Genomic DNA, 109871 nt, shown 5'->3' on the forward strand with positions numbered 1-109871 from the left:
ATGTGTATAAGAGACAGGAACGCCGCGGCTCACTTGAGTGCGAAGAAGCTCAGCAATATCAGTGCGAAGCGAAGGTCGGGCGGTCGCCCAGTCGCGCGTAGGTCGCCTCGGCTTGCGGCCGGAAGATCGAAGCCAGCGCGCGCTCGACCATCACGGTGCGGCGGGCGATGCTCTGGCGCTGCGTGGCCAGTCGCTGGGCGACGGCATCGATGCGGCGACGGAAAGCATGGTCGAACACTTCGGCCGACAGCGCCGCTTCGAGCACGCGGGCAAAAGACAGGGCGACCTCGCGCAAGGCGGCGCAAGCGCGCTGCAGTGCGTCGGGTTCGCCGGCCATCAGGCCGGCATCGACCACGTCGAGCTGCTGCTCGACTTCGACCAGGAGGGATTCGGCGGAATTGCGGGTATCGGGCATGGTCAGTTCCTCACTCGGCTCAACATTTCCTGGGCATTCGAAAGCATCTTGTCTGCGATCGCGCCGGAATCGACCTTGAAGGTGCCATCGGCGATGGACGCCTTGACGGACGCCACCTTGGCTTCATCGATTCCAGTACCGGCCGAGGCGACGTTCAACGTGCGGGCCGCGCCCGACACCGTGACGGTCGCACCCGAACCGCTGGCAGCGCCTGCTGCTTCGGTTCCGCCGGTGCCGCTCGAGGCTCCGCCGCGCTCGGCCTTGGTGGCTGCGAGCGATGCGGCCGCAAGGGCGGGATCGTTCAACGCTTGGATCTTCATGATTCAACTCCAGTGCCCCCTTGTGGAAGCATCGTTCCTGTAATTTCGGCACCCCTTCAAGGAACTTGAGAACTTTTTTCAGGCTGAACTACATCGAAAGCCGTACCGTGCGCAAATCCTGCACGATTCCGGTGGTGATTCGGCCGTTTTCCATTCGCAGGCGCACCAACTGGCCGACAACGCCGGGCGTCATGGCCTGCGCATCCGAAGTCACCTCGAAACCCGGCCCCATGGCCACCACCCGCACCTGCGCGCCGGCGGCGAACACCTGGGCCGGCTTGACCATCGATTGACGCACCGGCTGCCCGGCCACCAACGAATGCGCTGCGGTCTGCCCAATCCACAAGGCCGGATCGGCCACCACAGGCGACGGCTCGGCGGCCCAGTCGGCTTCGGCCTCGACGGCGTTGGCGGCTGTCAGCAATGTGCCGGCGACCACGTTGTCGCGCAACACCCAGGCCGGGCCGAAGGCCTTGATGGTCACGGGCAGGAACACGTTCCAGCGACCGCCCCCATCGGTACAACGCAGGCCGAGCCGGGTGCGGCCCCACAGGCGCATGCCGACCGGGATGTAGGGCTCGACGTGGGTGCACGGTGCCAGCCGCAGCCGGCTGTCGAGTGCGCCCACGCTCACTTCCATGCGAAGCGGCGAGGCCGATGCCGCTTGCGATTTGGCGACCGCGTCGTCCAGCCACTGCTGCGTGGCGGCGACGAATTCCGGCGCGACCTCGGCGCCTTGCGACGGCGCCTGCTGGGCCTGGGCGGCAGCGCAGAACACCGCTACATACATAGAGGCGCACAGCGACGCGATGCTGGCGATGCGGCCCTTACCAGGACGGCGGCTGCGAAATCGAGGGGATGGCATGAGGCGCCTTTCCGGAATGTCCAAAGAGGAAGCTGCAGCAACAGTGCGGCGACTGAAATATAGGCAGACCCGCACCACACAAAGCACCGAACAGGCCGCGAATCCCCCCTTTACTCCGTGCTTCCCGGAGTGGCCGCGTTTTCATAATTTCCACACGGCCCGAAATGGCCACCCACTCCTATCCGAGGCTTTCCCGATGCTGGACAACTTGACGAACTCACTGGACTTCCATGCGAAGGCCCTGGTGCTGCGCGCCGATCGCCAGCGCGTGATCGCCAGCAACATCGCCAATGCCGACACGCCCGGCTATGCGGCACGTGACTTCGATTTTGCCGATGCACTGAAGAGTGCGACGGGTGGTGCAAGCAGCGGTTCGCCCCTGCGCATGGCGACCAGCGCCGACACGATCGACAGTGGCCGCAGCAACGCACGCCACATCCCGCTCACCGGCGGCAGCGGCGCCGGCATCGGTGACAGCGACAACGCGGCGGGCTACGTGGTGCAGACCCAGCCGACCGCCGACGGCAACAGCGTCGACCTCGACCGCGAGCGCGCCGCCTTTGCCGACAACGCAGTGCGCTACGAAGCCACGCTGCGCTTCATCAACGGCCAGAGCAAGACTTTGATGTCTGCCATCCAGGGGCAATAAACCATGTCGATGTTCTCGATCCTCGGCATTGCCGGCAGCGCGGTCAGCGCGCAGTCGCAGCGCCTCAACGTGGTGGCCAGCAACCTGGCCAACGTCGACGCCGTGGCCGGCCCCGATGGCCAGGCCTACAAGGCGCGCCAGGTCGTGTTCCAGACCGTGCCGTACGGCAGCGCCGCCGATGCCGGCGTGCGCGTCGACTCGATCTCCGAGAACCAGACGCCCGGCCGCAAGGTGCACGAACCCGCCAGCCCGGCTGCCGATGCCGAAGGCTATGTGACGCACTCCAACGTGAACCCGGTGGAAGAGATGGTCAACATGATTTCGGCCTCGCGCTCCTACCAGAACAACATCGAAATCATGAACACCGCGAAGAGCCTGATGCTGAAGACGCTTCAGCTCGGCCAGTAAGAAAAGGACTCCGTCAATGACCGCCACCAGCGCCACTTCCGCCATTGCCAGCTCGACGTCGAGCTACAACATCAGCTCGAGTGCCGACAAGGCCGCGAGCACCGGCACGAGCACCAGCTCCGCGGACATCCAGGACCGTTTCCTGAAGCTGCTGGTCGCCCAGCTCAGCAACCAGGATCCGATGAACCCGATGGACAACGCGCAGATGACCACGCAGATGGCGCAGATCAACACCGTCACCGGCATCGAGTCGCTCAACACCACGATGAAGGCGATGGCAGCGCAAATGTCGTCGCAGCAGATGCTGCAGTCCGGCGACATGGTCGGGCGCAGCGTGCTGACCGAAGGCAACCAGATCGCCATCGACGGCACCACGGCCGTCGGCGCGGTCGAGCTCGCCACCGGTGCGACCGACGTCAAGGTGCAAGTGATGACCGCCGGCGGCCAGATCGTCGACACCGTCTCGCTCGGCAAGCTCGACGCCGGCCAGCACGGCTTCAGCCTCGACGCGTCGAACTACCCGGCCGGTGCGGCGCTGCAGTTCAAGGTGGTTGCCACCAACGGCAGCGACGCGGTGCAGTCCACGGCACTGATGCGCGACAAGGTCGTGGCCGTCGGCAGCGACGCCGCCGGGCTCACCCTCACGCTGCTGTCTGCCGGCGTCACGCCATACGCCAAGGTCCATACGGTTCTCTGATTCGCCCTCTTCCTTCCAGGAGCACTCCATGAGTTTTGAACAAGCACTTTCCGGCCTCAACGCAGCCAGTCGCAGCCTCGACGTGATCGGCAACAACATCGCCAACGCCGGCACCACCGGCATGAAGTCCTCGCGCGCCGAGTTCGCCGAGATCTATGCCAGCTCGGCCGGCGCACTGGGCGGCACCAACCTCGGGCTCGGCGTCGAAGTGGGCGCGGTGGCGCAACAGTTCTCGCAAGGCACGCTGTCGATCACCGGCAACGACCTGGACGTCGCCATCAACGGCAAAGGTTTTTTCCAGGTGAAGTCGACCGACGGATCGACCGCCTACACGCGTGCCGGCAACTTCAAGCTCGACAAGACCGGCGCCATCGTCACCAACAGCGGCGCCACGGTGATGGGTTACCCGACCGACGCCAATGGCGTACGCCAGAGCTTCGACGCGCAACCACTCAAGCTGCCCACCGGCGCGCCGATTCCGGCCAAGCAAACGACCAAGATGGCCGCCGAGATCACGCTCAACGCAGCCGCGCCCATCGCCGCCACCGCAACGCCCCCAACACCGATCAAGACCTACGGCACTTCGCTCACCGCGTTCGACGCGCAGGGCCTGGAAGTGCCTGTCGGCATGTATTTCACCAAGATGGCCAACAACAGCTGGCAGGTGCACACCAGCGTGAACGGAAGCGATCCGAGCACCTCGACACCCTTCACCGTCAACTTCAACGCCGACGGCAGCCTGAATACCGCCACCTCACCCGTGCCCAGCCTGACGCTGGCCTCGCCCAACGACCCGGCGCAGACCTTCCCCATCACGCTCGACCTGAGCAAGATGACGCAGGTGAACTCGGCCTTTGCGGTGGCCGATCTTTCGCAGGACGGCTACACCTCGGGTGCGCTCACCGGCATCAAGATCGAAGACAGCGGCATCCTTACCGCCACCTACTCGAACGGCCAGACGCAGTCGGCCGGCCAGGTCGCACTGGTCAACTTCCGCAATGCGCAGGGCCTGTCGCCGACCGGCTCGGGCTACTGGGTGGAGACCTCTGCGTCGGGCCAGCCGGTGCACGGCGCGCCGGGCGAAGGCACTTTCGGCCAGTTGCGCTCGGGCGCGCTCGAAGAATCGAACGTCGACCTGACGGCCGAGCTGGTCAACATGATGACCACGCAACGCGCCTACCAGGCCAACGCGCAGACCATCAAGACGCAAGACCAGGTCATGTCGACCCTGGTGAACCTGCGCTGATCGATAAGTCCGCCAAGACCTTCAAGCACACGCACGGCACGCCATGGACCACCTGATCTATACCGCGATGAGCGGCGCCAACGCGGCCGCCCAACGCCAGGCCGTGCTCGCGAACAACCTCGCGAACGCCTCGACGCAGGGCTTTCGGGCCGAGCTGTCGACCTTTCGTGCGGTGCCGGTGCGCGGCGACGGCGCGACCACCCGTGTGTTCGCACTCGAAGCCACTTCGGGCCACGACAGTTCGCCCGGCGCCGTGCAGCGCACCGGGCGCAGCCTCGACGTGCAAGCGCAAGGCAACGCATGGTTCGCAGTGCAGGGGCTCGACGGCACCGAAGCCTACAGCCGCTCCGGCGCGCTGCAGGTGTCGTCGACCGGCACGCTGGTCAACAGCTCGGGCCTCGTCATCTTGTCGGACGGCGGCTCGCCGATCGACGTGCCGCCGGGTGGCGATATCAGCATCGGTAACGACGGCACCGTGACCTCGAAAACCGGTAGCCAGCCGGTGTCGACATTGGGCCGCCTGAAGCTCGCCACGCCGACGCAGGAAGACCCGTTGAAGCGCAGCGAAGACGGTTTGTTTCGCACCGCATCGCAAGAGCCGGTGCCGAGCGACAACACGGCGCGCCTGGAAACTGGCGCGCTCGAAGGTTCGAACGTGAACGCGATCGAAACCATGGTCGGCATGATCGCAGCCGCCCGCCAGTTCGACGCCCAGATGCGCTTGCTGACCACCGCCGAAGCGTCCGACAAATCGGCCGCCCAGTTGCTCGCCGTGGGCTGATGCCCACGCCTCGATAAGCCAAGACAAGTCAAGACCATTCAAAGAACACCATGATCAACTCGCTCTGGATCTCGAAGACCGGCATGGAAGCGCAGCAGACGCAACTCGACGTCATCTCGCACAACCTTGCCAACGTCTCGACCACCGGCTTCAAGCGTGCCAGCGCCGTGTTCGAAGACCTGATGTACCAGAACCTGCGGCAAGTCGGCGCCAACAGCACCGAGCAATCGCAGCTGCCGACCGGCCTGCAGCTCGGCCTGGGTGTGCGCACAGTCGCCACCAGTCGCTCGTTCACGCAGGGCAGCATGCAGCAGACCAACAACCAGCTCGACCTGGCCATCAAGGGCAACGGCTTCTTCCAGGTGACGCAGCCCGACGGCACCATCGGCTACACACGCGACGGTTCCTTCCAGGTCGACGCGCAAGGTCGCCTCGTGACGGCGGCGGGTCTGCCGGTGGCCAACGGCATCACAGTCCCTGCGGGTGCCACCAACGTCAGCATCGCGACCGACGGCGCCGTGTCGGCCACGCTCACCGGCCAGGCCGCGCCGCAGACCATCGGCACGCTGGCCATCGCCAACTTCGTGAATCCGGCCGGCCTCGAACCGCGTGGCGAAAACCTCTACGCCGAGACCGCCGCGTCGGGCCAGCCGCAAGGCGGCACCGCCGGCACCAACGGCCTGGGCACCGTGATGCAGGGATTCCTGGAAACCTCGAACGTGAACGTGGTGCAGGAACTGGTCTCGATGATCCAGACGCAGCGCGCTTATGAGATGAACTCGAAGGCGATCCAGACCAGCGACCAGATGCTGCAGAAGCTCGCGCAGCTCTGACCACCTCGAGCCAGTTCATGAAACGTCTCGCCTCTCTTGCCTTGGTGCTCTCGCTGTTGTCGGTGTCGGTATTCGTCACCGGCTGCACCACGCTCGCCAACACGCCGCAGGTCGACATGCCGAGCACGGCACCGCCCGCAGTGCCGGCGCCTGTCGCCGCACCGCGAAATGCCACCGGCAGCCTATTCCATACCAGCAACTATCGCCCGCTGTTCGAGGACCGCCGCGCACGCCTTGTCGGCGACACGGTGACCATCGCCATCGTCGAGAACGTGACCGCGAGCCAGAAGTCCACCTCGTCGATCGACAAGAAAGACGACATCAACGCCAGCATCAGCGCGATGCCTTTCTTCAAGAGCAACTCGTTCAGCCGCGCCAGCGCGACGGCCGACTCGACCTACAACTTCGCAGGCAAGGGCGGCACTGAAAGCGCCAACACCTTCCAGGGCTCGATCACCGCGACCGTGGTCGACTTGCTGCCCAACGGCCACCTCGTCGTTACGGGCGAAAAGCAGATCGGCGTGAACCAGAACGTCGACGTGTTGCGCTTCTCCGGCACCATCGATCCGCGCTCCATCCAGGCCGGCAGCGTGGTGAGCTCGGCCCAGGTGGCCAACGTGCGCATCGAATCGCGTGGCCGCGGTGCGCAGCAGGAAGCGCAAGTGATGCCTTGGCTCAACCGCTTCTTCATGAGCGTCCTTCCCTTTTAAGCAGCTGATGAAGAAGCTCTCCATTCGCCTTTCCGGTCTGCTCATGTTGAGCATGGCGCTGCTCGCGCCCGCCCACGCCATCCGCATCAAGGAAGTGGCCGCCGTGCAAGGCGTGCGCTCCAATCAATTGACGGGTTACGGCCTGGTCGTCGGCCTCGACGGCACGGGCGACCAGACCACGCAGATGCCCTACACCACGCAGAGCGTGGCCAACTACCTGCAGCAGCTGGGCGTGACCTTGCCGGCCGCGACCGCATCGCAGCTGCAACTGAAGAACGTGGCGGCCGTCATCGTGACGACGACGCTGCCGGCCTTTGCACAACCGGGCCAGACGCTGGACGTCAACGTCTCGTCGATGGGCAACTCCAAGTCGCTGAAGGGCGGCACCCTAATCGCCACGCCGCTGCGCGGTGCCGACGGCCAGATCTATGCGCTGGCCCAGGGCAACCTGATCATCGGTGGCGCAGGTGCCTCGGCGGCCGGCAGCAAGGTGCAGATCAACCATCTGAGCGCGGGTCGCGTGCCGAACGGCGCGCAAGTCGAGCGCTCGGTGCCGACCTCGCTGAACGACGGCGACAGCGTGAGTCTGGACCTGAATTCGTCCGACTTCGAAACTGCGCGCCGCGTCGCCGCCGTGATCAACCTGAAGCTCGGCAGCGGCCTGGCCCGCGCGCTCGATGGCCGCACGGTGCAGGTGCAGGCACCGGTCGATGCCAACGCCCGTGTCAGCTTCATCGCGCAACTCGAAGAGCTCACGCTGGAGATTCCGATTCCGGCGGCGCGCGTGGTCATCAATGCGCGCACCGGCTCGGTGGTGCTGAACCAGGCCGTCACGCTGGGCCCCTGCGCCGTGGCGCACGGCAACCTGTCGATCACGATCAGCTCGCAGCCCATCATCAGCCAGCCGCAGCCGTTCTCCAACGGCAAGACCGTGGTGGCCGAGCAGGCCAGCATCCAGATCAAGCAGGAACCGGGCATCCTCATTCAGGTGCCGAACTCGCCACTGCTGTCGGACGTGGTCCGTGCGCTCAATGCACTCGGTGCCACGCCGCAAGACCTGCTCGCCATACTGCAGGCCATCAAGGCCTCGGGCGCACTCAACGCAGAACTCGAAGTCATCTGAAGATGAAGCCCCCACGCTCATCGCTTCGCGTATCGCCGCCCCCCGAGGGGGAGCGTCATTGCCTTCGGGCGGCCGGGCGGCACTGACATGGCCGCGCCGTCATCCATTCCCACCCTGAGCAGTGGCGGACTCGCGGCCGACGCGCGTTCGCTCGACACGCTCAAGCTGGTCGCGGGCAGCAACGACCCCAAGGCCGTCAAGGAAGCCGCCAAGCAGTTCGAATCGCTCTTCATGCGTGAGCTCATCAAGAGCATGCGCGAGGCCACGATGAAGTCGGGCCTGATGGACAGCGACGGTGAAAAGCTGGGCACCGATTTGCTCGACCAGCAGTTCGCGGTGCAGCTCTCCGGCATGCCCGGCGGCCTGACCGAAGCCATCACGCGCCAGCTTACGCAGCAGATGACCGGCAATGCGCGCAGCGCCACGCCGACGGTGTCGCTCGGCGGCACCACGACGAATCCGAGCGCGACGCAAAGCGGCTTTGTGTCGCAGCACACCGAAGCGGCCGAGCGCGTGGCGCAGGCCACCGGCATTCCGTCGGCTTTCATGATCGGCCAGGCCGGCCATGAAACCGGCTGGGGCAAGAGCGAGATCCGCAATGCCGACGGCAGCAATGCTTTCAACCTGTTCGGCATCAAGGCCACGGGCAGCTGGACCGGCAAGGTCGCCGAGATCACGACGACCGAATACGTCGACGGCGAAGCCAAGAAGGTCACGGCCAAGTTCCGCGCCTACGGTTCGTACGAAGAGTCGTTCCGCGACTACGCCAAGCTCATCGGCGAGAGCCCGCGCTATGCGCAGGCCCGCGCGCAGACCGGCTCGGCCACCGCCTACGCCACTGAATTGCAGCGCGCCGGCTATGCCACCGATCCGGCCTACGCGGCCAAGCTGAGCCGCGCCATCAACACCAGCTTGCAACTGCAAAGGTCTCAAGCATGAGTCTGCTCAACGTCGGCGCGCGGGCCCTGCTCGCCAATCAGATTGCGCTGCAGACCACCGGCAACAACATTGCCAACGCCAACACGGTCGGCTATTCGCGCCAGACCGCGGTGATGTCACAGGTGCCGGGGCAATACACCGGCAGCGGCTATATCGGCAAGGGTGTCGAGGTCTCGACCATCGAGCGTGCCCACAGCGATTTTCTGACCACGCAGGCGGCGCAGGCCGCTTCCGTGTCGTCGATGGACAGCACGCGCGCCAACCAGCTTTCGTCACTCGAAGACATCTTCACCGGCGGCGCCAGCGGCCTCGGCGCGTCGGTGACCGACATGCTCAACTCGCTGTCGGACGTGGCGAGCACGCCGACCGACATCACCGCGCGCAACGTGGTGTTGACCCGCGCCGACGAGATGGCTGCGCGCTTTCGGGATGCGCAAAGCCGGCTCGACGATTTGCAGCAAGGCGTGAAATCGCAACTGGGCAATGCGGTGACGACCATCAACAGCCTGGCCACGCGGGTGGCCGCGCTCAACCAGCAGATCGCACGCTCGCAGGGCAGCGGCCAAGCCCCCAACGACCTGCTCGACCAGCGCGATCAGGCAATGCGCGATCTCAACCATCAGGTGCAAACCACCACCGTGGCGGCCGACGACGGCACCATGAGCGTCTTCATCGGCAGCCAGCCGCTGGTGCTCGGCAGTTCTGCCGCACCGCTGTCGCTCACGACCGGCGCCGACGGAACGCAAGCCCTGACGCTCACGCGCGCCAACGCCAGCTCGACGATCCAGGGCGAAACGCTGGGCGGTGGTGCGGTGGCCGGACTGCTGCGTTTCCAAAACACCGACCTCGCCGAAGCCCGTAACTTGTTGGGTCGCATGGCGACCACCATCACCAGCGCGGTCAATGCGCAGCACAAGCTCGGTGTCGATCTGGACGGCAATGCGGGCGGCAATTTCTTCCAGCCGATCGCGGTGCCCGACGCGGTGCCGGCGACAGCCAACACCGGCAACGCGACAGTCGGCGCCACGGTGACCGACCCATCGGCGCTGGCTGCATCGTCCTACCAGCTCAACTTCGGCGCGGGAGGCAGCCTGCAGGTGACGCGGCTGTCGGACGGCAAGATCAGCAACTTCACCGGACCGCTGCCGGTGCAGGTGGATGGCTTGACGATCGCCGTGGGTACCGGCACCGCCAACGCCGGCGACAGCTTCACCCTCAAGCCGTATGCCGCCGCTGCGGGCCAGGTCGCGACCGCGATCACCTCGCCGCGCGCACTTGCCGCGGCCAGTCCGATCGAGGCGCGCGCCGGCACCACCAACACCGGCAACGTGACCGTGTCGGCACTTGCGCCGGCCAAGGCCGATGCCAACATGACGGGCACCGTCACGCTGACTTTCAACGCGGCCGGCACCTTCGATGTAGCCGGCACCGGTACCGGCAACCCGACCGGCGTGGCCTACACGGCCGGCCAGCCGATCAGCTTCAACGGCTGGAACCTTACGTTGAAAGGCACACCGAAACCCGGCGACACCATCACCGTGCAGGCAGCGACACCGGGATACAGCAACCTGAATGCCGGCAACGCGACCGCCATGCTCGGGCTGCGCGACGCCACGGTGTTCGACGGCGCACCGCTGTCCGATGGCTACGCCTCGCTGATGGCGACGGTCGGCGTGCGTTCCCAGAGCGCGCAGTACGCCGCCGGTATCTCCAACTCCATCGCGACGAACCTGGAGACCAGCCGCACCAGCGTGGCGGGCGTCAACCTCGACGAAGAGGCCGCCAACCTGCTGAAGTACCAGCAGGCCTACCAGGCGTCGGCCAAGATGATCCAGATTGCGCAAAGCATCTTCGACACGTTGCTGCAAGGCATGCACTGAATTCAACGGAGTAACCCATGTCTGGCAACACCACCCGCCTCGGCAGCGCGAACACCTACGACAACGCGGTGCGCCAACTCACCGCACGGCAGTCGCAAATGTCGAATCTGCAAGAGCAACTCACGGCCGGCAAGAAGGTGCTGCGCCCGAGCGACGACCCGAGCGGCGCAGCCCAGGCCGAGCGCGCCATCACGCGCATGGCGCGCGTCACCACCGACCAGCGCGCCCTCGAAGTGCAACGCAACGCGGTCGCCACGGCCGAGTCGACACTGGGCGATGCGGTGACTGCGGTGCAGGACTTTCGCGCCCTCGCGGTGCAGGCCGGCAACACCTCGCTCACCGCCACCGACCGCGCCAGCATCGCGCAGCAGATGACCACGCTGCGCGACCAGATCCTCGGCTACGCCAATGAAAAGGACAGCAACGGGCAGCCGCTCTTCGGTGGGCTCGGCAGCACGGCCGCACCGTTCTCCGACACCAGCGGCGGCGTGACGTTCAACGGCATCGCAGGCCAGACCGCAGGCGGCGCGGTGTCGGTGCCCGCCACGCTCGATGGCGCCGCGACCTGGATGAACGTGCCCACCGGGAACGGCGTGTTCGCCATCACGCAGGCGAGCGGCACCAGCACCGTGTACACCGACGCAGGCAAGGTCACCGACCCGAGCGCGGTGACCGGCGCCAACTACAACATCGTGTTCAACGTGAGCGGCGGTGTGACGACTTACGACGTGCTCAACACCACCGCGGGAACGACGGTGCAGAGCGGGCAGCCTTACCTGGGAGGTCAGGCGATCGCTTTCGACGGCATTTCGTTGACGCCATCGGGCACGCCTGCCAACGGCGCGACTCTGCAAGTGAAGCCGAGCACCCACGCCAGTCTGTTCGGCGTGCTCGACGCGGCGATTGCCGGGATCCGTGACGCCACCAGCACGGGCGCAGTGGCGCAGAACGTGTCGCAGGCACTGGTGCAGATCGACTCGGGCCTGTCGCGCCTGCAGTCGTCACGCGGTACGGCCGGCGACCTGCTGAACCGGGTCGACGACATCTCGGGGCGACAAGCAGACCGCAGCATCCAGCTGGAGGCGGATCGATCGCGGGCGGAAGACATCGACATGGTGAAAGGGGTCTCGGATTTCCAGACGCAGCAGACCGCGTATTCCGCGGCGCTCGGTTCTTACGCGCAGATCCAGAAACAGTCGCTCTTCAACTTCATCAGCTAGCGCGATGAAACACACCCTCATGCCACGGGAGGCCTCATGGCGCAAACCGTACTAGGCAGCCTGACCCTCGGCTACCGACCCTTGTGGGGCCGGAGCCGCACACTGTCCGGCGTGCAGCTGTTCGTGCACGAAGACAGCGAAGGCGTCGACGGCCATCACCTGCTTCGCATGCTGGCAGAGCTGCGCACCGCCGAGTCGCCGGCGCTGCTGCTGTCTTTGCAGTCGCGCGAACTGCTGACCAGCCTGCTGCAACACGCCACGCCATCGGACCCGATGATCGAAGTGCCGGTGCGCTGGCTCGACGACGCACGGCTGCGTGCCAGCGTGCATTCCGCGCGCTCGCGCGGCGTGCGCATGGTGGCGCGTGGCGACGCGGCACAGAACCCACCCGAAGACGTGGCGCGCTGCTTCGAGCGGCGCATGACCGCGCTGTCGGCGGTCGATGCCGGCACCGCGTTGCATGCCGCCAAGCGCGCGCGCGAATCGGCTGCAGTCGGTCGTCTTGCGGCCCGCGCCGAAGGCAGCCCGGTGCTCCCCAACTCCATGGTCGAAGGCGTGGCGAGTCGCGCGCTGGCCGAACACGCACTCGATCAGCAAGGCGCCTGGGCCATCGCAGGCTGGCCGGTCGAAGATGCCGTGCACCGCTACGCAGGGCAGCCGCTGCCGCCGAGCCGTCGCGCCATCGTGCAGACCATGAACGCGCTCGACGACGAGCCGTCGCTCGAACGCATCGAACAATTGCTCGGCGAAGAACCGACGCTGGCCTACCGCCTCTTGCTGTATCTCAACTCTGCCGGTCTGGGCTTGCGCAGCGGCATCGCGTCGTTGCGGCACGGCTTCATGATGCTGGGCTTTCGTTCGCTGAGTGCGTGGCTGGCCGAGCAACTGCCGCACGCGACCGACGATGCGGGCCTGCGGCCAGTGAACGCGACGATGGTGCTGCGCGGCCACCTTATGGAGCACCTGATGGACGCCGGCATCGAGGACGATCTGCGGCGCGAGGTGTACCTGTGCGGCCTGTTCGCGCAGCTCGACCTCGTGCTCGACGAGCCTCTCAAGCTCAGCCTCAGTCGGATCCCGTTGTCGGAGCGAATCGTCTCGGCCATCGTGAGCCACAACGGCCCGTATGCACCGAGCCTGAAAGCCGCCCTCGCCCTCGAATCTGACGACCCTGCCCCGTTGCGTGCCGTGCGCGAAACCTATGGCCTGGCATCCGACGACGTGAACCGCGCACTGCTGCGAATGCTCGCGGGCAGCAGCCTGCAGCCGGCTGGACTGCTGACGACGCGCGCCGCCTGAACGATCTTTGTATTTTCCCTGTTTTTCTTTCCCCGGAGTCTCGATGTCTACTGATCATGCCCTCGCCCCTGATGTCGAAAGTGCTGCGCCGGTCGGCGTGGGCGCTGCGCTGTCGCGCCAGGCCATCGTCGACGAGCGGCGCGCCGTGTTCGGCTACGCGCTGTTCGAACAACCGCGCGACCGCGCGAACGATTCCACCGTGGTGGTCGATGCGCTTTCCGACTCGGGCACCAACGCGGTGGCGGGCGAAAAGCTCGTCTTTATCCATTGCGCTTTCGAAAATCTCGGCGGCCTCCAGCTCGACTTGCTCGACCCCGACAAGGTCGTGCTCGAGGTGTCGACTCGAGAAGGCAGCACCGAAGAAGAGATCGAGTTCGGTCGTCTGGCGCTGACGAAAATTCGCGAGAGCGGATTCCGTTTGGCGTTCGGCCCGGCCGTCCTCGAACCCGCCTACGCATCGTGGCGGCCGATGGCTGCATTCTTGAAGCTCAACCTGGCCGGCATGCCGAACGACCAGGCCGAGCGCTTCATCAAGCTTGCAAAGACTTCGAGCCGCGCCGATGTGGTGGCCGAGCAGGTCGATACGGTCGAGCAGTACGAACTGATGAAGCGTTTTGGCGTCAAGCTGTTCCAGGGCCGCTGGTTCGCGCAGCCTTCTGCCATCACCGACAAGGCGGTGCAAACCTCGCAAGCCACGATCATCCAGTTGATCAACCTGGTGCGGCGCGAAGCCGACCTCGGCGACATCGAAGAGCTGATCAAGAAAGACCCGACGCTGTCTTTCAAGCTGCTGCGCATGATCAACTCGTGCGGCTTCGGGCTGAGCGTGGAGATCACCTCGTTCCGCCACGCGGTGATGATCCTCGGGCTCAACAAACTGATCCGCTGGGCCACGTTGCTGATGACGGTGTCGCGCCCCGGCGGCGCCGCGCCGGCAGCAGGCACCACAGCAGTGGTGCGTGGCCGGCTGATGGAGCTGCTCGCTGCCGAACTGATGCCGCAGGAAGACTGCGACAACGCCTTCATCGTCGGCGTGTTCTCGCTGCTCGACACGCTGGTCGGCATGCCGATGGCGCAAGCGCTCGGTTCGGTCACGTTGCCGGAGCCTGTGCTCGACGCGCTGCTGCGCAACGAAGGGCAGCTGGCACCGTTCCTTGCGCTCACCAAGGCATGCGAGAGCGGTGACGACGTCGCCTTTTCCAAGGCGGCAAACGAGTTGCAGTTGACCAACCACCAGATCAACTGGGCGCATCTCCAGGCGCTCATGTGGGCGGACGCCCTTGAGCGCTGAAGCGGCGCGGTCACGCCGGGCCGGTGTCGCGCACGGGATGTCCCCGGCTTGACCTCGCGGCGATGACGCTCAACCATCGACCTTCCCTATCGAAGGCTCACTGAAGGAACAAAGATGGCAGAGGCATACATCGTGGCTGCGGTGCGCACAGCAGGCGGCAAGCGCGGCGGCAAACTCGCGGGCTGGCATCCGGCCGACCTGACGGCCGAAGTGATCAATGCATTGCTCGAGCGCAGCGGCATCGATCCGGCGGCGGTCGAAGACGTGATCCTCGGGTGTGTCAGCCAGGTCGGCGAACAGGCGAGCAATATCGCGCGCAACGCGGTACTGGCGTCGAAGCTGCCTGAATCCGTGCCCGGCACCTCGGTCGACCGCCAGTGCGGCTCGTCGCAGCAGGCATTGCACTTCGCGGCGCAGGCGGTGATGTCGGGCAGCATGGACGCGGTGATCGCTGGCGGTGTAGAGAGCATGACGCGCGTGCCGATGTTCACGCCCAACGCGTTGCCGGCCAAGGCCGGACTCGGTACCTACATGAGCCCCGGCATGCAGCGGCGCTACCCCGGCGTCGAGTTCAGCCAGTTCACCGGCGCAGAGATGATCGCCAAGAACTACGGGCTCGACAAAGACGCGCTCGATCGCTACGCATTCGAGAGCCACAAGCGCGCCATCTCGGCCAGCCGTGAAGGCCTGTTCGGCGACGAGATCGTGCCTATCGAGATTCGCCTTGCAGATGGATCGGGCAGCGGGCAGATGCACACGGTCGACGAAGGCATCCGCTTCGAGGCGACGCTCGAAGGCATTGCCGGCGTCAAGCTGATCGCAGAAGGCGGCCGCTGCACCGCCGCGACCGCGAGCCAGATCTGCGATGGCGCAAGCGGCGTGCTGGTCGTCAACGAGCGCGGCCTGAAGGCGCTCGGCGTGAAGCCGCTCGCGCGCATTCATCACATGAGCGTGATGGGGCACGACCCGGTGATCATGTTGGAAGCACCGTTGCCGGCGACGCAGCGCGCACTGGCCAAGGCCGGCATGTCGATCGACGACATCGACCTGTACGAAGTGAACGAGGCCTTCGCACCGGTGCCGCTGGCCTGGCTGCAAACGCTCGGCGCCGACCCGGCGCGGCTCAACGTCAACGGCGGCGCCATCGCGCTCGGTCATCCGCTCGGCGCGTCGGGCACCAAGCTGATGACCACGCTGATCCATGCGCTGGCTCAGCGCGGCAAGCGCTATGGCCTGCAGACGATGTGCGAAGGCGGTGGCATGGCCAACGTCACCATCATCGAAAGACTCTGATGTCGCATGTCCTGTATGAATTGGAAAACGGCGTCGCGACGCTGACGCTCAACATCCCGACCAGGTTGAACCCGATCGCGATGGACCTGCAGGTCGAACTGCGCGACACGCTGGCGCGCGTGGCCGACGACCGCAGCGTGCGCGCGGTGGTGCTCACCGGTGCCGGCAAGGCGTTTTGCGTGGGTGCAGATCTGAGCGCGATTCTTGGCGGTGCTGACGGCGGAGATGGCAAGGCGAAAGACTCGCTCGGCACGCAGACCGCCGAGTGGATGCAGTCGCTCAGCAATCCGTTGATCGAGGCGATGCGTGCGCTGCCGGTGCCGATCGTCGCAGCGGTCAACGGTGCGGCGGCGGGCGCCGGCGTGGGCCTGGCACTTGCGGCCGACATCACCATCGCGGCACGCAGCGCGTACTTCTATCTGCCGTTCTTGCCCAAGCTCGGCATCGTGCCGGACCTCGGCTGCACCTGGTTCGTGCCACGCCGCATCGGGGCGGCACGTGCCATGGGCATGGCATTGCTCGACGAGCGCGTGAGCGCCGACCAGGCGGAGCGATGGGGTTTGATCTGGGCCGCCTGTGAAGACGATTTGCTGTTGCTCGAAGCACAGAAGATCGCGGAGCGCCTGGCGCGCCTGCCGGCGCACGCGGTGCTCGAAGCCCGCAAGGCGTTCGAAGCCTCGGCGCAGCACACGCTCAGCGAGCAATTGCATTTCGAGAGCGAGCGGCAACGCGAACTGATCGACAAGCCGAGCTTCAGCGAAGGCGTGACGGCGTTCCTGCAGAAACGGGCACCGGTTTTTCCGGGGCGTTGAACGCGGATTTGGCCTCTCGGGGCCGCTGCAGGACAATGCACCATGACTGTCCTCAATGCTTTCTACGCGCAGTCCGGTGGCGTCACTTCGGTCATCAACGCATCGGCCTGCGGCGTGATCGAAACAGCGCGACGCCACCCGGACCGAATAGGCCGCGTCTATGCCGGGCGCAACGGCATCCTCGGCGCACTGACCGAAGACCTGATCGACACCAGCGCAGAGCCGGCCGACGCCATCGCCGCGTTGCGCACCACGCCGGCGGGCGCCTTCGGATCGTGCCGCTACAAGCTCAAGTCGCTCGAGAAAAACCGCCGCGAATACGAGCGGCTGATCGAGGTGTTCAAGGCGCATGACATCGGTTATTTCTTCTACAACGGCGGCGGCGATTCGGCCGACACCTGCTTCAAGGTGAGCCAGTTGTCGCAGTCGCTCGGCTATCCCCTGCAGGCGATCCATGTGCCGAAGACCATCGACAACGACCTGCCGTTGACCGACTGCTGTCCGGGCTTCGGCTCCGTCGCCAAGTACGTCGCGATCTCCACCCTTGAAGCGTCACTCGACGTGCGCTCCATGGCCGCGACATCGACCAAGGTCTTCGTGCTCGAAGTGATGGGACGGCACGCCGGATGGATTGCCGCGGCGGGCGGGCTGGTGACCGACCACGGCATCCCGGTCGTGATCCTGTTCCCCGAGATCGAGTTCGACCAGGCGACGTTCCTGGAGCGCGTCGATGCGCTGGTGAAGCAGCATGGCTACTGCACCGTGGTCGTGTCCGAAGGCTGTCATCGCGCCGACGGCAGCTTCCTGGCGGAACAGGGCACGCGCGATGCATTCGGTCATGCGCAGCTCGGCGGCGCGGCGCCGGTCGTTGCCAACATGGTCAAGGAAGCGCTCGGCCACAAGTTCCATTGGGCGGTGGCCGACTACCTGCAACGCTCGGCGCGACACATTGCTTCGGCGACCGATGTGAGACAGGCATACGAACTCGGCCAACGCGCCATCGAACTCGCCATCGAAGGTCGCAATGCAGTGATGCCGACGATCGAGCGCACCAGCGATTTGCCCTACACATATCGCATCGGCAGTGCACCGCTCGCAGCGGTGGCCAACACCGAGAAGTTCATGCCGCGCGACTTCATCACGGCCGATGGCTTCGGCATCACCGAAGCTTGCCGACGGTATCTGATGCCGTTGATTCAGGGCGAAGACTATCCGGCGTACCGCGATGGCTTGCCGGTGTACGTGACGCTGAGCAATGTGGCGGTGCCGAAAAAGCTACCCACCTTCGAGGTGGCTTGATCATGGCGATATCGGCGGCTGGTCGGCCATGAACGATGGCGAGATCATCGGCGTGATCGACGCCACTCACTGTCCGATCTGCGGCGAAGCGAATCGCTGTGCCGTCGAGTTGGCGCGCGAAACCGGCACACTGCAAAGCGAGTGCTGGTGCATGCAGGCCGACTTCAGCGCGGCATTGCTTTCCAAGGTGCCCGAAGCGGCGCGCGGCGCTTCATGTATCTGTGCCCGCTGCGCAGCTGCCACGCCCCGCTGACAAGCAGACCCATGCTCGCGCGGCCTCAACGCCGCGAGAAAAACCCGTGGTCGTATGCGTAGCCCTGTGCCTGCTGCACAGGCTGGCGCATCTGCAGCGGTGTCGATCGCGTCGGCGGCTGCTGCAAAGCTTGCGAACCTTGCAGCGACGTCGTCGAACCCACCGTCGGCGGCACGGGGACGGGATCGCTCATCGCTTCCGGCGCGGGAGAAGGTGCGCCGATGCGATGGCGCTGGTCGGTGATGACCTGGTGGATGAACTGCAGCTTGCCCACCGCCGCGCGTGGCAGCACGAACGGGTAGTAGTCGGGTTGGCCCATGCTGCGCGACAACTCGTTGAGCACGTTGGTCAGGCGCACCCAGCCGTTCAGGAAGTCGAGAAACTTCATCGCGTCCGGATGGTCGGGCTGCCACAGGTCGGCGGGCTCGAATAAATCGCTGGCAAGTTCCGCGCGTGTCGCGTCGACTCCGAAGCTCATGGCGGTGTCGGCCGTATCGGCCATGTGCAGGTAATGCGCCCAGGTCTCGGCCCAGTCTTCCCACGCATGCGAGCTGGCGTAGCTGGTCACGTAGCGATTGCGCCAGTCGGGCACCGGCCCTTGCTCGTAGTGCGTTTTCAGGGAGGTAGCGTAGTCGACGCGTTCATCGCCGAAGAGCGCACGAAACTGTTCGAGCCAGTTCGTCGGGTAGACGAGCAAGTCCCAGTAGTAGTGGCCGATCTCGTGACGAAAGTGCCCGAGCAGCGTGCGATACGGCTCGCGCATTTCGGCACGGATGCGCTCCCGCACCGCGTCTTCTGCTTCTTCGGCATTCAGCGTGATCACGCCGTCTTCGTGGCCCGTCAGCACGTGCGGGCCGCCGGGCATGTTGCTCAAGAAGTCGAAGGCCAGCCCATGCACCGGGTCGGCGTGCCGGCTCACGACGGGCAGTCCGAGCGCGAGCAATTGCGAGACGAGGCGGCGCTTCGATTGCTCCAACTTGCGCCACAGCACGCCGTTGGTTTCGACGGAGAGATCGGGAATCGTCCGCGTCACACTGCACGACAGACAGTAGCCGGGAGCGAGGCCGATCGTGTTGAAGCTGGCGTCGTCACCCTCACGCGGTGAAGGCACCATCCAGTTGCAACTGGATGCGGTCATCAGGTTGGTACAGCGCCGGTAGGCCTTGCCGTTCGTATCGCCGAACACGGTGTAGGTGTCGGCCTCGGCGCCCTGGAACGTCGCGGGTGCGAGCGGCACGACTCCCAGGCTCTCGACGACATAACCAAGCGGCGTGTGGCAGGCCAGGCATTCGCTGTTGCCGAGAAAAATCGGGCGGCCGCATTGACACTGGTAGGCGCGGCTCAGTGTCGGCGCCTTGAGGTCGGCGGCGAGCGAGTGGTCCGACTGCTCTGGCGCGGTGCCGACGGATTGCGATTGGAAGGTCTGTTCCATGGCGTCATTGTGAAGTCACCGGGCGCGAGAGCACACGCGCTCAAACGCCGATATCCTTGTAGGACGGCCGAACCCCCGCGGCCATCCGCGCGCCAATGACCGACCCCAAGATTCCACAGATCCCCGACCGCCCGCCCGCCGACTCGCCACCGATTTCTGCGGCGCCTTCGATCCACAGCTTGCGCGACCGGTACGGCGATCGCTACCGTTGGTATCTGCTGCTGTCGGTGATGGTGGGCACGATGGCGTCGATCATGTCGTCGACCATCGTCAACGTGGCCATTCCGGGCATGAGCCATTACTTTTCGCTCGGGCAGGAGCGAGCGCAGTGGGTGAGTTCCGGCTTCATGGTCGCGATGACGGTATCGATGCTGACCACGCCGTGGCTGCTCGGTCGCTATGGCTATCGCGCGACCTACGTCGGCACGATGGTGCTGCTTTTGCTGGGCGGGCTGGCCGGCGGTTTGTCGAACAACTTCTCTCTGGTGCTGGTCGCGCGGGTGGTCGAAGGATTGGCCGCCGGCGTGGTGCAGCCGATCCCCGCCATCATCATCCTGCGCGCCTTCGAGCCACACGAACAGGGGCGCGCGAGCGGCCTCTTCGGCATGGGCGTGGTGCTGGCGCCGGCGATCGGTCCGAGCATCGGCGGCGTGCTGGTCGACCTGTTCGGCTGGCGCTCGATCTTCTTCATGGTGGTGCCGTTCTGCATCGCGTCGATCGCGCTGGCGTACCGATTCGTGCCGACCACCGCACCGGGCGGCGTGGTCGCTGCGCGCGCTGGCAACCTCGACTGGCGTGGGCTCGGCCTGGGCACGATCGGCACGCTGTGCCTGCTGAACGGGCTGGTCGCGCTGCGCGGTGATTCGCCGTTGCACGCGACGCTGCTGCTGGCCGGCGCCGGTCTTGCGTTTGTAGCGTTCCTCTGGTGGCAAAGGCGGATGTCGGCCTCGGGTCGCGAGCCGCTGATGAACCTGGCGCTATTCAAGTACCGACAGTTCGCGATGGGCAGCGTGGTGGCCTTCATCTACGGCACGGCGCTGTTCGGCTCGACCTACCTGCTGCCGGTGTATATGCAGCTCGGACTGCAGCTGTCGGCCTCCCATGTGGGCACGATCATGCTGCCGGCCGGCATCGTGCTGGCCATCACCATCGCGCTGGTCGGGCGCCTGGCCGATCGCCAGCCGACGTGGATGCTGGTGAGCATCGGGCTGGCGTTGCTGGCGCTTTCGTTCGCGCTGATGATTGTGCTCAGGCTCGACAGCGGCATCTGGCTGCTGGTGATCTTCGCGACCATCGGGCGCATCGGCCTCGGCTTCATCCTGCCGTCCCTCAACATCGGATCGATGCGGCCGCTGGCCAAGCCGCTGATTCCGCAGGGCGCGAGCGCCATCAGCTTTTTGCGGATGCTGGGCGGCGCGACCGGCGTGAGCCTGTGCGCCATCGTGCTCGAGTGGCGTCTGGCGGTGCATGGCGACTCGCTCATCAACCCGACCACCAGCGTGGCGCGGATAGCGGCTTTCGACGAGGCCTTTGCCATGTTGGCAGGGCTGTGCGCACTGGCCATCCTGGCGGCGCTGCAGTTGCGCCAGAAGAAGCCGCTGCCGACAACGGTTTAATGCAGCCATGTGCCAATTGCTCGGGATGAACTGCAACACCCCCACGGACGTGACGTTCAGCTTCGCGGGGTTCGCGCAGCGCGGCGGCCGCACCGACCATCACGCCGACGGCTGGGGCATCGCCTTCTTCGAAGACCGTGGTCTGCGTCATTTCGTCGACCATCAACCGGCCTGCGATTCACCGGTAGCCGAGCTGATTCGCCGCTATCCGATCAAGAGCCAGAACGTCGTCTCGCACATTCGCAAGGCGACGCAGGGCGCCATCAATCTGCAGAATTGCCACCCCTTCGTGCGCGAGTTGTGGGGCCGCTACTGGGTCTTCGCGCACAACGGCGACCTGAAGGATTTCAGGCCACGGCTGCACGGCGCCTTTCATCCGGTGGGCAGCACCGACAGCGAGCACGCGTTCTGCTGGCTGATGCAGGAGCTGGCCAAGTCGCACGCCGGTGTGCCGAGCGTCGACGAGCTCACGCTCACGCTGCGTGAGCTGGCGCCGCAATTGGCGAAGCACGGCACCTTCAACTTCATGCTGTCGAACGGGCAGGCGTTGTGGGCGCACGCGTCGACCAACCTTTGGTACGTCGAACGTCGGCATCCGTTCGTTTCGGCGCAGTTGTCGGACGACGATCTGGCGATCGACTTCGCGGCGCACACCACGCCGACCGATCGGGTGGCGATCGTCGTCACGGCGCCACTGACGACCAACGAAGCGTGGACCGCTTTCGCGCCGGGGGAACTCAAGGTGTTCGTCGACGGGCAGGCGCAAAGCGGATAGTCGACTGCGAGTTATCGGCGAGTGACCGGCGTGCAGCGATCCGGAGTTGCACCCGGCGGTGTGGCGTTCACAGCAAATCTGCATGAAAGTACCGCGAGAGGGACATTTTTCATGAACAATAACGGTTCTCATTTGCAACAACAGAACCTCACATGGCTCCCGCCCGTTTCCCCCTGCGCGCTGTCGCAATCGCCAGTGCCCTGGCAATCCATGCCCTGAGCGCCGCTGCGCAGGCTCAGCCGGCCGCCCCGCAAACGCTGGAGACGATCAAGGTCGAGGCCAGTGCCGACGCATCGGCCGAAGGCTTGAGCAAGCCCTTCGCTGGGGGCGAAGTCGCACGCGGCAGCCGGATCGGCGTGCTGGGCGCGCAAGACATGATGGACACGCCATTCAACACGACGACCTACACCCAGCAACTGATCGCGAATCAGCAAGCGCAAAGTATCGGCGACGTGTTGTTGAACGACGCCTCCGTGCGCTCCGCGCGGGGCTTCGGCAACTTCCAGCAGGCGTACTTCATTCGCGGCTTTCCGGTGTTCTCCGACGACGTGTCGTACAACGGCCTCTTTGGCTTGGTGCCGCGTCAGTACATGGCAGCCGAATTCGTCGAGCGCGTCGAGGTATTTCGCGGCGCCAACGCGTTTCTGAGCGGCGCAGGCGCGGGTTCGGTCGGCGGCGGTGGCATCGGCGGGCTGATCAACGTACTCCCCAAGCGGGCGCCGAACGAGCCGCTGAGCGAGGTTTCCGTCGGCGTGCAAAGCGGCGGGCAGGGTTACGTGGCGGCAGACATCGCCCGGCGCTTCGGGCCTGACCAGGCAACTGGCATTCGCCTGAACGCTGCCCGTCGCGATGGCGGTGACGACGGCGTCGACGGTGAAAAGCATCAGCTGAGCGCACTCAGCCTCGGCCTCGACTGGCACAGCAGCAACGTGCGCCTGTCGGCCGATGTCGGCTACCAGAACGACAAGCTGAAGTCGCCTCGCCCGAGCGTGACGCCGGTCTTTAACCTGCCGATCCCCGAAGCACCGGATGCGAAGAACAACTTCGCGCAGCCCTGGACCTATTCGAACAGCCGGGACGTATTCGGCACGGTGCGCGGCGAGGTCGATCTTTCTTCGCACGTCACGGCCTGGGCCGCGGTCGGCACGCGCCACAGCACCGAAGACAATTCGCTCACGCCAATGAGCATCATCGATGCGCTCGGCGATACGTCCGGCTACCGTTTCGACAACGCACGCAAGGACAAGGTCAACACCGGCGAAATCGGTATCCGCGGCAAGTTCCAGACCGGGAGCATCGGCCATACGGTGGTGGCTTCGGCGGCGGCCTTGAGTTCCGACTCGCGCAATGCCTATGCGCTGTCAGGCTTCAGTGGAATCGACAGCAACATCTACCGGCCGACCGCGGTGTTCGCGCCGGCGGCGACCTTCTTCACCGGCGGCGTGCTGAGCAACCCGGGGCTGACTGAATCGATCTACACGTCGAGCTTCGCCGTTGCCGACACCATGTCTTTTGCGCAAGACACGGTCCTGCTCACCGTCGGTGCGCGTCGCCAGAAGATCAAGGACACGACGTACGACTACAACAAAGGCTCGCGACTCGACGGCTACGACCAGAGCAAGACGACTCCCGTGGTCGGCTTCGTCTTCAAGCCGATGAAAAGCCTTTCGCTCTACGCCAACTACATCGAAGGCCTGATCAAGGGCGACGTCGCCCCGACCACCACGTCGACCGGGCAGCGCGTCACCAACGCGGGGCAGGTCTTTGCACCGTATGTGTCGAAGCAAAAGGAAATTGGCGCCAAGTACGACGGCGGCAACATCGGTGCCAGCGTCGCACTTTTCAGCACGAGCAAGCCGAGCGCTTACCTGCAGAACGGGACCTATGGCTCGTATGGCGAGCAGCGCAATCGCGGCGTCGAACTGTCGGTGTTCGGCGAACCGACGAAGGGCCTGCGCCTGCTGGGCGGCGTCACATTTCTCGACGCAGAGCAGCGCCGCAGCGCAATCGCGTCGAACAACGGCAACGACGTGATCGGCGTGCCGAAGCACCAGATCAATTTGGGCGCCGAGTGGGACGTGCCGGGCATCAACGGCTTTTCGGTGAATGCACGCGTGCTGCAGACCGGCAAGCAGTACGCCGATGCTGCCAACACGCAAGTGCTGCCGTCATGGACTCGTCTGGACCTCGGTGCGCGCTATCTCATGGACATCGGCAACGGGCGATTGCTCACGATCCGGGGACGTGTGGACAACGTGCTCAACAAGTCATATTGGGCATCGGCTGGTGGCTATCCCGGCGCGAACTACCTCGTCTTGGGCCAGCCACGCACGTTCGTCCTGACCGGCACGGTCAACTTCTAAGGACACGCCTGATCCGTGCGCGCGTTTTTTACCGTCACTCACCGCTGGCTGGGCCTCACGGTCGCGCTCTTTCTGATCGTCTCCGGCCTCACAGGCGCGGTGACATCATGGGATCACGAACTCGACGAGTGGCTCAACAGCGCGCTCTACGACACCGATAGCCGCGGACCCTTCAAGGACCCGATGGCAATGGCCGCGGCGGTGGAAGCAGCCGATCCGCGCGCCAAAGTCAGCTACGTTTCGCTCGGACTCGAAGCAGGCCATAACGCTGCCTTCTTCGTCGAGCCACGCACCGACGCTGCCACGCGACAGCCCTATTCGCTCGGCTACAACCAGGTCTTCGTCGACCCGGTCACTGGACACGTCGTCGGCCAGCGCGACTCGACCGCCGTCTCGCTCTCGCGCGAAAGCCTCATGCCCTTTCTGCGCACGGTGCACTACAGCCTGCACATCCCCGCGATCTGGGGCACCGATCGCATTGGCTACTGGATCATGGGGACGGTGGCGCTGGTGTGGCTGATCGACAGCTGCGTGGCGCTCTACATCACCACGCCGCGTCGCCTGAAGCTGCCGCGCGACGCGCCGAAGCACGCGGCGCGTCATCGCAAGCCGACGACCTGGCTGGGCCGCTGGCAACCGGCATGGGCCATCCGGTGGCGCGCCGGTGGCTACAGGCTCAACTTCGATCTGCACCGCGCGGGCGGGCTTTGGGCCTGGGTGTTCATCATCGTGATCGCCTTCACCTCGTTTTCACTCAACCTGTACCGCGAAGTCTTCTATCCCGTGCTGTCGCTGGTGTCGAAGACGACACCCGGTCCCTACGAGACGCGAACCATGGCACCGCTCGGTACCACCATCACGCCGTCACTGGGTTTCGCACAGGTCGTGGACATCGCCGAGGCCGAGGCACGGCGACAAGGCTGGACGACGCCTCCGGGAGGCATCTACTACGAGGCACGCTACGGCTTCTACAACGTGTCGTTCTTCAAGCCCGGCGCTGAAAACGGACAAGGCGGCATGGGTCTGAGCAACCTCTACATCGACGGTATGGACGGTCGCCTGTTGAGCCAGAACGTGCCATGGAAAGGCACCGCCGCAGACGTGTTCGTGCAGCTGCAGTTCCCGATGCACTCCGGCCGCATCCTCGGCTTGCCGGGCCGCATCATGATGTCGGCGATGGGCCTCGGTGTCGCCATGCTGTCGATCACCGGCATCGTGATCTGGGCGCGCAAGCGGCGTGCGCGACAGACCGCACCCCGAGGCTCAGTGGCTCCCAGCAGCGCCTAGTTGCGTTTGATGCTGACTGATTCTTCCAGCGCATCGGTGAACATCGCCGGCACGTCGAAGCCGGTTTGTTCGGTGATTTCCTGAAAGCAGGTGGGGCTGGTGACGTTGATCTCGGTGACTGAATCGCCGATCACGTCGAGGCCGATCAACAGCAGACCGCGTGGTGCGAGCGTGCGGCCGACGACTTCTGCGATCTCTCGATTGCGCGCGGTCAGCGGTTGCGCCACGCCCTTGCCACCGGCCGCCAGATTGCCGCGCACTTCTGTGCCCTGCGGAATCCGCGCCAGCACGAAGGGCGCCGGCTTGCCCGCGATGATCAGGATGCGCTTGTCGCCCTGCGTGATCTCCGGCACGAAGCGCTGGACCATGATGGTTTCCGCGCCGCCCTTGTTCAGCGTCTCGACGATGGAGCCGAGGTTCATCGCGTCTTGCCGCACGCGGAAGATGCCCATGCCGCCCATGCCGTCGAGCGGCTTCAGGATGATGTCGCCGTGCTCCGCATGAAAGTCGCGCACCGACTCGGCACTGCGCGTGACCAACGTCGGCGTCACGAACTGCGGGAACTCCATGATCGCGAGCTTTTCGGGGTGGTCGCGCAACGCGCGCGGCGTGTTGACCACATGCGCGCCTTCACGCTCGGCCTGCTCGAGCAGGTGCGTCGCGTAGATGTACTCGGCATCGAACGGTGGATCTTTGCGCATCACCACGATGTCGAAATCCTTGAGCGCCTTGGTCTCGATGATGTCTTCGCGATACCAGTCCTTGGCGTCGCCGGTGAGGGTGATCTGCTGAACGTTGGCGGTAACCACGCCACCTGATTTCCATTGCAGGTCTTGCGGCAGGCACGCCGCGATGCGATGTCCGCGCCGTTGCGCCTCGCGCATCATCGAAAAAGTGGTGTCCTTGTAGATCTTAAATTCATCGAGCGGATCGGCGACGAAGAGAATGTTGTGCATCAGAAGGTCTTTCCGGCGGCCGCGTTGCGGGTCGCCTGCTGTTCATTGGGCACGATCTTGCCGCCGGGTGCGATGGCCTTGCCAACGGAGGTTTTTGTCGTATCGGCGCTGAGGGTGCTTTGAGCGGAGTCGTAACGATTGCGTCGACCGAGTTGCTGCGCGGCCAGCGCAATGGCGCCGGCCACTACACCCCAGAAAGCCGAGCCGATGCCGGCCACGGAGACGCCCGACAACGTGACGAGAAAGGTGATGAGCGCTGCCTCGCGATGCGACTCGTCGCGCACCGCCGCGGCAAGTCCACCGCCGATGGTGCCGAGCAATGCGAGCCCGGCGATGGCAGCGACCAGCTCTTTCGGAAACGCGGTCAGCACGCCGACCACCGCCGCACCGAAGAGCCCGATCACCACGTAAATCGCACCGCAACTCACTGCCGCCGTATAGCGCCGCTTCGGATCGTCGTGGGCCTCGGGTCCCATGCAGATGGCCGCGGTGATGGCGCTAAGGTTGAGCGCATAGCCGCCGAACGGCGCGAGCACCAGCGTGGCGACTCCGCTGATCGTGATGAGCTTGCTGATCGGCAGTTCGTAGCCGGCCGCACGAATCGCCGCGACGCCGGGCAGGTTCTGCGAGGCCATCGTGACGACGAACAAGGGCAGCGCAAGGCTCACCGCGGCGCGCCAGGTAAACACCGGCATCGTGAAGATCGGCAGGGCCATATCGAAGTGCACCGCCGACCAGGCCAACTGGCCGCGCGACGCCGCATAGACGACGCCGACGAGCAGCGTCAGCGGCACGGAATAGCGCGGCATAAAGCGCTTGGCCAGCAGGTAGGCGGCCAGCATCAGCAAGACGAGCGGCAGCGCGGTCTGCGCCGCAAGGAAGGCCTGCAAGCCGAAGCGCGCCAGCACACCCGCAAGCAGCGCGGAGGCGATCGCCATCGGGATCTTGTTCATCACGCGCTCGAACCAGCCGGTCGCGCCGGCCAGCGTGATGAGCACCGCGCAGACGATAAAGGCACCGACCGCCTCGTTCATGCCGTAGCCCACGCCGGCCACCGCCAGCACCGCCGCGCCGGGCGTACTCCAAGCGATCATGACCGGCTTGCGCCAATACAACGAAGGCACCGCGGAGCACAGACCCATGCCGAGCCCCAACGCCCACATCCACGAGGTGATCATCGCGGGCGTGGCGCCGAAGGCCTGTGCGGCCTGGAACACGATGGCCACGGAACTGGTGAAGCCGACCAGCACCGCGACGAAGCCGGCCGTGAAAGCCGACAGGCTCAAGTCCTTGAAAAAACGCATCGGCGAATTGTGCCCGGCGTTCATGGCCTGCCTTGCGGAGGTGGCCCGCCTCTTGCAAACTCGCCGCATGACCGCACGCTGGCCCGACAGGCTTCCCTCGCACGACCGCTTCGACTATTCGCCGATCACCCGGCGGCCCGACTACCGCTGGCCGAACGGCGCCGGGCTCGCCGTTTACCTCGGCTTCAACCTCGAGCACTTCGCTTTTGGTGATGGCCTGGGCGCCCGCATCGGACCGCCGTCACCGGAGCCCGATGTGCTGAACCATGGCTGGCGCGAATACGGCAACCGCGTCGGCGCGTGGCGATGCCTCGAACTGTTCGACTCGCTTGGCTTGCAGACAGGGGCCCTGATCAACACTGCGCTGTACGACCATTGCCCTGAACTCCTGCGCGCGGTGCAGCTGCGCGGCGACGAGCTCATCGGCCACGGCCACAGCAACGCGGAGCGACAAGGCGATTACAGCGAAGCCGGTGAGCGCGCATTGCTCGAACGCTGTCGCGACCGCATCGCCGGCGAGAGCGGCATCACGCCCGCGGGCTGGCTGTCGCCCTGGATATCGGAGAGCGCGGTGACGCCGGACTTGCTCGTCGAGACCGGCTACACCTACACGCTCAACTGGTGCCACGACGACCAGCCGACACGCATGCGCACGCGCAGCGGCAAGTCGTTGTGGGCCGTGCCGTACCCGCAAGAACTCAACGACATCCCGATGATCATCGCGCGCCAGATGGACGCGAAAGACTTCGCGACGATGGTGATCGACAACTTCGACGAGATGCGCGAACAGGCGCGCACGCAGCCGTTGGTGATGGGTGTGGCGCTGCACCCTTACATCGTCGGGCAGCCGTATCGGCTGCGGCATTTGCGGCGGGTGCTGGAAGCGCTGGCTGCCGCGCGCGATCGGGGAGAGATCTGGTTCACGACGCCGGGGGCCATCGTCGCGCATATGGATTCGCTGGAAAGCTAAAGCCTAGAGCGCAGTCCAGGCGTAGTAGGCGATTCCGTCGTAGTTGTAGGAAGGAGAGTTCTGCAGCACGGAGTCGCGTTCTGCCGCACTGGTCGTATAGAAGTGCGTACCGGTGCGCGTGTTGTAGAAGCGGTACATGGCAGTCGCACCCGTGGTGGCGCCCACGTTGGCATACCAGCCTTTGCCCTCGTAGTTGAAGGCCGGATTGTTGGCCTTTACGCTCTGCGCTTCGTCTGCGCTGATCGTGTAGAAGTGTGCGCCGGTCTTGGTGTTGTAGAAGCGCTCCAGCGCCGTCGCTCCGGTGGCGCCATCGGGGTACGCGTAGAAAGCAATGCCTTCGTAGTTGTACTTCGGCATGGTGTTGCGCACGGTGTCGCGCTCGGTCGCGCTGGCTGTGTAGAAATGCGTAGAGGTGTCGGTGTTATAGAACCGATAGATCGGGATGCGCGGGTGCGCCGGCGCATTGAGCCACTGCGACATGCCCGCGTTGTAGGCGACATCGAAGCGCCCGTACACCGCGATCGCATTGGTGCACGAAGCCGCCCCGCCGAACAACTGACCCACCAGCACGCTCGTGCCGTTCGATGTCGTGAACAGTGGCGATCCGCTGCTGCCTGGCTGCACCGGGCCTTGGCCCAGCATCACTTCGATGAAGCGCGCCGTTGAAGGCGCAGCGGTGGCAAAGGTGCAGTTGCCGTCGGTGGTGTGTGCGATGCACGAGAAGTAGTCGATCACCTTGCCGGTGCTGTACTTCTGCAGATCGGCTAGTGGATGGTGAAGCCCAAAGGCGTCGTTGCCGATCGGCGGCGGCGTCGCAATCCATGCGGCGTACACCGCGCCTGGCGGTGGCGTGCTGGCAAGCGCCATGAAAGACGTGTCGGTGTCGGCGTTGGCGAGCAACAGCGTGGCGCCACCGTAAACAGTTCGCGCGGCATCGCTCAGCACGCCATTGCCGCACTGCGACGAATGAAAGAACCAGTCAGTCACGAGACTCGACGCTTCTGCTTGCGTCGAGATGCAGTGGTACGCACTCAGAAAATACGGCGTGCCGGACGAAGCCTTGTCGTTAAGCAGGGTGCCGGTGCAGGCGTAGCCGTCGCCGTCTTTCACGAAGGTCATGCGAGCTACCGACTTGCTCTCGGTGTCGTAGGCATGGGTGCAACTGACGTCGAGCGTGCAAGCCGCCGCATTGCCGAGCGTGCCGGTGGCACTCAGGGCATCGGCCTGGACGAACATGTGGGTCAAGCGCGGGATGGCGATCTGCACCAGCGCCGTGTCAGTGCCGGGGGGCACCTCGATCTCCAGTGTAATTTCTTCGCCACCCAGGTCGGGTGACCAATACGTGTGTGCAGCCTCACCTGTTTCGCCGGCATCGAGGCTGCGCTGAATCGATGCGAGCAGCTGCTGCGCCGAGACCTCGATCATTGTCTTACCGCCGGCGACATAGAACCGCAACATCGTGCCCAGCGGCAGACTGGTGATTCGCACGCCGAGCCGCACGCCCTTGGCGTCAGGCGTCGCGAAGTGGATGGCGGCGATACGCCCTTTTCCCGGAGAGTCGTTCCACACCAGGACCTGCGCGGTGGCGGCCTCTGTAGCGGTGGCATCGATGTTGCGACCCAGGCCGACTTGCGTGGGTATGGCTGCGGATTCGTTCGCAACGACTCGGGTCTTTCGCGCGACGACACCTCTTTTCTCGGCGTTCAAGCCGTCGAGGTTCACGTACGCGAGCGACCCGGAGACGCCAGGCGTGCGCTTGCGCACAGGTGAAGCGTCTTGCGGCATGTCGGCAGTGCGTGTAAGCGCGACGATGGGACCGTCTGAGGTCGTCGTGGCGGGCGCCGGTTTCGAGGCAGCCTGCAAACTGAACGAGGCGGGCGCGACGCTGATGCCGGCGCCCGTGCTGGTCGCTGTGCCGACGGCGGTGCCGGACCCGGCAACGGAAACAGTGCTCGGAGCCGAGGCACCTGTGCTGCTGCTTCCACCTCCGCAAGCCGTGACGAGGGTGACGAAAGCCAAAGCCAACGCGCCGCGGCTTAGCCGCAGAACCCCAAAAGCCGACGTACTGGTTGCCAAAAGTCGCCTCACCTGTGAGCCGACGCTGGAACGAAAACTAAGAAGTCGGCAAATGGACTTTAGTGCACATTTACACAATACTTACAAAGTGCTACACCCACTGCGTACAAGGTTTCTACACGCCTTCAAATCTCGATCTTCGACCCGAGCTCCACCACCGCATTGTTCGGCAGACCCAGAAAATCGGCTGCCCCACTCGCGTTGTGGTGCATCTGCGCAAACAGCTTTTCGCGCCACGGCGACATGCCGCCGCCGAGGGTGGGAATGACCACGTCGCGCGACAGAAAGTAACTCGTCGCCATCGGCTCCAGCTGGCAACCGCGCATGCGCGCCTGCTGGAGCGCACGCGGCAGGTCGACGTCGTTCTTGAAGCCGTAGTGCACGATGACTTGCCAGCAGTGATGCCCTAGTGCCTCCATCTCGATGCGCTTGTCCATCGGTATCCACGGCACCTCGTGGTTGCGAACCGTGACGAACAGGTTCTGCTCGTGCAACACCTTGTTGTGCTTCAGGTTGTGCAGGAGCGCGTTGGGTACGACTCCCGGGTCTGCTGTGAGAAACACCGCGGTCCCCTCGACCCGCGTCGGCCGGTTCAAAAACACCGAAGCCAGAAAGGATTTGAGCTCGAGGGCATCTTTGCGCTGTGCTACGCCCATGAGGCGCCGGCCTTCTTTCCACGTGGTCAGTACGACGCACAGGACGGCCGCCATCACCAGTGGAAACCAGCCGCCTTGCATGATCTTGAGCGAATTCGAGGCAACGAAGACGAGGTCGACCGCGAAGAAGAAGCCTGTGGTCAGGACGCACAACCACAGTGGGTAGCCCCAGCCGTATCGGATCACGAAGAAGGTCAGTGCAGTCGTGATCACCATCACGAGGCTGACTGAAATACCGTAAGCCGCAGCGAGCGCAGACGACGAGCCGAACAGGCTCACAGCCAGCACCACGCCGGCATACAGCGCCCAGTTGACGGCCGGGATATAAATCTGGCCGGTTTCTCGCACCGACGTGTGCAGGATGGTGAGTCGGGGCAGGAAGCCGAGCTGGATCGTCTGCTTGGTGGCGGAAAAAGCGCCCGATATCAGTGCCTGCGAAGCGATGACCGTGGCCGCAGTCGCCAAGACGACCATGGGAACCAGCGCCCACTCAGGCGTCATCAGGAAAAACGGATTCTCGGCCGCCTTGGGGTCCAGCATCACGAGCGCGCCTTGCCCGAAATAGTTGATCACCAATGCCGGCATCACGAGCGCGAACCACGCCAGCCGGATCGGGAATTTTCCGAAGTGACCCATGTCGGCATAGAGCGCCTCGGCCCCGGTGACGCACAAAAATACTGCGCCGAGCGTGATGAACGCCATAGAGTGATTTGCCAAGGCGAAGCGGACACCATGACCGGGCCAGATCGCTGCGAGCACCGCCGGCTCACGAATGATTTGCGCTGCGCCGGTGGCCGCAATAGCGAGAAACCACAAGATCGTAATGGGTCCGAAAAAGCGCCCGAGGTCGCTGGTTCCATGTCTCTGTGCCATGAACAGCACCGTGAGCACCACGAGAGAGATGGGGACGACGTACGGTTTAGCTGCGGGTGTGATGATCTCCAGCCCTTCGACCGCCGACAGCACCGAGATCGCCGGAGTGATCACGCCATCGCCGAAAAAAAGCGCGACACCGAACACCCCGATCAAGAGCAACGCCCCACGCAGCCGTTCCCTGTCTTTCACCGATTGCGAAGCCAGCGCGAGCAACGCCATCAGCCCGCCCTCGCCGTGGTTGTCGGCACGCATGATGAGCGCGACGTACTTGATGGACACCACCACCATCAATGTCCAGAAAAACATCGACAGCACGCCCAGAACGTTGTCACGCGTCAGCGGAACATGGCCGTGCGCAAAAACCTCCTTGAATGCATACAGGACAGAGGTGCCGATGTCGCCGTAGACGACACCGATGGCGCCGAGCGTGAGCGCGGCAACCGAAGACTTGACATTGCTGCGCATGCGTCACTGCAACGTGGCCGCCCTCCCGGACGGTCGTCGCTCAATTGGTAGGAGACGGATTGTGCTCCCCCGCCCGCCCTTATTCGTAGACTTCGGCGTCAGGGTTGGTTGCTTCCAGTTCGTAGCTGGCCGCCACCATCGCCAATCGACCGATCACGCCGTACATGTAGAAGCGGTTGGGCGCGCTGGCACCCGGCTTGGCGCCCGGCTGGGGCATGTGGGCGCTCTCCGAGAACGCCAGTGGCACAAAGCTCGAACCCGGCGAGTTGAGGCTTTCGTCGGAACTGCGTTCGGCGTGCACCCGATAGAAGCCGCCGACCACGTAGCGGTCCATCATGTAGACGACCGGCTCGGCCACGCCGTTGTGTACCCGCTCGTTGGTCAGCACGCCCTCCTGCACGATCACTTCGTTGACCTCCAGCCCGCTGCGGGTGCTGCTCATCTTGCCTCGAGTCTTCTTGTCGAGGGCTTCGAGCTCCTTCACATCGCGCACCGTCATCACGCCCATGCCGTGGTTGCCGTTGTCGGCCTTGACGATGACGAACGGCTTCTCGTTAATGCCGTATTCCTTGTACTTGCGGCGCACCTTGGTGAGCATGGCGTCGACGTGGCTCGTGAGCACATCGGTCCCCATACCCTCCGCGAAATTGACGCCATCGGCCTTGGAGGTCATCGGATTGATCAGCCAGGGGTCGATGCCGAGCAGTTTGCCGAAGCGCTTGGTGAGCTCTTCGTAGCTGTGCGCATGGTTGCTCTTGCGGCGCACCGACCAACCGGCATGCAATGGCGGCAACAGGTATTGCTCATGCAGGTCTTCCAGGATGCCAGGCGTTCCTGCAGCAAGGTCGTTGTTCAGCAGGATGGTGCAGGGATCGAAGTTTTTGAGACCCAGCCGGCGCTTGGTGCGCACCACCGGCTCCAGGCAAATGCTCTCGCCATTGGGCAGTTCGATCTTCTTGGGCGACTTGATCGCCGGATCGATCGAGCCGACCCGCACATTAAGCCCGGCCATCTTGAAGATGTGCACAAGCTGGAGCACGTTGGCCAGGTAGAACGTGTTGCGCGAATGATTTTCCGGAATGACCAGCAGGTTGCGTGCTTCGGGACAGATCTTTTCGATGGCTGCCTGTGCGGCCTGCACTGCCAGCGGCAGCATCTCTTTGGTGAGGTTGTTCCAGCCCCCCGGAAACAGGTTGGTGTCGACCGGCGCCAGCTTGAAGCCGGCGTTGCGAACATCGACCGAGGTATAGAACGGCGGCGTGTGCTCCATCCATTCGAGCCGGAACCAGCGCTCGATGGCAGACATCGAGTCGAGCACGCGTTGCTCAAGTTCGTTGATCGGGCCGTTCAGGGCGGTGACGAGATGCGGGACCATGCGGCGGCCTTGTTGTTGTTGGCGCTTTGTGCAAGAAAGCAGGATCGGGATTGTAGGATTTGGGGCCTGACCGCTGGATGACAACCCGCAGTGCGCAAATCGGCACGCCCGAAGTTGCCGTCGACCGCCCTCGCTCGCATGCCGATCAGCTTCTGGTCTCGCCCTGGCCCAGCACAACGTATTTCAACGAAGTCAGACCCTCGATCCCCACCGGGCCGCGTGCGTGAAACTTGTCGGTGCTGATGCCGATTTCGGCACCGAGGCCGAACTCGAAGCCATCTGCAAAGCGCGTGCTGGCATTGACGATCACGCTGGCCGAATCGACCTCGCGCAAAAATCGCTGCGCATTGACGTGGTCGCGCGTGACGATGGCATCGGTATGGTGGCTCGAATAGTGGTTGATGTGCGCGATCGCTTCGTCGACATCGCTCACCACCTTGATGCTGATGACGGCTGCCAGATATTCCTCGGACCAGTCGGACTCGACGGCATCGACCACCAGCGAACCTGCTTCGACCGCGCCCTCGCCCCGCAGGACGCGCGCAGCCTTGGGATCGCAGCGCATCTCGACACCCTTGGCCGCGAACACGGCCCCGATCATCGGCAAGAAGGTCGCTGCCACGCTCTCGGCCACCAGCAGCCCCTCCGCCGCGTTACACGGGCTGTACTTCTGCGTCTTGGCGTTGTCGACGATGGCCAGCGCCATCGTCAGTTCGGCGGTGCTGTCGATGTACACATGACAATTGCCGTCGAGGTGTTTGATGACGGGCACCTTGGCGTCGCGGCTGATGCGCTCGATCAGCCCCTTGCCGCCACGCGGAATGATCACATCGACAAACTGGGGCATCGCGATCAAATGGCCGACAGCTTCACGGTCGGTGGTTTGCACCAGCTGCACCGCTTCGCGCGGCAAGCCGGCCTCGGCCAGCGCGTCGCTCACCAGTTGTGCCAGCGCCTTGTTCGATTCGATCGCCTCGGAGCCACCACGCAGGATCGCCGCATTGCCGCTCTTGATGGCGAGGCTGGCCGCCTCGATCGTCACGTTGGGCCGACTCTCGTAGATCATGCCGAACACGCCGAGCGGCACGCGCATCTGACCAACGCGGATGCCGCTGGGTTGCTGCTTCATGCCGATGATTTCGCCGATGACATCGGGCATCGCGGCAAGTTGCTCACAGCCCTCGGCGACGGTGGCGATCACCTTGGGCGTGAGCTTGAGCCGGTCGATCATCGGTTCTGACAGACCGGCAACCGTGGCGCGCTCCAGGTCTTGCCGATTAGCGATCTCCAGCGCCGGACCGGCCTCGCGCAAGCGCCGGGCCAGCGCCTTCAACGCTTTTATCTTGGTGGCGGCATCGGCGCGAGCCATGACGGCCGACGCTGTTTTTGCCTGCAAACCGAGGGCTTGCATGTGCTCGTGGACATTGAACGCGTTCATCGCTCTATTTTGCCGCGCCTCGGAACCCAGTCGCTTGCCCACGCTGTGTGACGCCTTGCGACGCTGGACCGATCTGATTTGATCGGTCAGATCAGAAGGCCGCGACCCAGCCCGCGAATCATGCCGCGCAGCTGCGGCACAGCATGAACGCCAGCCGCTGCAAAGCCTGCCAGCCACTGGCCGGCCAATCCGGCTGCTTCAGCCCTTTGACGATACCGTCGACGATGTGCGCAGCGCGCAGCATGCGGGCCAGCGCGCGATCGTCGATGCGCGGCAGCACGCGCTCGAACGCCCGCTCGCGTGCGCCCCAGATGCGGTTTTCGCGCAGCGCCATCGGTAGCGGCCGACCCGCGGCCATCGCGTCCTTGACGCGCTTTAGCGCGCGGATGTCTTCGGCCAGCGCGTAGTGCACCAGCACCTCGGCCTCGCCTTCGGCCCTGAGGCCGTCGAGCATGCGCGCCACGCGTTGCGGATGGCCCGCCAACACCGCCTCGGACAACTTGAACACGTCGTAGCGCGCAACGTTGTTGACTGCGCCTTCGACCTGCTCCCAACTCAGCTCGCCGGCCGGGTACAGCAACGCCAATTTCTGGATTTCCTGGTGGGCGGCGAGCAGGTTGCCCTCGACCCGATCGGCAAAAAACTGCAGCGTGCGCTGGCCTTCTTCGCCTGCCTTCACGCGCTGACTCTGTGTCGCCAGACGCTGCGCGATCCACTGCGGCAGTGCCCCGCGCTCGACCGGATCGACCTGCAAACTCACGCCATGGTTTTCCAGCGCCGAGAACCAGGCACCGGTGCGCGTCGCCTTGTCGAGCTTGGGCAGCAGCACCAGCGTCAGCGTGCTGTCGTTGCCACGCGCCGCCTCGGCGATCTGCTGCAGCGCGGCGCTGCCGTCTTTGCCCGGCTTGCCCGACGGCACGCGGATTTCGACGATCTGCTTGTCGGCGAACAGGCTTAACGAACCGCCTGCCGCGAGCACGGCACTCCAGTCGAAGTGCGCGCCGGAGGCGGTGTACGAGCTACGCTCGGTGTAGCCCTGCTCACGGGCGGTGGCGCGGATGGCATCGGCGGCCTCCTGTGCGAGCAACGGCTCGTCGCCGTGCACTGTGTAAAGCGGCCGCAGCGCCTGCTTCAGGTGCCCGGCGAGTTGTGCCGCGGAGAGCTGCATGGGGACGTGACTTTCAGATCTGCTCTATCAGAGCTGCTTGACCGCGCCGAGCCGGCGCACGGTCTGCTGGGCGATGTCGTTCTGCATGTCGCGGTACAGCAAGTCGGCCTCGCTCTCCTTGGCGATGGCATTCGTCTCGTTGTAGGTCAGGTCGCGCCGTTGCTCGATAGTGGTGGTCGGCAACAGTTCCTTGCCAGCCGGCGTGGAGAGCTTGAACTTGAAGTTAAGTACCAGATCGAGTTCGCGCACTTCACCGGCGGCATTGGTCGACAGCACGACACGTGTGCGGTCTTCGCTGACCACTTCGAGGATGGCATCGGCCACCACCGGCTCACCGGCCTTGCCGATCTCGACCACAGTGAGCGTGCCGGTCGCGCGCAAGTTACGGCGCAGCAGATTCACGGTTGCGGAAGTGCCTCGCACCGCTATGGTCTTGAAAGCGAACACCGGCGGCTTGCGCAGCTCGAAGCCGCAACCGGCCAGCCCGGAGATTGCGATGGTGCCGCCGAGCGTCATCGCCGACATGGCAAGCACGCGACGGCGCGACGTTGAAAAAGAGGATTTCATGCGTTTCATTCCACCACGTCAGAGCACGACGTTGACCAGCCGACCCGGCACCACGATGACGCGCTTCGGCACCGCGCCCTGCGCGTGGGTTGCGAAGGCTTCGCTGGCCAGCACGATCTTCTCGATCTCCTGCTTCGACGCACCCGTGGGTACGCTCACCGCGCCACGCAGCTTGCCGTTGATCTGCAACATCAATTCGACCTCGTCTTGCGCCAGTGCCGCCACGTCGACGGCCGGCCAGGGCGCATCGAGCAAGTCGCCGAATTGCTGGTCGTAACCGAGCGCCAGCCAGAGCTGGTGCGTGATGTGCGGCGTTGCCGGATACAGGCAGCGCAGCAGGATGCCGAAGCCTTCGCGCACCGCCGCGGAGTCACCGGCGCTGCCGTCGGGCTTGAAGGCGTCCAGTGCGTTCAGGAGCTTCATCGCGCCCGACACCACCGTGTTGTACTGCATGCGCTGGTAGTCGTAGTCGACCTGACGCAATACGCTGTGCACCTCGCGACGCAGCAACTGCGCGCTCTTGCCGAAGGCGGGGGCAGCGCCCTTGCCTGCAGCCGATGCAGCCAGCGCGACGCCGAAATTCCACACGCGCCGCAAGAAGCGCGAACTGCCTTCGACCGCCGCGTCGTTCCACTCCAGCGTCGCCTCGGGCGGCGCGGTGAACATCGTGTACAGGCGAGCCGTGTCGGCGCCGTACTTCTCGATCAGGTCTTGCGGGTCGACGCCGTTGCGCTCGCTTTTGCCCATCTTGCCGACACCGCCGTATTCGACCTTGCGACCACCGGCCACCGTGCCGCCGACGATGCGGCCCGCGGCATCGAGCGTCGGCGTCACCTCGAGCGGCGGGTGGTAGTGCTTGCCGCCCTTGTCGTCGCGGTGGTAGTAGATGTGGTTGAGCACCATGCCCTGCGTCAGCAGCTTGGCGAAGGGCTCGTCGATGGTCACCAGGCCAAGGTCGCGCATGACCTTGGTCCAGAAGCGGGCGTAGAGCAAATGCAGGATGGCGTGTTCGATGCCGCCGATGTACTGGTCCATCGGCATCCAGTACGCCGCGCCTTCGCCGACCATAGCCTGGTCGTTCTTGGGGTCGCAGTAGCGCATGAAGTACCAGGATGAATCCACGAAGGTGTCCATCGTGTCGGTCTCGCGCCGAGCAGGCTTGCCGCACACGGGGCAGACGACGCCGGCGTGGAAACCTTCGTGCTTGATCAGAGGGTTGCCGGAGCCGTCGGGCACGCAGTCGGTCGGCAAGATGACGGGCAGATCCTTCTCGGGCACCGGCACCGCGCCGTGCTCGTCGCAGTGGATGATGGGGATCGGCGTGCCCCAATAGCGCTGGCGGCTCACGCCCCAGTCACGCAGCCGCCATGTCGTCTGCAGTTCACCCAGGCCTTTGTGCTGCAGCGCATGAGCCACCGCAGCCACCGCCTCCTTGAACGGCATGCCGCTGAAGTTGTCGGAATTGATGGTCACGCCGCGCTGCTTGTCGGCGTACCAATCCTGCCACTTGTGATAGTCGAAGTGCGGCTCGTCGTCGACCAGCACCACCTGGATGATCTCGATGCCGTATTTGTTGGCAAAGGCGAAATCGCGCTCGTCATGTGCCGGCACGCCCATCACCGCGCCATCGCCGTAACCGATCAGCACGTAGTTGCCGACCCACACCGGGATCGGCTCGTCGGTGATCGGGTGCATCACGACCATGCCGGTGTCGACGCCCTTCTTCTCCTGCGTCGCGAGTTCGGCCTCGGTGGTGCCACCGCCCTTGACTTCCTCGATGAAGGCCGCGACTTTCGGATTCGTCTTCGCGGCGTGCAGCGCCAGCGGATGCTCCGGCGCGACGGCGCAGAAGGTCACGCCCATGATGGTGTCGGCGCGCGTCGTGAAGACGTACATGCGGCCGTCCTGGATCAATTGGCCGCTGCCATCCTCGATACCGTGAGGGAAGGCGAAGCGCACGCCTTCGCTCTTGCCGATCCAGTTCTCCTGCATCGTCTTCACGCGCTCGGGCCAGCCCGGCAGCTTGTGTTGGGTGTGCTCGAGCAGCTCAGGCGCGTAAGCGCTGATCTTCAGGTAGTAGCCGGGGATTTCACGCTTTTCGACGGTTGCACCAGTGCGCCAGCCCTTGCCGTCGATCACCTGTTCATTGGCCAGCACGGTCTGGTCGACCGGGTCCCAGTTGACGACCTGGGTCTTGCGATAAGCGATGCCTTTTTCGAGCATCTTCAGGAAGAGCCACTGGTTCCACTTGTAATAGCTCGGGTCGCAGGTGGCGATCTCGCGGCTCCAGTCGATCGCCAGTCCCATCGCCTGCAGCTGGCTGCGCATGTAGTCGATGTTTTCGTGGGTCCACCTAGCTGGCGGCACACCGTTCTTGATGGCGGCGTTTTCCGCGGGCAGGCCGAAAGCGTCCCAGCCCATCGGCATCAACACGTTGTAGCCGCACATGCGCAGGTAGCGCACCAGCATGTCGTTGATCGTGTAGTTGCGCACATGGCCCATGTGCAGCTTGCCGCTCGGGTAGGGCAGCATCGAGCAGGCGTAATATTTCTTACGCTTCGCGTCTTCGATGACGCGGTAGGCGTCGACAGCGGTCCACTGGGCCTGGGCGGCCGACTCGACGTCGCTGGGTTTGTAGCTGGGGTTCATGGCAATTCGGCAGGAGCCCGGCACCGGGCGGCCGGGGGAAGGCGGATTATCGCGGGTGGCAGCACGTTGGCGCCTCCGCCATGCGGCCAGCCCCGTTTTCGCGTGCCACAATGATTTCGACCCCGCGCAAAACGCGACCCGCGCGTTGTCCGGTGTCTTTTGGGAAGCCCGCTGACCGATGGCCCTGCTGCCCGATTCAGAAATCAACGCGCTGATGCGCGCCGAACACGGCGACCCGTTCGCGGTGCTCGGCCCGCACGAAACCAGCGCCGGCCTCACGATCCGGGCACTGCTGCCCGGCGCCCGCTCGGTGACGGCCGTGCACGCGCGCTCGGGCGACCCGCTCGCGGTGCTGGCCCGGCATGGCGATACCGATCTTTTTTCGGCGCTGGTGCCCGCTGCGCCGGCCCGACTCGGCTACCTCTTTCAGGTCGACTGGGGTGGTCACACATCGGAGCTCGACGACCCCTACCGTTTTGGCCCCGTGCTGGGCGAGACCGATGTCTGGCTGCTGGCCGAAGGCACGCATCTGCGGCCTTACGAGCAGCTCGGTGCGCACTTGCGGGAGGTCGACGGCGTGCGCGGCGTCGCCTTTGCGGTGTGGGCGCCGCACGCGCGCCGCGTATCGGTGGTGGGCGACTTTAACCAGTGGGATGCACGCCGTCACATGATGCGGCTCAGACGCGAGTGCGGTGTCTGGGAAATGTTCGCGCCGCACCTGATGGCGGGCGACAGCTACCAGTTCGAGCTGCTCTTCGCCGATGGCACGGTGCAGCGCAAGGCCGATCCGTTTGCGTTCTCTGCGCAGTTGCGCCCGCATACGGCCTGCGTGGTGCGGCCGCTGCCTGCTGCTGTGTCGATGCCCAAAGGCCGCGCCGAAGCCAACCAGCGCGATGCGCCCATCAGCATTTATGAAGTGCACCTGGGCTCATGGCGTCGCAACCACGGTGAGTGGCTCAACTACCGCGAACTGGCCGAAACGCTGGTGCCGTATACACGCGACCTGGGTTTCACGCACCTCGAATTGCTGCCCGTCAGCGAGCATCCGTTCGATGGCTCGTGGGGCTATCAGCCGGTCGGCCTGTATGCGCCGACGTCGCGCTTCGGCACGCCGGAGGACTTTCGCTTTCTGGTGGCAGCCGCGCACGAAGCGGGGCTCGGCGTCATCCTCGACTGGGTGCCAGCGCACTTTCCGACGGACGCGCACGGCCTTGGCAATTTCGACGGCACGCCCCTGTACGAGTACGCCGACCCGCGAGAGGGCTTCCACAACGACTGGAAGACGCTGATCTTCAATTACGCGCGCCCCGAGGTTCGCAACTACCTGGTCGGCAACGCGTTGTATTGGCTGGAACGCTACGGTGTCGATGGTCTGCGCGTCGATGCGGTGGCGTCGATGCTGTATCGCGACTACAGCCGCGAGCCGGGTCAGTGGGTGCCGAATGCTCACGGCGGTCGCGAGAACCTCGAAGCCATCGAGTTCCTGCGCCGCATGAACCGCGTACTCGGTGTCGAGCGGCCGGGCGCAGTGACGATCGCCGAAGAGTCGACGAGCTTCCCCGGTGTGACACGTCCGCCCTCCGAAGACGGCCACAGCGGCGGGCTCGGCTTCCACTACAAATGGAACATGGGCTGGATGAACGACACGCTGGCCTATGCCGGCACCGACTCGCTGCACCGAAAGCACCACCATCAGAAGATCACGTTCGGCCTGATGTACGCGCACTCCGAGAATTTCGTGCTGCCGCTGTCGCACGACGAAGTGGTGCACGGCAAGGGCTCGATGATCGGCCGCATGCCGGGCGACGAATGGCAGAAGTTCGCTGGCCTGCGCAACCTCTACGGCTACCTCTGGGCGTACCCCGGCAAGAAGCTGCTCTTCATGGGCGGCGAATTTGCACAGATCGCCGAGTGGAACGCCGACCAGAGCCTCGACTGGCACCTGCTCGACCGCGCGCCGCATCAAGGGGTGCAGCGCCTGGTGCGCGATCTCAACAACGTGTACCGGCACTTTCCCGCACTGCACGAACTCGACAACGAAGGGCCGGGCTTCGAATGGATCGTGCACGACGACGCCGACCAGTCGGTCTTCGCCTTCATCCGCCGCGCCCGCGATGGCACCTTCGTCATCGTGGTGTGCAACTTCACGCCGGTGGTGCGACGTGGCTATCGCCTCGGCGTGCCCGTCGCCGGCGCCTATCGCGAGATCCTGAACACCGACAGCACGGCGTACGGCGGCAGCGGTGTCGGCAACGGCACGGTCTGGAGCGAGCTGGTGCGGTGGCATGGCAAGGAGCATTCGGTCGCCGTGGATGTGCCGCCGCTGGGGACGTTGATGTGGGTGCTGGTTTGAATCGACACGACAAGATGAAGACAGCACGATGAACACAGGCCACCCCTACCCCCTGGGCGCCACGCCAACCCCGCAAGGCGTCAACTTCGCCCTCGTCGCGCCTAACGCGACCAAGGTCGAGTTGTGCCTGTTCGACAGCTCCGGCAAGCACGAGCAACAGCGTCTCGCGCTGCCCGCCTGCACCGATGGCGTATGGCACGGGCAGCTCCCGAGCGGCCGGGCGGGCTTGATCTACGGCTACCGGGTGCACGGTCCGTGGTCGCCCAGAGACGGGCACCGCTTCAATCCGGCCAAGGTGTTGCTCGACCCCTACGCGCGCGCCATCAACGGTCGCTACGGTGGTAAAGAAATCTTCGCTGGCCACGATGCCAGAGACGCGACGCAGCCTGATCGCCGCGACAACGCATCGGTGGCACTCAAAGCGTGCGTGGCAGCGCCGCTGCCTACCGCGCCAGCCGGTCGCGCCCGCATCGCGGCCAGCGAACGCGTGCTTTACGAAGCGCACGTGCGCGGCCATACGCGTCTGCACCCCTCTGTGCCCGAAGCACTGCGCGGCAGCTACGCGGGACTGGCGCAGCCGGCGGTGCTCGATCACCTGCAGCGACTCGGCGTCACCACGCTGAGCCTGATGCCGGTGCAGCACCGTGCCGACGAGCAGCGGCTGCTCGGCATGGGGCTCAGCAACTACTGGGGCTACAACACCATCGGCTGGTTCGCCCCGGAGCTGCGCTACTGGAGCGGCCAGGTCGGCACCACGCCGGCGAGCGAGTTCCGCGCGATGGCCGACGCGGTGCATGCGCGCGGCATGGAACTGGTGATCGACGTGGTCTACAACCACAGCGCCGAAACCGATGAACTCGGCCCGACACTGTCGATGCGCGGCATCGACAACGCGCTGTACTACCACCTGCGCCCGGACGATCGCGCGCTATACGAGAACTGGACCGGCTGCGGCAACTGCCTGAAGCTCGACGAACCCCGCGTCGTGCAGCTCGTGATGGACAGCCTGCGCTACTGGGTCACCGAGTTCGGCGTCGATGGCTTTCGGTTCGATCTGGCGCCGGTGCTCGGCCGCGATGCGGTGACCGGTTTCGACCGGCGCGCGCCCTTTTTCGCCGCGGTAGCGCAAGACCCTGTCTTGTCGCGTGTGCTGCTGATCGCCGAGCCCTGGGACATCGGACCCGGTGGCTACCAGCTCGGCGCCTTTCCTTCCGGCTGGCTCGAATGGAACGACCGTTACCGCGACACCCAGCGCGGCTTTTGGGTACGACAGGGTCGCGACGGCAGCGCGGGCCTCGGTGACTTCGCGCACCGTTTCACCGCATCGAGCGAGCAGTTTCGCCATGACGCGCGGGCACCGACCGCGAGCGTGAACTTCGTGACGGCGCACGACGGCTTCACGCTGCGCGACGTGGTCAGCTACGACGAGCGCCACAACCTCGCCAATGGCGAGAGCAACCGCGACGGCACGAGCCACAACATGAGCCGCAACTGCGGTGTCGAAGGGCCGAGCGACGACCCGGCAGTGCAGGCCGAACGCACGCGCCTGCAGCGGGTATTGCTGGCAACACTGCTGCTCTCGCAAGGCACGCCCATGCTGCTGGCTGGCGACGACCTCGGCCACACGCAACAAGGCAACAACAACGCCTACTGCCAGGACAGCGAGCTGACCTGGCTCGACTGGGCCGCAGCCGATGCGTCGCTTGCGCCCTTCATCGCGCGGCTCACGGCATTGCGCCGCGAGTCGCCGGCGCTGCGCAACGCGCATTGGTGGCTTGCCGGCGATGCCGCTTCTGCGGGTGTCCATTGGTTGCGCCCGGATGCCCAACCAATGACAGCTGCAGACTGGCAAGGCACGGCCCTTGCAATCCGGTTCGATCCACTCCCGGGTGCCGCCGCCGGCGAAGGGATGCGGCTCGTGCTGGTGAATTCAGGCGCCGCGCCCGTCGACTTCCGGTTGCCCGAGGGCACCTGGCGTGGCTGCCTCGCTACCGACCCGGCGCAAGACGAATCCGTCGCATCGCAGCCGTTGCCGGCAAGCGTCCGTGTGGCACCTGCGAGTCTGTGGATTGCAAGAACGTAGGAGCCATGCGCGCGTGCCGGTGCTAGGCTGGAATCGAGGCAAGGATCTGGACAAGAACTGCAGACGAACGAACCAACAAAGACAGACGGAGACACACCATGGACCAACCCACGCCAGTCACTCTCGAGGCGCACCAGCTCGTGCGCCGCACCATCGCCCTCGTGCTTGCCGGCGGCCGCGGCTCGCGGCTGAAGCAGCTCACCGACCGGCGCGCCAAGCCGGCCGTGTACTTCGGCGGCAAGTTCCGAATCATCGATTTCGCGCTGTCGAATTGCCTTAACTCCGGTATCCGGCGCATGGCGGTGGTCACGCAATACAAGTCGCATTCACTGATGCGTCACTTGCAACGCGGCTGGAGCTTCTTGCGGGCCGAACTCAACGAGATGGTCGATGTGCTGCCTGCGCAGCAGCGCGTGGGTGACGAGCACTGGTATCGCGGCACGGCCGACGCGGTGTTCCAGAACCTCGACATCCTCCAGACCCGGTCGACGAAGCACGACTACGTGGTGGTCCTGGCCGGTGATCACATCTACAAGATGGATTATTCGATCATGGTCAAGGACCATGCCGAGCGCGGCCTGGGCTGCACCGTCGGCTGCATCGAAGTGCCGCGGATGGAGGCCACGGCTTTCGGCGTGATGGCGATCAACGAAGACCGCACCATCACCGCATTCCTCGAAAAGCCTGCGGACCCGCCCGCGATGCCCGGCAACCCGGATGTCGCGCTGGCCAGCATGGGCATCTACGTGTTCGACTCGCAGTACCTCTACCAACTGCTCGAAGAAGACAACCTCGATCCGGATTCGGATCACGACTTCGGCAAGGACATCATTCCCCGGGCGGTGGCCGAAGGGCGCGCACTCGCGCATCCGTTCGGCATGTCGTGCGTAACGCGCGGGCCACGCGGACCCGGCGCCAAGGCTTACTGGCGTGACGTGGGCACGATTGATGCATTTTGGGCGGCCAACCTCGATCTGGCTTCCATCACTCCCGAGCTCGACATCTATGACACCGACTGGCCCATCTGGACCTACCAGAGGCAACTGCCGCCGGCCAAGTTCGTTCTTGACCGCGACGGCAAGAACGGCATGACCTTCAACACCATCGTGTCGGGCGGTTGCATCGTTTCGGGCTCCTCCGTCAGCAATTCGGTGCTGTTCTCGGGCGTACGTATTCATTCGTTCTGCGACATCACCGAGGCCGTGCTGCTGCCCGACGTAGAGATCGGACGCGGGGCGCGCCTTAAAAAAGTGGTGATCGACCGCGGCTGCACGATCCCCGACGACATGGTCATCGGCGAAGACCCGGCCGCCGACGCAGCACGCTTCGAGCGCACCGAGGCCGGCGTGACACTGGTCACCCGCGAGATGCTCAAGCGTCTCGAAATCTGAGCGCCGATGCGAATTCTCCAGGTCAGCGCCGAACTTTTTCCCCTCCTCAAGACCGGTGGCCTGGCCGACGTGGCCGGCGCGTTGCCGATCGCGCTCGCAGCTGCCGGGCAGGAGGTGCGCGTGTTGCTGCCTGGCTTTCCAGCCATCCTTGCAGGCGTTGTCGACCTGGCGCCCGTAGCCGAATTGCGGGCGCCGCGGGGCGACACCAGCCGCTTGCTGTTCGGCCGCGTTCAAACAACTGGCGCACCCGATGTTCCTGCCTACGTCATCGATGCGCCTGCGTTGTACGACCGGCCGGGCAACCCTTACGAAAACGCCGATCGCCAGCCCTACGACGACAACCACCGCCGTTTCGCGTTGCTCGGCTGGGCCGGCGCGCAATTGGCCCAAGGGCTCGATACGGCCTGGCAGCCGCAGGTGGTGCACGCCCATGACTGGCACGCCGGCCTCGTACCCGCGTACCTGGCCTTTGCCCAGCGGCCAGCCGGACCGCGCGTCGGCAGTGTCTTCACCGTGCACAACCTGGCCTACCAGGGCGTTTTCGCGCCGTGGCATTTCGCCGACCTCGGCCTGCCAGGTCCGGCATTCCAGGTGAACGGGCTCGAGTATCACGGCCAGTTGTCTTTCATGAAAAGCGGGCTGTACTACGCCGACCGCCTCACCACCGTCAGCCCGACCTACGCCCGCGAGATCCAGACGTCCGAGCAGGGCTTCGGCCTCGATGGCTTGCTGCGCGCGCGCAACGGCGTGCTCACCGGCATCCTCAACGCGGTCGACGACCAGGTCTGGAACCCGGCCAACGACACACTGCTGGCCGACCGCTTTGAAGCTCGGCGCATGGCCGGAAAGGCGCTCAGCAAAGCAGCACTGCAGCGACAGCTCGGCCTTTCCGAATTGCCCGATGCCCCGCTCTTCATCGTGGTCAGCCGACTGACAGAACAGAAAGGACTGCACCTCGTGCTGAGCGGTCTCGATGCGCTGCTCGAACAGGGCGGCCAGCTGGCGCTCCTCGGTGGCGGTGACGCCTGGCTCGAAGATGCGTTTCGCCATCGCGCTGTCGCCATGCCGCAGTCGGTGAGCGTGACCATCGGGTACAACGAGTCGCTGGCACACCAGCTCTTCGGCGCCGGCGACGTGACGCTGGTGCCCTCGCTTTTCGAACCCTGCGGCCTCACGCAGATGTACGGACTCAAGTATGGTTGCCTGCCGCTGGTGCGCCGCGTTGGCGGATTGGCCGATACAGTGGTCGACACCACACTCGAGGACATGGCGGACGGCGAGGCCACCGGCTTTGTCTTCGACCGCTTCGAGCCCGGCGACTACGCGCGCGCCATGCGTCGTGCCTTCGCCCTGTACCGGCGTCCGACGGATTGGAAACGCGTTCGCGCCACCGCCATGCGCCGCCCTGTCGACTGGGCAACCGCCGCCGCGCAATACATCGCGGTCTATCAACAGGCCATCGCCTGACGGCTTCCAAGCCCCCTCACAACCTCTGCGAACACTTTATGACCACAACGACGCCCACGACCGCAGCGACACCTATCAAAACTTTCGAATACGACCATCCCGATCGTGACGTCGCCGCTTTCAAACGCGCTGTTGCGAACAAACTGATCTACGCGGTCGGCAAAGACCCAGTCGCGGCCAGCCAGGACGACTGGCTCAACGCTACCGCGTTGGCCGTGCGAGACCAACTGGTCGAACGCTGGATGACCACGACCCGTGCGCAGTACCAGCAAGACGTGAAGCGCGTGTACTACCTCTCGATGGAGTTTTTGATCGGGCGCACGTTCACGAACGCGCTGCTGGCGGTCGACCTCTACGACACCGTGCGCGAAGCGCTGGCCGACTTCGGCGTCGACATGTCGGCGCTGGCCGAACGCGAGCCCGATGCGGCGCTCGGCAACGGTGGCCTCGGCCGCCTGGCCGCGTGTTTTCTCGACTCGATGGCGACGCTCGGCGTTCCCGGCATGGGCTACGGCATTCGCTACGAATACGGCATGTTCCGCCAGCGCATCGTCGACGGCCAGCAAGTGGAGACGCCCGACTACTGGCTCACACGCGGCAACCCGTGGGAGTTCCAGCGGCCCGAGGTCAACTACCGCGTGCGCTTCGGCGGCCATGTGCAAAAGCGTGAGGGCAACAACGCGCCCTACGGCGCTGCCGACTGGGTCGACACGCACGACGTGCTGGCCGTGGCCTACGACACCATCATTCCCGGCTACGGCACGCAAGCGACAAACACGCTGCGCCTGTGGTCGGCCCGTGCCACCGAAGAGATCGACCTGTCTGCCTTCAACAAGGGCAACTACATGGTCGCGGTCGAGAGCAAGAACCAGTCGGAGAACGTTTCTCGCGTGCTGTACCCCGATGACTCGACAACGTCGGGCCGCGAGCTGCGGCTGCATCAGGAGTACTTTTTCTGCAGCGCCAGCGTGCAGGACTTGCTGCGCCGCTATCTGCGCAACCACACCACCTTCGACCAGCTGGGCGACAAAGTCAGCATCCACCTGAACGACACGCACCCAGTGCTCGCGGTGCCCGAGATGATGCGGTTGCTGCTCGACGAGCACAACCTCGACTGGGACACGGCATGGGCTGCCACGCAAAAGGTCTTCAGCTACACCAACCACACGCTGATGCACGAGGCGCTGGAGACCTGGCCGGTCGAGATGATGGGTCGCATCCTGCCGCGACATCTTCAGATCATCTATGACATGAACGCGAAGTTTCTCGCGACCGTGACGCAGAAGGTCGGCAACGATGTCGAGCTGCTTCGCCGCTTGTCGCTGGTCGACGAGTCGGGCGAGCGGCGCGTGCGCATGGCGTACGTCGCGGTGCTGGCGAGCCACTCGATCAACGGCGTGTCGGGCCTGCATTCGGAGCTGATGAAGCAATCGATTTTTGCCGACTTCAACCGCATCTTTCCGGAGCGCTTCAACAACAAGACCAACGGCGTGACGCCGCGGCGCTGGCTGGCGCAGGCGAATCCGTCGCTCGCCGCACTGCTCGACCAGCGCATCGGCAAGGGCTGGCGCCGCGACCTGATGCAGCTCGAAGCGTTGAAGCCGATGGCGGCACAACCCGCCTTCGCACGTGCGTTCCGGCATGCAAAGCGCGAGAACAAGTTGCGCCTGGCCAACTGGATCGAGCAGCACATGGGCGTGGTGATCGACACCGACGCAATGTTCGACGTACAGGTCAAACGCATCCACGAATACAAGCGCCAGTTGCTTAACGTGCTGCACGTCATCACGCGCTACCAGCGCATCCTCGACGCGCACGCGGCGGGCGGACCGATCGACATCGTGCCGCGCGTGGTGGTGTTCGCGGGCAAGGCGGCGTCGGCCTATGTAGTTGCCAAGATGGTGATTCGGCTCATCAACGACGTGGCAGCAGTCATCAACAACGACCCACGCGTCGGCAAGTTGCTGAAGGTCGTTTTCTTGCCAAACTACAGCGTGAGCCTGGCCGAGATCATCATGCCGGCGGCCGATTTGTCAGAGCAGATTTCAACCGCCGGCACCGAGGCTTCGGGCACCGGCAACATGAAGTTCGCGCTCAACGGCGCACTGACCATCGGCACGCTCGACGGCGCCAATGTCGAGATGCGCGACAACGTCGGCGCAGAGAACATTTTCATCTTCGGCAACACCACGCCGGAGGTTGCGGACATCCGCTTGCATGGCTACCAGCCGCGCGACATCTACGGCGCCAACCCCGAGTTACAGCGCGTGCTGGACGCGGTGCGCGACGGCGCGTTCTCTCCCGGCGAGCCTTCGCGCTACCAAGGCATCTACGACTCATTGGTGAACTGGGGCGACCACTATCTGCTCTTGGCCGACTACGCCAGCTACATCGAGGCGCAAGGCAAGGTCGATGCGCTGTACCGCGATGCGGATGCGTGGACGCGGATGGCGATCCTTAACGTGGCGGGCATGGGCGCGTTTTCGTCGGACCGGACCATTGCCGAATACGCGCACGACATCTGGCATACGAAGCCGGTGGTGCTTTGAACGTCTGAGCCTCCGCGTGCCATCGGCCCTTGAGGCCGATGGCTTCGCGTCAGCGCGCGGGCTGCGTTGGCGCTTCGGTCACGAAGCCGATGCGGCTCAAGCCCGCCTTGTTCGCGATGCCCATGAGCTCGACGATCTTGCCGTACGGAACCGTATGGTCGGCACGCAGTTGCACCTCGGTGTCGCGGCTGTTGGCGGCGGCTTTTTGCAAGCGACTCGCGAGTTCGTCATCGCTCACCGCCTGGTCGTTCAAGAACACCTTGCCGGCCGCGTCGACCGACAGACTCACGAACTTGGGCGTGTCGTTCGGTTGGCCGGCATCGGTTTGCGGCAGATCGAGCTTGATCGAACTGGCCATCAGCGGCGCGGTGATGATGAAGATCACCAACAGCACGAGCATGACATCGACCAGCGGCGTCACGTTGATGTCGGAGAGCGGACGTTGCCCGCCGGTGCCACCGTGGCTGCTTCCGAGCGAAATGCGACCAAAGGCCATTTGCGTATTCCGCGGGTCAGGCGACAGGCATCGGCCGCGCCGGCGGCAACGTTTCGTCGCGCCGGGCTACCACGCCGCCAAAGGTGCCGAGCAGGTCGTGCGCAAAGCCTTCGAGCTCGGCCTCGATGCGGCCGATCACACGACCGAACACGTTGTAGGCCAGCACGGCCGGGATCGCCACCGCGAGGCCGAAAGCCGTCATCACCAGCGCCTCGCCGACCGGACCCGCCACCTTGTCGATCGTGAAGCCACCGGTCTGCCCAGCAATACCGGACAGCGCCCGGTAGATGCCCCAGACGGTGCCGAGCAGGCCGACGAAGGGCGCCGTGGCGCCGACGGTCGCCAGCAGGATCTGGCCCGACTGCAGTCGGCGAAGCGAACCATGCAGTGCGTCGCGCAGCACGCGTGTGAGCCGCTGCGACCGATCACCAGCCGCGCCGAGCGTAGTGCTGCTCGTTGCAGTCGCAACAGCCAGGTTTTTGACAGCCGTTACCGCAGGCAACACCAGCGCCGTACGATCGAGCGACTTGAGGTTCTGCTCTGCCTCGGCCAGCGTGGTGGCCTGCCAGAACGCGGCGATGCTACGCAGCACGCTGCGGGTGCCGCTGCGCAACAACCAGGCTTTCAGCAGGATAACGACCCAGCTCGACACCGACATCGCGAGCAACAGCGCCGCCACCGCGCGGCTGACGCCATCGCCCTGGGTCAGCAGCTCGAGAACGCTCACCCGATGCCTTCTAGCGCAGGCCGAGCACGTCGAACATGTCGAACAATCCAGCCTTTTGCTGCGCAAGGAACTGCACAGCGCGGAAGCTGCCTTGCGCGTAAGTGGCGCGGCTGGCCGACTTGTGGGTGATCTCGATGCGCTCGCCAGTGCCGGCGAAGAGCACGGTGTGGTCGCCGACGATGTCGCCGCCGCGGATACTGGCAAATCCGATGGTGGACGGGTCGCGCTCACCGGTCAGGCCTTCGCGGCTGTAGACGGCGCATTCCTTCAAGTCGCGACCCAGCGCGTCGGCGATCACTTCGCCCATCTTCAGCGCGGTGCCGGACGGCGCATCGACCTTGTGGCGATGGTGTGCCTCGATGATCTCGATGTCGTAGCCGGTCGAAAGTGCCTTCGCCGCCATTTCGAGCAGCTTCAAGGTGACGTTGACGCCGACGCTCATGTTGGGCGCCATGACGATCGCGATGTCCTCGGCGATCTTGGCGATCTCCGCTTTTTGCGCGTCGGTGAAACCTGTCGTGCCGATGACCGCTTGCACACCGAGTTCGCGGCAGACCGCGAGGTGCGCCAAGGTGCCTTCAGGCCGCGTGAAGTCGATCAGCACCTGGGCATCTTTGAGCCCATTGCGCAGATCAGAGACGATCGGCACGCCGCTCGCAAAACCGAGAAACGCGCCGGCGTCGGTGCCGAGGGCTTCGGAGCCCGGCACATCCAGCGCGCCGGCCAGTTCGAGGTCAGGCGCGTTGCGCACGCCCTCGATGAGCATGCGGCCCATGCGACCAGAGGCGCCAGCTATCGCGATACGCCGCATGTCAGCGGGTGGTGGTGGATTCGAGCGGCGGGTAGCTCGGCGGCAGCGGAGCCAGCGAAGCGGCAGATGCGTCAGGCTTGATGCTCTTGTCCGGCACGAACTTGCTGAGTTGGTCTTCACTGGCTTCGAGCACGGGCACCTTGCCGCTGCGCTTGCGGGCATCGACAGCCGCCACGAATTCTTCTTCGCTCGGCATGGTGTCGCCGTCGAAGCGGTCGAGTACCTCGCCCTTGAAGTAAACAGTCAGGTGGCGCTGCTGAGCGTCGACGCCTTGCCGACGAATGGTGAAGACGTAGTCCCAACGATCGACATGGAACACGTCGGTCAGCAGCGAGGTGCCGAGTACTTCGCGCACTTGCTGTCGCGACATGCCAGGCTTCAGCTGCTCGACCTGCTCTTTGGAGACGAAGTTGCCCTGGACCACATCGACCTTGTAGGGCGTGACAGCGCTCAACGCATCGCGGGTTCGCGTGCCGAGGTTGGTGCAAGCGCCCAGACAGAGGCTCGCGGCGACGCTGGCGATAAGCCAGACGCGGCTTTTTGAATTGGCAAGCATGGGGGAAAAGGGTAGCGATATGATCGGCGCATTGTAGCGGCTGGCCCCCGGCGGACCCCGTTCCGTACGGCCCACGCAGGAACGACCATGGCCAACATCGACGAACTCAAGAACACCGGCCTGAAGGCCACCTTGCCGCGCCTGAAGATTCTCGAGATCTTCCAGACCGGCGGCCTGCGGCACATGACGGCCGAAGACGTCTTTCGCATTTTGCTCAACGAGCACTCCGACATCGGCCTGGCCACGGTTTACCGCGTGCTGACCCAGTTCGAACAAGCCGGAATCCTGGAGCGCAGCCACTTCGAAAGCGGCAAAGCCGTCTATGAGCTTAATGAAGGCAAGCACCACGACCATTTGATCTGCACATCGTGCGGAAAGGTCGAGGAGTTCTACGACGCCGAGATCGAGCGGCGCCAGCAAATGATCTCTCTCGACAAAGGCTGGATTCTGCAAGACCACGCCATGTCGCTGTACGGCCTTTGCGCCGACTGCGCCAGCCGACGCTAGTCCTGACGGCCCGACTCCATCGCCCTGTGGTGCCGCTCCACGAATTCGGCATAGGTGTCGATGCCGCGCAGCTGCAAAATTGAATTGCGCACCGCCGCCTCGACCAGTACTGCAATGTTGCGCCCTGCCACCACCTGGATGATGACCTTGCGCACCGCGATGCCCAGCACATCTTGCGTCAGCGGAGCCGAGGGCATGCGCTCGTAGTCGCGCTCGAAGCTGTCGCGGCGCACCAGATGCACGATGAGCTTGAGCCGCATCTTCCGGCGCACAGCCGTCTCACCGAAGATCGCGCGAATGTCCAACAGGCCGATGCCGCGCACTTCAAGCAGGTTCTGCAGCAAGTCGGGGCAGCGGCCTTCGAGCGTGTTCTGGTTGATCCGGTAGAGATCGACGGCGTCGTCGGCCACCAGACCATTGCCACGGGAAATCAACTCCAGGCCCAGCTCGCTTTTGCCGAGGCCCGACTCGCCGGTGATCATCACGCCGAGCCCCAGGATGTCCATGAAAACGCCGTGCATCGACGTGCGCTCTGCAAAATGCTTGGACAGGTAGGCGCGCAGCAGATCGATGACGAAGGCCGAGGATTCGCGCGTGGCAAAGAGCGGCAACTGGGCGCGCTCGCAGATCGACAGGAGTTCGTCCGGCGCGCTCTGGGCATCGGCCAGCACCAGCATCGGCGGCTCCAGTGTCACGATGCGGCCGATCCGGCGGGCGCAGTCTTCGGGCGTTCCGCGCGTCAGGTAGGCGACCTCGCGGGCGCCGAGGATCTGCACACGGTAAGGATGGATGTAGTTGAGGTAGCCGACCAGGTCTGCCGCTGACTGCGCGCGGCTGATGACCTCGATGTCGAACTGGCGCTCCGAGGCTCCCAGTCCCGCCAGCCACTCCCAGCGAAGCGAGCCGCGAAACTCCTCGAACATCGCATCGGCGCTGATGACGGTCGGCTTCATGCGCGCGACCGTCCTGCTGCCGATGCGTTCAAGCCACCTGCGCCGACTGCCATCCTGCGATGAGTGCGTGCAAGACGGATGCGTCGGTGCTCGACTTGATCTTCTCGCGCAAAGCGGCATCGCTCAACAGCTCGGCAATTTCAGAGAGGATCTCGAGGTGTTTCTGCGTCGCCGCTTCGGGCACCAGCAAAAAGATGAGAAGCACGACCGGCTGTTCGTCCGGTGCGTCGAAACCGATCGCATTGGCCAGCTGGAACACCGCCGCCATCGGCGACTTGAGTCCCTTGATGCGGCCATGCGGAATCGCGACCCCATGACCCAAGCCGGTTGAGCCAAGCCGTTCGCGGGCAAAGAGGCTGTCGGTGATGAGGGCTCGGCCTAATCCGTGGAGGTTTTCGAACAGCAAGCCGGCTTCTTCGAAAGCACGTTTTTTGCTGGTGGCGTCAACGCTCACGAGCACTTGGGCGGGTGGCAGGATGGACGCGAGGCGATTCATTGTGGGGCAGGGCGGGGGCGATTATGCACTGGCCCCGAAAAAAGCAAAGGGCCGCTAGATTGGCGGTCCTCGATCATGCAAGAGGATTTACCCAAAGGAGAACTACATCACACGTTTAGGCGCTTCATGATGATGATCTTGCAGACGGTCTTTGTGGCGCACCACCTGGCGGTCGAGCTTGTCGACCAATTCATCGACAGCGGCGTACAGATCAGCGTTACTGCACTCGGCGAACATGTCGCTGCCCTTGACGTGAATGTTGCACTCTGCCTTTTGCCGGCGTTCCTTTTCCTTCTGCTTTTCCACCGTGAGGATCACCTTCACATCGACCACTTGGTCGAAGTGCCGGGTGATCCTGTCCAGCTTGCTCGTGACATAACTTCGCAATGCGGGAGTGACGTCGAGGTGATGGCCGCTGATCGTCAGATTCATGAATGACCTCCTGGGAAACGTTGCAGAAATGGCCAGCATTCCGGGATGGAAAGTGGCCGGCGGAAACGGAATGGCACCGGTACAGAAACGGGAGGATTGCTGGGGAGTGAGGTGGAGCCCGAGGCAGAAAGAGGGTGGGTTCGATTCACTATGCCCACGTTGCCGAGGCATTGCAATCCCTCTCTTTCCCCAACATTTGGGGTGACTTTGGGGACACATTTGTGCGCTATCTAATTCATAGCAGTCCGTGTGCGCCCGCATTGGTCGGCGATTCGATTCAGCCGCAAATCAAAGCCCGGTCGTCGTTACATCGCCATGCCGCCGGCAGGGGATCAGCGCCAGCTCGCCCGCATCCGGCTCAGCAAATCGATGGTCGCGGCGGGTGGCGGCACCGCGGGCGCCCTCGCAGGCGGTGCCGGCCATGTCACCTGCTCGAACCGTGCCGTGTCGGCCGCGGTAATGAAGCGAGTGCGCCCGGCGTAAAGATGGCGATCTCCCCTTACGGCCTGCTGCGTGACATAAAAGCGCTGCGGCACGAGCAGGTGCAAATGGTCGCGCGCCCGCGTCATGGCAACGTAAAGCAACCGCCGCTCTTCCTCGAGCTCCTGCGCGCCCTGAGCGACGTCGGCCGGCATGCAGCCATCGACCACATTGAGCACGTGAACCGAGTTCCATTCCTGGCCTTTGGCCGAGTGGATGGTCGACAGGATCAGATAGTCCTCGTCGAGCAGCGGTGGCCCAGAGCGATCGCTCGTGGCCTCGGGCGGATCGAGCGTGAGCTCGGTCAAAAATCGCTCGCGCGAGGCATAACCGGAGGCGAGCCGAGCCAGCTGTTCGACGTCGCCACGTCGCACGCCCGAGGTGTCGTCGTGCAGCCGTTCGAGGTGCGGGATGTACCAGCGCAATGCGAGTTCCATATCGGCTGGCCAGCTGAGCGACGACTCACGCAAGGCGGCGTACGTTTCGGCAAAGCGTTGCCATTCGACCTGCGCTGCAGCGGGCGGCATGAATGCCTTTACCGCGGCGCCGGGGTCGGCGGCCACGTCCATGGCATCGAGCAGGCGTGTTGCTGTCGCCGGCCCGATGCCCGGAATCATCTGCGTCACGCGGAAGCCCGCCATCCGGCCGCGCGGGTTCTCGGCAAAGCGCAGCACCGCGAGGAGGTCTTTGACGTGCGCGGCTTCGAGAAACTTGAGGCCGCCGTATTTGACGAACGGGATGTTGCGCCGCGCCAGTTCGAGCTCCAGCGCCGCACTGTGCGTCGAGGTGCGAAAGAGCACCGCCTGCGACTTGAGCGCGAGCCCGCCCTCACGGTGCGCGAGCACGCGGTCGGCCACCCAGCGCGCTTGCTGCGCTTCGTCGGGCACCAGCACCAGCTGAGGCCGGCCGGCCGAAGCCTTGTCGGTCCACAGCGTCTTGGCATGCCGCTCGGCCGCCTGTGCGATGACGGCGTTCGACACGTCGAGGATCGGCTGCGTGGAGCGGTAGTTGCGTTCCAGCGTGACGATGCGCGCCGGGCGCGTGAACTGCGTCGGAAAGTCGAGGATGTTGCGCACCGTGGCGCCCCGAAACGAATAGATCGATTGCGCGTCGTCGCCGACCACTGTCACGCCACGGCCATCGGGCTTGAGCGCCATCAGAATCGACGCCTGCAAGCGGTTCGTGTCCTGGTACTCGTCGACCAGCACGTGGTCGAAACGCGCGCCGACCTGCGCAGCCAACGTGGGCTCCGCGACCATGCCGGCCCAGTACAACAGCAGGTCGTCGTAGTCGAGCACGTTCTGCTGCTGCTTGGCCTCGACATAAGCGCCGAACAAGCGCTTGAGTTCGACCTCCCATTCGGCACACCACGGAAACGCCTGCTCCAGCACGTCGCCCAGCGAGGCACAGGTGTTGACGGTGCGAGAGTAGATCGACAGGCAGGTGCCCTTGTGCGGAAAGCGTCGGGTGCTGCTCGACAACCCGAGTTCATGCCGGACCCAACCCATCAGGTCTTCCGCATCGCCGCGATCGTGGATGGTGAAGTTGTCGTTCAGTCCGATGTGCGCCGCGTATTCGCGCAACAGTCGCGCGCCGATGCCGTGAAAGGTGCCGGCCCAAGGCAACGCCGGCGGCACCTCCGACTTGAGTGCGAACACCCGTGCCACGACCTGGCCGGCGCGGCGCTCCATCTCTTGCGCGGCACGACGTGAAAACGTCAGCAGCAGGATGCGCTGCGGATCGGTGCCTTGCGCGATGAGCCGCGCCACGCGGTGCGCGAGCGTGCTGGTCTTGCCCGAGCCGGCACCGGCGATAACCAGCAGTGGTCGGTCGTCGCAAGCAGGTTCGCCAAATGCCGCATAGACACCGTGCTCGACCGCTGCCCGCTGTTCATCGTTCAGGTCGGTCAGCGCCGCAGCGAGCCGCTCTGCCTGCGTGGTCGGTACCGCGCCATGCGCTGAAAGATGCGGAGGGAGAAGGGTCGGCGCCACGGTCTGCATTGGCGCAATTTTACTGGATGCCCATCCAGATGCGTGACCGTTACATGACGGGCCCGGTGACATAATTCGCGCCTTGCTGTAACCGGAGACTCCGCCTTGGAAACCTACCCGTCTTGGCAGCTTTCGGTTCCCGTTTGACGCGCGTGTCGATCGAGGGATTCGGAAGCGCCCCGCCCTCGTTCAACCGCACAGTCCATCCACGGGAGTGAGCCCATGCTCAATATCTTTACGCTCGCCAACGGGCGCCTCGTCCAGGAAGAAATCGAGTCGCTCGAAGAGCTGTCGAAATTCCAGCCGATCTGGGTCGACCTAGAGTCGCCATCGGTCGACGAAAAGCGCTGGATCAAACAGTATTACGGCCTCTCCATCCCCGAAGACGCGATGGACGAGGACATTGAAGAGTCGGCCCGCTTCTACGAAGAAGACAACGGCGAACTGCATATTCGCAGCGACTTTTTGATCGATGACGACGAAGACCCGCGCTCGGTGCGCGTCGCCTTCATCCTGAACCAGCACAACAGCGAGTTGCGCAGCCGCGGCGTGCTGTTCTCGATACACGACGAAGACGTGCCGGTGTTCCGCTTGCTGCGCATGCGCGCGCGCCGCGCACCGGGGCTGATCGAAGACGCCAAGGAAGTGCTGCTGAAACTGTTCGACGCCGACGCCGAATACTCCGCCGACACACTGGAAAACATCTACGACGAACTGAAGAAAGTCAGCGAACAGGTGCTGGCCGGCAAGATGACCGACGACCTGGCAAGCGAAGTGCTTGGCGAGATCGCACGCCACGAAGACCTGAACAGCCGCATTCGGCGCAACGTGATGGACACGCGCCGCGCGGTCAGCTTCATGATGCGCAGCAAGATGCTGAACGCCGAGCAATTCGAAGAAGCGCGGCAGATCCTGCGCGACATCGAGTCGCTCGACAACCACACCGCGTTCCTGTTCGACAAGATCAACTTCCTGATGGATGCGACCGTCGGTTTCATCAACATCAACCAGAACAAGATCATCAAGATTTTTTCCGTGGCGAGCGTGGCGCTGCTGCCGCCGACACTGGTGGCCAGCATCTACGGCATGAACATGAAGTTCCCGGAACTGGAATGGCTCGGCCCCACGCTCAGCTACCCCTATGTCGTGGCTTTCATGATCGCCAGTGCCCTGGGACCGATGTGGTACTTCGGGCGCAAGGGCTGGTTGAGTTGAGCTCGCCCCCAGGTCGCTGCGCACTTCGTGTCGCCGCTCCCACCCCCTGACCGGGGGCAACACCAGCGGCCGGGCGAGCCGGTGCTGCGGTGTTCCTGAACTGATACCGGGACGTTAGTCGAGCAAGGGGAGCAGGGCGCCGATCAGGGCTCTGGCTTGCTTGCCGGCGACTTGGGAGAGGTACGCGGGGAAGTCGACGTGGGCCGTTTCGTCGGCGCGATCGGAGATGTTTCTTACTGCGGCGAAGGGGATGGCGTAGTCGTGGCAGACCTGGGCTACCGCTGCGCCCTCCATGTCTACGGCGAGGGCTTCGGGGAGGTCGCGCTGCAGGGTCAGCGCTTCATGCGCGGCTGAAACGAAGCGGTCGCCGCTGACCAGCAATCCTTTGTGGATGCGCATGCCGCCGAGGCTGAAGCGGGCGCGTGTCGCGGCGTCGAACACGCCGGTCGAGACGGCGCCTGCGGCCATCGCGAGCAGGTCGACCAACTCTTCGTCGGCGGCGAAGCGCGAACGGCCGTAGAGCGGCACCTCGTGGCGCGGGAACAGTGGCGATGCATCCATGTCGTGCTGCAGAAACGCTGTGCCGATGACGGTGTCGCCGACCCGCACGTCTGGGTGCAAACCGCCGGCCACACCGGTGAACACGATACGTCGAACACCGAAGCGTTCGATCAGCGCCGTCGCCGTGGTTGCCGCGGCGACCTTGCCGATGCGCGACAGCGCCAGCACCACCGGCTTGCCGTGCCAGCGGCCGGTGTGGAAATCGCGGCCCGCATGCCGGACATGCATCGCTTCTTCGAGCTGCTCGCGCAGGCCGTGCTGCTCTTCGGGCAGCGCACTCAGGATGGCCGTCGGCATCAGAGCACCCCGACGTTCGCGGTCGCTTCCGCCGTGGCTTGCGCCATCACTTCATGTCGACGCCATAGAAAGTGTGACGGCCGAAGGGGCTCAGCTTGAAGTCGACGACTTCCTTGCGTACCGGCTTCAACTGCACGGCGTGGGCGATGGTGAACCAAGGTGCTTGTTCCTTGAAAATGACCTGTGCCTTTTTATAGAGCGCGTCGCGATCGGCCTGCTTGGGCACGTTCTTGGCTTTGACCACCAGGTCTTCGTAGGGCTGATAGCAGAACTTGGCGACGTTGGAACCGTTCGACTGCGCCGATGCGCAACCCAGCAGCGTGTACATGAAGTTGTCCGGATCGCCGTTGTCGCCCGTCCAGCCGAGCATGCCCATCTGGTGCTCGCCGGCCTGCATGCGCTTCCTGTACTCACCCCATTCGAAGGTCTTGATCTCGGCCTTGACGCCGATCTTGGCAAGGTCGGCCTGCATCAGTTCGGCGATGCGCTTGGCGTTCGGGTTGTAGGGGCGCTGCACCGGCATGGCCCACAGGTCGGTCGTGAAGCCGTTGGCGAGACCGGCTTCGGCCAGCAGCTTCTTGGCAGCAGCGGGATCGTAGGGATCGTCCTTGACCGCATCGTTGTAAGACCACATGGTCGGCGGAATCGGGTTCTTGGCGGCGACGCCGGTCGTCAGGTAGACGCCGTCGATGATCGCCTTCTTGTCGATCGCCATGTTGATGGCCTTGCGCACGCGCACGTCGTCGAACGGCTTCTTGGTCGTGTTGTACGCAAGGTAGCCGACGTTGAGGCCTGCCTGCTCCAGCACCTGCACGTTCGGGTCCTTGCGGATCGCATCGAGGTCGGCCGGATTCGGATACGGCATCACATGGCACTCCCCTTTTTGCAGCTTGGCCCAGCGCACCGACGCATCGGGCGTGATCGAGAAGATCAGGTCGTCGATCTTTGCCTTGCCGCCCCAATATTGCGGGAACGCCTTGAAGCGGACGATGGCGTCTTTCTGGTACTGAACCAGGTAGAACGGGCCGGTGCCGATTGGGTCCTGGTCGATCTTTTCAGGCGTGCCGGCCTTCAGCATCGCGATCGCGTATTCCTTCGACTGCACACCGGCGTACGGCATCGCGAGGTTGGCCAGGAACGGCGCCTCGGCCTTGTTCAGCACGATCTTCACCGTGTAGTCATCGATGCGGTCGACCGTCTTCAAAAGCTTGGGCATGCCCATGTCGTTGAAGTACGAGTGGTTCTGGCTCGTGACCTTGAAGTACGGGTCGTTCTCTTTCCACTGTCGCTCGATCGAGAAGATGAAGTCGTCGGCGTTGAAGTCGCGCGTCGGCTTGAAGTTCTTGCTCGTCGTGTGCCACTTCACGCCCTTGCGCAGCTTGAAGGTGTACTCGGTGCCGTCGGGTGAGATGGTCCAGCTCTCGGCCAGACTGGGCAACACCTTGGTGCCGCCGCGCTCGAAGTCGACCACGTTGTTGTAGACCTGTGTGGTCACGTCGAACGAGGTTCCGGTCGTGTTGACTGCCGAGTAGAAATTCTCGGGGCTGCCTTCGGAACAGAAGACCAGTGTCTTGGCGGCCGCAGCGCCGCAAGTGAGGGCAAAGGCCATCGGCAGCAGCACCGATGCGAGACGAACATTCTTCATGGGATCTCCTTCTCAAAAAACTGAACGACAAAACGGGTCACGAAGTGACGTGGTGACTCAGCGAATTCAGAACGCCATCGGCGAGCGCGCGATCTGCACCGCGACCGGCCCATCGATGAACTTCTCGGCATAGTGGCACGCCACCATGCGCTCGTCGAGTGCGCGCAGCAGCGGGCGCTCGATGTGGCAGCGTTCGGTAGCGTGCCCACAGCGCGTGCTGAACACGCAACCGGCCGGAGGATCGAGCGGCGACGGCAACTCACCCTGCAGCACGATGCGCGCGGTCGCGAGCCCCGGCGTGGATGCCAGCAGCGCTTGCGTGTAGGGATGCAGCGGACGCGCAAAGATGCGCGCGTTAGGCCCCTGCTCCACAGCGTGGCCGAGGTACATGACCAGCACATCGTGCGCGATGTGCCGCACCACGCCCAGGTCGTGCGAAATGAAAAGGTATGCGAGCCCGAGCTCGGCCTGCAGGTCCGCCAGCAGATTCAACACCTGCGCCTGGATCGACACGTCGAGCGCCGACACCGGCTCGTCTGCCACCAGCAGCCGCGGCTCCAGCATGAGTGCCCGCGCGATGGCGATGCGCTGCCGCTGGCCGCCGGAGAACATGTGCGGATATCGGTTGGCATGTTCGGGCCGCAGGCCGACACGCGCCAACATGTCGCGCGCCTTGGCGGCACGGTCGGCCTTGCTCAACGCCGTGTTGATGGCGAGCGGGTCTTCTAGTACGGCTGCGATCTTCTTGCGTGGGTTGAGCGAGCCGAATGGGTTCTGGAACACCAACTGCACGGCCTGGCGCAGCTCACGCTTGCGGTCGAGCGGCGGGTCGACCGCGTCGACACCGATCAACGTGAGGCGGCCCGATGTCGGCTTTTCTATCAACGACACCATGCGTGCCAACGTCGACTTGCCGCACCCCGATTCACCGACCACCGCGAGCGTGCGGCCGCGCGCCAGCCTGAACGAAACGCCGCCGACGGCCTGCAATTTCGCAGGCGCACGGAACAACCCGCGCCGCACCTCGTAGACGCGCTTCAGGTCGACCGCCTCGACCACGGTTTCGCTCGACGAGGGTTCGGTCGTCATCGATTTCAAATCGGGCTCGGCGGCGCTCATGACAGCGCCTCGACTGCGCGCGAACGGTCATCCATGATGGCAATCGACCGATCTGCGTCGCCCAACGGAAAGTGGCAACGCACCTGTGCGTCCTGAAACGCTTGCAACGCCGGCCGCACCGCGCAAGCGTTGGCCGTCGCGTCGACGCAGCGCGGCGAAAAAAGGCAGCCCGCAGGGCGGTCGTGCACGCCGGGCACCATGCCAGCGATCGTGGCGAGCCGACCTTCCGGCGCAGCGCGTTCCGGCAACGCCGCCAGCAATGCCTCGGTGTACGGATGTTGCGGGGTGCTGAAGAGTCGGTCGACGCGCTGCTCTTCCATCACCTGGCCCGCATACATGACCGCCACGCGCTGCGCCATGTCGGCCACCACGCCCATGTTGTGCGTGATGAGCACCAGCGCCATGCCGCGCTCTTTTTGCAGGTTGCGCAGCAGGTCGAGGATCTGCGCCTGGATGGTCACGTCGAGCGCGGTGGTCGGCTCGTCGGCAATCAGCAAGCGAGGGTTGCAGGCGATCGCCATCGCGATCATCACGCGCTGGTTCATGCCACCCGAGAGCTGATGCGGGTAGCTGTCGATGCGCGTCGCCGCCGCCGGAATGCCGACCTGTTCGAGCAGCTCGATGGCGCGTGTCTTGGCTGCACGCTTGTCGAGCTTCAGATGCAGCCGCAAGGTTTCCATCAGCTGGAAGCCGACAGTGAAGCAGGGGTTGAGGCTGGTCGTCGGGTCCTGAAAGATCATCGCGACATCCTTGCCGACCAGGTTGCGGCGCGCCTTGTCGGAGATGCCGAGCAGGTCGTTGCCGGCAAAGCGCATGTGCGCCGCCTGCACGCGGCCGGGGTAGGCGATGAGGCCCATCAGCGCCATCATCGTGACGCTCTTGCCCGAGCCCGATTCGCCGACGATGCCGAGTACCTCGCCTTCGTCGACCGTCAGGCTCACGCCGTCGACGGCATGCAGCACGCCGCCCTGCGTGGGGAAGTCGACGTGCAACTCTTTGATGTCGAGCAGGCTCATCGTTTCAACTTCGGGTCGAGCGCATCGCGCAGCCCGTCGCCCAGCAGGTTGAAGGCGAGCACAGCGATCAGGATCGCCAGCCCCGGAAACGTCACGACCCACCACGCGCGCAACACGAACTCACGCGCGTCGGCCAGCATCGTTCCCCACTCGGGCGATGGCGGCTGCGCACCGAGGCCGAGAAAGCCGAGCGCCGCCGCATCGAGGATGGCCGTCGAGACGCCGAGAGACGCCTGCACGATCAGCGGCGCCGCGCAGTTGGGCAGCACCTCGCTGAACATGAGCCGCAAGGTACTGGCACCGCTGACGCGTGCCGCCGTCACGTAGTCGCGCGAAACTTCGGTGATGACCGCCGCCCGCGTGATGCGCACGTAATGCGGCAGCACGACGATCGCCACCGCGAGCATCGCGTTGACGAGCCCCGGCCCAAGAATCGCCACCACCACGATGGCCAGCAGCAGGCTCGGCAAGGTCAGCACGATGTCCATCGCCCGCATGATCGCGATCTCGACGACGCCACGAAAGAAGCCCGCGATGAGGCCGAGTGAGACGCCCACGATCACCGACATCGCCACCACCGCGATGCCGATCGACAACGACAGGCGCGCGCCGAACATGAGGCGCGACAGGATGTCGCGGCCGATGGCGTCGGTGCCGAGGAAGTACGTGATGGAGCCACCCTGCTGCCAGAACGGTGGCCGCAAGAATGCGGCGCTGTTCGTGAGGTTGGGCGCGTGCGGTGCGATCAGCGGAGCCGCCAAGGCAACGAACAACAGTACGACGATGACGACGAGCCCCATCACAGCGCCCCGGTTCGCCGAGAACGCGGCCCAGAACTCGCGCCATGGCCCGGGCGGTGCGGTCATCACGAGGATGGGCGAAGAAGAGGTGGACAAGGCCATGTCAGCGCGACTGCCTGATACGCGGATTGATGACGCCGTAGGCCACGTCGACCAGCAGATTAACGATCATCACGATGACGCCCAGCAGCAGCATGCCGCCCTGCAACACCGGATAGTCGCGCCTACCGATCGCCTCGATCAACCACTTGCCGACACCGGGCCACGAGAAGATCGTCTCGGTCAGGATGGCGCCCGTGAAGAGCACGCCGACCTGAAGCCCGATGACCGTGACTACCGGAATCAGCGCGTTGCGCAACGCGTGCAGCGCGACCACGCGAAAACGCGACAAGCCCTTGGCGCGCGCAGTGCGGATGTAGTCCTCGCCCAGCACTTCGAGCATGGCCGAACGCGTCATGCGCGCGATGACCGCAAGCGGCACCGTGCCGAGCACGATGGTCGGCAGGATGAGGTGATGCAGTGCCGACCAGAAAGCGTCGACGTCGCCGGCCCGCAGCGAATCGATGAGCAGAAAGCCGCTGCTCGGCTCGATGAAATACTGGACGGCGATGCGTCCCGACACCGGCGTCCATCCCAGTTGCACCGAAAAGAACAGGATGAGCAGCAGGCCCCACCAGAAGATCGGCATCGAATAGCCAGTGAGCGACACCGCCATCACGCCGTGGTCGAAGATGGAATTTCGTCGTACTGCCGCCAGGATCCCGGCTGGAATTCCGAGCACCAGGGCAAAGACGATGGCACACAGCGCAAGCTCTACCGTGGCAGGAAAAAGCGACAAGAACTCGCTCATGACCGGCTCCTGCGTGATGACCGATTTGCCCAGGTCGCCGTGCAGCACCCGTGCGATGTAGATGCCGTATTGCGCGATCAGAGGCTTGTCGAAGCCATAGGCCTTCAGCAGTTCCGCATGGCGCGCCGGGTCGATGCCGCGCTCACCGGCCAGCGTTTCGATCGGGTCACCGGGCACCAGACGAATCAAAAAGAACGCGAGCAGCGTCATGCCGATGAAGGTCGGCACCAAAAGGCTCAGGCGCGTGAGAATGAAACGGAACATCGATCGTCTTGATGCAAGACCAGTGCCGGCCGACCGACGCGCGTTTCCGTTCCTGTTACCGGAGGGCGGTCAGACGGCCGCAGCCGGCTTCTTGGCGTCGCGCAGTTCGCGTCTCAGGATCTTGCCGACCGGCGTTTTTGGCAGGTCGGTACGGAATTCGATCACGCGCGGCTGTTTGTAGCCGGTGAGGTTGGCACGGCAGAACTCCTTGACCTGGTCTTCCGTCAGCGTCGGGTCTTTGCGAACGATCACCAGCTTGACCGCTTCGCCGGTCTTCTCGTCCGGCACGCCGACCACCGCGCATTCGAGCACGCCGGCCAGCGTGGCCACCACGTCTTCGACCTCGTTAGGGTAGACGTTGAAGCCGCTCACCAGCACCATGTCTTTCTTGCGGTCGACGATCTTGAAGAAGCCCTGCGCATCGACGGTGCCGATGTCGCCGGTCTTGAGATAGCCATCGGGCGTCATGACCTTGGCTGTTTCATCGGGCCGCTGCCAGTAGCCCGCCATCACCTGCGGGCCCTTGATGGCGATTTCGCCCCGCTCGCCGGCCGGCACTTCGATGCCGTCGTCGTCGAGCAGCTTGAGCCAGGTGCTGGGCAGCGGAAGGCCGATGGTGCCGGTGTAGGACGTGCTGGTGGTCGGGTTGCAAGTGGCCGACGGCGAGGTTTCCGACAGGCCGTAACCTTCGCAAATCGGGCAGCCGGTTTTCTCGAGCCAGAGCTTGGCGACAGCGCCCTGCACGGCCATGCCGCCACCGACCGACACCTTCAGATTCTTCCAGTTGACGGTATTGAAGTCCGCATGATTGGCCAGTCCGTTGAAGAGCGTGTTGACCGCAGGGAAGCTGTGGAAGGTGTGCTTGGACAACTCCTTCAGCGTGGCAGCCATGTCGCGCGGATTGGGGATCAGGATCACTTTGCCGCCGGTGCGCAGTCCCAGCATCATGTTCACCGTGAACGCGAAGATGTGATACAGCGGCAACGCGCACACGCTGGTCGGCTGCTCGCCATTGGGCACGCGATGCATGACAGGGTCGTTCCAGGCTTCTGACTGGAGCACGTTGGCGATCACGTTGCGATGCAGCAGCACCGCGCCCTTCGATACGCCGGTGGTGCCGCCGGTGTACTGAAGCACCGCGACATCGTCCGGCCCGATGGTCACGGGCTGGAATGTCCGGGCCGCGCCCTGGTCGAGCGCATCGTTGAAGCGCACCGCAGTCGGCAGATTGAAGTCGGGCACGAGCTTCTTGACGTTGCGCACCACATAGTTGACGAGCGCACCCTTCAAAAAGCCGAGCCGGTCGCCCATCGACGCGAGCACGATGTGCTTGATCGGCGTTGACGCGATGCAGTGCTGCAGCGTGACGCCGAAGTTCTCCATGATCACGATCGCCTTGGCACCGGAGTCCTTCAATTGGTGCTCGAGCTCGCGCGGCGTGTAGAGCGGATTCACATTCACCAGAATCAGCCCCGCCCGCAGGATGGCAGCGACGGCCATCGGGTACTGCGGGCAGTTGGGCATCATCGCGGCGACGCGGTCGCCCTTGACCAGGCCGAGGCCTTGCAGGTACGCCGCCAACGCCTTGCTTTGCTTGTCGGTCTCGGCGTAGCTGACGTCCTTGCCCATGAAGCTGTAGGCCGTGCGATCGGCGTACTTGGTGAAACTTTCTTCCATGAGCGCGACAAGCGACGCGTAGCGCGAGGCGTCGATGTCGGCGGGTACGCCTTGCGGGTAGCTGCTCAGCCAGGGGCGGTCTGTCATGTCTCTGTGTCTCTCTTTGTTCGGTGCTCGCGTTCGGGCTCGTGGCTCGCCGTCAGGCTACTCGATCGCCTTGCCCATGTCCTCGACTACTTTCTTCGCATCGCCGAAGACCATCATGGTCTTGTCCATGTAGAACAGTTCGTTGTCCAGGCCCGCATAGCCTGCCGCCATGCTTCGCTTGTTCACGATCACTGTCTTGGCTTTGTACGCCTCCAGGATGGGCATGCCGTAGATCGGGCTGCCCTTGGTGTGCGCTGCGGGGTTCACCACGTCGTTGGCACCGAGGATGATCGCCACGTCGACCTGGCCGAACTCGCCGTTGATGTCTTCCATCTCGAAGACCTGGTCGTATGGCACTTCCGCTTCGGCCAGCAGCACGTTCATGTGGCCCGGCATGCGGCCCGCCACCGGGTGGATCGCGTACTTGACCTTGATGCCCTTGTCAGTCAGCTTCTGCGCAAGCTCCTTCACCGCGTGCTGTGCGCGAGCGACAGCCAGGCCGTAGCCCGGCACGATCACCACCGTCTCGGCGTTGCCCAGCACGAAGGCCGCATCGTCCGCGCTGCCGCTCTTGACCGGGCGCTGCTCCTTGGCGCCGGTGGCCGCGGTCGTGGCCTCGCCGCCGAAGCCGCCCAGGATCACGTTGAAGAACGAGCGGTTCATCGCCTTGCACATGATGTAGCTCAGGATCGCGCCCGACGAGCCCACCAGGGAGCCCGCGATGATCAGCATCGCGTTGTTCAGCGAGAAGCCGATGCCCGCCGCCGCCCAGCCCGAATAGCTGTTGAGCATCGACACCACCACAGGCATGTCGGCGCCGCCGATAGGGATGATGATGAGCACGCCCATCACGAAGGCCAGCGCCAGCATGGCGAAGAAGGCGATCCAGCTTTCGGTGCCGACGAACACCAGGCCGAGCACCAGCATCAGCAACCCGAGCACCAGGTTGAGCATGTGTTGGCCCTTGAACTGGACCGACGCGCCCTGGAACAACCGGAACTTGTACTTGCCCGACAGCTTGCCGAAGGCGATGACCGAGCCGCTGAAGGTGACCGCGCCGATGGCCGCGCCCAAGAACAGCTCGAGCCGGTTGCCGAACGGAATCGCATAACGTAAGAAGCCGTCGACCAGCACCGCGCCATCGGCCGTCGTGGCGGCCGCGACGGCAGCCACTGGCGGCGGCGTGATGCCGAAGGCCCACGGTTCCGCGACCGCAGCAACACCGATGAACACCGCTGCCAGGCCGATCATGCTATGCATGAAAGCGACCAGCTCGGGCATCTTGGTCATCTCGACCTTGTTCGCCATGTAGGCGCCGACACCACCGCCGACCACCAGCGCGCCCAGCACCCACGCCAGGCCGCGGCCGAAGTCGACGTTGAGCGACTGCGCCTGGCCGTGCACCAGCGCGATGGTCGTCACCACGGCGATCGCCATGCCGCTCATGCCGAAGACGTTGCCGCGGATCGAGGTGGTCGGGTGACTCAGGCCTTTCAGGGCCTGGATGAAGAAGACGCTGGCGACGAGGTACAGCAGCGTGACCACATTCATGCTCATGTCTTGTCTCCTGCGGGTGCCACGGTCTTCTTCTCTTTCTTCTTGAACATCTCCAGCATCCGCCGGGTCACCAGGAAGCCGCCGAAGACGTTGACCGCCGCCAGCGCCACCGCCAGCACGCCCATGGTCTTGCCCAGCGGCGTGACGGTGAGGGCAGCCGCCAGCATGGCGCCGACGATGACGATCGCCGAGATCGCATTGGTCACGGCCATCAGCGGCGTGTGCAGCGCCGGCGTGACGGTCCACACCACGTGGTAACCCACGTAGATGGCCAGCACGAAGATGATCAGGTTGATGACTGTGTGAGATACGGGGTCCATGGCTTCTCCTCGTTATTTTTTGGTGACCAGGCCGTCATGCGACACACGGCAGGCGGCGACGATGTCGTCTTCCAGGTCGATCTTGAGCGCGCCGTCCTTGGTGACGATCAGCTTCACGAAGTCGAGCACGTTGCGCGCATAGAGCGCCGAGGCATCGGCCGACAACAGTGCCGCCAGGTTGGTTTCGCCGACGATCGTCACACCATGCTTGACCACCGTCTTGTCGGGTTCGGAAATCGGACAATTTCCTCCGGTAAGGCCGCCCACGCCGTCCGGTCCCTTGCCGGCGGCGATGTCGACGATCACCGAGCCGGGCTTCATCGCCTTGACCATGTCCTCGGTGATGAGCGTCGGTGCGGCGCGGCCGGGGATGAGCGCGGTGCTGATCACGATGTCCGCCAGCGCCACGCGCTTGGCCACTTCGATCTGCTGGCGCGCCAGCCAGCTCGCAGGCATCGGCTTGGCGTAGCCACCGACGCCTACTGCCGCTTCCTTCTCTTCGTCGGTGTCGTACGAGACTTCGATGAACTTGCCGCCGAGCGACTCGATCTGTTCCTTGACGCTCGGGCGCACATCTGACGCCTCGATCACCGCGCCCAGGCGCTTGGCCGTCGCGATGGCCTGCAAGCCGGCTACGCCGACGCCGAGGATCACCACGCGGGCGGCCTTGACGGTGCCGGCGGCGGTCATCAGCATCGGAAAGAAGCGCTGGTATTTGTCGGCGGCGATCATCACTGCCTTGTAGCCGGCGATGTTGGCTTGCGAGCTCAGCACGTCCATGCTTTGGGCGCGCGTGGTGCGCGGGGCGGCTTCGAGCGCGAAGGCGGTCAGGCCCGCCGTGGCCATGCGCTGCAGGCCGGTGGCGTCGAAAGGGTTGAGCATGCCGATGAGGACCGTGCCGGGCTTCATCAGGGCGGCTTCGCTGTCGGAAGGCGTGCGCACCTTCAGAACCATCTCCGCGGCGTAGGCGCCCGCGGCATCGACGATCTCGGCGCCAGCCGCCTCATAGGCCGCGTCGGTCACGCTGGCTGCCACGCCGGCGCCGGACTGCACGCGCAAGCTGTGGCCCAGTGCCGATAGTTTCTTGACCGTCTCGGGGGTGACGGCCACTCGGGTTTCACCCGCCGTCGTTTCGGCGGGTACGCCTATCAGCATAGAAGTCTCCTCAGGGCAGGGGTCGCGGAATGCGGGCAGAGCTTACCGCAAGACTCCGGCCCGGCGGCTAAGCGGTTACGCGGACGCCAGAGCACCAAACCGCCCGGCCAGCCTCTTCCCATTGCTATTTAAATGATAGCAACTGGACGTCTATCCCGGGCAGATTGCACGGGACGCGCGACTGACAGGGCCGCACATCATGGCGTTGCGCTGGCTGCCCTGGCTATGTTGGGAAACCAAGATAGCCAAAGCGCACTAGTTCTCGGCTGATGACATTTGTTATCCGCACGGTCATCTATCCGTGGAGTAGTTAACAGTTGTTCCAGGAGGCCCGTCGTTAACATGCGCGCAGCGGTTCAAGGCCGCATTAGGTCAGTAGAAATCGGTTAGCAGGGAGCTCAAAAAATGAGAATTGCGGCGCTTGACGACGAAGCGGGTCAGCTCGAGCTGATTCAACACACGATGGATGGCATCGGCCACGAATGCCACGGCTATGCGGACGCGAGGACGCTGTTACGCGACCTCCGGACGCAGACCTTCGACTTGCTGGTTCTCGACTGGAGCCTGCCGGACGTCGAAGGCCCGACAGTCGTGCGCTGGATTCGCGAAGAGCTCGCGAGCCGGCTACCGATCCTGTTCGTGACCAACCGGCGCGAAGAGGCCGACATGGTCGAAGGCCTCGGCGCCGGTGCCGACGACTTCATGGTCAAACCGATCCGCGTCGGCGAGCTCAAGGCCCGCGTGCAGGCGCTGTTGCGCCGGGCCTATCCGGCGCATTTCGAGTCGGAACTGGTCTTTGGGCCATACCATTTCTTTCCACAATCGCGCAGCCTCGAAGTCAACAACAAGGCCGTCGAACTGAAGCACCGCGAGTACGAACTTGCGCTTTTCTTGTTTCAGAACATGGGCCGGCTGCTGTCACGCGAGCATTTGCGTGAAGCCGTTTGGGGACTCGGGCCGGAACCGGCTTCGCGCTCGCTCGACACTCACGTGTCACGCCTTCGCAGCAAGCTCGACCTGCGTCCGGCCAACGGCTTTTTGCTGTCGGCCATCTATGGTCTTGGCTATCGGCTCGAAGCGCTGGAGGCCGACAGCTTTTCAGACGTTCGCACCGCCCTCGGCACGCCTTCATGAGGCGAGTGCAATGGCGCGGCGCCTGCGCCGCGCCGCTGTTGGCCGCAGCGCTGGTCGCCCTGGCCGCGAGCCCGAGTTGGGCACGTGGGCCCGACGGGTTCACGACCCATCGGGTCGAAGAGGGCCAGACCCTGCCATCGATCGCAGCAATTTACCTGCGGTCGCCCAAGCAATGGCCGCTGCTGCAAAAGCTCAACCGCATTCAAGACCCGAACAAGATCGCCGTCGGCACGATGCTGCAGATTCCGGCGCGTCTGATGAAGCCCGCTGCCATCAACGCACGGGTCGAATTCGTCAGGGGCTCGACCACAGCGATCAGCGCGGCAGCAGCTGATACGGCCGCGCCGCGCCGCAAACCGGCCAAAGGCGCGCTTGGCGTGCCGGCACCTGCCAGCGCCATTGCCGAGCCGCTGGCGATCGGCAACACCCTCGTCGAAGGCGCACAAATAAAGGTGCCTGAAGACGGCTACCTTCTGCTTCGACTGGCAGACGGTTCGATCGTGCGCATTTTGGCCGGTTCCGACGTCGAACTCAAACGTCTGCGCCGGCGCGGCGCGGCCTCCGACAGCTTCGAATCGATCATCGACGTGCGCGGCGGTAAGGTCGAGTCCGAAGTCTCCAAACAACCCAAGGGCCGCGTCTTCGAAATCCATGCGCCCGGCGCCGTGGCCAGCGTACGCGGCACGCACTTCGATGTCGCTGTCGGGGTCGATGGCCGCACCGGCACCACGGTCAGCGAAGGCACGGTGGCGGTGCAGGCGCGCAAGCCCGCGCGCGGTGCTTCCCGAAAGACCACCATCACCGCAGGCCAGGGCGTGCTCGTCGACGGCAAGGGCAAATTTGGAGAGCGCCGCGCCTTACCGGCCGCACCGGACCTCACCGCCTTGCCAGCCGAGTACCAGGACGCCGACCAGCTCGTCTTTGACCTGGGCGAAAGCGAGGCGTCCACACGCCACGAAGTCCGCATCGCCCGCGACAACACCTTTCGCGAAGTGCTGCGCGATGGCATGTTCGCCGGCCGCGCAGTGAAGTTCGTCGCGCTCGACGATGGCGACTACATGCTGGGGATTCGCTCGGTCGACACCGAAGGACTGGCCGGCGCGGAGGCCAGACGCAGCATCCGCGTCCACGCGCACCCGGTGCCACCGCTGTATCAAAGCCCCGCGCCCGACGCACGCGTGACCAGCGAGGCCGCGCAACTCGTGTGCTCTGAAGTGGCCGGCACCGAAGTCCATCTGCAGGTTTCGAGCCGCGCTGATTTTTCGCAGCCCGAGGTCGATCAGCCGGGGCTGTCCCGTTGCCGACTCGGCCTGGCAACGCTGCCGCTCGGCGACTACTACTGGCGTGTGGCCTCGGTGCAGACGCCCGGCCCGGGACACGGCCCGTTCGCGACGCCCCAGCGCTTCTCGCTCATCGCGACACCCAAGGTCGGCACGCTGGACGTGGCGGATGCCGGCGACTCCCCGACGCTCAACTGGAGCGCTGTGGCGGGTCACAGCTTTCACGGCCAGATCGCCAAAGACGAGGCCTTCCGACAAATCGTCCTCGAAGCTGATCTGAAGGCGCCGCGCTGGACCATCAACGGCGTCGAGCGTGGCGCCTACTACGTGCGACTCCGGGCACGCGACGCATCGGGTGCCGAAGGGCCGTATTCGCCGCCACGTTTGCTGCGCATCGGCGGCGTGGTGCGGACCTCGACCGGCGGCGGCGTCGTCAGCGGCGACGGCGAACCGCTCGCCCGGCCCTGAGCCGCGGGCCCGTTTTCCACCATGGCGACAACGCCTGCGCCCTTGCTGCCCGGCGACTCGGACCCCGCACCGCAAACGCCGTTCCGCAAAGCGCTTCAACGCTACTGGCGTCGCCGCGGCGCCTGGCTGGTGCTCACTGTCGGCCTGCTCGCACTCGTGACCGAGCTCACGCTGACCCAGCCGCTGCCGCGCTTCGATCGTCTGCTACAAGAAAACACCGGCGCGCCGCTCGAACAGAAACCATCCGGCAACGTGGTCATCGTCGCGATCGACGAAAAGTCGCTCGCGGCCATCGGCCGCTGGCCCTGGCGACGCGCCCTGCATGCCGAAGCGCTGCGGCGCATTGCGGCGCAAAACCCGCGCTGTATCGGCTTTGACTTGCTGCTGCCGGAACAGGATTCGACTTACGCCGCCGACGATGCCGTGCTGGCGCAGGCCATGCAGGACAGCGGTTGTGTGGTGCTGCCGATGGCGCTGCAATCGGTCGGCCAGCAAACGCAGAAAGAACTACTGCCGACGCCCCTGCTGGCCCGTGCGGCCAATGCCGTCGGCCATGCGCATCTGTCGCTCGACCAGGATGGCATCACCCGCAGCGTCTACATGCGCGAAGGTTTCGAGGGCCGCCCCTGGCCGCACTTCGTCGTCGCGCTGCACGACGCCGCGCTGGCGTACGAAAAAGGCCAGGCGCCGCCGCCGCGTCCGCCGTTGCCGGCCATTGAAAGCAATTTGCCATGGCTGCGCGAGCAGCATGAGCTGGTCGTGTTCGCGCGCGGCGAGCAGCCCTTTGTCACGGTGTCGTACGTCGATGTGCTGCAAGGTCGCGTCGCGCCCGATGTTTTCAGGGACAAGTACGTGCTCGTCGGCGCCACCGCGGTCGGCATGGGTGATGCCTATGCCACGACGGCGCCTAGCGTGACCGGCCTCACCCCCGGCGTGCAGATCTTTGCCGACGTGCTCGAGGGCGTGCTGCGCGGGCGGCGCGTGGTCGACGCGTCGATCTGGCAAGACCTTGCCTACAACCTCTTGCCGCTCGCCGTGGCGCTCTTCGGACTGCTCTGGCTGCGGCCCGTCGGCGTGATCGCGTTGATCGGCGCCATGCTCGCGCTGCGCCTCGGGCTGAACGCGACGTGGCCCTGGGTGGGCGTTCAGTTTGCGCCGGCGGCGGGCTTCGCGGGCTTGCTGTTGGTCTATCCGCTGTGGAGCTTTTTGCGCCTGTATGCCGCGCTGAGTTACCTGCGTTGGGAAACCGAGCAGCTGGCGCTCGATTTCAAGGGCGGTACGGTGCCGTTGCCGCCGCCGAGGCCGGGACGTGGCGACTTTCTGGATCGGCAAATGGCCGCCACATCGGCCGCCGCACAGCGCATGCGCGACCTGCATCGCTTCGTGCGCGATGGCATCGACCATCTGCCCGACGCGACGATGATTCTGAACGGCCGCGGCCGAGTGATGATCTCCAACATCGCTGCGCAGCGATATTGGCAAACCGATGCCACCGGCCTGTTCGGCCGCGATGCGCACCGGTTGCTCGCGGACCTGCGCTGGCGCACGACGGGCGCCCCGATGATGCCGACCGGCGCCTTGTTGAACGGTGTGCAGCCGATCATGGGCGAAGGCGAAGACCCAAAGGGCCATTCGTTGCTGTTGCGCTGCGTGCCGTTCTTTGACGATACCAACGCGCATGCCGGCTGGATGGTGGCGCTGGTCGACATCAGCAAGATGCGCCGCGCTCAGGGCCAGCGCGACGAAGCCTTGCGCTTCATCTCGCACGACATTCGCGAACCGAGCGCGTCGATACTGACCACCATCGAGTTGGCGCGCACACGCCCCGAACTTTTCGAAGGTGACGCGCTGTTCCAGCGCATCGAGCGCCATGCGCGAACCGGGCTCGAACTGGCCGATGGCTTCGTCAACCTCGCCCGTGCCGAAGCCCAGCCGTTCCGCGCGGAAATACTCGATCTCGTGGCGCTGATGCAGATGGCCATCGATGACGCATGGATCGCGGCGCGGCAGCGCAAAGTGCGGGTGCTTCTGACCACTGCGCTGGAAGACGCACCCTGCACCGCCGACCGGAGTTTGCTCACCCGGGCGCTGACCAACGTGCTGAGCAATGCGCTCAAGTACTCGCCACCGGGCGCCGATCTGCGCTGCAGCCTTGTCGAAGCCGAAGCTGACTCCGGCCCGACATGGCGCATTGGCGTTCAGGACCAGGGGCCTGGCATCCCGCCGGAGCTACAGTCGCAGTTGTTCCAGCCGTTCAACAGGCTCCACCGCGACAGTCACCCCGACGTGCACGGTGTCGGTTTGGGCTTGCTGCTGGTGCGCACCGCCGTGCATCGTCATGGCGGAACGATCGAGATCGACAGCGCGGCCAATGCCGGCTGCACCGTGACGCTGGTGCTCCCCAGGCCGACTGCTGCCGAACTAGAAGAATTGAGAAAAGACGTGCAGGAGTGACCCGATGACCATGGCCGAGCGCTGGAAACCCAACGTCACCGTGGCGGCCGTGATCGAACGCGACGGCCGGTTCCTGCTCGTCGAAGAACACACCGGCGACGGACTGAAGCTCAACACGCCCGCCGGCCACCTCGACCCAGGCGAATCGCCCGCCGAAGGATGCGTCCGCGAAACGCTCGAAGAAACGGCGCACCACTTCGTGCCGACTGCCTTGGTCGGCATCTACATGGCGCGCGCCACGCGCAAGACGAACGGTGACGACGTAACCTACCTGCGCTTCGCATTTGCAGGCACGCTGGGCGCTTTCGAAGCTGACCGCACGCTCGACGACGGCATCGTGCGCACGCTGTGGATGACGGCGGAAGAACTCCGCGGCAACGTCGAGCGCCACCGCAGCCCACTGCTGATGCAGTGCATCGACGACTACCTGGCCGGCCGGCGCTTTCCGCTGGACCTGGTGCATGTCGACACGTCCGTCGCGTCGCTGAAAAAGCTGTAGACGTTCGGGATTTATCGGCCGCGCATACGGGAAAGCCCCGAGCCCAGCGGCGCTTGTCGACCCAGACGCGCTTCCACAATGGGGTCTTCAAGAAGTGACCTTTGGAGACGACATGACAGAAGCCGCCACGCCCGGAAAAACCCCCTGGACGACGTCGTATCCGCCCGGCATGCGCTGGGACGCCGAGCTGGCCCTCAAGCCGGTCGCGCAGTTTCTCGAAGACGCCGCAGCACGCTGGCCCGACAACTCTTGCATCGAGTTCATGGGCCGCGTCATCAGCTACCGCGAAATGGACGAGTTGAGCGATCGTGCGGCCAAGGGCTTCCAGGCACTCGGCGTGAAGCCGGGCGTGCATGTGGGGCTCTTCCTGCCGAACACGCCGCACTATCCGATCGCGTTTTTCGGTGTGCTGAAGGCCGGCGGCGTGGTGGTCAACTATTCGCCGCTCGATGTCGAGCGCGTGCTGGCGCACAAGGTCGAGGACAGCCAGACCGACATCCTCGTCACGCTCGACCTGGCCGTGCTGTACCCGCAGATGGCGCGCATTCTGGCGAGTTCGCGCCTGAAGAAGCTGGTGGTCGGCAGCCTCGCCGAATACAGCGGCGCACCCGACAAGGTCAGCGCGATGCTGCAGGGCGCCGGGATGCTGGCGCCGGTGCCGGTCGACGAAAAGCACATGTCGTTTGCGCAGTTGCTCGAGAACGACGGCGCGGGTGTCGTGCGGCATCCGCTCGGCGACCTAAAGAAAGAAGTCGTCGTGCTGCAGTACACGGGCGGTACCACCGGCCTTCCCAAGGGCGCAATGCTGACCCACGCCAACCTGGGTGCGGCGAGCGCGCAGTACCTCGAATCGACCAAAGGAAATCCACCCATCCTGGACGAAGGCGTGGAGCGCTTTTTGATCGTGCTCCCGCTCTTTCACATCTACGCGCTGAGCGCGGCGATGCTGCTCGGCATGCGGCTCGGCGCCGCGCTGGTACTGCACACCAAGTTCGACATCGACGCGGTGCTGCGCGAGATATCGGTGGGCAGGATCAGCGTATTTCCGGGCGTGCCGACGATGTACACGGCGATGCTGTCGCACCCCAAGGCCAAAGAGACCGACATGACCTCGCTCAAGTTCTGCGGCTCCGGCGGCGCACCGCTGCCGGTCGAGGTAGAGCAGCGCTTCTTCGAGATGACCGGCTGCCACCTGAACGAAGGCTGGGGCATGACCGAGACCTCGCCCTCGGGCACCTTCACGCCGGCACGCGGTGCACGCAAGGCGGGCTCGTGTGGCATGCCGCTGCCGGGCATCCTCATCAAGCTGCTGGCGCTCGACGGCTCCGGCGAAGAGGTCGCCACCGGCGAGCCGGGCGAGCTGTGCGTGAAAGGGCCGAACGTGATGCTCGGCTACTGGAACAACCCCGGCGCCACGGCCGACTCGATGACGCCCGACGGCTACTTCCGCAGTGGCGACGTCGCCAGGTTCGATGCCGATGGCTTCCTCTACATCGTCGACCGCACCAAGGACATGCTGCTGTGCGGCGGCTTCAACGTGTACCCGCGCGTGCTCGAAGAAGCCATCTACGAGCATCCGTCGGTCGCGGAGGTCTGCGTGATCGGCGTGCCCGACGAGTACCGCGGACAGTCGCCCAAAGCCTTCGTCGTGCTCAAGGCTGACGCGGAACCGCTCGAACTCGATGCGCTCAAGACCTTCCTGAAAGACCGCCTTGGCAAGCACGAAATGATCGGATTCCTCGAAGTGCGCAAAGAGCTGCCGAAGACGGCCGTCGGCAAGCTGTCGAAGAAGGACCTGGTCGAAGAGGAAACCCGCAAGCGCGCGACGGCCTGATCACAAATCCGCACGGCGCCCCCGTGCACCGCAACACTGGGACAATCCTTCCCCTATGTTGAAAAAGCAGCGCATCGTGGTGGGCCTGTCGGGCGGAGTCGATTCCGCGGTGACGGCGCACCTGCTGAAACAGCAGGGCCACGAGGTCGTCGGCATCTTCATGAAGAATTGGGAAGACGATGACGACAGCGAGTTCTGCTCCTCGAACATCGACTTCATCGACGCCGCCAGCGTGGCCGACGTGCTCGGCATCGAGATCGAACACGTCAACTTCGCGGCCGACTACAAAGACCGTGTTTTCGCCGAATTCCTGCGCGAATACCAGGCCGGCCGCACGCCCAACCCCGACGTGCTGTGCAATGCCGAGATCAAGTTCAAGGCCTTTCTTGATCACGCGATGCGGCTCGGTGCCGAGAAAATCGCGACGGGACACTACGCACGCGTCCGCTTCGACGATGCGACGCAAAAGCACGAGTTGTTGAAAGGCCTCGACGCCTCCAAAGACCAGAGCTACTTTTTGCACCGCCTGAACCAGCAGCAGCTGTCGAAGACGCTGTTCCCGGTCGGCGAGCTGCACAAGACCGAAGTGCGCCGCATCGCCGACGAGATCGGTTTGCCCAACGCGAAGAAGAAAGACTCGACCGGCATCTGCTTTATTGGCGAGCGGCCGTTTCGCGAATTCCTCAATCGCTACATCTCGAAGGCGCCAGGTCCGGTCAAGGACGAGCGCGGCCGCACTATCGGCGAGCACCAGGGCCTGAGCTTCTACACGCTCGGCCAGCGGCAAGGCCTGGGCATCGGCGGCATCAAGGCCAAGGGTGCGCAGCGCGGTGCGGGCGACCACGCGCCGTGGTTCGTGGCGCGCAAGGACATCGAGCACAACACCTTGTGGGTCGTGCAGGGGCACGAGCATCCATGGCTGCTGTCGAATCTGCTGGAAGCCGACGATGCGAGCTGGGTGGCGGGTGCTGCGCCCGCAACAGGCGACTATGCGGCGAAGTCGCGCTATCGGCAGGTCGACTCGGCATGCGAGCTTGACAAGGGCACCGACCAGGCGTTTCGCCTGGCGTTCGACGCGCCGCAGTGGGCGGTGACGCCCGGCCAGTCAGCCGTCGTGTACGACGGCGACGTGTGCCTCGGCGGCGGCGTGATCGTCTAGCGGATCACGCGGCCAAGTCAGGCAGCCGCCGTCTCGCGCAGTCCCGCCAGCAACTCGTAAGACCGCAGCCGCGCCGCATGGTCGAACACCTGCGAGGTAATCATCAATTCATCGGCGCCCGTGCGCGCGATGAAGGCATCGACGCCGGCGCGCACCGTCTCGGGCGAACCGACGGCCGAACACGACAACACCGAATCGAGCAGCGCGTTTTCCGACGGGCCGACGCGTTGCCGATAGCCTTCGACTGGCGGCGGCAGGCGTCCCGGCCGTCCGCTGCGCAGATTCACGAACGCTTGCTGCCATGAGCTGGCACGGAATTCAGCCTCGGCATCGGTGTCGGCCACGAACACATTGAAGCCGAGCATCACATGCGGCTTTTGCAGCTGCGCCGATGGCTTGAAGGTCTCGCGATAGATGCGGATCGCCTGCATCATTTGCTGCGGCGCAAAGTGCGACGCAAAGGCATAGGGCAGGCCGAGGTGCGCCGCCAACTGGGCGCCGAAGGTGCTCGATCCCAGAATCCAGATCGGCACTTCCAGCCCCTGACCAGGCACCGCGCGCACGGCTTGCCGCGGCTCCTTCGACATGAAATCCATCAACTCGACCACGTCTTGCGGAAACTGGTCCGAGTCCGATTCCAGATTGCGCCGCAGCGCCTGCGCGGTGCGCTGGTCGGAGCCCGGCGCGCGGCCCAGGCCAAGATCGACGCGGCCCGGATAGAGCGATTCGAGCGTGCCGAACTGCTCAGCGATCACCAACGGCGAATGGTTCGGCAACATGACGCCACCGGCGCCGATGCGGATGGTAGAGGTGCCCGCGCCGATGTATGCCAACAGCACCGCCGTCGCCGCGCTGGCGATCCCCGGCATGCCGTGGTGTTCGGCCAGCCAGTAGCGCCGGTAGCCCAGCTTTTCACCGAGCTGCGCAAGCGACAGCGAATTACGGAACGACTGCCCGGCGTCGCTGCCTTCAGTGATGGGGGAGAGATCGAGGATCGAAAGGGGGGTGGATGTCGAAGCCATGGCTTGTATTTTGGTCCGAACCGGCGATTTCCAACGGGTGCGAGAATTTTTCCCCCAGGCATTAGTAGGTGCCCGCCGAGCCGATGCCCCCGGTCGAACACGGGATCGCGCCAACCGCTAGTCTGCTTCGTGGCGCAAAAACCCATGCTTCGAGGCTTGGCGCTGTCTTTTTCGTCCCGGTTCACCCACTACAAAGACGTCAAAAATCGTGCTCATACGTTTGATCTATGTAAGCAAAGTGGTCGATCTGCAATCAACCACACTGACCGACGCGATCTTGCGCACGGCCCACGCCTGGAACACGCAGAACGGTATTACCGGCGTGCTCTGCGAGGGCCAAGGGGTGTTCCTGCAGGTGCTCGAAGGCGAGCGTGGCCTGGTAACGCGCCTGTATTCACGCATCTTTGCGGACCCACGCCACACCGACCTGGAGCTGATCCATTGCGAAAGCATTACCAAGCGCCACTACGGTGAGTGGTCCATGGCGCATGTGAACCTGTCCGACGTGGATCCGCAGACAAAAATCATCTGGCCGGACTTCGATCCCTACTCTCCGGGCGGGGCGCTGGTCATGACGCGCATCGCCGAGCTCATTGCCGAAGGTCGAACGGTCGACGCACCGGCGTCCTGAGACGCAGCGACGTCAAAAAAGCAGCACTCGGCTTTAAAAGGTCCGATCTAGAACGGAATATCGTCGTCCATGTCGTCGAAGCCGGACGACGACTTGGCAGGCGCCTGGCGCGGCGCCGCAGCGGGTGCGCGAGGCGCAGCCGCCGGAGCGCGCGGTGCGTAGCCGCCGCCGCCGCCACCACCACCGCCGCCGCCACCTTGCGAATAGCCGCCGTCGTCGTCGCCACCACCTTGCGGGCTGCCCATACCCTGCCGGCTACCGAGCATTTGCATCTGGTCGACACGGATCTCGGTCGCGAACTTTTCGACGCCTTCCTTGTCGGTGAACTTGCGGGTCCGAATCTGTCCTTCGACGTAGATCTGCGAGCCCTTGCGCAGGTACTGCGCGGCAATTTCAGCCAGCCTGCCGTTGAAAACGAGGCGGTGCCACTCGGTCGCCTCCTTCATCTCGCCACTGGACTTGTCTTTCCACTTGTCGGTGGTCGCGATGGCCACGTTGCAGACCTGATCGCCACTGGGAAAGGTGCGGCTTTCGGGATCGCGCCCGAGATTGCCGACGAGGATGACTTTATTGACCGATGCCATGTGCACTGCCCCTGATGAAGGATTGAAGGAGAAGGAAAAGAGGAATTGTGCCCCATGCGTCTGCCGCCGGGCCGCGCAAAGTCGTGGTGACTGACGGGTGACAATTGCGGTTGTCGATGAACGCCGAGCCCAACTTTTTCCAGCACCTGCGCGCCGAGCTTTCCGGCGGCCGTCGCTGGCTCGATCGGGCCGTCGTGCTCAGCTACGCGATCGCGGCGGGCCTCTCGGTCGTCGGCATCACGATCGCCAGCGACTGGGCCTTCAAGGGCTTTCATCGCTTTTTCACCGCGTGGCCCTGGGCTGTTCTCGTCGTCACGCCGCTGCTGACGGCGTTCATCGTGTGGGCCACACGCAGTTTCTTTGCTGGCGCCAGCGGGTCCGGCATCCCGCAGGTCAAGGCGGCATTGCATTCGGCATTGCCGCCAGACCGGCGCCGCATCTTCGTCTCGCTGCGGCTCAGCGCAGCCAAGCTCGCCCTCACGATGACGGGTTTTGCTGCGGGTCTGTCGCTCGGGCGCGAAGGCCCTTCGGTGCAGGTCGCAGCCGGCGTCATGCAGCACGCACGACGCTGGCTGTCGCCTCACAGCGCCATCGACACGCGCGCATTGCTCATCGCCGGTGGCGCCGCCGGTATCGCCGCCGCCTTCAACGCGCCCCTGGCCGGTGTGGTGTTCGCCATCGAAGAACTGTCGGGTCGGCTCGAATCGCGCGCCAGCGGACTGATCATGACGGCCATCGTGCTGGCCGGCCTGGTGGCCGTGTCGGCCTTTGGCAACCTGAGCTATTTCGGCATCATCAAGGTGCCGCGGCTGGGCTGGGATTCGCTTGGGCCCGGCCTGCTGATCGTGCTGATCAGCGGCGTGGCGGGCGGGCTCTTTTCGCGGCTGCTTATCGCTTCGCTGACCGGTGTGCCGGAACGGCTCAACCTTTTGCGGGCGCGCTATCCGATTCGCTTCGCGGCGGTCGGTGGACTGGTCATCGCCGTCATCGGACTGGTCACTGGCGGCGTGACCTTCGGCGCCGGCTCGGAGGCTGTCAAACGCATGCTCGAAGGCCACGACGCGCTCACGCCGCTCTACACCTTGCTCAAGTTCATCGCCACCTGGCTCACGGCCTGGTGCGGCGTGCCAGGCGGCATCTTCGCGCCGTCGCTGTCGATCGGTGCCGGCATCGGCAGTGCCGTCGCGCAAATCGCACAGGCCGACATGGGCCCTGCGCTGATCGCCATGGGCATGGCAGCATTCCTGGCGGCGGTCACGCAGGCGCCGCTGACGTCATTCATCATCGTCATGGAAATGGTCGACGGCCATGCGATGGTGCTGAGCCTGATGGCGGCGGCCATGCTAGCCAGCCTGGTCTCGCGAATGATCAGCCGGCCGCTGTACGACACCTTGGCCGATCACATGGTGGCGACTGCGATCGGCACGAACTTGCCGGTCGCGCCGGACGAGACGGACGACGCTGCCGAAGCACCGCTTTCCGTGCCCCCTTTGCTGGCACCGGAACCGACCGAAGCCCCGCCATCGCACTGACAGCCTGAGCGACTTATCATGCTCGGTTGCCCAAAACGGACTGCCCGTGAACTCCCCCATTGACGATGCCTACCTCGGCGCCGTGCTCGCACAACAGCGCATCAGCATTCGCGGCGCCCGCACGCACAACCTGAAAAACGTCGATCTCGACATCCCGCGCAACAAGTTGGTGGTCATCACCGGCCTGTCCGGCTCGGGCAAGTCGAGCCTGGCGTTCGACACGCTCTATGCCGAAGGCCAGCGGCGTTACGTCGAAAGCCTATCGGCGTACGCGCGTCAGTTTTTGCAGCTGATGGACAAGCCCGACGTCGATGTCATCGAAGGCCTGAGCCCCGCGATCAGCATCGAGCAAAAGGCGACCAGCCACAACCCGCGCTCCACCGTGGGCACCGTCACCGAGATCCATGACTACCTGCGCCTGCTGTACGCACGCGCCGGCACTCCCTATTGCCCCGATCACCACTTGCCGCTGCAAGCGCAGACGGTATCGCAAATGGTCGACGCGACCATCGCCCTGCCCGGCGAGCCGCGGCTGATGATCCTGGCGCCGGTCGCGCGCGAGAAAAAGGGCGAGTTCCTCGACCTGTTCGCAGAGATGCAGGCTGCCGGCTACGTGCGTTTCCGGGTCGATGGTGCAACCTACGAATACAACGACCTGCCCAAGCTCAAGAAGACCGAGAAGCACGACATCGACGTGGTGATCGACAGGCTGCGCGCGCGGCCCGACATGCAGCAGCGGCTGGCGGAGAGCTTCGAGGCCGCGCTGAGACTGGCCGACGGCCGTGCCATCGCACTCGAAATGGAAACGCCCGAGGGCGAAGACAGCGCGACGAACATCACGCCGGCGAGCAACGCCGCCGCGCCCAAAGAGCACCTCTTCAACGCCAAGTTCGCCTGCCCGGTCTGCCACTACTCGCTGGCCGAACTCGAACCGCGCCTCTTCTCTTTCAACTCACCAGTCGGCGCCTGCCCGACTTGCGACGGCCTCGGCCATCGCGAGTTCTTCGACCCGGCGCGCGTGGTCGCGTTCCCGTCGCTGTCGCTGGCGAGTGGCGCCATCAAAGGCTGGGACCGCCGCAACGGCTATTACTTCAGCATGCTGGAGAGCGTGGCCAAGCACTACAAGTTCGATATCGACGCACCTTTCGAATCGCTCGACGCCGCCGTCCAGAACGCCGTGCTGCAAGGTTCCGGCGAAGAAGAAATCAAGTTCAGCTACGCGATGGAAAGCGGCCAGCAGGCCGGCAAGAAGCTGTCGCGCAAGCATCCCTTCGAAGGCATCATCCCCAACATGGCGCGGCGCTTTCGGGAGACCGATTCGGTGCTGGTACGGGACGAACTCACGCGCTTTCGCAACATGCAGCCGTGCCCCGACTGCGGCGGCACGCGGCTGCGGCGCGAGGCGCGCAATGTGTTCCTGGTCAGCGCACCGCCGGCCGACGGCAGCGAGCCGACGCGTACGCCCATCTTCGAGATCAGCCACGTCACGCTGCGCGAATGCCTCGCGTACTTTCAGACGCTGCAACTGCGCGGCTCCAAGGCCGAGATCGCCGACAAGATCGTGCGGGAAATCGGACTGCGGCTGAAGTTTCTCAACGACGTCGGACTCAACTACCTGAGCCTCGACCGCAGTGCCGAGACGCTGTCGGGTGGCGAATCACAACGCATCCGGCTGGCATCGCAAATCGGCTCGGGCCTTACCGGCGTGATGTACGTGCTGGACGAGCCGAGCATCGGCCTGCACCAGCGCGACAACGACCGGCTCATCGGCACGCTCAAGCACCTGCGCAACATCGGCAACAGCGTGATCGTGGTCGAGCACGACGAAGACATGATCCGCGCCGCCGACCACGTGATCGACATGGGTCCGGGCGCCGGCGTGCACGGTGGCCGCGTGATGGCGCAAGGCACGTATGCGGAAGTGGCGGCCAACCCCGAGTCGCTCACGGGCCAGTACCTGTCGGGCGTCAGAGAAATCGCGGTGCCGAAACACCGCACGGCATGGCTTCCGGTGGTCGCCAAGGCGGCTTTCAACGACGGCAAGAAGTCGCGCTTTGCGCCGAGCCCGGCAGCCGAACGCCGCGCCGCGCGGGAGGCGGCGCACCTGGCTTCGCAAAGCGAGCTGCAGGAAATCCGCGTCATCGGCGCGACCGGCAACAACCTGAAGAATGTCAGCGTCGCTTTCCCGGTCGGCCTGCTCACCTGCGTGACGGGCGTGTCGGGCTCGGGCAAGTCGACGCTCGTCAACGACACGCTCTACAGCGCGGTCGCCCGCACGCTGTACCGCGCGCACGACGAGCCGGCAGCGCACGAGGCGATCGAAGGCATCGAGTACTTCGACAAGGTCATCAACGTCGACCAGTCGCCCATCGGGCGCACGCCGCGCAGCAATCCGGCCACCTACACCGGCCTCTTCACGCCGATTCGCGAACTCATGGCCGAGACCAACACCGCGCGCGAGCGCGGCTACGGCCCAGGGCGCTTCAGCTTCAACGTGGCGGGCGGACGTTGCGAGGCCTGCCAGGGCGACGGCGTGGTCAAGGTAGAGATGCACTTTCTGCCGGACGTGTACGTGCCGTGCGAGGTCTGCCACGGCCAGCGCTACAACCGCGAAACGCTCGAGGTGCAATACAAGGGCAAGAACATCGCGCAGATTCTCGACATGACGGTCGAGGTGGCGCACGAGTTTCTGAAAGCCGTGCCGACCATTTCGCGCAAGCTGCACACGCTGCTCGACGTGGGCCTGAGCTATATCAAGCTAGGCCAGTCGGCGACCACGCTGTCTGGCGGCGAGGCGCAGCGCGTGAAGCTTGCCCTGGAGCTCAGCAAGCGCGACACCGGCCGCACGCTCTACATCCTGGACGAGCCGACCACCGGTCTGCACTTCGCCGACATCGAGCTGCTGCTGAAGGTGCTGCACCAGCTGCGCGACGCCGGCAACACCATCGTGGTGATCGAGCACAACCTGGACGTCATCAAGACCGCCGACTGGCTGATCGACATGGGGCCGGAGGGCGGCGCCGGCGGCGGCGAGGTGGTGGGTGAAGGCACGCCGGAGGACATCGCTGCGAACGAGGCGAGTCATACGGGGCGGTATTTGAAGCGGCTGCTGTAGCCTTCGAGAGCCGTTGCACAATTTGCCTTTCGTAGGCCCAATCGGCATCTGGCGACAAAACCTAACCCCATGGAGCGCACCTTCAACCACCGCATCCCTCCGGCCGAGCAGCCGGCATACAAAGCCTCCGAAGTCGCCGCCGTGCTGGGCGTTCCGAAGACGACGATCGGGGCGTGGTGCTTCGGTCAGGGAAGTGGTGCGGGCCGCAGCTTCAAGCCATTGGTGAGCCCGGCCGACGAGACCGGCCGGTTTTTGTCCTTTACCAACCTGTGCGAACTGCATGTGCTGGCTGTCATTCGCAGACACCACCTCATCAACATGGCAACTGTGCGGAGCAGTCTCGACTATGTGCGCAAGCAACTCCAACAAGACCGCCCGCTGATTGCTCAAGAGTTCATGACGAACGGCGTCGATCTTTTCATCGAGAAGGCTTCGCAGCTCATCAACGTTTCGCGCGACGGGCAGACTGCTTTGCGCGGCGAGTTTCAGCAGGCGTTGGCACGGATCGACCGAAGCGCGCAAGGTGGGCCGGTTCGACTGTTTCCGTACAGCCGAATTTCTCCGGACGTGTCGCAGCAACCCAAAGCGGTTGCGATCGATCCGCAGATTTCGTTCGGGCGGCCCATTCTGTTGAATGCGGGCGTCATGACTGCCGTAATCAGCGACCGTTTCATGGCGGGCGACTCCGTCGCGGAGATGGCGCAGGACTATGGCGTTGCCGAGACCGACATCGACGAGGCTCTCCGTTTCGCTCAAAGGCTGGCCGCCTGACACGTCTTGGTCGCAGACCAATCAGTCCTCTTCATTGACCGTTGCGCATGGAGCGGCAAGTTGGGCGCCGCGCTTGACGCAGCAGGTATCCCGTATGTACCGCACAACCGCCATTTCAAGCACGACACTCCTGACGAAGTCTGGCTCACGGCCGTCAAAGACAACGGCTGGTTGATCCTCACCCGCGATCAACGCATTCGCTATCGGATCAACGAGCACCGGGCCCTTGTGGAGGCGAAGCTGATGATGTTCGTGTTGAGCCAGGGCGGTCTCACCGCTGAAGAAACGGGGCGCATAGTTTGTGCCGCGTATCCCGAGATCGTTCGGCAAGCAAACGTGAACCAACCGCCTGCGCTTTTTTCGATCACTCGATCCGGTGAAGTGAGCAGACGCAAGCTATCGGCTTGACATATTCGCGCACCGCGCGAGTGCAGCCGCGCGACCCGCGCACCAACAAGACGGTGCGCTGTTTCAAGCTGGCTCCAAACACGCTTTGGTGCTGGACCTTCACGGGCGCGGCCCTTGCCTGCACAGTCCGCATCGGAGCGTCTCACGGTCGTCGTGAGCGCATTCGGATGTCGACTCACAGGAGTTTTTTCATGAAGCTGAACCGGTTCTTTTCGCTCGCCGTTCTGTCGCTCGCCGCCAGTGGCGCCGCCCTTGCACAGACCAAGGAAGTGACCTTCGCGCACCAGGACATGCTGGTGCCGTTGCGCCTGGTCATGGAGTCGGGCGAGGTCGAGAAGGCCACGGGCTACAAGATCAACTGGCGCATGTTCGCCGGTGGTGGCGATGTGATCCGCGCCATGGCCTCCGGCGACGTGCAGATGGGCGAAGCCGGCTCCAGCCCACTGACCGCGGCGGCCAGCCAGGGGCAGGACATCAAGCTGTTCTGGATCTCCGCCGACATCGCCGATGCCGAAGCGCTGGTGGCGCGCAACGGCTCCAACATCACGAGCATGAAGGACCTGGTCGGCAAGAAGGTGGCGACGCCATTCGTCTCGACCGCGCATTACCAGCTGATGGCCGGCATGAAGATGGACGGCGTCGACGGCAAAGCGGTCAACGTGATGAACATGCGGCCACCCGAGATCGCGGCCGCATGGGAACGCGGCGACATCGACGCGACCTTCATCTGGGACCCGGTGCTGTCGAAGATCAAGAGCAACGGCAAGGTCATCGCGACCTCCGGCACCATCGGCAAGAAGGGCGCACCGACCTTCGAAGGCATCATCGTCAACGCCAAGTGGGCCGAGGCCAACGAGCCGTTCATGATCGCTTTCGTCAAGGCGCTGAACCGCGCCAACGAAGAATACAAAGCGTCCGGCAAGAGCTGGACGGCAGAGTCTTCACAGACCAAGGCGATGGCCAAGTGGACCAAGGCGAACCCAGCCGATGTCGGTCCTGCCATGGCGCTCTACACCTTCCCGACGATGGCCGAACAGGTCTCGCCGACATGGCTCGGCGGTGGCGCTGCCAAGGCCATGGCCGGCACCGCCGCATTCCTGAAAGAGCAAGGCCGCGTGCAGGAAGTGAAGCCCGACTACGGCGCATTCGTGACCACTGCGTACGTGCAGAAGGCGATGGCCAAGTAACGCGTCGCCACACCAGGTCGCCACATCACCGAAGGAGCACGCGATGCCCACGCTCGACATCCGCGACCTCGAGGTCCACTACGCCATCAAGGGCGGCTCGTTGCAGGCGCTGGCGCCCGTCAACCTGACGATGCACGACGGCGACTTCGTGGTCGCGCTGGGTGCATCGGGCTGCGGCAAGAGCACGCTGCTCAACTGCATCGCGGGCTTCTTGCCGCCATCGAGCGGCGAGATTTTGCTCGACGATAAACCCATCGTCAGCCCCGGCGCCGACCGCGGCGTGGTGTTCCAGAAGCATGCGCTGATGCCCTGGCTCAACGTGCGCGACAACGTCGCGCTGGGCCTGCGCTTCGGCGGCATGGACACGTCGAAGCGCGATGCCATTGCCGATGCCAAGCTGGCGCTGGTCGGCCTGGAGAAGTACGGCGACCGCGCGGTCTATGAACTCTCGGGCGGCATGCAGCAGCGCGTCGGCATTGCGCGTGCACTCGCGAGCGACCCGGCCTTGCTGCTGATGGACGAGCCGATGGGTGCGCTCGATGCCTTCACGCGCGAGACGGTGCAAGAGATTCTTTTGCACGCCTGGCAAGCGTCGAACAAGATGGTCTTCTTCATCACGCACTCGGTCGAAGAGGCGCTGTTTCTGGGCACGCGGCTGATCGTGATGAGCCCAAGCCCCGGCCGCATCTCGCATGTCTACGACGACGTGCCGTTTTCGCGGCAGTTCCTCGCGCACGGCGACGCGCGCAAGGTCAAGTCGGAGCCGGAGTTCATCCGCATGCGCGAAGAAGTGCTCGCCATCATTCATCACCGGGAGGCTACACATGTCTGATCTGGTCATCGCACCGAAGACCACGCGCTTCAAGGTGCCGGGCGAAGGCAACAGCGCCGGCATCAGCGTGGTCACCGTGGTGGTGTTGATCGCGATCTGGTTCGCCATCACCAACCTCGGGTGGGTCAAGCCGCTCTTTCTGCCCACACCGCAAGCGGTGTTCCAGCAGTTCTACGAATACCTGATGGGCACGGCCAACGACAAGCCGTTGTGGCAGCACTTCCTGGCGAGCATGTTCCGCGTGTTCGCGGCCTTCATCCTCGCGTGCGTGACGGCCATCCCGATCGGCATCGCGATGGGCATGTCGCGCGTGATGCGCGGCATCTTCGACCCGCCGCTCGAGTTTTACCGGCCGCTGCCGCCGCTGGCTTATCTGCCGCTCATCATCATCTGGTTCGGCATCGACGAAGTGCCGAAGGTCCTGCTGATCTTCCTGAGCTGCTTCGCACCGCTGGCACTGGCCGCACGCGCCGGCATGCGAAGTGCGTCGCAAGAACAGATCAACGCCGCGTACTCGATGGGCGCCAGCTACCTGCAGGTGATCCGCCACGTGATCCTGCCGTCGGCCATGCCCGACATCCTGATCGGCATGCGCATCGCCATCGGCTTCGGCTGGACCACGTTGGTCGCGGCAGAGATGGTCGCCGCCAACCTCGGGCTCGGGCAGATGGTGTTGAACGCGTCGAACTTTTTGCGCACCGACATCGTGATCATGGGGATCATCGTGATCGGGGTGGTGGCTTATTTGTTCGATCTGTTGATGCGCTGGGTCGAGCGCAGGGTCGTGCCGTGGAAGGGCAGGATCTGATGGACAAAACCTTGAAAACCTGCAAAATTGGGATTGATTTCATTTTTCGGCGCAATCCCGAAATCCTGGACTTTCGCCTGGAACGCATCTTGCGTGACTGAATCGACTGGCGCTCTCAGCGCCTTTTTCTGGAGCATTTATGAAATTGATTTCATTCGTCGCGCAACGTGCGGTCTTGTTGCTCGCCGCGCTGGCTGCGTCCGCCGCCCTGGCTGCCGATCCCACCACGCTGGTGGTCGGCATGTACCGTCCGACGCTGTCGCTCAACCAGGCGCTGAACCCCGACTACACCAGCACGGTGACCGGCTCGCAGGTGTTCGCGAGCCTGCTGCGCTTCGACGCGCAAGGCAAGCCGCAGCCCTATCTCGCCAAGTCGTGGGCTTGGTCGGCCGACCAGCGCACGCTCACGCTCAAGCTGGTCGAGAACGGTCTTTTCCACGACGGCAAGCCGATCACTTCGAAGGATGTGAAGTTCTCGATCCTGACGGTCAAGGGCCTGGCCGGCCGCGTCTCCAAGTTCAATGCGATCACCGAGGTGCGCACGCCCGACGCCTACACAGTGGTGGTGCAACTCGACCGTCCGGCGCCATCGATCGTGCTGGCGATGTCGAGCCCGTTCCTGCCGATCCTGCCGGAGCACGTCTATGGCCAGGGCAACATCCGCATGAATCCAGCCAACACCACGGGGGCCGTGGGCTCCGGCCCCTACAAGTTGGCCGAGTTCAAGGCCGGCCAGTACGTGACGCTGGAGCGCTTCGACAAGTTCTTCCTCGGCCAGCCCAAGCTGGAGCGCATCGTGTTCAAGGCCGGTTCCGACCTGCAGACGCTGGTGCTCGGTCTGGAGCGGGGCGAGATCGACATGATTCCCTACATGTACGACTGGCGCCTCATCAAGCGCCTGTCGACCGACAAGCGCTTCACGATGACATCGGAGGGTTACGGCGGTATCGGTCCGCTCAACAACCTGATGTTCAACCTGCGCCACAAGCCGCTCGACGACGTGCGGGTGCGCAAGGCCATCGCCTATGCAATCGATCGACCCTTCATCGCGAAGGCATTGCTCGGCGGCGTCACGACGGTGGCCTACAGCCCGCTGGCGCCGACCACGCCGTTCTATACCGACCAGGTCGAGACCTACGCCACCGATCTCAAGAAAGCAGCCGCGCTGCTGGACGAAGCCGGCCTCAAGCCGGGCGCGGACGGCATCCGCATCAAGCTCACCATGCACTACCCGCCGGGCAATGTGGACTATCACAAGAACGGCGCCGAATACATCCGCTCGCAGCTGCGCAAGGTGGGCATCGACGTCGACGTGCGGGCCTCCGACTTCGTCAGCTGGCTCAAGGCCACGGGCAGCGGCGATTTCGACATGACCATGGTGTCGCTGTTCAATTTCGGCGACCCGGCGTTCGGCGTCGCGCCGCAGTACTCGTCCGCCAACATCCAGCCGCTCCCGTACGCCAACAACGCGAACTATCGCAACCCGATCGTGGACGACCTGCTGGACGCCGGCTCGGTCGAGATCGATCCGCAGAAGCGCGAACGCATCTACGCGCAGTTCCAAAAGATTGCGATGGACGACGTGCCCATCCTCCCGCTGACGGTCCTGCGGTACCAGACCGTGATGCGAAAAGGTTTGGTCGATCTGCCTGCCGGTTTTTGGGGCACGGCCGCGCCGTTCAACGACACCCACTGGGCGCCCGAAGCGGCCAACTGATCGCAACCAGGACATGAACGCCATCACCTTCGTCACAGGGCGGCTGGCCAATGCGTTGGGTCTCATCTTCGCGGTGCTGGTGTTCAGCTTTTTCCTGTTGCACCTGGCGCCGGGCGATCCGGCGCTGGTGATCGCAGGCGACTCGGCCGATGCCGCCACGCTGGCGCAGGTCCGCAGCTTGTACGGGTTCGACCAGCCGCTTCTGAAGCAACTGTCGACGCACCTCTGGCGCATCGCGCACGGCGATCTCGGTCAGTCGTACTTCTTCAACGCACCCGTCGCGCAGCTGGTAATGGAGCGCATGCCAGCCACTTTGTTGCTGGTCGGTTCGGCGATCACCATCGCGGTACTGCTCGGCACCACGCTTGGCGTAGCCGCAGCTTGCCGGCCACGCGGCATCACCAACGCAGGCATCACAGTGCTATCGGTTGTCGGCTTCGCCGCGCCGGTGTTCTGGACCGGCATCGTGCTGGTGCAGCTTTTCGCATCGCATTGGCCGGTGTTCCCGGTCAACGGCATGCGCGACGTGACCCAGCGGCCTGGTGGCGCGATCGCCGGCGCGATCGACGTGCTGCATCACCTGGTGCTGCCGACCGTGTCGCTGTCATTGTTCTATCTGGCGCAATACAGCCGACTGTCGCGCGCCACCATGCTTGAGGTGCTGAACGCCGACTACGTCCGCACCGCCCGGTCCAAAGGCTTGCCGGAACGCCTCGTCGTGTTCAGGCACGCGCTGCGCAACGCGATCCTGCCCGTGCTCACCGTGCTTGGATTGCAGGTCGGCCAGTTGTTCGCCGGCGCGGTGCTGGTCGAGGCCGTCTTCAACTGGCCCGGCCTCGGCACGCTGGCATTCGAGGCCATCCTGCGGCGCGACACGCCCGTTCTCATGGGCATCCTGCTGTTCTCGGCCGTGATCGTGGTGCTGACCAACATGGTGATCGACGGGCTCTACCGCCTGATCGACCCGCGCATCGGATCGGGCATGCAGGGAGCAGCCGGATGAACGCCAGCACGACCCTGGCCGACGAGGCGGCTGCGCCCGCGATGCCTGCAGGCCGATCCGCGACGACCAGCCGCGGGAAGTTCCGCGAGGCCGCGCAGATTTTCTGCCGCAATATCCCCGCGCTGGTGGGACTGGTGCTGTGCGTACTCATCGTTGCTGCGGCGATCATCGGCCCGTCGATCTACCACGTCGAGCCGTTCGAAACCGTCGCGGCCCCGCTGCTCGCACCGGGCGAAGACGGTGCACCGCTGCTCGGCACCGACTACCTCGGGCGCGACCTGCTGGCCGGCCTGATCCACGGGGCCCGCGCCACCCTGCTGGTCGGCGTACTGGCCACCCTGCTCGCCATGCTGCTGGGCGTTGTCGTGGGCGCACTGGCCGGCTACTACGGCGGCCGCGTCGACCGAATGCTGATGCGGCTGACCGAATTCTTCCAGGTGATGCCGCCGGTGCTGCTGGCGATGGTGCTGATCGTGCTGCTGCAGCCGACACTGCTGGTGCAGGCCGCAGCGATCGGCGCGGCCAGCTGGACCAGCGCGGCACGGCTCACGCGCGGCGAGTTCATGCGCATCCGCCATCTCGACTACGTGGCCGCAGCACGCACCATGGGGGCCAGCGACAGTTACCTGATCTGGCGCGTGATCCTGCCGGCGGCCATGCCGCCGCTGGTGATCTCGGCCACGCTGACCATCGGCGCCGCCATCCTGTTCGAAAGCGGCCTGAGCTTTCTCGGCCTGTCGAACCAGAACGTGATGAGCTGGGGCCTGATGATCGGCGGCAACCGACCCTACATGCTCGACGCGTGGTGGGCCACCACGATGCCCGGTGCGGCCATCTTCACTTCGGTGCTGGCGATCAGCCTGGTGGGAGACGGCCTCAACGAAGTGCTCAACCCGAGATTGCGCGAACGATGAACCCGAGCGAACCCCTGTTGTCCGTGCGGGGCCTGAACCTCGTGCTCCACACACCCAGCGGCACCAAGCAAATCCTGTACGACCTCGATCTCGATGTCGCCGCCGGCGAAACGCTGTGCCTGGTCGGGGAATCCGGCAGCGGAAAGAGCATGACTGCTTTGGCGCTGCTCGGGCTCGCGCCGCGCGGCGCACGCACCACCGCACAAAGCATCCGCTTCGGCGGCGAGGAGATCGCCGGCTTCGACGGTCATCGCATGCGCGCGCTGCGCGGCCGCCGCATGGCGATGATCTTCCAGGAGCCGATGACCGCACTGAACCCGCTGCTCACCATCGGGCTGCAGATCACTGAATCACTGCGCCAGCACTGCGTGGTACCGCGCAAAGAGGAGCGCGAGCGTGCCGAGGCACTGCTGCATTCGGTCGGCATCGCGGATCCGGCGCGGCGCCTCGATGCCTACCCGCACCAGCTTTCCGGCGGCATGCGCCAGCGCGCGATGATCGCCATTGCACTCGCCGGAGAGCCGCAACTGCTGATCGCCGACGAGCCGACCACCGCACTCGACGTGACCGTGCAAGCCCAGGTGCTCGACTTGCTGAAAGACCTGCAGCGGCGCCTCGGCACCGCCATGATCCTGATCACACACGACATGGGCGTGGTGGCCGACGTGGCCGACCGGGTCAACGTGATGTATGCCGGCCGCAAGGTCGAAGACGGCCCCCTGCGCGACGTGCTCTCATCGCGCGCCCACCCCTACACGCGGGCGCTGGTGTCGTGCATGCCGAGGCAACAGCAAGCCCCTGTCGCAGGACGCCGTGTGCCGTTGCCCGAGATACCCGGCGTCGTACCTTCGACCACTTCGCTGCCGCCGGGCTGCGCCTTCGCACCGCGTTGCGCCTACGCCGAGCCGGCCTGCACGCGCAGCATTCCGCCGCTTGTGCAGCTGCGGCCCGACCACGCCACCGCCTGCTTGCGGCAACTCGAAGGCGCTTTGCCATGACGACGCAGAGCGACGACACCTTGCTCGAGGTCGATGACCTCGCCGTCCACTTTGCGCTGCCGCGTGCACGGCCCTTCGCCCCGGTCGACACAGTGCGCGCAGTCGATGGCGTGAGCTTTCGCATTCGACGCGGCCGCACCTTCGGCATCGTCGGCGAAAGCGGGTCCGGCAAGACCACCACCGCACAGGCCGTCATGGGGCTGGTTCGCAAGACCCGCGGCACCGTGGTGTTCGATGGCGCAGTGCGCGAACGCCTCTCGCCGGCCGAGCAGCGTCGGCACCGGCGCGGCTACCAGATGATCTTCCAGGACCCGTTCTCCTCGCTCAATCCGCGCCTGCGCGTGGACCAGCTGGTGCGCGAGCCGCTTGACCTGATGGGCATCGGTGTGCCGGCCGAACGAACAGAACGCGTGGCCGAAATACTGAATGCCGTAGGCCTGCGCGCCGACCAGCACCAGCTCTTTCCGCACCAGTTTTCGGGTGGGCAGCGCCAGCGCATCAGCATCGCGCGCGCACTGGCCTCGAACCCCAAGCTGGTGGTGTGCGACGAACCGGTGTCGGCCCTCGACGTGGCGATCCAGGCGCAGATCCTGAACCTGCTGGCCCGGCTGCAGGACGAGTTGCAGCTGACCTACCTCTTCATCTCGCACGACCTGCATGTGGTGCGCTACCTGTGCGACGACATCGCCGTGATGTACCTCGGACGGATCGTCGAGCAGACGCGCGCAGAGGCCATCTTCGACGCGCCACTGCACCCCTACACATGGTCGCTGGTGTCGGCCATCCCGGGCAACGCGCATCTGACCGGTGGCCGCGCGCCCGCGGTGCTGCGCGGTGATCCGCCGAGCCCGACGCGGTTGCCACCGGGCTGCCGCTTCGCCGGCCGCTGCCCCTTCGCCGAGCCGCTTTGCCATGTGTCGGAACCGCAGTTGCGCGCCATGCCGGGCGACCGGCTGGTGGCCTGCCATCGGGTCGACGACCACGGCGTCGGGCCGCAACACGCATGAACCTTTTTGCCCTGGAGCCATTCCCTTTGCCGACCGAAGACCTGATTCTGAAAAAGCTGGAGGGCCTCGCTGCCGCCTTCAACCGCCACGATGTCGACGCCGTGCTGTCGTTCTTTGCCGAGGACTGTTCGATGGAACTGCCGCAGGGGCCAGAGCCGTGCGGTCGGCGTTTCGAGGGCAGAGTGGCGGTGCGCAGCGGCGTCGCATCGCGCTTCGCCGGCCTGCCGGACGTGCACTACAGCAACGTGTCGCACCGCGTGATCGGCCAGCTCGGCATCTCGCGCTGGACGGTTTCCGGCACCACGTCGGGCGGCGAGCGCATCGTCGCGAACGGCTGCGACTTCTATTCCTTCGACGCCGAAGCGCGGGTCACGAAGAAAGATTCGTACTGGAAAATCGTGCAGAACCAGACCCTGGAAATGAACCCGGAATGAAACAGACCGCGCCCGCGTCGGTGCCGCGAAACGCAAGCCGGCGGCCCGCTGCCGTGGCTTCGGTGCAGGAGGTCGCCCGCCGCGCGGGCGTATCGCCGGCCACGGTGTCGCGCGCATTCAACTCGCCGCACCAGTTGAATCCGGACACGCTCAAGCGGGTGACCGAGGTGGCACAGGCGCTGCGCTACCAGCCCAACGGCGTGGCGCGTTCGCTGCGCCGCAACCGCAGCATGGCCATCGGCGCGGTGATTCCGTCGTTTCGCCACGGCTACTTCGGCAGCACGGTCGAAGGCCTGCAGGCGGGTTGCCGCAAGGCCGGCTACTCGCTGCTGATCGCCACCTCGGACTACGACGAGAAGCAGGAGCTGGATGCCGTGCACGCGATGATCCGCCAGGGCGTCGACGGTCTGGTGCTGGTGGGCCTGCAACGCGACCCTGAGTTGGAGGCCTTGCTGGAGCAGGGCGGCATTCCGTACATCGTCACCTGGTCGTACAGCCAGGACGTGCCGTGCATCGGCTTCGATCACCAGAAAGCGATGGAGCGTGTCACGCGCCACCTGCTCGACCTCGGGCACGAGCGCTTTGCCGTGATCATGGCTTTTTTGCGCGTGAGCGATCGCGAACGCGACCGACTGGCCGGGATAGCGGGCGCGTTGGCCGCCCGGGGCGTGCCGTTGCCGGGTGACCGCATCCTGTTTGCCGGCGGCAGCGGCCTGCAGGACGGACGCAACGCATTGCGCGCTGTGCTGCAACAGCACCCGGACACGACCGCCGTGCTCTGCGCCAACGATCTGCTGGCCGCAGGCGCCATCATGGAATGTCGCTCCCGCGGCATCGCCGTCCCCGAGCGCCTGTCGATCACCGGCTACAGCGACCTCGAACTCGCCTCCGCCATGGAGCCGGGCATCACCACCATCCGCACCCCGGCCGAAAAGCTGGGCCACATGGCGGCCGAATGGCTGGCACACAAGCTGGCCGGCGAACCCGTGATGGCACGTTGCGAACTCGAAACCGAACTCATCATCCGCGGCAGCACCGGCCCTGCTGCGCGCACCACTGGAACAGGCACGTCATGAACTCCATCGACACCGAAGACTTCATCGCCAAACGTTACGAGGTGCTGGTCGAACGCGACGTCCGTTACGGCGAGGCCATGGTCGACCACGGCACCACGCCCCGCATGCGGCCGCTGCTGCTCGACATCTACCGCCCGCAGGCGGCGCCGGTCATGGCCCGGCCGGCGCTCGTGCTCGCATTTGGCGGGGCCTTCCACCGTGGCTCGCGCCAGAGCGACACGGTGATCGAGGACGGGCACGAGAACACGCCGGTGTCGGCCTATTGCCACGAGTTCGCGCGGCGCGGCTATGTCTGCTTCTCCATCGACTACCGGCTCACGCCCGAAGACCCGCACCCAGGCAACACGCCGTTGCTGCTCAACCCGATGAACGTCAATCGCGACCGCATCGATTTCGTGCGCGGCATCATGGGACTGCCGCCGTCGACGCCGGTCATGATCGCCAACGCGATGGAAGCGGCGATCGACGACATGGGCACCGCGATCGACTGGGTGCACGCGCAGGCCGGTACGCTGGGCGTGAACCCGCAGCAGATCGCCGCTGGAGGCTTCTCGGCGGGCGCGATGATGGCGCTGGCCGCCACCTATGGCCAGCAGAGTCCGGCCGCCGCCGTGGTGGCGCTTTCGGGTGCGATGGGCCTGGCCGAAATGCATCGCTATATCCGCAGCGCAGACGCACCGCCCGCGCTCCTGTTCCGTGGCGAGAACGATCTGCCGGGCATCGGCCCGATCAGCCACGAATTGCACCTGCACATGCAATCCGTCGGGGTCGATCACGAGAGCTATGTCGTCGCAGACGGCACACACTTCTATCCACGCACCGCCACGGCCATGCCCGTCATGGGCGACAGCACGTCGACGCTCGAAGACGCGATGGCGGCATTCCTGTGCACGCGCATGGTGGCACCGGATCGACGCCCTGCACTGGCCTGACGCGAACCGGCCTTTCAGTGCCGATCGCGACCGAGCGACCGCACTGCCGCCTGCAGCGCGAGGATACCCGGCTCGATCTGCCCGACATCGATCGATGACAGCCGGAGCCTGAAGTACGGACAAGGCCGTGGCGGCTGCGCGAAGAACACATCGCCGGGTTCGATCAGCACGCCGTAGTCGCGGGCCCGCAGCGGCAGTGCGCCGCCATCCATGCCGTCGGGCGTCTTGACCCATATCGACGCACCGCCCTGCGCTGGCGTGCAGGTGAATTCCGGGAGGTGCGCGGCGAGCGCCCGGGCCGCCACCTGCATGCGTTGCTGCAGCACCTGGTTCACGCGGCGCGCATGCGAGTCGTGATGGCCTAGCGACAAGAAGAGCGCGTAGGCGTGCTGCAAGAAAGCGCTGGGGTGACGCACCATCGCATGCCGCAACACGCGCAGCTCGCTCACCAGCTCCTTCTGCGCGACGATGTAGCCGAGCCGCAATGCGGGCGACAGGCTCTTGGACAGTGACCCGATGTAGATCACGCGGCCGGTCTTGTCGAGGCTCTTCAGCGCCGGCGTGGGGTCGCCGACATACAGGTTCTCGGCTTCGTAGTCGTCCTCGATGACGACGAAGTCCTGCAGCGCCGCCTTGCGCAACAGCCACTGGCGGCGCTCCAGGCTCAGCGTTGCCGTGGTCGGGCTCTGGTGCGACGGCGTGACGAACACGTAGTCGAGATCAGGCAACGCATCGACGACCAACCCTTGTTCGTCGACCGGAATGCCGATGAGCTGCGAGGTGCGCAAAGAGAAGGTGTTGCGCGCATGCGGGTAGCCGGGCTCTTCGAAGCCGACGCGGGTGCGCTGGTCGAACAGCGCTTCGGCGATCAAATAGAAGGCGTGCTGCGCGCCGACTGTCACCAAAATTTCTTCAGGCCGCGCGAACACGCCGCGCTTGGGCAACAGCCGCGTGCGGATCTGCTCGACCAGGTCGGGCATGTCGTCGGTCTCGAAGTCGGGCGTCCAGTTGGGCAACTGAGAGCGCGCCAGACTGCGCACGCAACACTCGCGGAAGTCTTCTGTGGGAAACAGCTGCGCATCGTGCGTGCCGTAGACGAAGGGGTAAGCGAAGTCCCGCCAGTGCGCCGGCTTCGACAGCGTGGGCATGTCGCGCAACGAGCGCAGCACGCGCTGCGACCATGCGGGCGGCGGGCCGGCCGATGCACCGCTCGCGCTGAAGGGGTCGACGATGCGGTCGGTCGCGGCGCCGATCGAAGCCGGCTTTGCGCCGGCCTTCACGAACACGCCGGAGCGCGGCCGCGATTCGAGATAACCCTCGTCCACCATCTGCTGGTACACGGCGGTCACGGTGTTGCGACTCAAGCCGAGTGCCAGTGCGAGGTCACGCGAAGAGGGCAACGCCGCGCCTTCGGCCAGGCTCCCGTCGAGGATCACCTGCACCACACGCAAGCGAAGCCGCGACTGCAACGGCAAGCCTGCATGACCGTCGAGCGCGAACAGCTGTGCCCACAGCGGGGCTGTCGACGGGGGCTTGATGGGAGTCATCGCACGCTCCTGGATGGTGCATGCGCGTCGCGTCTGGCTTTCACGATTGCGAGGGCCTGGCTCTATGGGGTAGTAGAGCCCGAGCTTAACCTCGTGATACCTAGCGAAAGCCCTGCATTGAAGGGGCCTTTCGCTGCCCCGACACCTTGCCAGGACGCCGCCTTGACCGCATTCGCTTCACCCCCCCTGCCCGCCACCGCACAACCCGTGACGGCGGCCATGCTCGAACAGTTTTCCGACGCGTGGAACCGTCACGACCTGCCGGTTCTGATGTCTTTCATGCACGCCGATTGCGTGTTCGAAACCGCCGCCGGCAGCGAAGCCTGGGGCGCGCGTCATCAGGGTCACGCAGCAGTCGCGGCGGCCTTCGAGTCGGCCTGGAAGAACTTCCCCGACGCGCAATGGCGCGACGGCAAACACGTCGTCATGGGCGACCGCGGCATGTCGGAGTGGACCTTTACCGGCACCGCCGCGGACGGCACGCGCAGTGAGTCCGGCGGCGTCGATGTGTTCACATTCAAGAACGGCAAGATCCTCGTCAAGAACGTCTTCCGCAAGGCCCGTCCCATGCTGCCCGCCTTGTCATGAGCATCGCCACGCCAAAGGAAATCTTCGCGCCCTACGACCCGGCGTACGACCCGCTGGTGTCCGACGGCCCCGGCCACAACCGCGATTACGCTCCGACCTACTGGGCCGCCACCGCAGGCCCGGCACCCGACGACGACGGCCCGGTGTCCGGCGACATCGATGCCGATGTGGTCATCATCGGTTCGGGCTTTACCGGCCTGGCGACCGCGCTGTTCCTCGCCAAGGAGCACGGCATCAAGGCAGTGGTGCTCGAAGCCAATCGCGTGGCCTGGGGCTGCACCAGCCGCAACGGCGGCCAGGGCCAGAACGCGAGCGGTCGCCTGTACCGCTCGCAATGGATCGAGCGCTGGGGACTGGAGACGGCACGCCGGCTCGACGCCGAGATCCGCTACGGCTTCGAGACCTTCAAGGACCTGGTCGCCAACGCCGATTGCGAGCCGCAACCGGGCGGCCATCTCTACATAGCGCACCGCGACAAGAAGATGGCGTTTTTGAAGAACGAGGCGCGCGTCATGCGCGACAAGTTCGGCTACGACACGCGCTTGCTGACCGCCAGCGAAGTGCGCGCCGAGTATTGCAACGATCACGAAGCGCACGGCGCTATGCATGAATCCGAAGGCATCTGCGTGCACCCGCTCAAGCTGGCCTACAGCTACATGAAGCGAGCGCGCGCCGTCGGCGCCAAAGTGCATCCGTCGAGCCCGGTCATCGGCTGGCAAACCATCGACGGCGTGCATCATCTGAAGACGCCGGGCGGCACGGTGCGTGCACGCGCGGTCGGTATCGCGACCGGTGCGTACACCGCGCCCGGCCTGCACCCGACGCTCACCAATCGCTACTTTCCGGTGCTGTCGAACTCGCTGGTGACGCGCCCGCTGACACCGTCGGAGCTGGCGGAGACCAACTTCCTCACGCGCGAAGCCATCACCGACACGCGCACGCTGCGCTTTTATTACCGGCTGCTGCCCGACAACCGCGTGCAGATCGGCAGCCGCAGTGCCATCACCGGTGCCGATGCCAGCGCGCCCGAACATTACGCGTTGCTGATCGACGGGCTGGCCCGCAAGTTCCCGCCGCTCAAGGGCATCCAGATCGACTATTCGTGGTGGGGCTGGGTCGACGTGGCGCACGACATGATGCCGCGCGTGGTGCAGCCCGACCCCAAGCAAAGCGTGTTCTACGCACTGGGCTACGGCGGCAACGGCGTGTCGTTCTCGGCGCATGCCGGTCGCCGCATGGCACAGCGCATGGCGGGTGAGCCCGACCCGGTGTTCGACCTGCCGATCTACGACAGCCCGCTGCAGTTTCCGGCGCAGGGCGAGTGGGCGGCACGCTTCCGGCGCTTTGGGCAAAGCATGTTGTACCGCTGGTACTACCTGCACGACGAAGTGCTCTAGCCGACCGCCCCGCCCGGCCACTGGCCCCAACGATTCACTGCCACTGGCTCCATCGTGCCCCTTACGATGGAACGCAACTTGCGCAGCCGCTTTCAGACTTCAGAGGAACTGTCATGACCCCCCGAAACTCACCCTCTGCGTGCTCCTGTCTGCCGCTTCGCTCGCTATGACTTTCGGCGTGCTGTCGCTGGCGCAGGCCGAAGACAGGAAGAAGGGCGGCACGCTCGTCATCGGCTCGACCCAGGCGCTGAAAGACGTGCCGGTGCTCGGCACCGTGATCGGTGGGCGCGTGCTGGGCTTGCCGAAGATCGATACCTCCAAGGCCGCATGAGCAACGAAACGACTCGCACCCAGGCCGGCCGCATTCCGCTCACCGTCATTGGCGGCTTTCTGGGCAGTGGCAAGACCACGCTGCTCAACCATCTGCTCAAGCACAACGACGGTCGCCGGCTCGCCGTGCTGGTCAACGACTTCGGCGCCATCAATGTCGACGCCGCGCTGGTCGTCTCGCGTGGCGCCGACACCATCAGCCTGCGGAACGGCTGCGTGTGCTGCCAGATCGGCGGCGACCTGACCGACGCACTGATCCGCGTCATCAGCAGCACACCGCCACCCGATGCCATCGTCATCGAAGCGAGCGGTGTGTCCGACCCCTGGCGCATCGCGCAGGTCGGGCTGTCGGACCCGGCACTGGCGCTCGACGGCGTGATCGTCATGGTGGATGCGACGTCGGTGCTCGCGCAGGCCGACGACCCGTTGCTTGGCGACACGGTGTTGCGCCAGCTGCGCGCCGCCGACCTGCTCGTGCTGAACAAATGCGACCGTGTCGACGAACTCGCCATGCAGCGCCTGCACGACTGGCTCGATGCCAACGCGCCCGACATCCCGCACTTCGAGACCCACTTCGCGCAAGTGCCGCTCGCCCTGCTCGGCGCACCGGGCTGGCCGCGGGACATGGAGGCGCCTGCGCAGGACGATGCCGGCCTGGCGCTGCACGGCGATCTCTTCGCGAGCTGGTCGAATTCGGCTGACGTTACCTACCACGCGGCCGCACTGCGCGAACTGCTGCGCGCCATGCCCAAGGGCGTGCTCCGGCTCAAAGGGGTGATCAGGACCGACCTGCACGGCTGGGCCGTTCTGCAATTTTCAGGTCGGCACGGATCGCTCCGGGCCTGGCCCCCAAGACAACCGTTGCCGATCGACGGCGCGGCCAGCGCCATCGTGGCCATCGGGCTGCGCGACCGACTCCCCACAGCAGCGCTCGCTCTCGCCTTGCACAAGGCAGTGAAGGCGCGGACCGAAGACGCGCCCGCTGCAGCGTCGCCTCTCCCTGAAAGCACCGACTGAACACCACCGCTACCGCACCCGCCCCGCTGATGGGCCGCGACCTGCTCGCTGCGCTCGGCGTGGTCGTTATCTGGGGCCTCAACTTCGTGGCGATGAAATATTCGTTGCGCGACTTCACCCCATTCCAGCTCGGCACCTTGCGCTACGTGTTCGCGGTGCTCCCGCTGATGCTGTTCGTCAAACGGCCGACGCTCTCGTGGCGCTGGCTGGTGCCCGCCGGGCTCGCGCAGTTCGGCCAGTTCGGCCTGCTGTTCGTGGCCTTGCAGATCGGCATGACGGCGGCGCTCGCGTCGGTGCTGATGCAGACGCAAGTGTTCTTCACGACCCTGCTCGGCGTCGTGCTGCTGCACGAGCGCCTGAGTGGCCCGCTGCGGGCCGGCCTGGCGTTGGCGGCGATCGGGCTCGGGTGCTTCGCGGCCAACTTCGTCGGCGGCGGCGCGACGGGCGGCATCACGCTGGCGAGCCTGGTGCTCAACCTCTTCGCCGCTGCGATGTGGGCGGCCTCCAACATCGTCGCACGCCGGGCGCAGCGCGCCAGTCCGGGCTACGACCCACTGCAGTTCGTCGTTTGGATGTCGGTGGTACCGATCCTGCCGTTCGCGCTCATGGCCTGGCTGTTCGATCCGCCGGCGTCACGCTGGCAATGGACGCACGCGAGCCTTGGCGCATGGGCCGGTGTCGCGTACCTGGGCTGGTTCGCGACCGTGGTGGCCTATGCGCTGTGGACCTCGCTGCTCAAGCGGCATCCGGCCAATCGCGTCGCGCCCTTCAGCCTCGGCGTGCCGATCATCGGCCTCGCGGCCGGCATGCTCACGCTCGGCGAACGGGTGTCGGCATGGCAGTGGGCCGGCAGCGGCTGCGTGGTGGCGGCGCTGGCGGTCGTGATGTTCGGCGGGCGGATGGCCGCGCGCTGGTATTCCTACCGGCGCGATTGACAGCAGATTGTTTATAGTTAAAGTATTTAGCTATAAACATTTTTTTGGTCGATCCATCTTGTCGGAGAGTTCATGTCCCGGTTCACCAAACCCACCTGCGCCGCCGCGTGATCGCACAGCGTCTCGCGAATCCGTGAAACCGACCCCGCCGTGACCGGCATCCTTCTCCTCGAACAGCTGCTGAACGGCCTGGGCTACGGCCTGATGCTGTTCCTCCTCGCAGCCGGGCTCACGCTGGTGTTCGGCATCATGGACGTGCTGAACCTGGCGCACGGCTCGCTCTTCATGGCCGGCGCCTACGTCGCAGCCGAGGCGCACACGCGCACCGGCTCGTTCGCGGCGGCGATCGTCATCGCGGTGCTGGTGACGGTGGTCGTCGCGCTGTTGCTCGAAGTGCTGTTGATGCGAAGGCTCTACCAGCGCGAACATCTGGCGCAGGTGCTCGCGACCTTCGGGGTGATCCTGGTGGCCGACGACATCGTCACGATGGTGTGGGGCCCGTCGCCGGTGATGGCACCGACGCCCGCTGCGCTGTCGGGGCCGATCGAAATCATTGCGGGGCTGCCCTACCCGTCTTACCGCCTCGTCATCCTGGCCGGCGGCATGCTCGTCGCGCTGGCGCTGTGGCTGCTGGTCAATCACACGCGCATCGGCATGCGGGTGCGCGCGGGCGCATCGGACCGGCCGATGGCCGAGCTGATGGGCGTGCGCGTCGGCCGCATCTTCAACGGCATCTTCTTGCTCGGTGCCGCTCTGGCCGCACTGTCCGGTGCGCTGATGGGGCCGATCGTCGCGGTGCAGGTCGGCATGGGCGAGCAGATTTTGATTCCGGCGCTGGTCGTGCTTGTCATCGGCGGCATCGGCTCCGTGCGTGGCGCGTTCGTCGCGGCGCTGCTGGTCGGTCTGGTCGACACCATTGGCCGGGCGTTTGTGCCGATGTTGCTGCGCGCCACCTTGCCACCGTCGACCGCGGCCGACCTCGGCCCGCTGTTCGCCGAAGTGGCGATGTACGCGCTGATGGTGATCGTGTTGATCTTCCGGCCCTCGGGCCTCTTCTCGGCCAGAGCATGACGCAGCGCAACACAACATCCACCGTCGTCATCGCGATCGTGTTCGTGCTGCTGGCCGCGTTTCCGCTGGTCGCGCCATTGCTCGGACTGGAGTTCTACATCGGCTTCGTGCGGCGCGTGCTGGTCGTCGCACTGGCCGCGGCGAGTCTGAACTTCATCCTCGGCTTCGGCGGCATGGTGGCGCTCGGGCATGCCGGCTTCATCGGCGTCGGCGCGTACACGGTGGTGGCGCTGAGCAATGCGGGCGTGATGTCGGCCTGGATCTTGTGGCCCGTCGCAGCCTTGGTCGCAGGCATCGTGGCGGCGCTGGTCGGCACCGTGGCGCTGCGCACGCGCGGCGTGTACTTCATCATGACCACGCTGGCCTTCGCGCAGATGCTGTATTTCGTCGTCGTCTCGCTGCGGCGCTATGGCGGTGACGACGGCTACACGCTGCCAGCGCGGCCGACCCTGTTGCCGGGCCTCGACCTGGCCGACGACTCGACCTTCTACTGGGTCGTGCTGGTGCTGGTGTCGCTCGCGCTGCTGTGGCTGCACCGCGCCACGCGCTCGCGCTTCGGCTATGCGCTGATGGGCATCAGAGACAACGAAACGCGCATGCGTGCGCTGGGCTATCCGGTGTTCCGGCTGCAGCTCGTCGCCTTCGCCATCGCGGGTGCCATCGCTGGCCTTGCCGGTGCGCTGCTGGCCGGGGGCAACGGCTTCGTCAGCCCGGCGACGATGCATTGGACGCAGTCGGCCACGTTGCTGGTGATGGTCGTCATCGGCGGGCTCGGGCGCAGCTGGGGCGGGCCGGTGGGCGCTGCGGTGTGGCTGCTGCTCGAAGAGGTTTTGAAGCAGTACACGGACCATTGGCATCTGCCGCTGGGGTTGCTGTTGATCGCTGTGGCTTTGTGGGCGCCGAAGGGGTTGGCGGCGTTGTACAGGCGCAGAAACTCCCTTACCCCCACCCTCACCCCGACCCTCTCCCCCGAGGGGAGAGGGGGTAACGCGTCATGAGCTTGTTTCGCATTGAAGGACTGGTCAAACGCTTCGGCGGACTGGTCGCGACCGACCATGTCAACCTGACGGTCGAGCGCGGTGAAGTGCATGCGCTGATCGGGCCGAACGGCGCCGGCAAGACCACGCTGGTCAACCTCATCACCGGCCTGCTGAAGTCCGATGGCGGGCGCATCCTGCTCGACGAAAAAGACATCACCCGGCTCACCGATCATCAGCGCGTGTCGGCCGGCATGTCGCGCTGCTTCCAGGTGACACGGGTGTTCGCCAAAGAGACGGTGCACGACAACCTGATGCTCGCAGCGCAGGCGCACGCCGGCAGCAGCCTGCGCTTCATGGCGCCACGTTCCAACGAAACCGCGCTGACGGAACGCGCCATCGCGCTGGCCGATCGCGTCGGGCTCGGTGCCGAGCGCGACCGCATCGCCGGCACCTTGCCGCATGGTGCGCAGCGGGCGCTCGACGTGGCGCTGGCACTCGCCGCAAATCCCAAGCTGCTGCTGCTCGACGAGCCGATAGCTGGCATGGGCCCGGACGAATCCGCGCGCATGGTGAGGCTCATCGACTCACTGCGCGCCGACATGGCGATCCTGCTCATTGAGCACGACATGGACGCGGTGTTCCGCCTGGCCGACCGGCTGACGGTGCTGGTGCAAGGCAAGGTGCTGATGACCGGCACGGCCGACGAAGTGCGCGGTCATCCGGATGTTCAGGCGGTGTATCTCGGCACCGAAGCGGAAGGGCATTCATGACCGACTCGATCTCCGGAACGACGCTGCTCGAAGGCAGCGCCATCGAAGCCGGCTACGGTGCGAGCCAGGTGCTGTTCGGCATCGATGTGACCGTGCGCGCCGGCGAGGTGCTGGCGCTGTTGGGCCGCAACGGCATGGGCAAGAGCACGCTGCTCAAGGTGCTCACCGGCACGCTCGCACCGCTGCGCGGCAGCGTGCGTTTCGACGGCGCCGAGATCGGCGGCACACGGCCCGACGCCATCGCGCGCCGCGGTATCGCCATCGTTCCGGAGGGGCGCCACGTGTTCCCCAACCTGAGCGTCGACGAGCACCTGCGCGCCTTCGCGCGTCCGCGTGCGACCGAATCGGGCCAGCAGGCGGGCGCGCCGCGCTGGACCATCGAGGCGCTCTACGGACTGTTTCCTCGCCTGGCCGAACGCAAGGGCAATGCCGGCAACCAGTTGTCGGGCGGCGAGCAGCAGATGCTGGCGATCGCGCGGGCGCTGTCGACCCATCCGCGCCTCCTGATCCTCGACGAAGCGACCGAAGGTCTCGCACCGGTCATCCGCGAGGAGATCTGGCGCTGCCTGGCGACGCTCAAGGCAGAAGGCGAGGCGATCCTCGTCGTCGACAAGTACGTGCAGCGCCTGCTGCCGCTGGCCGACCGGCACATCATCCTGGAGCGCGGGCGCGCAGTGTGGCAGGGCGATTCGGCAGCGCTCGATGCCGATCGTTCGCTGTGGGCGCGCTACCTGGGCGTGTAACGTCCGCCTCATGACCCGCATCGCACTCATCCACGCACTCGCCCATTCGGTCGCCCCGATCAACGACGCTTTCGTGCGCGACTGGCCCGAGGCGATCCGCATGAATCTGATGGACGACAGTCTCTCGGCCGACCTCGCGCGCAGTGCAAGCAGGCTGGACGATGCGATGCACCGGCGCTTCATGGCGCTCGGCGACTACGCCGTATCGACCGGCGCCGACGGCATCCTGTTCACCTGCTCGGCGTTCGGGCCCTGCATCGAAGCGGTCGCGGCACGGCATCCGGGCATCCCCGTTTTGAAGCCGAACGAGGCGATGGTCGCCAAAGCCCGGGCCGGCATAGGCAAGCTCGGGCTGATCGCCACCTTCGCCGCGACGCTGGTGTCGATGCCGCCCGAGTTCGGCCCCGATGTCGCGCTCGACACGGCCCTGGCCGAAGGCGCACTCGATGCGCTAGACGCCGGTGACGGGGCCCGCCACGACGCGCTCATCGCCGAGCAGGCGGCATGGCTGCGCGACAAGGGCTGCACCCGCATCGCGCTGGCGCAGTTCAGCATGGCGCGTGCCCGCGCGGCCTGCGAAGACGCGTCGGGCCTACCGGTGCTCACGACGGTCGACAGCGCCGTTGCCGCGCTGCGTGCGCGACTCTCCAACGCCCACTAAGAAGCCAAGCACCGCCCGGTTCTGACGTACAGCGGGGCGTATAAGCGTGGGTACAGACACCATGCGCCGACTGCGTTTTCTCACCGACCGCCACCGCTCGCCCGCCAGCAACAGAGCGCTCGGGTTGCTGCTCGCCTTCAACGCCGGCGCCATCAACGCAGGCGGTTTTCTGGTGCTGCACATGTACACCTCGCACATGACCGGCTTCGCGTCGCAGCTGGCCGACGGGCTGGTGCTGGGCAACACCGAGTTGTTTCTCAACGCGCTCGGCGCCGTGCTGGCATTCATGAGCGGCGCCGCCGTCTGCGCCATCCTGGTGAACTGGGGCCGGCAGCATCGTCTGCACAGCGTCTATGCGTTGCCCTTGCTGCTGGAAGCCGCGCTGCTGTTCCCCTTCGGACTGATGGGCGCCATCACACTGACCTGGTCGACACCTTTCGCGGTGCCGCTCACCGTGCTGCTGCTGGCTTTCATGATGGGCCTGCAGAACGCGGTGGCTTCCAAGACATCGGGCGGCAGCATCCGCACCACGCACATGACCGGCAACATCACCGACCTGGGCATGGAGCTGGGCAAGATGCTGTACTGGAACCGGCGCAGCCACCATGCCGCTTCTGCCGTGCACTACGACCGGCCCCGCATGGTCACGGCGGGTGGACTGATCGGCATGTTCGTGCTGGGCGGAACGGTCGGCGCATTGGGCTTCAAGTACGTCGGCTTCGTCTGCGTGGTTCCGCTGGCGGTGATGCTGCTGGCGTTGTCGCTGCCGCCGCTCTTTCGCGATGTGCCGCGGTCGCCGGTGCTGTCGCGCTTGCTGGGGCGTGTGGGCCGGCGTCCGCCGGTGCGCACGACACGCAAGCCGCACGCCGATTCCGAGTCCCGCGGGCCCTGAGCCTTGTGGCCGCCTCTTGAGGCGGCCGTTTCAAGCCGCTGGTTCAACCCGCGACTGGCACCCTTCCGGCTTCAAGACAGGTCAGCCGACCGGTGTGCCGGCATCGACCACGCGCAACATTCCTTCTTGCGCGACTGACGCCACCAGCCGGCCGTCGCGCGAAAAGATCTCGCCGCGGCACAGGCCGCGGGCCCCGCCGCCGCTCGGCGAATCGATGGCGTAGAGCAACCAGTCGTCGAGCCGGAAATCGCGATGGAACCACATCGCATGGTCGAGGCTGGCCGGGCGAAGGCGACCCTGCATGAAGCTCAGGCCGTGCGGCAGGAGCGCGGCGCGCAGCAGGCCGTGGTCGGACGCATAGGCCAGCAGCGCGCAGTGCAGGGCCGGGTCGTCGGGCAGCTCCGTGAGCGCACGCATCCACACCAGCGCTTCGGCCGGTCGCAGCTCGGGCGTCAGCAGGTCCGGCGCATCGACGGTGCGGAACTCGATCGGCCGCTCCAGCAAGAACTTGTCGTTCATGCCGGCCGGTGCGCGGTTGCCGAGGGCGCGCCGCAGCTCGGCATCGCTCACCAGCGTTTCGGGGGCCGGTGCTTCAGGCATCGTCAGCTGGTGCGAAAAGGCACCCGGCTCGACAGTCTGGAACGACGCCATCATGGTGAAGATGGTGCGGCCCTTCTGCTGCGCGACGACCCGCCGGGTGGTGAAGCTGCGCCCGTCGCGCACGCGGTCGACCAGATATTCGATCGATTCGTTTTTGTCGCCCGGCAGCAGAAAGTACGCGTGCAGCGAGTGCACCGGTCGATCTGCCCCGACGGTGCGGCAGGCCGCCATCAGCGACTGGCCGAGCACCTGGCCACCGAAGACGCGCGGCGTGCCGATGTCTTCGCTCTGGCCGATGAAGCGGTCGGCATCGATCTGCTCGAGCCGCAGCAGCGTGACGAGGTCGGCAACCAGGCGGGCGGGGTCGACCGGGGGAGCGA

General features: G+C 65.0%; 97 protein-coding genes. 62 read left to right on the forward strand and 35 right to left on the reverse strand.

Features of this window, described 5'->3' with window-relative positions:
- Window positions 1-58 precede the first annotated feature (58 nt).
- The 3 genes from QN413_RS17220 to flgA all read right to left on the reverse strand — a co-directional run bounded on the left by QN413_RS17220 (window position 59) and on the right by flgA (window position 1600).
- Entirely contained in the window at window positions 59-415 is a 357-nt protein-coding gene (locus tag QN413_RS17220) for a hypothetical protein (protein WP_323497793.1), read from the reverse strand.
- Window positions 416-417: 2 nt separating this feature from the next.
- Window positions 418-735: a flagellar biosynthesis anti-sigma factor FlgM gene (flgM, locus tag QN413_RS17225; protein WP_323497794.1), complete on the reverse strand. Its 318-nt coding sequence runs from the start codon at window positions 733-735 to the stop codon at window positions 418-420.
- Window positions 736-823: 88 nt separating this feature from the next.
- On the reverse strand, window positions 824-1600 hold the full coding sequence (gene flgA / locus QN413_RS17230; RefSeq protein ID WP_323497795.1) for a flagellar basal body P-ring formation chaperone FlgA: 777 nt from the start codon (window positions 1598-1600) through the stop codon (window positions 824-826).
- A gap of 196 nt (window positions 1601-1796) precedes the next feature.
- On the opposite strand from flgA, the gene flgB reads away from it, so the two are divergent.
- The 17 genes from flgB to QN413_RS17315 all read left to right on the forward strand — a co-directional run bounded on the left by flgB (window position 1797) and on the right by QN413_RS17315 (window position 18333).
- Window positions 1797-2249, forward strand: a complete 453-nt coding sequence (gene flgB, locus QN413_RS17235; RefSeq protein ID WP_323497796.1) for a flagellar basal body rod protein FlgB — start codon at window positions 1797-1799, stop codon at window positions 2247-2249.
- A gap of 3 nt (window positions 2250-2252) precedes the next feature.
- Complete coding sequence (gene flgC, locus QN413_RS17240) at window positions 2253-2657, forward strand: flagellar basal body rod protein FlgC (RefSeq protein WP_323497797.1); 405 nt, start codon at window positions 2253-2255, stop codon at window positions 2655-2657.
- 16 nt (window positions 2658-2673) lie between these two features.
- On the forward strand, window positions 2674-3354 hold the full coding sequence (locus QN413_RS17245) for a flagellar hook assembly protein FlgD (protein ID WP_323497798.1): 681 nt from the start codon (window positions 2674-2676) through the stop codon (window positions 3352-3354).
- Window positions 3355-3382: 28 nt separating this feature from the next.
- The gene (gene flgE / locus QN413_RS17250; protein WP_323497799.1) at window positions 3383-4600 is read left to right on the forward strand and encodes a flagellar hook protein FlgE; all 1218 of its coding nucleotides are present in this window, start codon (window positions 3383-3385) and stop codon (window positions 4598-4600) included.
- A 43-nt stretch (window positions 4601-4643) separates the two neighbouring features.
- On the forward strand, window positions 4644-5381 hold the full coding sequence (gene flgF, locus QN413_RS17255; protein ID WP_323497800.1) for a flagellar basal-body rod protein FlgF: 738 nt from the start codon (window positions 4644-4646) through the stop codon (window positions 5379-5381).
- Between the two features lie 50 nt (window positions 5382-5431).
- A complete protein-coding gene (gene flgG, locus QN413_RS17260; protein WP_323497801.1) occupies window positions 5432-6214 on the forward strand; it encodes a flagellar basal-body rod protein FlgG in 783 nt (260 codons plus the stop codon).
- Window positions 6215-6231: 17 nt separating this feature from the next.
- The gene (locus tag QN413_RS17265; RefSeq protein ID WP_323497802.1) at window positions 6232-6924 is read left to right on the forward strand and encodes a flagellar basal body L-ring protein FlgH; all 693 of its coding nucleotides are present in this window, start codon (window positions 6232-6234) and stop codon (window positions 6922-6924) included.
- Window positions 6925-6931: 7 nt separating this feature from the next.
- Window positions 6932-8047, forward strand: coding sequence for a flagellar basal body P-ring protein FlgI (locus QN413_RS17270; RefSeq protein WP_323497803.1), 1116 nt, complete (start codon window positions 6932-6934; stop codon window positions 8045-8047).
- 87 nt (window positions 8048-8134) lie between these two features.
- Window positions 8135-8986 carry a flagellar assembly peptidoglycan hydrolase FlgJ gene (gene flgJ / locus QN413_RS17275; RefSeq protein ID WP_323497804.1) on the forward strand — a complete coding sequence of 284 codons (852 nt, stop codon included), beginning with the start codon at window positions 8135-8137 and terminating at the stop codon, window positions 8984-8986.
- Window positions 8983-10866: a flagellar hook-associated protein FlgK gene (gene flgK / locus QN413_RS17280; protein ID WP_323497805.1), complete on the forward strand. Its 1884-nt coding sequence runs from the start codon at window positions 8983-8985 to the stop codon at window positions 10864-10866. The genes flgJ and flgK overlap by 4 nt, the downstream gene beginning before the upstream one ends.
- Window positions 10867-10883: 17 nt before the next feature.
- Entirely contained in the window at window positions 10884-12086 is a 1203-nt protein-coding gene (flgL, locus tag QN413_RS17285; protein ID WP_323497806.1) for a flagellar hook-associated protein FlgL, read from the forward strand.
- A 36-nt stretch (window positions 12087-12122) separates the two neighbouring features.
- Window positions 12123-13385: an HDOD domain-containing protein gene (locus QN413_RS17290; RefSeq protein ID WP_323497807.1), complete on the forward strand. Its 1263-nt coding sequence runs from the start codon at window positions 12123-12125 to the stop codon at window positions 13383-13385.
- Window positions 13386-13428: 43 nt separating this feature from the next.
- Window positions 13429-14676 (forward strand): EAL and HDOD domain-containing protein, encoded by a 1248-nt coding sequence (locus tag QN413_RS17295; protein ID WP_323497808.1) that lies wholly within the window; start codon window positions 13429-13431, stop codon window positions 14674-14676.
- Between the two features lie 114 nt (window positions 14677-14790).
- Window positions 14791-15969 carry an acetyl-CoA C-acetyltransferase gene (locus QN413_RS17300; protein WP_323497809.1) on the forward strand — a complete coding sequence of 393 codons (1179 nt, stop codon included), beginning with the start codon at window positions 14791-14793 and terminating at the stop codon, window positions 15967-15969.
- Window positions 15969-16781, forward strand: a complete 813-nt coding sequence (locus QN413_RS17305) for an enoyl-CoA hydratase-related protein (protein ID WP_323497810.1) — start codon at window positions 15969-15971, stop codon at window positions 16779-16781. The genes QN413_RS17300 and QN413_RS17305 overlap by 1 nt, the downstream gene beginning before the upstream one ends.
- A 42-nt stretch (window positions 16782-16823) precedes the next feature.
- A complete protein-coding gene (locus QN413_RS17310) occupies window positions 16824-18080 on the forward strand; it encodes a 6-phosphofructokinase (RefSeq protein WP_323497811.1) in 1257 nt (418 codons plus the stop codon).
- Window positions 18081-18108: 28 nt separating this feature from the next.
- Entirely contained in the window at window positions 18109-18333 is a 225-nt protein-coding gene (locus QN413_RS17315) for a cysteine-rich CWC family protein (protein WP_323497812.1), read from the forward strand.
- A 25-nt stretch (window positions 18334-18358) separates the two neighbouring features.
- Here QN413_RS17315 and QN413_RS17320 read toward each other — a convergent pair whose 3' ends face one another.
- The gene (locus tag QN413_RS17320) at window positions 18359-19765 is read right to left on the reverse strand and encodes a zinc-binding metallopeptidase family protein (RefSeq protein ID WP_323497813.1); all 1407 of its coding nucleotides are present in this window, start codon (window positions 19763-19765) and stop codon (window positions 18359-18361) included.
- A gap of 95 nt (window positions 19766-19860) precedes the next feature.
- Between QN413_RS17320 and QN413_RS17325 the strand changes: the two genes are divergently transcribed.
- The 4 genes from QN413_RS17325 to QN413_RS17340 all read left to right on the forward strand — a co-directional run bounded on the left by QN413_RS17325 (window position 19861) and on the right by QN413_RS17340 (window position 25806).
- Window positions 19861-21381 (forward strand): DHA2 family efflux MFS transporter permease subunit, encoded by a 1521-nt coding sequence (locus QN413_RS17325; protein ID WP_323497814.1) that lies wholly within the window; start codon window positions 19861-19863, stop codon window positions 21379-21381.
- Window positions 21382-21388: 7 nt separating this feature from the next.
- Window positions 21389-22156, forward strand: a complete 768-nt coding sequence (locus QN413_RS17330; RefSeq protein WP_323497815.1) for a class II glutamine amidotransferase — start codon at window positions 21389-21391, stop codon at window positions 22154-22156.
- Window positions 22157-22308: 152 nt separating this feature from the next.
- Window positions 22309-24519, forward strand: a complete 2211-nt coding sequence (locus QN413_RS17335; RefSeq protein WP_323497816.1) for a TonB-dependent receptor — start codon at window positions 22309-22311, stop codon at window positions 24517-24519.
- A gap of 15 nt (window positions 24520-24534) precedes the next feature.
- Window positions 24535-25806, forward strand: a complete 1272-nt coding sequence (locus tag QN413_RS17340) for a PepSY-associated TM helix domain-containing protein (RefSeq protein WP_323497817.1) — start codon at window positions 24535-24537, stop codon at window positions 25804-25806.
- Here the strand turns inward: QN413_RS17340 and gshB are convergent.
- Together gshB and QN413_RS17350 are read right to left on the reverse strand one after the other, a co-directional pair.
- Window positions 25803-26762, reverse strand: coding sequence for a glutathione synthase (gshB, locus tag QN413_RS17345; RefSeq protein ID WP_323497818.1), 960 nt, complete (start codon window positions 26760-26762; stop codon window positions 25803-25805). The genes QN413_RS17340 and gshB overlap by 4 nt on opposite strands.
- The gene (locus tag QN413_RS17350) at window positions 26762-28066 is read right to left on the reverse strand and encodes a benzoate/H(+) symporter BenE family transporter (RefSeq protein ID WP_323497879.1); all 1305 of its coding nucleotides are present in this window, start codon (window positions 28064-28066) and stop codon (window positions 26762-26764) included. The genes gshB and QN413_RS17350 overlap by 1 nt, the downstream gene beginning before the upstream one ends.
- 67 nt (window positions 28067-28133) lie before the next feature.
- Between QN413_RS17350 and QN413_RS17355 the strand changes: the two genes are divergently transcribed.
- Window positions 28134-29036: a polysaccharide deacetylase family protein gene (locus tag QN413_RS17355; protein WP_323497819.1), complete on the forward strand. Its 903-nt coding sequence runs from the start codon at window positions 28134-28136 to the stop codon at window positions 29034-29036.
- Window positions 29037-29039: 3 nt separating this feature from the next.
- Here the strand turns inward: QN413_RS17355 and QN413_RS17360 are convergent, their stop codons facing one another.
- The 7 genes from QN413_RS17360 to leuS form a co-directional block, all read right to left on the reverse strand.
- The gene (locus tag QN413_RS17360; RefSeq protein WP_323497820.1) at window positions 29040-31055 is read right to left on the reverse strand and encodes a serine protease; all 2016 of its coding nucleotides are present in this window, start codon (window positions 31053-31055) and stop codon (window positions 29040-29042) included.
- A 182-nt stretch (window positions 31056-31237) separates the two neighbouring features.
- The gene (locus QN413_RS17365; protein ID WP_323497821.1) at window positions 31238-33109 is read right to left on the reverse strand and encodes a potassium transporter Kup; all 1872 of its coding nucleotides are present in this window, start codon (window positions 33107-33109) and stop codon (window positions 31238-31240) included.
- 79 nt (window positions 33110-33188) lie between these two features.
- Entirely contained in the window at window positions 33189-34484 is a 1296-nt protein-coding gene (gene gshA, locus QN413_RS17370; RefSeq protein WP_323497822.1) for a glutamate--cysteine ligase, read from the reverse strand.
- A gap of 145 nt (window positions 34485-34629) precedes the next feature.
- Window positions 34630-35922, reverse strand: a complete 1293-nt coding sequence (locus tag QN413_RS17375) for a glutamate-5-semialdehyde dehydrogenase (RefSeq protein ID WP_323497823.1) — start codon at window positions 35920-35922, stop codon at window positions 34630-34632.
- Between the two features lie 118 nt (window positions 35923-36040).
- The gene (gene holA, locus QN413_RS17380; RefSeq protein ID WP_323497824.1) at window positions 36041-37090 is read right to left on the reverse strand and encodes a DNA polymerase III subunit delta; all 1050 of its coding nucleotides are present in this window, start codon (window positions 37088-37090) and stop codon (window positions 36041-36043) included.
- Between the two features lie 27 nt (window positions 37091-37117).
- Entirely contained in the window at window positions 37118-37657 is a 540-nt protein-coding gene (gene lptE, locus QN413_RS17385; protein WP_323497825.1) for an LPS assembly lipoprotein LptE, read from the reverse strand.
- Between the two features lie 18 nt (window positions 37658-37675).
- Entirely contained in the window at window positions 37676-40306 is a 2631-nt protein-coding gene (gene leuS / locus QN413_RS17390) for a leucine--tRNA ligase (protein WP_323497826.1), read from the reverse strand.
- 178 nt (window positions 40307-40484) lie between these two features.
- Between leuS and glgB the strand changes: the two genes are divergently transcribed.
- The 5 genes from glgB (at window position 40485) to QN413_RS17415 (ending at window position 50149) form a co-directional block, all read left to right on the forward strand.
- Window positions 40485-42659: a 1,4-alpha-glucan branching protein GlgB gene (gene glgB / locus QN413_RS17395; RefSeq protein WP_323497827.1), complete on the forward strand. Its 2175-nt coding sequence runs from the start codon at window positions 40485-40487 to the stop codon at window positions 42657-42659.
- Window positions 42660-42687: 28 nt separating this feature from the next.
- The gene (glgX, locus tag QN413_RS17400) at window positions 42688-44742 is read left to right on the forward strand and encodes a glycogen debranching protein GlgX (protein WP_323497828.1); all 2055 of its coding nucleotides are present in this window, start codon (window positions 42688-42690) and stop codon (window positions 44740-44742) included.
- A 98-nt stretch (window positions 44743-44840) separates the two neighbouring features.
- Window positions 44841-46133, forward strand: coding sequence for a glucose-1-phosphate adenylyltransferase (gene glgC / locus QN413_RS17405; protein WP_323497829.1), 1293 nt, complete (start codon window positions 44841-44843; stop codon window positions 46131-46133).
- Window positions 46134-46139: 6 nt separating this feature from the next.
- Complete coding sequence (gene glgA / locus QN413_RS17410; RefSeq protein WP_323497830.1) at window positions 46140-47600, forward strand: glycogen synthase GlgA; 1461 nt, start codon at window positions 46140-46142, stop codon at window positions 47598-47600.
- A gap of 38 nt (window positions 47601-47638) precedes the next feature.
- Entirely contained in the window at window positions 47639-50149 is a 2511-nt protein-coding gene (locus tag QN413_RS17415; protein ID WP_323497831.1) for a glycogen/starch/alpha-glucan phosphorylase, read from the forward strand.
- Window positions 50150-50198: 49 nt separating this feature from the next.
- On the opposite strand, the gene QN413_RS17420 is transcribed toward QN413_RS17415, so the two are convergent.
- From QN413_RS17420 to QN413_RS17435, 4 genes are read right to left on the reverse strand one after another with little or no spacing between them, the layout of a single operon-like run.
- Window positions 50199-50645 (reverse strand): biopolymer transporter ExbD, encoded by a 447-nt coding sequence (locus tag QN413_RS17420; protein WP_323497832.1) that lies wholly within the window; start codon window positions 50643-50645, stop codon window positions 50199-50201.
- A gap of 16 nt (window positions 50646-50661) precedes the next feature.
- Entirely contained in the window at window positions 50662-51372 is a 711-nt protein-coding gene (locus tag QN413_RS17425) for a MotA/TolQ/ExbB proton channel family protein (RefSeq protein ID WP_323497833.1), read from the reverse strand.
- A 10-nt stretch (window positions 51373-51382) separates the two neighbouring features.
- Window positions 51383-52183, reverse strand: coding sequence for a 4-hydroxy-tetrahydrodipicolinate reductase (dapB, locus tag QN413_RS17430; RefSeq protein WP_323497834.1), 801 nt, complete (start codon window positions 52181-52183; stop codon window positions 51383-51385).
- 1 nt (window position 52184) lies between these two features.
- Window positions 52185-52739, reverse strand: coding sequence for an outer membrane protein assembly factor BamE (locus QN413_RS17435; RefSeq protein ID WP_323497835.1), 555 nt, complete (start codon window positions 52737-52739; stop codon window positions 52185-52187).
- A gap of 87 nt (window positions 52740-52826) precedes the next feature.
- On the opposite strand from QN413_RS17435, the gene fur reads away from it, so the two are divergent.
- Entirely contained in the window at window positions 52827-53246 is a 420-nt protein-coding gene (gene fur, locus QN413_RS17440) for a ferric iron uptake transcriptional regulator (protein ID WP_187053448.1), read from the forward strand.
- Here the strand turns inward: fur and hprK are convergent.
- The 4 genes from hprK to QN413_RS17460 form a co-directional block, all read right to left on the reverse strand.
- Window positions 53243-54199 (reverse strand): HPr(Ser) kinase/phosphatase, encoded by a 957-nt coding sequence (gene hprK, locus QN413_RS17445; protein WP_187053449.1) that lies wholly within the window; start codon window positions 54197-54199, stop codon window positions 53243-53245. The two genes, fur and hprK, sit on opposite strands and share 4 nt — an antisense overlap.
- Before the next feature lie 28 nt (window positions 54200-54227).
- Window positions 54228-54695: a PTS sugar transporter subunit IIA gene (locus QN413_RS17450; RefSeq protein WP_187053450.1), complete on the reverse strand. Its 468-nt coding sequence runs from the start codon at window positions 54693-54695 to the stop codon at window positions 54228-54230.
- Between the two features lie 102 nt (window positions 54696-54797).
- A complete protein-coding gene (hpf, locus tag QN413_RS17455; protein ID WP_323497836.1) occupies window positions 54798-55127 on the reverse strand; it encodes a ribosome hibernation-promoting factor, HPF/YfiA family in 330 nt (109 codons plus the stop codon).
- 332 nt (window positions 55128-55459) lie between these two features.
- A complete protein-coding gene (locus tag QN413_RS17460; protein WP_323497837.1) occupies window positions 55460-57607 on the reverse strand; it encodes an ATP-dependent helicase in 2148 nt (715 codons plus the stop codon).
- 213 nt (window positions 57608-57820) lie between these two features.
- Between QN413_RS17460 and corA the strand changes: the two genes are divergently transcribed.
- Entirely contained in the window at window positions 57821-58813 is a 993-nt protein-coding gene (gene corA, locus QN413_RS17465) for a magnesium/cobalt transporter CorA (RefSeq protein WP_323497838.1), read from the forward strand.
- A gap of 114 nt (window positions 58814-58927) precedes the next feature.
- Here corA and QN413_RS17470 read toward each other — a convergent pair whose 3' ends face one another.
- The 10 genes from QN413_RS17470 to QN413_RS17515 all read right to left on the reverse strand — a co-directional run bounded on the left by QN413_RS17470 (window position 58928) and on the right by QN413_RS17515 (window position 70161).
- Complete coding sequence (locus QN413_RS17470) at window positions 58928-59671, reverse strand: 5'-methylthioadenosine/adenosylhomocysteine nucleosidase (protein WP_323497839.1); 744 nt, start codon at window positions 59669-59671, stop codon at window positions 58928-58930.
- A gap of 46 nt (window positions 59672-59717) precedes the next feature.
- Window positions 59718-61316 carry an ABC transporter substrate-binding protein gene (locus QN413_RS17475; protein WP_323497840.1) on the reverse strand — a complete coding sequence of 533 codons (1599 nt, stop codon included), beginning with the start codon at window positions 61314-61316 and terminating at the stop codon, window positions 59718-59720.
- Between the two features lie 66 nt (window positions 61317-61382).
- The gene (locus tag QN413_RS17480) at window positions 61383-62435 is read right to left on the reverse strand and encodes a peptide ABC transporter ATP-binding protein (RefSeq protein ID WP_323497842.1); all 1053 of its coding nucleotides are present in this window, start codon (window positions 62433-62435) and stop codon (window positions 61383-61385) included.
- The gene (locus QN413_RS17485) at window positions 62432-63451 is read right to left on the reverse strand and encodes an ABC transporter ATP-binding protein (protein WP_323497843.1); all 1020 of its coding nucleotides are present in this window, start codon (window positions 63449-63451) and stop codon (window positions 62432-62434) included. Before QN413_RS17485 ends, QN413_RS17480 begins: the two co-directional genes overlap by 4 nt.
- Entirely contained in the window at window positions 63448-64353 is a 906-nt protein-coding gene (locus QN413_RS17490) for an ABC transporter permease subunit (RefSeq protein ID WP_187053457.1), read from the reverse strand. The genes QN413_RS17485 and QN413_RS17490 overlap by 4 nt, the downstream gene beginning before the upstream one ends.
- Window position 64354: 1 nt before the next feature.
- Window positions 64355-65365, reverse strand: a complete 1011-nt coding sequence (locus tag QN413_RS17495) for an ABC transporter permease subunit (RefSeq protein ID WP_187053458.1) — start codon at window positions 65363-65365, stop codon at window positions 64355-64357.
- Window positions 65366-65434: 69 nt separating this feature from the next.
- Window positions 65435-67129 carry a long-chain-fatty-acid--CoA ligase gene (locus tag QN413_RS17500; protein WP_323497844.1) on the reverse strand — a complete coding sequence of 565 codons (1695 nt, stop codon included), beginning with the start codon at window positions 67127-67129 and terminating at the stop codon, window positions 65435-65437.
- Window positions 67130-67186: 57 nt separating this feature from the next.
- Window positions 67187-68686, reverse strand: a complete 1500-nt coding sequence (locus QN413_RS17505; RefSeq protein WP_323497845.1) for an NAD(P)(+) transhydrogenase (Re/Si-specific) subunit beta — start codon at window positions 68684-68686, stop codon at window positions 67187-67189.
- On the reverse strand, window positions 68683-69006 hold the full coding sequence (locus QN413_RS17510; protein WP_187053461.1) for an NAD(P) transhydrogenase subunit alpha: 324 nt from the start codon (window positions 69004-69006) through the stop codon (window positions 68683-68685). The genes QN413_RS17505 and QN413_RS17510 overlap by 4 nt, the downstream gene beginning before the upstream one ends.
- A 12-nt stretch (window positions 69007-69018) precedes the next feature.
- On the reverse strand, window positions 69019-70161 hold the full coding sequence (locus QN413_RS17515) for a Re/Si-specific NAD(P)(+) transhydrogenase subunit alpha (protein WP_323497846.1): 1143 nt from the start codon (window positions 70159-70161) through the stop codon (window positions 69019-69021).
- A 405-nt stretch (window positions 70162-70566) separates the two neighbouring features.
- Between QN413_RS17515 and QN413_RS17520 the strand changes: the two genes are divergently transcribed.
- From QN413_RS17520 to mnmA, 6 genes are all read left to right on the forward strand, one after another.
- Window positions 70567-71295 (forward strand): response regulator transcription factor, encoded by a 729-nt coding sequence (locus QN413_RS17520; protein WP_187053463.1) that lies wholly within the window; start codon window positions 70567-70569, stop codon window positions 71293-71295.
- The gene (locus QN413_RS17525; protein ID WP_323497847.1) at window positions 71292-73043 is read left to right on the forward strand and encodes a FecR domain-containing protein; all 1752 of its coding nucleotides are present in this window, start codon (window positions 71292-71294) and stop codon (window positions 73041-73043) included. Before QN413_RS17520 ends, QN413_RS17525 begins: the two co-directional genes overlap by 4 nt.
- A gap of 21 nt (window positions 73044-73064) precedes the next feature.
- Window positions 73065-75497: a CHASE2 domain-containing protein gene (locus QN413_RS17530; protein WP_323497848.1), complete on the forward strand. Its 2433-nt coding sequence runs from the start codon at window positions 73065-73067 to the stop codon at window positions 75495-75497.
- Between the two features lie 10 nt (window positions 75498-75507).
- Complete coding sequence (locus QN413_RS17535; protein WP_323497880.1) at window positions 75508-75996, forward strand: NUDIX hydrolase; 489 nt, start codon at window positions 75508-75510, stop codon at window positions 75994-75996.
- A 112-nt stretch (window positions 75997-76108) separates the two neighbouring features.
- Window positions 76109-77830: a long-chain fatty acid--CoA ligase gene (locus QN413_RS17540; protein WP_323497849.1), complete on the forward strand. Its 1722-nt coding sequence runs from the start codon at window positions 76109-76111 to the stop codon at window positions 77828-77830.
- A gap of 58 nt (window positions 77831-77888) precedes the next feature.
- Window positions 77889-78989, forward strand: a complete 1101-nt coding sequence (gene mnmA / locus QN413_RS17545; protein WP_323497881.1) for a tRNA 2-thiouridine(34) synthase MnmA — start codon at window positions 77889-77891, stop codon at window positions 78987-78989.
- Between the two features lie 17 nt (window positions 78990-79006).
- On the opposite strand, the gene QN413_RS17550 is transcribed toward mnmA, so the two are convergent.
- Window positions 79007-80011 (reverse strand): LLM class flavin-dependent oxidoreductase, encoded by a 1005-nt coding sequence (locus tag QN413_RS17550; protein ID WP_323497850.1) that lies wholly within the window; start codon window positions 80009-80011, stop codon window positions 79007-79009.
- 208 nt (window positions 80012-80219) lie between these two features.
- Here QN413_RS17550 and QN413_RS17555 point away from each other — a divergent pair, with 208 nt between their 5' ends.
- Window positions 80220-80642: a BLUF domain-containing protein gene (locus QN413_RS17555; protein WP_323497851.1), complete on the forward strand. Its 423-nt coding sequence runs from the start codon at window positions 80220-80222 to the stop codon at window positions 80640-80642.
- Window positions 80643-80689: 47 nt separating this feature from the next.
- On the opposite strand, the gene ssb is transcribed toward QN413_RS17555, so the two are convergent.
- Complete coding sequence (gene ssb, locus QN413_RS17560) at window positions 80690-81226, reverse strand: single-stranded DNA-binding protein (RefSeq protein ID WP_323497852.1); 537 nt, start codon at window positions 81224-81226, stop codon at window positions 80690-80692.
- Window positions 81227-81342: 116 nt separating this feature from the next.
- Here ssb and QN413_RS17565 point away from each other — a divergent pair, with 116 nt between their 5' ends.
- From QN413_RS17565 to QN413_RS17635, 15 genes are all read left to right on the forward strand, one after another.
- On the forward strand, window positions 81343-82758 hold the full coding sequence (locus tag QN413_RS17565; protein ID WP_323497853.1) for a chloride channel protein: 1416 nt from the start codon (window positions 81343-81345) through the stop codon (window positions 82756-82758).
- A 46-nt stretch (window positions 82759-82804) separates the two neighbouring features.
- Window positions 82805-85873, forward strand: a complete 3069-nt coding sequence (uvrA, locus tag QN413_RS17570; RefSeq protein ID WP_323497854.1) for an excinuclease ABC subunit UvrA — start codon at window positions 82805-82807, stop codon at window positions 85871-85873.
- A 69-nt stretch (window positions 85874-85942) separates the two neighbouring features.
- Window positions 85943-86644: a DUF433 domain-containing protein gene (locus QN413_RS17575; RefSeq protein ID WP_323497855.1), complete on the forward strand. Its 702-nt coding sequence runs from the start codon at window positions 85943-85945 to the stop codon at window positions 86642-86644.
- Between the two features lie 6 nt (window positions 86645-86650).
- On the forward strand, window positions 86651-87052 hold the full coding sequence (locus QN413_RS17580; protein ID WP_323497856.1) for a hypothetical protein: 402 nt from the start codon (window positions 86651-86653) through the stop codon (window positions 87050-87052).
- Window positions 87053-87243: 191 nt separating this feature from the next.
- Window positions 87244-88239 carry a taurine ABC transporter substrate-binding protein gene (gene tauA, locus QN413_RS17585; protein WP_323497857.1) on the forward strand — a complete coding sequence of 332 codons (996 nt, stop codon included), beginning with the start codon at window positions 87244-87246 and terminating at the stop codon, window positions 88237-88239.
- Window positions 88240-88282: 43 nt separating this feature from the next.
- The gene (locus tag QN413_RS17590; RefSeq protein ID WP_323497858.1) at window positions 88283-89071 is read left to right on the forward strand and encodes a taurine ABC transporter ATP-binding protein; all 789 of its coding nucleotides are present in this window, start codon (window positions 88283-88285) and stop codon (window positions 89069-89071) included.
- Window positions 89064-89879: an ABC transporter permease subunit gene (locus QN413_RS17595; protein WP_323497859.1), complete on the forward strand. Its 816-nt coding sequence runs from the start codon at window positions 89064-89066 to the stop codon at window positions 89877-89879. The genes QN413_RS17590 and QN413_RS17595 overlap by 8 nt, the downstream gene beginning before the upstream one ends.
- 139 nt (window positions 89880-90018) lie before the next feature.
- Window positions 90019-91596 (forward strand): ABC transporter substrate-binding protein, encoded by a 1578-nt coding sequence (locus QN413_RS17600; RefSeq protein ID WP_323497860.1) that lies wholly within the window; start codon window positions 90019-90021, stop codon window positions 91594-91596.
- A 13-nt stretch (window positions 91597-91609) separates the two neighbouring features.
- Complete coding sequence (locus QN413_RS17605) at window positions 91610-92599, forward strand: ABC transporter permease (protein WP_323497861.1); 990 nt, start codon at window positions 91610-91612, stop codon at window positions 92597-92599.
- Entirely contained in the window at window positions 92596-93513 is a 918-nt protein-coding gene (locus QN413_RS17610) for an ABC transporter permease (protein ID WP_323497862.1), read from the forward strand. The genes QN413_RS17605 and QN413_RS17610 overlap by 4 nt, the downstream gene beginning before the upstream one ends.
- Window positions 93510-94511, forward strand: a complete 1002-nt coding sequence (locus tag QN413_RS17615) for an ABC transporter ATP-binding protein (protein ID WP_323497863.1) — start codon at window positions 93510-93512, stop codon at window positions 94509-94511. Before QN413_RS17610 ends, QN413_RS17615 begins: the two co-directional genes overlap by 4 nt.
- Window positions 94508-95518 carry an oligopeptide/dipeptide ABC transporter ATP-binding protein gene (locus tag QN413_RS17620; RefSeq protein ID WP_323497864.1) on the forward strand — a complete coding sequence of 337 codons (1011 nt, stop codon included), beginning with the start codon at window positions 94508-94510 and terminating at the stop codon, window positions 95516-95518. The genes QN413_RS17615 and QN413_RS17620 overlap by 4 nt, the downstream gene beginning before the upstream one ends.
- The gene (locus QN413_RS17625) at window positions 95515-95952 is read left to right on the forward strand and encodes a nuclear transport factor 2 family protein (protein WP_323497865.1); all 438 of its coding nucleotides are present in this window, start codon (window positions 95515-95517) and stop codon (window positions 95950-95952) included. The genes QN413_RS17620 and QN413_RS17625 overlap by 4 nt, the downstream gene beginning before the upstream one ends.
- On the forward strand, window positions 95949-97028 hold the full coding sequence (locus QN413_RS17630; protein WP_323497866.1) for a LacI family DNA-binding transcriptional regulator: 1080 nt from the start codon (window positions 95949-95951) through the stop codon (window positions 97026-97028). Before QN413_RS17625 ends, QN413_RS17630 begins: the two co-directional genes overlap by 4 nt.
- A complete protein-coding gene (locus QN413_RS17635; protein ID WP_323497867.1) occupies window positions 97025-97960 on the forward strand; it encodes an alpha/beta hydrolase in 936 nt (311 codons plus the stop codon). The genes QN413_RS17630 and QN413_RS17635 overlap by 4 nt, the downstream gene beginning before the upstream one ends.
- Before the next feature lie 14 nt (window positions 97961-97974).
- Here the strand turns inward: QN413_RS17635 and QN413_RS17640 are convergent, their stop codons facing one another.
- Entirely contained in the window at window positions 97975-99507 is a 1533-nt protein-coding gene (locus QN413_RS17640; protein WP_323497868.1) for a PLP-dependent aminotransferase family protein, read from the reverse strand.
- A gap of 219 nt (window positions 99508-99726) precedes the next feature.
- On the opposite strand from QN413_RS17640, the gene QN413_RS17645 reads away from it, so the two are divergent.
- The 11 genes from QN413_RS17645 to QN413_RS17695 all read left to right on the forward strand — a co-directional run bounded on the left by QN413_RS17645 (window position 99727) and on the right by QN413_RS17695 (window position 108891).
- Complete coding sequence (locus QN413_RS17645; protein ID WP_323497882.1) at window positions 99727-100095, forward strand: nuclear transport factor 2 family protein; 369 nt, start codon at window positions 99727-99729, stop codon at window positions 100093-100095.
- On the forward strand, window positions 100092-101492 hold the full coding sequence (locus tag QN413_RS17650; protein ID WP_323497869.1) for an FAD-dependent oxidoreductase: 1401 nt from the start codon (window positions 100092-100094) through the stop codon (window positions 101490-101492). Before QN413_RS17645 ends, QN413_RS17650 begins: the two co-directional genes overlap by 4 nt.
- Before the next feature lie 166 nt (window positions 101493-101658).
- Entirely contained in the window at window positions 101659-101823 is a 165-nt protein-coding gene (locus QN413_RS17655; RefSeq protein WP_323497870.1) for a hypothetical protein, read from the forward strand.
- Window positions 101820-102839, forward strand: coding sequence for a CobW family GTP-binding protein (locus QN413_RS17660; RefSeq protein WP_323497871.1), 1020 nt, complete (start codon window positions 101820-101822; stop codon window positions 102837-102839). Before QN413_RS17655 ends, QN413_RS17660 begins: the two co-directional genes overlap by 4 nt.
- Before the next feature lie 29 nt (window positions 102840-102868).
- On the forward strand, window positions 102869-103774 hold the full coding sequence (locus tag QN413_RS17665; protein ID WP_323497872.1) for an EamA family transporter: 906 nt from the start codon (window positions 102869-102871) through the stop codon (window positions 103772-103774).
- 150 nt (window positions 103775-103924) lie between these two features.
- The gene (locus QN413_RS17670) at window positions 103925-104845 is read left to right on the forward strand and encodes a branched-chain amino acid ABC transporter permease (RefSeq protein ID WP_323497874.1); all 921 of its coding nucleotides are present in this window, start codon (window positions 103925-103927) and stop codon (window positions 104843-104845) included.
- A complete protein-coding gene (locus QN413_RS17675; RefSeq protein WP_323497875.1) occupies window positions 104842-105843 on the forward strand; it encodes a branched-chain amino acid ABC transporter permease in 1002 nt (333 codons plus the stop codon). Before QN413_RS17670 ends, QN413_RS17675 begins: the two co-directional genes overlap by 4 nt.
- Window positions 105840-106595 (forward strand): ABC transporter ATP-binding protein, encoded by a 756-nt coding sequence (locus tag QN413_RS17680; RefSeq protein WP_323497876.1) that lies wholly within the window; start codon window positions 105840-105842, stop codon window positions 106593-106595. The genes QN413_RS17675 and QN413_RS17680 overlap by 4 nt, the downstream gene beginning before the upstream one ends.
- 23 nt (window positions 106596-106618) lie before the next feature.
- Window positions 106619-107338, forward strand: coding sequence for an ABC transporter ATP-binding protein (locus QN413_RS17685; protein ID WP_323497883.1), 720 nt, complete (start codon window positions 106619-106621; stop codon window positions 107336-107338).
- A 10-nt stretch (window positions 107339-107348) separates the two neighbouring features.
- Entirely contained in the window at window positions 107349-107999 is a 651-nt protein-coding gene (locus tag QN413_RS17690) for an aspartate/glutamate racemase family protein (RefSeq protein ID WP_323497877.1), read from the forward strand.
- A gap of 61 nt (window positions 108000-108060) precedes the next feature.
- Window positions 108061-108891, forward strand: coding sequence for a YoaK family protein (locus tag QN413_RS17695; protein WP_323497878.1), 831 nt, complete (start codon window positions 108061-108063; stop codon window positions 108889-108891).
- 81 nt (window positions 108892-108972) lie between these two features.
- On the opposite strand, the gene tesB is transcribed toward QN413_RS17695, so the two are convergent.
- Window positions 108973-109845, reverse strand: coding sequence for an acyl-CoA thioesterase II (gene tesB, locus QN413_RS17700; RefSeq protein WP_323497884.1), 873 nt, complete (start codon window positions 109843-109845; stop codon window positions 108973-108975).
- Between the last annotated feature and the right edge of the window lie 26 nt (window positions 109846-109871).

Source organism: Variovorax sp. LG9.2, from assembly GCF_035018885.1.
GTDB lineage: Bacteria > Pseudomonadota > Gammaproteobacteria > Burkholderiales > Burkholderiaceae_C > Variovorax.

What these genes read in the sequence shown, in the direction of transcription:
- QN413_RS17220 (WP_323497793.1), bottom strand. Translation starts at nt 415, where the DNA reads ATGCCCGATACCCGCAATTCCGCCGAATCCCTCCTGGTCGAAGTCGAG.
- flgM (WP_323497794.1), bottom strand. Translation starts at nt 735, where the DNA reads ATGAAGATCCAAGCGTTGAACGATCCCGCCCTTGCGGCCGCATCGCTC.
- flgA (WP_323497795.1), bottom strand. Translation starts at nt 1,600, where the DNA reads ATGCCATCCCCTCGATTTCGCAGCCGCCGTCCTGGTAAGGGCCGCATC.
- flgB (WP_323497796.1), top strand. Translation starts at nt 1,797, where the DNA reads ATGCTGGACAACTTGACGAACTCACTGGACTTCCATGCGAAGGCCCTG.
- flgC (WP_323497797.1), top strand. Translation starts at nt 2,253, where the DNA reads ATGTCGATGTTCTCGATCCTCGGCATTGCCGGCAGCGCGGTCAGCGCG.
- QN413_RS17245 (WP_323497798.1), top strand. Translation starts at nt 2,674, where the DNA reads ATGACCGCCACCAGCGCCACTTCCGCCATTGCCAGCTCGACGTCGAGC.
- flgE (WP_323497799.1), top strand. Translation starts at nt 3,383, where the DNA reads ATGAGTTTTGAACAAGCACTTTCCGGCCTCAACGCAGCCAGTCGCAGC.
- flgF (WP_323497800.1), top strand. Translation starts at nt 4,644, where the DNA reads ATGGACCACCTGATCTATACCGCGATGAGCGGCGCCAACGCGGCCGCC.
- flgG (WP_323497801.1), top strand. Translation starts at nt 5,432, where the DNA reads ATGATCAACTCGCTCTGGATCTCGAAGACCGGCATGGAAGCGCAGCAG.
- QN413_RS17265 (WP_323497802.1), top strand. Translation starts at nt 6,232, where the DNA reads ATGAAACGTCTCGCCTCTCTTGCCTTGGTGCTCTCGCTGTTGTCGGTG.
- QN413_RS17270 (WP_323497803.1), top strand. Translation starts at nt 6,932, where the DNA reads ATGAAGAAGCTCTCCATTCGCCTTTCCGGTCTGCTCATGTTGAGCATG.
- flgJ (WP_323497804.1), top strand. Translation starts at nt 8,135, where the DNA reads ATGGCCGCGCCGTCATCCATTCCCACCCTGAGCAGTGGCGGACTCGCG.
- flgK (WP_323497805.1), top strand. Translation starts at nt 8,983, where the DNA reads ATGAGTCTGCTCAACGTCGGCGCGCGGGCCCTGCTCGCCAATCAGATT.
- flgL (WP_323497806.1), top strand. Translation starts at nt 10,884, where the DNA reads ATGTCTGGCAACACCACCCGCCTCGGCAGCGCGAACACCTACGACAAC.
- QN413_RS17290 (WP_323497807.1), top strand. Translation starts at nt 12,123, where the DNA reads ATGGCGCAAACCGTACTAGGCAGCCTGACCCTCGGCTACCGACCCTTG.
- QN413_RS17295 (WP_323497808.1), top strand. Translation starts at nt 13,429, where the DNA reads ATGTCTACTGATCATGCCCTCGCCCCTGATGTCGAAAGTGCTGCGCCG.
- QN413_RS17300 (WP_323497809.1), top strand. Translation starts at nt 14,791, where the DNA reads ATGGCAGAGGCATACATCGTGGCTGCGGTGCGCACAGCAGGCGGCAAG.
- QN413_RS17305 (WP_323497810.1), top strand. Translation starts at nt 15,969, where the DNA reads ATGTCGCATGTCCTGTATGAATTGGAAAACGGCGTCGCGACGCTGACG.
- QN413_RS17310 (WP_323497811.1), top strand. Translation starts at nt 16,824, where the DNA reads ATGACTGTCCTCAATGCTTTCTACGCGCAGTCCGGTGGCGTCACTTCG.
- QN413_RS17315 (WP_323497812.1), top strand. Translation starts at nt 18,109, where the DNA reads ATGAACGATGGCGAGATCATCGGCGTGATCGACGCCACTCACTGTCCG.
- QN413_RS17320 (WP_323497813.1), bottom strand. Translation starts at nt 19,765, where the DNA reads ATGGAACAGACCTTCCAATCGCAATCCGTCGGCACCGCGCCAGAGCAG.
- QN413_RS17325 (WP_323497814.1), top strand. Translation starts at nt 19,861, where the DNA reads ATGACCGACCCCAAGATTCCACAGATCCCCGACCGCCCGCCCGCCGAC.
- QN413_RS17330 (WP_323497815.1), top strand. Translation starts at nt 21,389, where the DNA reads ATGTGCCAATTGCTCGGGATGAACTGCAACACCCCCACGGACGTGACG.
- QN413_RS17335 (WP_323497816.1), top strand. Translation starts at nt 22,309, where the DNA reads ATGGCTCCCGCCCGTTTCCCCCTGCGCGCTGTCGCAATCGCCAGTGCC.
- gshB (WP_323497818.1), bottom strand. Translation starts at nt 26,762, where the DNA reads ATGCACAACATTCTCTTCGTCGCCGATCCGCTCGATGAATTTAAGATC.
- QN413_RS17350 (WP_323497879.1), bottom strand. Translation starts at nt 28,066, where the DNA reads ATGCGTTTTTTCAAGGACTTGAGCCTGTCGGCTTTCACGGCCGGCTTC.
- QN413_RS17355 (WP_323497819.1), top strand. Translation starts at nt 28,134, where the DNA reads ATGACCGCACGCTGGCCCGACAGGCTTCCCTCGCACGACCGCTTCGAC.
- QN413_RS17365 (WP_323497821.1), bottom strand. Translation starts at nt 33,109, where the DNA reads ATGCGCAGCAATGTCAAGTCTTCGGTTGCCGCGCTCACGCTCGGCGCC.
- gshA (WP_323497822.1), bottom strand. Translation starts at nt 34,484, where the DNA reads ATGGTCCCGCATCTCGTCACCGCCCTGAACGGCCCGATCAACGAACTT.
- QN413_RS17375 (WP_323497823.1), bottom strand. Translation starts at nt 35,922, where the DNA reads ATGAACGCGTTCAATGTCCACGAGCACATGCAAGCCCTCGGTTTGCAG.
- holA (WP_323497824.1), bottom strand. Translation starts at nt 37,090, where the DNA reads ATGCAGCTCTCCGCGGCACAACTCGCCGGGCACCTGAAGCAGGCGCTG.
- lptE (WP_323497825.1), bottom strand. Translation starts at nt 37,657, where the DNA reads ATGAAATCCTCTTTTTCAACGTCGCGCCGTCGCGTGCTTGCCATGTCG.
- leuS (WP_323497826.1), bottom strand. Translation starts at nt 40,306, where the DNA reads ATGAACCCCAGCTACAAACCCAGCGACGTCGAGTCGGCCGCCCAGGCC.
- glgB (WP_323497827.1), top strand. Translation starts at nt 40,485, where the DNA reads ATGGCCCTGCTGCCCGATTCAGAAATCAACGCGCTGATGCGCGCCGAA.
- glgX (WP_323497828.1), top strand. Translation starts at nt 42,688, where the DNA reads ATGAACACAGGCCACCCCTACCCCCTGGGCGCCACGCCAACCCCGCAA.
- glgC (WP_323497829.1), top strand. Translation starts at nt 44,841, where the DNA reads ATGGACCAACCCACGCCAGTCACTCTCGAGGCGCACCAGCTCGTGCGC.
- glgA (WP_323497830.1), top strand. Translation starts at nt 46,140, where the DNA reads ATGCGAATTCTCCAGGTCAGCGCCGAACTTTTTCCCCTCCTCAAGACC.
- QN413_RS17415 (WP_323497831.1), top strand. Translation starts at nt 47,639, where the DNA reads ATGACCACAACGACGCCCACGACCGCAGCGACACCTATCAAAACTTTC.
- QN413_RS17420 (WP_323497832.1), bottom strand. Translation starts at nt 50,645, where the DNA reads ATGGCCTTTGGTCGCATTTCGCTCGGAAGCAGCCACGGTGGCACCGGC.
- dapB (WP_323497834.1), bottom strand. Translation starts at nt 52,183, where the DNA reads ATGCGGCGTATCGCGATAGCTGGCGCCTCTGGTCGCATGGGCCGCATG.
- QN413_RS17435 (WP_323497835.1), bottom strand. Translation starts at nt 52,739, where the DNA reads ATGCTTGCCAATTCAAAAAGCCGCGTCTGGCTTATCGCCAGCGTCGCC.
- fur (WP_187053448.1), top strand. Translation starts at nt 52,827, where the DNA reads ATGGCCAACATCGACGAACTCAAGAACACCGGCCTGAAGGCCACCTTG.
- hprK (WP_187053449.1), bottom strand. Translation starts at nt 54,199, where the DNA reads ATGAAGCCGACCGTCATCAGCGCCGATGCGATGTTCGAGGAGTTTCGC.
- QN413_RS17450 (WP_187053450.1), bottom strand. Translation starts at nt 54,695, where the DNA reads ATGAATCGCCTCGCGTCCATCCTGCCACCCGCCCAAGTGCTCGTGAGC.
- hpf (WP_323497836.1), bottom strand. Translation starts at nt 55,127, where the DNA reads ATGAATCTGACGATCAGCGGCCATCACCTCGACGTCACTCCCGCATTG.
- QN413_RS17460 (WP_323497837.1), bottom strand. Translation starts at nt 57,607, where the DNA reads ATGCAGACCGTGGCGCCGACCCTTCTCCCTCCGCATCTTTCAGCGCAT.
- corA (WP_323497838.1), top strand. Translation starts at nt 57,821, where the DNA reads ATGCTCAATATCTTTACGCTCGCCAACGGGCGCCTCGTCCAGGAAGAA.
- QN413_RS17470 (WP_323497839.1), bottom strand. Translation starts at nt 59,671, where the DNA reads ATGCCGACGGCCATCCTGAGTGCGCTGCCCGAAGAGCAGCACGGCCTG.
- QN413_RS17475 (WP_323497840.1), bottom strand. Translation starts at nt 61,316, where the DNA reads ATGAAGAATGTTCGTCTCGCATCGGTGCTGCTGCCGATGGCCTTTGCC.
- QN413_RS17480 (WP_323497842.1), bottom strand. Translation starts at nt 62,435, where the DNA reads ATGAGCGCCGCCGAGCCCGATTTGAAATCGATGACGACCGAACCCTCG.
- QN413_RS17485 (WP_323497843.1), bottom strand. Translation starts at nt 63,451, where the DNA reads ATGAGCCTGCTCGACATCAAAGAGTTGCACGTCGACTTCCCCACGCAG.
- QN413_RS17490 (WP_187053457.1), bottom strand. Translation starts at nt 64,353, where the DNA reads ATGGCCTTGTCCACCTCTTCTTCGCCCATCCTCGTGATGACCGCACCG.
- QN413_RS17495 (WP_187053458.1), bottom strand. Translation starts at nt 65,365, where the DNA reads ATGTTCCGTTTCATTCTCACGCGCCTGAGCCTTTTGGTGCCGACCTTC.
- QN413_RS17500 (WP_323497844.1), bottom strand. Translation starts at nt 67,129, where the DNA reads ATGACAGACCGCCCCTGGCTGAGCAGCTACCCGCAAGGCGTACCCGCC.
- QN413_RS17505 (WP_323497845.1), bottom strand. Translation starts at nt 68,686, where the DNA reads ATGAGCATGAATGTGGTCACGCTGCTGTACCTCGTCGCCAGCGTCTTC.
- QN413_RS17510 (WP_187053461.1), bottom strand. Translation starts at nt 69,006, where the DNA reads ATGGACCCCGTATCTCACACAGTCATCAACCTGATCATCTTCGTGCTG.
- QN413_RS17515 (WP_323497846.1), bottom strand. Translation starts at nt 70,161, where the DNA reads ATGCTGATAGGCGTACCCGCCGAAACGACGGCGGGTGAAACCCGAGTG.
- QN413_RS17520 (WP_187053463.1), top strand. Translation starts at nt 70,567, where the DNA reads ATGAGAATTGCGGCGCTTGACGACGAAGCGGGTCAGCTCGAGCTGATT.
- QN413_RS17525 (WP_323497847.1), top strand. Translation starts at nt 71,292, where the DNA reads ATGAGGCGAGTGCAATGGCGCGGCGCCTGCGCCGCGCCGCTGTTGGCC.
- QN413_RS17530 (WP_323497848.1), top strand. Translation starts at nt 73,065, where the DNA reads ATGGCGACAACGCCTGCGCCCTTGCTGCCCGGCGACTCGGACCCCGCA.
- QN413_RS17535 (WP_323497880.1), top strand. Translation starts at nt 75,508, where the DNA reads ATGGCCGAGCGCTGGAAACCCAACGTCACCGTGGCGGCCGTGATCGAA.
- QN413_RS17540 (WP_323497849.1), top strand. Translation starts at nt 76,109, where the DNA reads ATGACAGAAGCCGCCACGCCCGGAAAAACCCCCTGGACGACGTCGTAT.
- QN413_RS17550 (WP_323497850.1), bottom strand. Translation starts at nt 80,011, where the DNA reads ATGGCTTCGACATCCACCCCCCTTTCGATCCTCGATCTCTCCCCCATC.
- ssb (WP_323497852.1), bottom strand. Translation starts at nt 81,226, where the DNA reads ATGGCATCGGTCAATAAAGTCATCCTCGTCGGCAATCTCGGGCGCGAT.
- QN413_RS17565 (WP_323497853.1), top strand. Translation starts at nt 81,343, where the DNA reads ATGAACGCCGAGCCCAACTTTTTCCAGCACCTGCGCGCCGAGCTTTCC.
- QN413_RS17575 (WP_323497855.1), top strand. Translation starts at nt 85,943, where the DNA reads ATGGAGCGCACCTTCAACCACCGCATCCCTCCGGCCGAGCAGCCGGCA.
- tauA (WP_323497857.1), top strand. Translation starts at nt 87,244, where the DNA reads ATGAAGCTGAACCGGTTCTTTTCGCTCGCCGTTCTGTCGCTCGCCGCC.
- QN413_RS17590 (WP_323497858.1), top strand. Translation starts at nt 88,283, where the DNA reads ATGCCCACGCTCGACATCCGCGACCTCGAGGTCCACTACGCCATCAAG.
- QN413_RS17595 (WP_323497859.1), top strand. Translation starts at nt 89,064, where the DNA reads ATGTCTGATCTGGTCATCGCACCGAAGACCACGCGCTTCAAGGTGCCG.
- QN413_RS17600 (WP_323497860.1), top strand. Translation starts at nt 90,019, where the DNA reads ATGAAATTGATTTCATTCGTCGCGCAACGTGCGGTCTTGTTGCTCGCC.
- QN413_RS17605 (WP_323497861.1), top strand. Translation starts at nt 91,610, where the DNA reads ATGAACGCCATCACCTTCGTCACAGGGCGGCTGGCCAATGCGTTGGGT.
- QN413_RS17610 (WP_323497862.1), top strand. Translation starts at nt 92,596, where the DNA reads ATGAACGCCAGCACGACCCTGGCCGACGAGGCGGCTGCGCCCGCGATG.
- QN413_RS17615 (WP_323497863.1), top strand. Translation starts at nt 93,510, where the DNA reads ATGAACCCGAGCGAACCCCTGTTGTCCGTGCGGGGCCTGAACCTCGTG.
- QN413_RS17620 (WP_323497864.1), top strand. Translation starts at nt 94,508, where the DNA reads ATGACGACGCAGAGCGACGACACCTTGCTCGAGGTCGATGACCTCGCC.
- QN413_RS17625 (WP_323497865.1), top strand. Translation starts at nt 95,515, where the DNA reads ATGAACCTTTTTGCCCTGGAGCCATTCCCTTTGCCGACCGAAGACCTG.
- QN413_RS17630 (WP_323497866.1), top strand. Translation starts at nt 95,949, where the DNA reads ATGAAACAGACCGCGCCCGCGTCGGTGCCGCGAAACGCAAGCCGGCGG.
- QN413_RS17635 (WP_323497867.1), top strand. Translation starts at nt 97,025, where the DNA reads ATGAACTCCATCGACACCGAAGACTTCATCGCCAAACGTTACGAGGTG.
- QN413_RS17640 (WP_323497868.1), bottom strand. Translation starts at nt 99,507, where the DNA reads ATGACTCCCATCAAGCCCCCGTCGACAGCCCCGCTGTGGGCACAGCTG.
- QN413_RS17645 (WP_323497882.1), top strand. Translation starts at nt 99,727, where the DNA reads ATGCTCGAACAGTTTTCCGACGCGTGGAACCGTCACGACCTGCCGGTT.
- QN413_RS17650 (WP_323497869.1), top strand. Translation starts at nt 100,092, where the DNA reads ATGAGCATCGCCACGCCAAAGGAAATCTTCGCGCCCTACGACCCGGCG.
- QN413_RS17655 (WP_323497870.1), top strand. Translation starts at nt 101,659, where the DNA reads ATGACTTTCGGCGTGCTGTCGCTGGCGCAGGCCGAAGACAGGAAGAAG.
- QN413_RS17660 (WP_323497871.1), top strand. Translation starts at nt 101,820, where the DNA reads ATGAGCAACGAAACGACTCGCACCCAGGCCGGCCGCATTCCGCTCACC.
- QN413_RS17665 (WP_323497872.1), top strand. Translation starts at nt 102,869, where the DNA reads ATGGGCCGCGACCTGCTCGCTGCGCTCGGCGTGGTCGTTATCTGGGGC.
- QN413_RS17675 (WP_323497875.1), top strand. Translation starts at nt 104,842, where the DNA reads ATGACGCAGCGCAACACAACATCCACCGTCGTCATCGCGATCGTGTTC.
- QN413_RS17680 (WP_323497876.1), top strand. Translation starts at nt 105,840, where the DNA reads ATGAGCTTGTTTCGCATTGAAGGACTGGTCAAACGCTTCGGCGGACTG.
- QN413_RS17690 (WP_323497877.1), top strand. Translation starts at nt 107,349, where the DNA reads ATGACCCGCATCGCACTCATCCACGCACTCGCCCATTCGGTCGCCCCG.
- QN413_RS17695 (WP_323497878.1), top strand. Translation starts at nt 108,061, where the DNA reads ATGCGCCGACTGCGTTTTCTCACCGACCGCCACCGCTCGCCCGCCAGC.